Origin of the sequence: Flavobacterium frigidarium DSM 17623 (assembly GCF_000425505.1) — a bacterium.
Lineage (GTDB): Bacteria > Bacteroidota > Bacteroidia > Flavobacteriales > Flavobacteriaceae > Flavobacterium > Flavobacterium frigidarium.
The window spans coordinates 1-115,343 of record NZ_KE384393.1 but is presented as its reverse complement, the minus strand read 5'-3'; the positions used below and the strand labels follow the sequence as shown (position 1 = coordinate 115,343).

Sequence of the window (115,343 nt, the reverse complement as noted above, 5' to 3'; positions counted from 1 at the left end):
TGGCTTTTTCTAGAAGGGTCATAAACAAATTTTTATACTACTAAATTATGAAATTGTTTCCGGATAACACATTTATAAAAACTAAAATATTCTTATATATTCCAATATCAATCTTGATGTTGCAAGCATGTGCAACGAAGCACGTACAATACGGTAAAAACGTAGAAAATCCAGTTCCTACTAACGAAAAAGATACGGCAAAAATTGCACATCGTTTTTATTTAATTGGTGACGCCGGAAATGCTGATCAAGCAGAACCTAAACAATTTCTTGAACTGTTTCATGAAAAAATTAAAACAGAAGATAAAAATACCACCTTGTTATTTCTAGGAGATAACATTTATCCTAAAGGAATGCCTAACGAAAGTGATAAAAAAAATCACTCAATTGCAGAGAACAAATTACTCTCACAACTAGCACTTACTAAAGATTTTAAAGGGAAGACTATTTTCATACCAGGGAATCATGACTGGTATAGTGGTATTAAAGGTCTTGAAAGAGAAAGTGAATTTATTACCAATCATCTTGAAAATAAAGAAGCTTTTTTACCCAAAAAATCTTGTGCAATTGATGATGTTAAAATAGATAGTTTGGTGACATTAATTACCATTGATAGCCAGTGGTTTTTAGAAGATTGGGATAAGATACCTACGATAAACGACAACTGTGACATTAAAACCCGTGAAGATTTTTTAACCGAATTAGAGAGTCTTTTAAGCAAGAATAAAGACAAGACTGTTGTCCTCGCTTTACATCATCCATTAATCAATAACGGAAGCCACGGTGGACAATTCTCTCTAAAACAACAGATTTTTCCGTTGGAGCAACCTATTCCTCTACCGATTATAGGATCTTTTATGAATTTGTTGCGCAAAACATCTGGTATCAGTCCGCAGGATATCCAAAATAAAAAATACCGTAATTTAAGCGACCGCATTCAAACCTTAGTTAAAGGATTCAACAATGTCATCGTAGTATCTGGACACGATCACAATTTACAGTACATTGACAAAGACAACGTAAAACAAATTATTAGTGGCGCTGGATCTAAAACTCAAGCAGCAAAAGCAGTTTACCCTAATGACTTTTCTTATGGTAAAAATGGATTTGCAACTTTAGACGTATACGACAACGGTAAGGCGACAGTTACCTACACTGGAAAAGAAAATAACGAGTTAAAAGTACTTTTCAAAAAAACTGTTTTATTCCCTGAAGTAAAACTAACATTAGATTACCCTAAAACATTTCCCGCTACTATAGAAACCTCAGTCTATACTGCAGATATGGTCGATAAAAGTAGAGCACATTCTTTCTTTTTTGGAAAACATTATAGAACGTATTACGGACAGTTACTAAATGCCAAGACAATAAGCTTAGATCAACTTTATGGTGGAGTTCATCCTACGATTGCTGGTGGGGGTCATCAATCCCGATCATTGCGTCTTGAGGATAAAAATGGTAAAGAATATGTGATGCGAGCAGTAAAAAAGAGTGTTTCTCGTTTCTTACAAAGTGTCGCGTTTAAAAATCAGTATGTAGAAGAAAGTTTTAAAAATACAACCGCTGAAGATTTTTTATATGATTTCTACACAACAGCACATCCTTATGCTTCTTTAGCAGTAGGAAACTTAGCTGAAAAAATAGGTGTTTCGCATACCAATCCTTTGTTATATTATATTCCCAAGCAAAATCAACTGGGCGAGTATAATGAAAGTTTTGGTGACGAATTGTACCTAGTAGAAGAACGTCCTTCGAAAGAACAAAAAAACCTAGCTATTTTTGGCGAAAAGCCAACCGATATTATAGGCACAAATGAGGTCTTAGAAAATTTACGCAAGGATGAAAAATATGTAATTGATGAAGATGAATACATCAAAGCTCGTTTGTTTGATATGCTTCTAGGTGACTGGGATCGCCATTTTGATCAATGGAGATGGGGAGAATATAAAAAGGGAGATAAAGTAATATACAGACCAATCCCTAGAGATCGTGATCAAGTGTTCCCTAAATATGATGGTGCACTACTTGCTATTTTAATGAATATTCCTGCTGTTCGTCACATGCAAACTTTTAAAAAGGATATTCGCAGTGTGAAGTGGTTGAATAGAGAAGCGTACACATTAGATTTAGCATTTTTAAAAACGGCCACAGAAAAAGACTGGATAAAGCAAGCAAAATTTATTGAAAGAAACTTATCAGATGCAGATATTGAAGGTGCTTTTAATAACTTACCAAAAGAGGTTCAAGACAATACAATTGAAGTGATCAAGGAGAATTTAAAATCACGAAGAGGCAAACTGACTAAATACGCAAGTGAATATTTTGATGTATTACAAAAACGAGTTTTGATTGTAGGAACAAATAAAAAAGACCGTTTTAAGATTGACCGCAGTGACAAAAAGAAGCTAATTGTTACGGTTTCTCGTTTGAAAAAAGACGGTGAAGAATTTCAATATACAAATACCTACACAAGAAAGCAGACAAAAAACATTTGGTTCTACGGATTAGACGATGACGATCAATTTGATGTGAGTGGAAAAGGAAATACAGCAATCAAATTGAGATTAATTGGTGGTCAAAACAATGACATTTACAATGTAGAAAATGGTAAGAAAATTGAAATTGTAGACTTTAAATCTAAGAAAAACACATTGAACGTTGATGCAAAAACTAAGAAGGCATTGACTGATGATTATGAGACGATCTTATATGATTATCGAAAACCAAAATACAATGTGTTTGGTGGGTTGCCTACCATGGGTTTTAATCCTGATGATGGAGTGAAAATAGGGATTATAGCTAATTACACCGTAAATAAATTTAAACTAGATCCTTACACAAGGAAACATACTTTTAAAGCCAATTATTATTTTGCAACGGCAGGATTTGAACTACTTTATAATTTAAGTGTTCCAAAATTGATTAAAGATTTTGACTTTGATTTAGCTACGCAATTGACAAGTCCAAACTTTGCAATGAATTACTTTGGTTATGGAAATAATACTGTTAACAGTGACGAAGAACTAGGTAAAGATTACAACAGAGTAAAAATTAGAATGATAAAAGCGGCACCACAAATCACCCGAGTAGGAAAAAATGGAAGTGTTTTAAATATTAAAGCTGAATTTGAAAATTATGATGTTGAGCGTACAAACGATCGCTTTATAGGAGTTGCAAATGCTGTAAATCCAAGCGTTTTTGACAATCAATTATATGCTGGAGCTAGTGTGAAATACAGTTTTGATAATGCTGATAATGCTGCATTTCCTTTAATTGGGATGGGGTTTTCAATTACAGGTAGCTGGAAAATGAATTTAGAAGATACCAAGAAAAATTTTCCAAGTATCGAATCTAAAATTAACTTCAATCATAAAATTGATGCTAATGGAAAATTAGTGCTTGCTACTTTGTTGAAGGGAAAAGCAATCTTAAATAACAATTTTGAATTTTTCCAAGGTGCCGCTTTAGGAGGTGACTACGACTTAAGAGGCTTTAGAAACGAACGTTTTTTAGGAAACCAGTCTTTCTTTCAAAGTACAGATCTTAGATGGAATATTGGTCAAATAAAACGTAGCGTAATCCCCATGTCATACGGCCTTCTAGGAGGTTTTGATTATGGTCGTGTATGGCGAGATGGAGAAAACTCAAACAAATGGCATCAATCCATTGGTGGCGGACTGTGGTTAAATGGTTTAGATATCATCACAGCCCGTATCGCTTATTTTAAAAGTGCCGATGATCAAGGACGTTTCACATTCGGTTTAGGGTTGGGCTTCTAATTTGGCTTCCCTAAGGTCTACACTATACAGGTAGCCACCGGTATTTTTATCTTTTTCATCTGCGATAAGCAAGCTGTTATCGTCTTTAAAAATAATGCTTTCCTTTTGAGAATTGTGTCCTAAAGCGACTGACTTTACTTTTCCTGATAAAAAATTATCAGTTTTAAATTCTTCAAAAACAAAAATCCTAGTATGACTCAAAAGTGCCACTTTTGAGTCATTCGGGCTTATATCAGCACTAGTAATCGCAGCAGTATCAAATGTACTTCCAGCCTTAAAACTACCTAATAGTTGTGCTTTATATGTTCCCACCCTATTAGGCACTTTGTATAAATAAGTAGTTCCATCAAAATGTTTGCTTCTGTTCTTGGTGAACAGATAAAAATTATTATTATGCTCAAAAAAACTTTCTACATCATAGATCAAATCATTTTTCTTAGGTGGGAAATCTTTTTGCTCTGGATATGAAAACTTCACTGCATATTCTGGTTTAGCACTTTTTTGAGTTAACTTGTCCTTACTTATTTTATAGATGCACAAGTCTTTTCGTTCATTATCATTGTTTCCAAAATCACCAATATATAGATTTCCGGAGCTGTCCTTAGTTAAATCTTCCCAGTCAATATTTTTAGTATTAGATACCGTGATTTCTTTTAGAATTTTACCTTTGCTATCCAGACCGTAGATTTTGTTTTTATTCCCGCTATCTTCGAGCATCCACAATATCCCTGCATCACTGCCATAAGTAATTCCAGAAACTTCTTTCAAACTTTTAGGCAGTTTATAAACTGTTTTGATTTGCTTAGTGTCTTGCTGACAAGCTAGTAATAAAATCGAACTAGTGATGATGTAAATATAACTTTTCATAAATTGTATAATGAATATGATGTTACTGAGATTTAAAATCCCGGTTTAAACAAATTTGTATTTTTATAATTTCGCGTAACAAATCTAAAGGCAGCACTAAGCACATTACCCATTTTCTTAGCATTTTTAAAATTTAAATCATTTGTATATTTATATAAATCCATTTTCAACTGAGTGATATGCTCTTCTGGAGCTATATTATCTTGACCTAAAATCTTTAGTATGCGTTTAATTCTAGTCTCTGCAGATAAAATCCTTTTAGCAAGGACTGCTCTTTCTTCGTTTTTATATTGTTCGATCGAGCTTTCTTGCAATTTCTCTTTAACCAAGCGAACCATTGGATAATTCTCCTTGAAAAATTGTGGACGATAGACTTTAAAATTCCCTTCATAACATTGCTGGTCAAAGTCAATAGGTCTAATTTTATAAACCACCTGATCAAAATCATGAATAGGAACAATCACATAATTATAGGCTCTCATATCTCCTAATAAACGAATCATACAGCGCTCATTAAACTTTACAAATTCTTTGGCAATTTGCGCTTTTTCAGTTTCGGTGCAATTTTTCAATAAGGTATCCATGAAAACATCACCTGGAATTCCGATGATATGTTCTTCGATTAAAGTGTCTTCATAAACCAAGAAATTAATTTTATCTGGAGATAATATATGCTCTAATTCTAGACCATATATTCTAGAAGCATCGGCTTTTTTAATATAAAAATGAACATAATTATCATTCAAGATATTCCTAACTTTTATTCTAAAGGGCTTTGAATTTCCAAAAGTGCAATAATCAATGGCATCCACATTTAAAAATTTTAAAATATCAGAATTACCATCTGAATGCAGTAATGAATAGATTTTTTTGAGGTTTAAATCAATCTCATTGCGTTCAAATTCATTGTAAAAAACACGAGCCCATAAGGTATCATTATCCTCCTTATCATATACATTTATTGCTCCAGAAAAACGCAACAAATCATCATAACATATTGAAACCTTAGAGATTCGGTCGAACCGCTCTAAATATTCAAATAGAGCTTTATTAATAGGATATGATGGTTTTTTAAACTGAATAAAAGTATCTTCCATGGAGGTATTGTTTTTACAAATTTACATTAAATAATCATGAGCAGAAATGAAAAAAAATACTATCATTGTGTAACAAATAATGACTTTGACTAACTAATAGCTATTAGTATTTTAGTTAGTACTTATTTCATTCTTACTTAAGATATGATTTTAATGGCAAAGTAAAAAATTTGCAGCTAAATTTAAGAACATATTAATAGAAATAAACCACACAGAGCCTCTTAATCACCTACGATGTACAGAGCTAGCAGCATGTGAAGTTTATATTATTTTAAAAGACCCCAATACTACCAATCTATGAATAAAGAACACGAAATTTATATTAAAGCAGCAAAATCTGCTAAGATTGGAATATGGCAAGTAGATCTAGCTGATAATACAATTTATTGGGATGTTGTAGTAAGACAAATACTAGAAGTGGCAGATGATTACATTCCTGTTTTTGGTGATGGACTACGCTTTTATAGCGAAGGAAAAAGTAGAGATAGTATCCAAAAATACCTAGATTGTGCTCTAAATCAAGGCATTTCATTTAACGATAAATTCGAAATACAAACTGAAAAAAATAATATAAAGCACGTTGAATGTGTTTGCGAAATCGAATTTGTAAATGGACTCGCTAGCAGACTGTTGGGGACTTTTCAAGATATTACTAATGAGCAAAACTTAATAAAAGAACTCGAAAATAGCGTTGAGAAATTTTCATCTGTGTTTTCAAGCGCGAATGATGCTATCGTAATTATTGATTCAGAGACGGGTTTTATTGGAGATTGCAACAATCGTTTTCACGAACTTACACGCTTTGATAAAGCCGAACTACTTGAAATGCATTACGCTGACCTCTTCCCTTTCGATAAAAAAAAGGAAGTGCGCGTATTCTATAAAAATCAATTGCGTAAAGATGAATATTCAATAACCGAAACTTGCATAATTGATAAACAAAACCAACGAATTCCGATAGAGATAGCTTCTGGAAAAAAATTCAAGGTACTTTCAAAAACATATTTGGTCTGTTTTTTTAGAGATATTAGCGAAAGAAAAAAAGCCAGTGAAAACATTACCATGCTATCTCTTGTCGCAGAAGAAACTACAGATGCGATAGTTATTACTAATCCAAATGGTGAAATATTATGGATCAATAAAGCTTTCTCTAAATTAACGGGCTATTCTTTACTGGAACTGGAAGGTAAAAAACCGGGCCAAATGCTTACAGGCCCAAAGACAAATAGTGAGAAAACAAATCTCATTCGAAATGCGATTAAAAACAGAGAGAATATAAAGGTTAGTTTACTGAATTATAATAAGCAACGTCAAGAATATTGGTTTGAGCTCAACATCACTCCTATTTTTGATAGTTCAGGTGAATGCATGAAATTTGTGGGTGTGGGACGTGATATCACCGAAAGAAAAGAGCGCGAATTAGAAATGAAAAGCCTCTTAGAGTTTACAAATCAGCAAAATAACAAACTATATAATTTCACTCACATCGTTTCGCATAATATTAGATCTCATACTAGTAATCTATCGATGATACTGGATGTAATGGAGCATACTGATGATGTTGCAGAGAAGTTATCCTATACAGATTATTTAAAGGACAGCACGGTAAAACTTACGGAAACAATTGAGTATCTAAATGACATTATTACCATTCAACGCAATGTAAATATTGAGCGTACTGGTATTAATGTTAAAAAAGAGATAGAGAAAATTAAAAAATCACTCAGTCAAACTATACTTGAAAGCGGCATACATATAACAGATGTAATTCCTACTGATTTAGTTATCAATGCAATTCCAGCGTATCTTGATAGCATTTTACTTAACTTAATGACAAATGCTATAAAATACCAATCACCAGATAGACAACCCAAACTCGAAATTGGTTATGAGATACGAGAGACCTATACTATATTGACCTTTACAGACAACGGTTTAGGTATCAACATGGAAAAATATGGCCATAAAATCTTTGGTATGTATAAAACATTTCATGGTAATGACGATGCCAGAGGAATAGGATTGTTTATGTCTAAAAATCAAATCGAAGCCATGAATGGTAAAATTTGTGTCGAAAGTGAAGAAGGTGTAGGATCTACTTTCAAAATCTACTTCACAGAATAAAAAAAATCCGAATTACTCTTGAGCAGTTCGGATTTTCTATTTGTAGTATCGATTAAAACAATATCACTTGACCATCGTCATCAAGCTGCACGTTAGAATCATCATCCCCATTAGGCGCAATTCGTTCTGGTTTAACCTCAACTGGAATCTCATACGGCAATGGTTCTAGCATATTAACTTGCTTTAACTTATCTGTAGTTAATTGATTCCCTAACGCTTTAAATCCCTTAATCGCTATAAAATCCTCGACATCAATTGTTATACTTTCCTTTTGAACGCCTTTTACTTTTGGAAAAATAAGTTCCGCCACAGGGCGATAATCTGTTGATACTATTTCTAGCTGTGAATTAGCATGCTCTGTAATGAAGGTTTCTTCCTTATTTTCGGTTTCTACCAAGAAGCGTTTTAAATAATAGCGCTCCTTTTCACCATCAAAATAAATAGCCGAGATAGGTTTTTTTGGCACCCATTTCTCCAGCACAATCATATCTGTTTCAAAATGAGTCGTTAATTCTGGGATAACTACTTTTAATTTTCCAGATTGCTGAATTATTAATATTTTGTCACTCGGTCTAAATTCTCCCAATAAATCACCTCTACCATCAACATTCAGTCGACGTACGGTGTCATCATACCACACTTTTCGTGGCAGTAATGTCGAAATTCCTTTTTCTTTAATTTCGATCTTCTTGATTGGATATTTACTAGCAAGATTACCTTTTGAGCCTCGTCCTTTAATGGCAAGTTTAGCAAAATCAATATCAAATTTCAATTTCTTAATACTACTTACTTGTCTTAAAATCACTGTAATTACTTCGGCTTCTCCATTAGGATTACACGTAAAATACAAAATCTGAGATCCTTTTGTACCATTAGTTAAATCATATAATTTATCTCTAGTGACACCAGACACATTAAAACGCTTAATGTAGGAAGGGCCAGATTTTCCATCTCTGTAAATCACATTGTATATAGTACGCTTATCACTTTTGTCAAAGATGGCAATGTGAATGATATCTTTACCTACAAAGGTCTTAGCATCGACTTTTGTAATCATCATACTACCATCTCGTAGAAATACAATTACATCATCGATATCAGAACAATCCGTAACGTACTCATCTTTTTTCAAGCTAGTCCCTACAAAACCTTCTTCTCTATTCACATAAAGCTTGGTGTTTCTAAGCACAACTTTAGTAGCTTCGATATCGTCAAAAATGCGAAGTTCTGTTTGACGCTCTCGGCCTTTACCGTATTTTTCTTTTAGTTTAACAAAATATGCGATAGCAAAATCAATCAAGTGTTCTAAATCATGCTTTACTTGCTCGATGCTACCCTCTAGCGCTTCAATTTTATCCTGTGCTTTGTTACTATCAAATTTAGAGATACGCATGATTCGAATGTCCAATAATCTAAGAATATCCTCTTCATTAACAGCACGCTTTAAATGTGTAATGTGCGGTTTTAAACCATCATCAACAGCTTTAATAACATCTTCCCTTGTGGTTTTTTCCTCAATATCACGGTAGATTTTGTTTTCGATAAAAATACGTTCCAAAGACAAGAAATGCCATTGCTCTTCTAGTTCGCTCAGTTGGATTTCGAGTTCGCTCTTTAATAACTGCACCGTTCTATTTGTCGATATTTTCAACATATCAGACACCCCAATAAACAACGGTTTGTTATCCTCAATTACACAACCTAATGGTGCCACTGAGGTTTCACAAGCAGTAAATGCAAACAGGGCATCAATTGTTTTATCTGGAGAAACTCCTGGATACAGGTGAATTAAAATCTCTACATCGGCAGCTGTATTGTCCTCGATTTTCTTGATTTTTATTTTCCCTTTATCATTTGCTTTCAAAATACTATCGATCAATGTCGTTGTATTTGTAGAAAACGGAATCTGGGTAATCACCAAAGTATTTTTATCTAACTGCGCAATTTTTGCACGCACACGCACACGACCACCACGCAGTCCATCGTTATAATTAGACACATCGGCAATACCTTGTGTCATAAAATCAGGATAGATTGTAAAAGGCTTCCCTTTCAAAATTTTAACCGAAGCATCAATCAATTCGTTAAAATTGTGTGGCAATACTTTGGTCGAAAGACCTACAGCAATTCCCTCTGCTCCTTGTGCTAAAAGTAACGGAAATTTTACTGGTAGATTATTTGGTTCTGCTCTACGCCCATCATAGGACATTCCCCAATCTGTAATTTTTGGACTATATAAAACCTCCAAAGCAAACTTAGATAAACGAGCTTCAATATAACGGGAAGCTGCAGCGCTATCTCCTGTAAGGATGTTTCCCCAGTTTCCTTGGCAATCTATCAATAATTCTTTTTGGCCTATTTGCACCATAGCATCACCAATACTTGCATCTCCGTGTGGGTGATACTGCATGGTGTGTCCTACAACGTTGGCTACTTTATTATAACGGCCGTCATCCAGTTCTTTTAATGAGTGCATGATACGGCGTTGCACGGGCTTAAAACCGTCTTCGATTGCAGGTACAGCACGTTCCAAGATTACATAAGAAGCATAGTCTAGGAACCAGTCCTTATACATTCCGGTTACCTTAGTAATCGTCTCTGCACCGTCTTCGTTATTATCGTAAAAATGTCCTCCTTCATTCAAAGATGTTGTTTCTTCAATAGATTCCTGTTCCTGATTTTCATCTGGAGTGGCTTCATTAGAATTTACATCTTCGCTTTCAGAATTTATATTATCCTCTTCCTCGTCTTTCATATAGTGATTACGAAATTAATTTTATTAAATCTACTTTACATAGTAAAAACGGTTTTGTATTTACTAGTGAAGGTATGTTGCTATTCTTAAGACTTAAATAACTTAAAATAGACTCTATCAAAATCGTCGACAGTGATGACGAATTTGAATATGTTTTAAAGAACTTTCTTATTTGTTCTAAATTCCTCCTTGAAAACCCCTTCCCAAATTCTTTTGTAAAATCTGTAGAGAGTCCTTTCAGTATTTGTTTGCCACACTACGCTCTTTCATTTCCGCTTTGTTCTTCTTCAACAAGCCCGCTAGCTATTTCAAAATAAGTTTAGGTCATGATTGAATTTACAGTGCGTAAAATGATGGCGTGCATTTTCGAAAAGCGCAAGTACCTGAGCGAATAAAATTTTATTTTGAAAACTTTCTAACACTCGTATTTATTTCCAAAATTATCACGTTACTCCTTCTCTACTACATCCAGCTCTACCTTCAAGTTTTTAATAATAAACTCTTGACGGTCTGGCGTATTTTTCCCCATATAAAAAGAAAGCAATTGCTCTACTGAGGTGTTTTTATCCATCATTACAGGGTCTAATCGAATATCTTCCCCAATAAAAAACTGAAACTCATCTGGCGAAATCTCTCCCAATCCCTTAAATCGAGTGATCTCTGGCTTCGGTTTTAATTTCTCTATTGCCTCTTTACGCTCCTCGTCTGAATAGCAGTAAATGGTTTCTTTTTTATTTCGAACCCTAAACAATGGCGTTTGTAAAATATATAAATGGCCTTCCTTGATCAACTCTGGAAAAAACTGCAAGAAGAATGTGATCAATAATAATCGAATGTGCATTCCATCGACATCGGCATCTGTTGCAATCACAATATTGTTGTAACGCAAGTTTTCCATGTCGTCTTCAATATCTAACGCTGCTTGTAATAAGTTGAATTCTTCGTTCTCATACACAATTTTCTTACTCATTCCGTACGAGTTCAAAGGCTTACCACGCAAACTAAAAACGGCTTGTGTATTTACATCGCGCGATTTAGTAATCGACCCCGAAGCCGAGTCCCCCTCTGTTATAAATAACGTACTTTCTAGGTAGCGCGGATTTTTAATATCAGGCAAATGCACACGGCAGTCGCGTAGCTTTTTATTATGTAAGTTCGATTTCTTCGCTCTGTCTTTGGCTAGTTTTCTAATACCTGAAAGCTCTTTACGCTCTCTCTCTGCTTGCAAAATCTTTCGCAAAAGCAAATCGGCCGTTTCAGGGTTTTTATGTAGGTAATTATCTAATTTGTTTTTTACAAAATCATTTACAAAGGTACGTACTGATGGCATTCCAGGATCAGAACCCATGTCAGTAGAACCTAGTTTTGTTTTTGTTTGTGATTCAAATACAGGCTCCATTACCTTTACACTCACGGCACTCACAATAGATTTCCTAATGTCAGATGGATCAAAATTCTTGTTATAAAACTCTCTTATTGTTTTTACTACTGCCTCTCTAAAAGCTACTAAGTGCGTCCCTCCTTGCGTAGTATTTTGCCCATTTACAAATGAGTGGTATTCTTCACTGTATTGTGATTTGCTGTGTGTGATCGCTACTTCAATATCATCCCCTTTTAAGTGAATAATTGGGTACACCATATCCTCTTCGGCAATGTTTTCATCTAATAAATCTTTCAATCCATTGTCCGAAAAGTATTTCTCACCGTTGTAAATAATCGTTAACCCTGCATTTAAGTAACAGTAATTTTTAAGCATTTTTACCACATACTCATTTCTGAATTTGTAGTTCTTAAAAATAGTTTCGTCTGGAATAAAAGTAACCTTCGTCCCTTTTCGCTTTGTAGTATCAATGATTTCCTCTTCGAGAACAAGATTACCAGCCGAAAATTCTGCCGCTTTTTGTTTCTCATCTCTAACTGACTCTACCCTAAAATAATTCGATAAAGCATTCACTGCCTTGGTTCCCACACCGTTCAAACCGACTGATTTCTTAAACGCCAGCGAGTCATATTTCCCCCCCGTATTCATTTTAGAAACCACATCAATCACCTTCCCTAGCGGAATTCCACGACCGTAATCACGTACAGCAACCGTTTTATCCTTAATCGAAACCTCAATTGTCTTACCAGCACCCATAACGAACTCATCGATACAATTATCGAGCACCTCTTTTAATAAAATATAGATACCATCATCAGCAGAAGAACCATCACCCAATTTCCCAATATACATACCAGGACGCATACGGATGTGTTCTTTCCAGTCGAGTGACCGAATATTATCTTCGGTATATTGATTTTGATCAGACATTGCGGGGATTTAACGATTTTGTGCTAATATAAGCTATCTCAATATATTTTAAAAGAGCAAACGTCCAAAATTATTAAGAATAAAATTTATGTCAAAATTCCAACAAAAATTATCCAAAAATTTTGTTCACAGAAGCTCTTTTTATTTATTTTTAGGACCAGATTACCCATTTTCCAAAACAACCTTTTGTCCCGCCATTCGCTGTATCTTGTGCCGGCATTTCCTGAAATTTCGGGACCTGCCACCACAAGGATGCCGCTGCTGTCGGGGGTAATAAGTTCGCACATTTTTTTTAAGAATATTCAGCAAAGTTTCATTAGAACATTCACTTCAACCATAAAAAAAAGCCTCCGAAGAAGCGTTTTCCTTGTTAAAGTTAGAATATTTAATATTGTAATCCTCGTACCATTTTTTTCAATTCTGCATCCATCTCTAAGTTGGAAATTTGACCTTTTTCAGTATCAAAATTGGCATCAAAATTAGGCAAAGAAAATGATCCTTTAACTTCAGCACCAAAGCGCGGAAAAGCACCTTTAGCAAGTTCTAAAACTGTTATTCCGCCTCTACCACCTGGCGAAGTTGCCAACAATAACATAGGTTTGTTCTGAAAAACTTCTTTTTGAATTCGCGTACACCAATCAAAAATGTTTTTGAAAGCCACCGAAAAGTTTCCGTTATTCTCTGCTAGAGAAACCACCAAAAAATCTGCTGAACCCATTTTATCCAAAAAAGACTGAGCCAAAGCATGTTGTCCAATTCCCTCTTCGGCATCTACACTAAAAATAGGCATTGAAAAATCGTTTAAATCTAACACCTCAACTTCTGCATTTTCAAAAAGGGAAGCGGCATAAGTGGCTAATTTTTTATTGATTGAGTTTTTACTGGGACTGGCACCAAAAGCTACTATTTTCATTGTTTTTTTTATAAAAATAAGGAAAATTAGTCCAAAATTGAATTTTAATAGCGGTAAAGTATCATTAGCTTATCCTTTTACAGGAATTTACATTGCTTAGGTGAGACGCTTTCAGCGGGACAAGATTGGGGAACGTCTTTGCGGCTAATTAAAAATTGCTTGATATAAATGGGAAGCTTTTCAGCGTGATAAGATTGAGGCATAATAATAACCTTATAACTTATTCGAAAGTCTATGGTTTGAAAGAGACGCTTTCAGCGGGACAAGATTGGGGAATAATAATGACCTTGCAACTCATTAGAAAGTCTCTGGTTTGGATGAGACGCTTTCAGCGGGACAAGATTGGGAAGTCACAGTAGTAGTAAAATAACTTGTTAAAACTTCTGAAACTTTGAGACTTCAAAAATTTAAACCAAAAAACCTAAACCCCTTTCCACCATTTTTCAGTTTTGATGGTTTTAGTGGTGAACAATTCCCCTATTTTTGGAACAATAGTGTTTAGCTTTTCAATAGCTGCCTTTGCCGTGAAACGTTCTACGGGATCGGTCCACGAATGCTGCGCCAAAACAAAACCAGCCCAATGTACTGGCATACAATTGTTAACTTTTGCATCTAATGCTGCTTGAACGCTTTCCTCAGGATACATGTGGATTTGATGCCAATTTTCATTGTATTGCCCACATTCCATGAAAGCGAAATCAAAAGGTCCGAGTCGGTCTCCTATTTCTTTGAAATGCTTGCCGTAACCGCTGTCACCACTAAACCAAATGTTTTCTTGAGCTGTTTTTAAGACAAAGCCTCCCCAAAGCGATTGCGAGCGATCTCCCACACCGCGTCCCGAAAAATGGCGTGTAGGCGTAAATGTAATTGTAATGTCTTTAAACCCTTTACTTTCCCACCAATCAAATTCGGTTATGATATCAGGATTTATTCCCCAAGAAACTAGATGCCGCTTAACGCCCAGAGCTACATAAAAACAGCTTACTTTATCTTTTAATTTAAAAATACTATCGTAATCTAAATGGTCGTAATGATCGTGTGACAATAGCACCAAATCTATTTGAGGAAATTCTTCAATAACCTTTAGCGCATGCTCACTGAAACGTTTTACAGCAAACGGCGCTATGGGTGCTGCATCAGGGCCAAACATAGGATCGATTAAAATCGTGTGTCGATTCAACTGCATAAATATAGCCGAGTGACCATACCAAATACTTTGCATCAAATTACTTGCTTTATCGAAAAGCTGATTACTAAAAGGCTTGATTGAAATAGGAGTTTCCGGTGCCTTACCTTTCTTTTCAAAAAACTGCTTTTTTAAAAACGACGGCAACTCTGACCAAGAGAAATCCATCGTCGTCTCCTCGATATTCTCAAATATTTTACCATTCCAATTTTTCGATAAAGAATATCGGTTTAAATCGGCTGCTGACGGCTTAGCTCCAAATTGCTTTAAAAATTTCATTGATTGTGTATTTGCTTCAGTGTAACCAAAAGATAAAAACCTGCAAAATTGCTTTTGCAGGTCCTCCTATTCATTGTTCTAAACTATTATTCTAGAATCTATTTTATTTATGCTATTCCAGGAAAGATTATACGTTAAAACGGAAGTGCATTACATCACCATCTTTAACAATATATTCTTTTCCTTCTACTTTAAATTTACCTGCTTCTTTTGCTTTCGCTTCAGATCCATATGCAACATAATCTTCATAAGAAATTACCTCAGCACGAATAAATCCTTTTTCGAAATCAGTATGTATAACTCCTGCAGCTTGTGGTGCAGTTGAACCTATATTGATCGTCCAAGCACGAACTTCTTTAACACCTGCAGTAAAATACGTTTGTTGCTTCAATAATTTGTATGCAGCACGAATTAAAACCGATGCACCTGGCTCAGTTAATCCCATATCTTCAAGAAAAACTTGACGCTCTTCATAGCTCTCCAATTCTGTGATATCAGCCTCTGCTCCTACTGAAAGAATAATTACCTCAGCGTCTTCATCCTTTACTAATTCTTTAACTTGGTCAACATACTTATTCCCATTTACTGCTGAGTTTTCGTCAACATTACATACATACAAAACTGGTTTTGCTGTAATTAATTGGAAACCTTCCATCAATACTTCTTCGTCATTGCTTTCTAAAGTAATTGTACGAGCCGATTTTGCTTGCAAAAGTGTGTCTTTTATACGGTCTAAAAGTGCTTTCTCAGTGATTGCTTCTTTGTTTCCAGTTTTTGCAGCACGGTTAACTTTTTCTAGACGTTTTTCTACCGTATCAAGATCTTTTAATTGCAACTCAATATCGATCGTTTCTTTGTCACGAATTGGGTTTACATTACCATCAACGTGAACAATGTTATCGTTATCAAAACAACGTAAAACGTGAATAATAGCATTACACTCTCTAATATTTCCAAGGAATTGATTTCCTAATCCTTCTCCTTTACTTGCTCCTTTTACCAAGCCTGCGATATCCACGATATCAACAGTCGCCATTTGCACACGTTCTGGTTTAACTAGCTCTTCCAGTTTGTTAATACGAGGATCTGGTACGTTTACCACACCAATATTTGGTTCTATTGTACAAAAAGGAAAGTTTGCACTTTGCGCTTTGGCATTAGACAAACAATTAAACAAAGTTGATTTTCCAACATTAGGTAATCCTACAATTCCTGCTTTCATGGTTTTTATATTTACAAATAGCTTTGACTGCTATACGTTTTACTTCTTACTTTAAAATTTGCAAATATACCATTTAATAAATGTAAGTGCCCAAAATCGTTAAATTAATGTTTTATGAGATTTTAATAAATTAAAGATTTAAGAATCAACAATAAAACGTCTTTCTATTGTGAACAAAATAAATTAAAACCCTTTAATAAGCTTATCATTGAATCATTCTGTAAAATTGTTAAAGTATTAAAGTTTTGTTAAAAAATTAGTATATTGCGTCAGTAATAAAACCAAAAAAAACCAAAACTATTAAATTATGAAAAAAATCACGCTGTTATTTTTATTATTAAACGTCAGCTTTCTTTTTGCTCAGAAGGAAGTCACTGGAGTCGTTAAAGACAATACAGGAGCTCCTCTTCCTGGAGTAAATATTGTTGAAAAAGGAACATCAAATGGTGTTTCTACAAATATTGATGGAGTATATAAAATCAAAGTACAAGAAGGTGCTAGCTTATTATTTAGTTACATTGGATTTGTAAAGTCGGAGAAAGTTGTAAACGGAAGTAAATTAGATGTTGTCCTTTCTGAAGAGGGCGGACAAGCGTTAGACGAGATTGTAGTTACAGGAACACGTACTGCGCCCCGAAGTAATACCACTAGTGCACTACCTATTGACGTTATCTCATCAAAAGATTTAGCCTCTACTGGTCAGGCAACTTTTGATAAAGCTTTACAATATAAGATTCCGTCTTTTAATACGGTGCAAACTCCTGTGAATGACGCAACGTCTTTATTAGATCCATACGAAATTAGAAATATGGGACCGAGTAGAACTTTAATATTAATAAACGGAAAACGTAAAAATTTAAGTTCGTTATTATATGTACAAACTTCTCCTGGACGTGGTGAAACAGGTGCTGATATTTCTGCAATTCCAACAGATGCCATTGAAAGAGTAGAAATCTTACGTGATGGCGCTTCTGCACAATACGGATCAGATGCTATTGCAGGAGTAATGAACATCATATTAAAGAAAAGTACAAGCGGTGGTTCGGCTACTTTGCGCACTGGAATAACTACTGAAGGCGATGGAGAAATGATAGGTGTAAGTTTGAACAATGGTTCAACGATAGGCGATAAAGGATACATCAACTACACTCTAGACTTCTCGAAAGTAAATCAGGCTAACCGTCCTGGTAAAGTAGATGCTCAAGGAGAAGCCAATGACTTCTTAAGTGGCTCTGCTGCCGATGTCGCAACTGTAAATTCGTTTTTATCAAAATATTCAGATGCACGTAATATTAATGGATCTCCTGAAACTGCAGCTGCAAAATTCCTTGTAAATGGAGGAAGAGAAATGAGTGAAACCTCATCACTTTACTATAATGCTGCTTATGTTTATAAAAAAGTAAACTCTTTTGCTAACTATAGAACACCATACTGGAAATCATTGACCGATTTACCTTACTTGAAAGACTTCTTTGGTGATGGTACTGATGCCTCTTATGAAGGGTACGTTCCAACATTTGAAGGAGAATTAAATGACTACAACGGAACTTTAGGATATAAATCAACAGTTAACGATTGGAATACAGATGCCAGTATTACTGTAGGTGGAAATTCACAAACATATGCTGTTAATAACTCTCACAATCCATCAGACATTAAAGATGCAAACGGAGAAAATGTATATAGAGAAAATAGCCCTATTTCATTTAGACCAGGAGGTACTTCATTCAATCACATTGTGGGTAATATCGATATTTCAAAAGTATTATCAGATAAAATAAGTATCGGATTTGGTTCAGAGATGAGAACAGAAACTTTTGAAGTAATTGCAGGAGAGCAAGCTTCATGGGACGGTGCAGGTTCAGATTCGTTTGCTGGAAATTTACCAGAAAATTCAGGAAAGTATAACCGTTACAATTTAGGAGGTTATTTTGATCTTGCTTATGATGTTACAGAAGATTTCTTAATCAACGGAACAGTTCGTTACGAAGATTATAGCGACTTTGGTGGCGCTACAGTTTGGAAAGTGAGTTCAAGATATAAATTTGCTGAAGATAAGGTGACGCTTCGCGGATCTGTTTCTACTGGATTTAGAGCTCCAACACTTCATCAAATTTATACTCAAAAATCACAATACTCATTTACGCCAGGAGAAGGAATTCAAATTAGTGGTATTATCAACAATGTATCACCACAAGCACGTCTTTTAAATATAGATCCTTTGGACGCAGAAAAATCTACTAATATCACTGTTGGTATAGGTCTAAAACCTTCAAGAAATTTTAATTTCACAGCTGATTATTACAACATCAAAGTAAAAGACAGAATTATATTAGGAGATAGAACTGCAACACAATTTGGTACCGTAGCTTGGTTTGAGAACTCATTTGACTCTAGAACATCAGGATTAGATGTAGTTGCAAACTACAACAACATAGAATTGGGAGAAGGAAAACTTGGTTTTAACCTATCTGGAAATATCACCTTCCAAAACGAAAGAATTTCTCCACTTAAAAATGATAATTTCAGCCCTACACTAGATGCATTGATGTTTACCTCGAGACCAGAAACAAAATGGATTTTAGGAGCTAATTACGAATTAGGTAAATTTGGATTCTCTTTAAACAATACGTACTTCGGGAAGACAACTTTTAAACAAGATGGTCTTAGTGATGATCTAAGAACAGAATTTATTCCAAAAATAATTACTGATTTAGGAATAACTTTTTCTGCAACTGAAAAATTAACATTTTCATTCAATGCAAATAATATTTTAAACATTCTTCCAGAATGGGAATTCAAAGCTGAAAACGCTGCAGGGACTACTTTATTAAGCGATGCTGCCGCTGTTAAAAATCAGTACAACCTTATTACGTTCAACGGTAGATATGACAATACTACCTATGATGGTTCGCACTTTAGTCAATTAGGAACTATGTTGAATTTATCAATGAACTACAGATTTTAATTGAGTTTATTTTTGTTTGAAAGAGGAGTGTCTACTGGCGCTCCTTTTTTTATGAATTCATTTTGAGCAATCATCTGATTATTTGAAGTCAAAAATTCTATAATCTTTGCATATCAAAATGTAACAGCTTGGAATGCATCGTGCTGTACATTTGTAGATATAAATATTTAAACACACTATTATGAAAAAGATACTATTAGTAATGGCAGCAGTTGTATGCTCTATTTCAATGCAAGCACAAATTAAAAATGTAAAATCGGAAGTAACTACTAGAATTACCACTATCAAAGATTCTGACGGTGAAAAACAAATGGTAAAATCTAAGGAGACCAATGAAACTCAAGCGATACAATTGAAAGACGCCAATTCCAGCTCCTTAAATAAAGACGAGATTTCTTCACCAATAGATGTGACATCAACAACAAAAATCACTGCTAACGGAGTGACAAGAATGATTGATGTTGATCGCTCAGCATACTATGATTTGGACGGAAAAAAATATAAAATTAGCACAGATAATGTAGGATATACAGTAACATTTCCTGATGGACAAAATAGCGGAGTGTTAAGAAAAACATCTAACAACAACTACATCTACAGAACAAACGACCAAACATCGTATGGTTATTTTGACAAAAGCGGGAATCTAATCTTAGAAAACTATGATTCAGATAACGACACTGTAACAGTAACTACATTTACAAAAAGTAAATAGTCTTTAAAACAACAAATGAAAGATCCCGATCAACTAATGATCGGGATTTTTTTTTGACCTGTAGTCAAGTAGAATTTGCAGGATAAAAAAAAGTAAATAATTAAACGAGATACATTCAACAAAAAAAACCTGAATACAATGTACTCAGGTTTTTTTTTGCTTTGCTTAAAGTGAATTTATTCGTTATGCAAGAAAGCTTGTCTATTTAATAAAGTCTCTTCAGATTCTACGTGATTATCATCTGGAATACAACAGTCAACTGGACAAACAGCAGCACATTGAGGCTCATCGTGAAAACCTTTACACTCTGTACATTTTCCTGGTACGATGTAGTAAACTTCATCTGATATAGGCGTTTGTGCATCATCAGAATCTACCTCAGTTCCATCAGGAAGAATTATTTTACCAGATAATTTTGTTCCGTCTTTATATCTCCAATCGTCAGCTCCTTCATAAATAGCTGTATTTGGACATTCTGGTTCACATGCACCACAGTTGATACATTCGTCAGTAATTATTATTGCCATGATTCTTGTCTTAAATTGATCGTTATAACACCGTAAGCAATCCGTTTTTATCATCTTAATATCCTTTTGGGATATTGCCTTTTGACTTTCGGTTTAATTATGCTTATTTTTGTGCAAAATTACAATCAAAACAATTCATAAACAAACATTATGACATTAGAAGTTAAAAAAAACATTTTTATTGAATTAGGTCATTTTTTAAAGCAGTTCAATGCTAATGAAACAGTTAAGAACGAAAATGTCCTTAAAAATGATTTGTTTTTCAATGAATTTAACAAATTAATTGAATTATCACAATCTCATAACGGCTGGTATACTCCTGAACAGGTATACTTTGCGATACAGTCTTGGGCAGAAGCCTTATCGAAAGAAAACCTTGAAAAATGGCTTTCAAACTATAATTTTGATAGTGTAGTCCAAAAAAACATTGCCCTAATCCTAGCCGGAAATATCCCTTTAGTTGGTTTTCACGACTTTTTTTCTGTGTTGATCACAGGTCATAGCGTACTTGTAAAAACATCTTCAAATGACCAACACTTATTGCCTTTTCTAGCAAAATACATAATTGCTTTAGAGCCTAAATTTGCTGATAAAATAACTTTTGTAGAAGGAAAGCTAGAAAATTTTGATGCCGTTATTGCGACAGGAAGCAACAATACAGCACGTTATTTTGAATACTACTTTAAAGACAAGCCTTCGATAATTAGAAAGAATAGAAACTCGGTTGCTGTTATAGATGGATCAGAGTCTAAAGAACAACTACTCGCACTAGGAGAAGATATTTTTAGGTATTTTGGTTTGGGTTGCCGCAACGTCTCAAAGCTATTCGTTCCTAAAGAGTATTCCTTTGATGCATTTTTTGAAGCTATTTTCGAATATCAAGATGTGATTCATTATGAAAAATATGCTAACAACTATGATTATAATAAAGCTGTGTTTTTAATGAGTAATTTTAAATTACTCGACAACGGATTTTTGACTTTAAAAGAAGATGCGAGTTACGCTTCGCCTATTTCAAGTGTGTTCTATGAGCGATATGAAAATCTTGATCTTTTGAAAAAGCAATTAAATGATGAAAAAGACCAAATTCAATGCATCGTAAGTAATGATTTAATTGATGGTAGTATTTCATTTGGAGAGACTCAAAAGCCTCAATTATGGGATTATGCAGATAATATAGACACTATATCGTTTTTGTTAATAACATAGTCTAAAATTGATTAATTATTGCGAATAATTTAACAGATATTCAAGTTGTATTGACGAAATTTGCGTCTTAAATTTTCGGACATAAACTACACCATGAAAAAACACAACTACAGCGCTGGACCTTGCATTTTACCACAAGAGGTCTTTGACAAATCAGCTCAAGCTATTTTAAATTTTAACGAATCAGGGCTTTCTATTTTAGAGATTTCGCACCGAAGTAAAGATTTTGTATCCATCATGGATGAGGCTAGATCACTAGCTTTAGAATTACTAGGTTTAGAAGGAAAAGGATATCAAGCATTATTTCTTGCTGGCGGTGCTAGTTTAGAATTCTTAATGGTTCCTTACAACTTAATGAAAGAAGGCGGAAAAGCTGCGTATTTAGATTCAGGTACTTGGGCAAGCGGAGCAATTAAAGAAGCTAAATTCTTTGGAGAGACAGTTACTGTTGCTTCTTCAAAAGATCAAAACTATAACAATATTCCTAAAGGATACACTGTTCCTGCAGATGCAGATTATTTTCACTGCACGAGTAACAACACTATTTTTGGAACACAAATGAAGGAATTTCCATCTGTTGATATGCCTGTGGTATGCGACATGAGTTCAGATATTTTTTCTAGAGTTTTAGATTTTACTCAATTTGATATTATCTATGCTGGAGCGCAAAAAAATATGGGACCTGCTGGAACTACTTTAGTAATTGTAAAAGAAGAGATTCTTGGTAAATCAGGCAGAACGATTCCAAGTATTTTAGATTATGAAAAACACATCAAAGCAGAAAGTATGTACAACACACCTCCTGTTTTTCCTGTGTATGCTTCATTGCTAACATTACAATGGTTGAAAAAACTAGGTGGTATTGCTGCTGTTGAAAAATTAAACAACGCTAAAGCAACTTTACTTTACAATGAAATTGACAGAAACCCTTTATTTAAAGGAGCTGCTGCAGTAGAAGATCGTTCTAATATGAATGCTACTTTTTTATTGAATAACCCTGATCACGCTGCTACTTTTGACGCAATGTGGAAAGAAGCGGGAATCTCTGGAATTCCAGGACACCGTTCAGTAGGTGGTTATAGAGCATCTATGTACAATGCAATGCCTATTGAAAGCGTTCAAGTATTAGTAGATGTAATGCAAGCATTAGAAAAAGCAATTTAAAGATTAAAATATAGACGGATAGCTGGTGTTTATACTACTAGCCTTTCCATTAGAAACAAATCAAGATTGAATTTTTTAATTATTCAATCTTTAAATTAAAAAAAATGAAAGTATTAGCAAACGACGGAATTTCAAAAAGTGGAATAGAAGCTTTAGAAAAAGGTGGATTTGAAGTAATAACTGCAAAAGTAGCTCAGGAACAAATTGCAAACTATGTAAATGAAAATAACGTAAGTGTTGTTCTTGTGCGTAGCGCGACAAAAGTTCGCAAAGATATCATAGATGCTTGTCCAGGATTAAAAATTATTGGTCGTGGTGGTGTAGGTATGGACAACATAGATGTTGACTATGCAAAAAGCAAAGGAATTCATGTGATCAATACTCCTGCATCATCTTCAGAATCTGTGGCTGAATTAGTATTTGCTCACTTGTTTTCAGGTGTTCGTTTTTTACATGATTCTAATAGAAACATGCCATTAGAAGGAGACACTAATTTTGACGGTTTGAAAAAAGCCTATGCAAATGGTATTGAGCTAAGAGGTAAAACTTTAGGAATTGTAGGTATTGGTCGTATTGGTCAAGCTACCGCAAAAATGGCGCTAGGCCTAGGTATGAAGGTAATCACTGCTGATAGTTTTATACCTCAAGTAGATGTAAAAGTATCGTTCTTTGATGGTCAATCTATTACAACTACACTAGTTTCTCAATCATTAGAATCGGTTTTCAAAGAAGCTGATTTTATTACTTTACACGTTCCTGCCCAAAAAGGCTACATCATTGGTGAAAAAGAAATCGCTACAATGAAAGACGGTGTAGGGATTGTAAACTGCGCTCGTGGTGGTGTTATTGACGAAGTAGCACTTGTAAAAGCATTAGACAGCGGAAAAGTTTTGTTTGCTGGAATAGATGTTTTTGAAAACGAACCAACTCCTGAAATGACCATTTTGATGAATTCAAAAATCTCTTTGACACCACATATTGGTGCAGCAACCGGAGAAGCTCAAGACAGAATTGGTACAGAACTTGCTTCACAAATAATCAGTTTAATTGGATAATTAAATCTGAACATCAAATAGTTAAGAAAGGGTTTACTAAAATATTTTAGTAAACCCTTTTTTTTTAGTAAATTGTCATCAAACCAAAAAATCAAAAGTAATGTTCGAACAATTAACACAATTAGCTCAGCAATTTGGGCAGGATACTGTTGTAAAAAATGACGCTATTCCAAACGAAAAAAATGAGGCGGTAATAAATGAGGCTAGTACATCTATTATCACAGGCTTACAAAAAATGGTTGCTGATGGCGACTTATCTAAATTAGGTGGATTATTTCAAGGTAATAATGCAAAAGACGCTTCAAATCCTGCTGTACAACAGTTAACACAACAGCTTACTGGTAATTTAAGTGAAAAATTAGGAATTAATAGTGGTACAGCTGCGAGTGTGGCCTCAACTTTAATTCCGAAAATTATTAGTGCACTTGTAGGTAAAGCAAAAGATTCAGGAGATTCTAGTTTTGAAATCTCTGATATAATTGCTGCTGTTTCTGGGGGCGGAGATAATGCAGGAATTATGGATGCAATTTCTAAGTATGGTGGCCAATTTGGTTTAGATCAAAACGGAGATGGAAAAGTAGATATGAGTGATGCAATGGATGCAGTAAGTAAAAAAAGCGGTGGTTTAGGCGGAATGCTAGGCGGTCTTTTTGGCAAATAAAACTTTATTATTTTAAAATAATATCTAAAGCACTTACTAAGGTAAGTGCTTTTTTTTTGTTAAAATCGAAACCCTTCCAGACAAAATTTTGTAATTTTAAAAGCAAACCGCTGATCATGAAAACAATTATAACTACGCTCCTACTTATCGTCTTTTTTTGTAGTTGCAATGCTTCAAAGGAGTTTCCGTCGCAAAAGCGGATTGCGAATGATAGTGTAAGTGATACTATTAGAATTGCAAACGACGAGCTAGAATATGAGGTGGTAATTATCGATCCTGGTTTTAGTTATTGGTTGGCCTCTAGAGCATTTCCTAGAAACTATCACTCACAATCTTATTTAGAAAATAAAAACCAACTGTGGGTAGACGAATGGAATCGCAGAGTACTTCAACCCTATCGTTACAACCCAAATTTGTACGAAATGACAATAAGTTATGACCAAATTACTGATTATGGATATGAGGTAAATTACCTAATTTATAATTATTTCATATATTTTCAAAATACCTATAAACAAAAACTATTTGGTTATGTCCCCACGAGATAATCTTAGTATATTTGTAATCATTATAAATAAAAATGAAGAAATTAAAAGAGCGTTGGGGCATTACATCTAATTTTCAATTAGCCGTTATATTCGTAGTATTTGCAATTACAGGATCAGCATCTGCATGGTTGTCAAAACCGCTGTGTGCATTAATAGGATTTACAAAGGAAGATTTGGGACTACTTTACACTCCCATTCGGCTGATTTTAATTTTCCCTATCTATCAAGTATTGCTGGTGATAATCGGGTTTATTTTTGGGCAGTTTAAATTCTTTTGGGCTTTCGAGAAAAAAATGCTGATTAGTATGGGATTTGGTTTCCTATTTAAAAACTAAAGCTTTCTTCTAATAATATAAGTATAAATCCAAGTTAATGTAAATGTGGGAATCACATCTGTAAAAGGCAATGCTTCTTCGATAAAAGCAATAATCCCTCCTATCTTCCCTGTAGTTCCTTTGTACATGAGTGTCATTAAATAGCCTGCTATAGGCGCCCAAACAACATCAGAGAACTCTCCTATAAAAGGGATTGCAAATGACAGCATTCCTATAGCATCAAATACAATCCCTAGAATTAAATTTTTATACATGATTCTTTTCGCAATAGCAGCATCGTTAACTTCCATAAGTAAAGATTAAATTGTTCAAATGAGCTACTGCAAATTAAGTGCCATTTCTATTTTAACTTTTCCTGAAAATATTTCTTTAACTTATCAATCTTAGGTGTAATCACATACGAGCAATATCCCTGTGTTTTATTTTGATTGTAATAGTTATTATGATAATTTTCTGCCGGGTAAAAATGTGGCGCTGGCGATACTTGTGTTACGACAGGATTCCCAAAAACATTCTCATCATTTAACAACTTGATATAGCCTTCGGTCATTTCTTTTTGAAAATCGTTCAAATAAAACACCTCACTTCGATATTGCGTTCCTATATCATTTCCTTGGCGGTTTAATGTTGTAGGATCATGAGTAGCAAAAAACACCTCTAACAATTCTCCAAAACTCATCTCGCGATTATCATATGTAATTTTAATGGCTTCGGCATGGCCAGTATTTCCGGTGCAAATGGCTTCATAAGTAGGATTTTCTATTGCACCACCTATATAGCCTGGAACTACTTCACTTACTCCTTTAAGTTCTAGAAACACCGCCTCGGTACACCAGAAACATCCCCCAGCAAAAATCGAAACTTCAGTATTATTTGTATCCATCATCTACTTTATTTTGTCTGTTTATATATTATATGACTCTTAAAAAGCCATTATTGTAAATTTAAGCTATTTCTAAATCTTAGATAAATACTTAACTAAAATTTATAAGTTGTAGCGCCTCAAATATTCTTATTATTACTAAAATCTTTGTTTCTTTGTCAAAACAGCACAAAATGATCCAAGCTAAAAATCTAAATAAATATTACGACAAACTTCAAGTTTTAAAAGGCGTTGACTTGCATATTAAGAAAGGGGAAATCGTATCTATCGTTGGCGCTTCGGGTGCGGGTAAAACCACACTTTTACAAATTTTAGGAACGTTAGACCAATCTCAAAAACAAAATGATAGTTCGCTACTAATTAATGGGGAGGATATTTTAAAGATGAATGACAAGAATATTTCTAAATTTCGAAATCTAAACTTGGGTTTCATCTTTCAGTTTCATCAATTACTTCCCGAGTTCACTGCCTTAGAGAATGTGTGTATTCCTGCATTTATTGCAAATAAAAATAAGAAGGAAACTGAAATTGAAGCAGAAAAATTATTAGAATATTTGGGCTTATCACATCGCTTGCACCATAAACCTAATGAACTTTCAGGAGGAGAACAGCAACGCGTGGCCGTAGCTAGAGCGTTAATCAACAAACCTGCTATTATTTTTGCCGATGAGCCTTCTGGAAATTTAGACACTGCTTCTGCCGAAAACTTACATCAGTTATTTTTTAAATTGCGTGATGAATTTGGTCAAACATTTGTCATTGTAACACACAACGAGGACCTGGCAAATATGGCTGATAGAAAACTTGTTATGGTAGACGGACTAATTAGTAATTAGGAGCTTTTTCCAGCTATACGCTACAATCTTTTATGCCCTTAAAGGTCAGGGCATAAAAGGATTTTCACTGCTATTTGGGCTATTGCATCTGCTTACATAATTACAATCACTTATTTCAAGAACACAAATTAATAAAGAAAAACTGGCATGGATTCATCTGAATTGAAATCTTTCTTAGACGAAAAAGTGATTCAATACAACACTCCTGATTTCATTAAAAGTGATCCTGTGCAAATTCCGCATCTCTTTACTCAAAAAGAAGATATCGAAATTGCTGGTTTTTTAAGTGCCACTATCGCTTGGGGAAACCGCACAATGATTATTAAAAATAGCCATCGCATGATGGACTTAATGGGAAATTCTCCTTATGATTTTGTTATGTCTCACTCAGAGTCTGATTTGGAACACCTACAACAATTTGTGCATCGTACTTTTAATGGCCTTGATTTCACGCACTTTATAAAAAGCTTAAAAAACATTTATACCAATCATGGAGGTCTTGAAGCTGTATTTAGTAAACACGCCCCTATACTAGGCATGCAAGAAAGTATAGCTGAATTTAAGTCCGTTTTTTTTGAAATAGCTCACGATCAACGCACAAAAAAACACGTCTCTGATCCTAGAAGAGGTTCAGCTGCAAAAAGAATCAACATGTAAGTACGGGTAATTAAGGTAGTCTGTTTTTAAAATGATAAGAAGTATATTTGCTTTAAATTAAAGCTTCAAAACTAGTAAAACATGGTCATTTCTGAAAATGAATTAAAAGACTTCCTCGACGCCAAAGTTCTTCAATATAACACCATTGACTTTATTGAGCCAGACCCTATTAGTGTGCCTCATCGCTATACATTAAAAGAAGATATTGAAATTGCTGGTTTCTTGGCTTCAACAATAGCTTGGGGTAATAGAACGATGATTACTAAAAACGGTCACCGTATGATGGACTTGTTAGGTGATTCACCCTATGATTTTGTTATGAGCCATGATGAGAATCAATTAGAAAGATTAGATGGTTTTGTGCATAGAACTTTTAACTCGGAGGATTTTAAATACTTCATAAAAGCTTTAAATCATATATATACCAACAAAGGTGGATTACAACAAATTTTTATTGACAATCAAACGAAGACTTCACTTCAACCTGCTATTCATGCTCTAAATGAGACTTTTTTTGAAATCCCACATCAGTCCCGAACAAGAAAACATGTAGCAGACCCGAACAAAGGTTCAGTAGCAAAGAGAATTAATATGTGTTTGAGGTGGTTCATTAGAAATGATAATACTGGAGTCGACTTAGGTATTTGGAAAAACATTTCACCATCAAAACTATCTTGCCCTCTCGATGTACATTCTGGCAATGTAGCACGGAAATTGGGACTTTTACAAAGAAAACAAAACGATGGAAAAGCTTTGTTAGAATTAGATACTAATTTAAGAATTCTCGACCCTAATGACCCAGTCAAATATGATTTTGCTTTATTTGGATTGGGGATTTTTGAAGGTTTTTAGTAAGCTTTCTGTTGTAATTCTTTTTTAATATGTTATAGCTAATTAGAAAAATATTTAAAATACTTTTATACCAACAAACAAAATCACTACAAAAACAAAAATATAATATGACGCAAAACGAATTAGATAGAGCTATATTTGAATATGATATAGTTAAAACAAATATCCAACAAACAAAAGTATTTGGTTATGAAATACAATTATCTTCTTTTAATTTTATGTGTGCTAGAACAGATAGACATAAAGAAACTGACAAATTGGGTGTGAATTTTCAAACTGATTTTCTTAATGAAACTTACAAAGACTTTTTAGAAAATGAAAGACCAATTAAACCAACTTTAAATAAAATTAAAAAATGGTTTGATGAATTGCTAATCACTCAAAAAGAAACTGTTGACTGGGATGGAATGTTTACGTCAAATGCTGAAAATCTTGGCGAAGTATTGAGAACCCATTACGATACAATGCCCCACAAAATCTATTGGAAAATGGTCGGTGAATGTTATACACGTTCAAGTTTAGCTCATACTGATGATTCAAAAATCTTAAAATATCTTAACGATACCCGTCCTGAAAAAGAGCATCTAATGGATGAAGAAGAAAGAAATTTTTTTAACAACTTACCTGATGAAGTAAACATTTATAGAGGCTGTACAAAAAAAGAAATTAAATCAGGTAAATTCCGTATTAGCTGGACACTTGATAAGAAGATTGCCGAATTTTTCGCATTTGAATATATTAATCTATCACATGAAATTTCGTTAAACAAAGACAAGTCATTATATGATGTCGTTGAAAAGACAGTCAGTAAAAAAGATTTACTTTGTTACTTTGGTGGACGTGAAGAAGCAGAGGTTTTATATATACCATTTAAATAATAGAAAAATGAGTGAACTAATTCATAAATTTATGAATTAGTTCACAATACTATTTTCTTCATTTAAAACTAGCTTTCCTTCTACTTTAACTTATCTTTTTCATCATTTCAATAATTCTAAAACATTCATCAATTAAACCTTTGTCTTTAATCTGTCCCATTGTATATGGTTTTGTTGATGAAAGGCTAGGTTGTAATCTGTCAACTTCTCTTCCAAATTGTTTTTTAGTGGATGCTACAGTTGGATGGTCTGTACTAGTTCTGATTTTATTTGACATCTCTTTTTTCCGATTATCCTGTTTTGTCCAATTCTGTGCAAACACAATCATTTTATCCAGTATCTCAATTTTTTCTCTGTCATCGTTATTATTTAATGATGCGATACTTTTGAAACTTTAAATCTCAAATAATCAGCGTCAAAATTATCGCGTCCTAAATTATTAAAATACATTTTTTACTAATACTTATTTCCTTGTTTGGTTCTAAGGTTTGATTATACGCTATAAACGAAAATTTTTTAAGGTCTACTGCATAAAAATTAAAATCATCATTATTTGATTTTAGATAAACATACAAACATGGTTTAACCGCAAGGTCATCATATGAAAAATTTGATTTACTTTTCAGTCTAGTTTTGAATTTTATATAATATCTACCATTTTTCTTGTCCACCTTAGTTGAGTTTATAGAAACGTCAAATCTTTTACTTAGATAAGAATATGTTTCTAATCTTTCTGACATCTAGGGAGTAGAACGGTCATAAAAGCCATAAGCTAAATCGAATCTATAAAACATTAATGAAATAGACCCACCAACAATAGTAAGAATTAGTATTTTGTAGAAGTTTTTCATATCTATTTTAATTTAACTTTTATTGATGAATTTTAGTGAAATTCGTTCTAAAATTTTTTTTTTTAGTGTAATTGAATAATAGTTTCACTCGATTAGAAACTACCTAGTTATAATTAACACAAGTATACTTATTTTTGTAATAATAATTAGTTAATCTAATATTGTAAATTATTGATTAATGTTTTTAGATTTGAATAAAAAATAGTTATGACAAATGGTGAATTATTTGATTGTATTTTAACAGATGAAGATTTAGATAGATTTTTTTTAAATAGTCCAGTTGATTTGGAAAATAATTTTGACTTTTATTTGGAAATAAAACATAAAGTTATATTTTATATTTATAAAATTAGACCAGAAAATAGTAAAGAAATTATATCGCAATTTCTTTTAAAGATGATTAATCTTAAAACGGCTGTGACTTCCTGTAAAATTGAAAATCGAATCGATTTTCTTTTATTATCCTATACAGCAGATATTATTAAATGTTACAACGTTACGGGGCATTTCCATTTTTGTTACGATGTAATTTCTTTGGGAATTTTTAATGTTATTTGGGTTAATGGCGAGAAATATGACATAAATTCGTATAGGGTATTCAAGCATTTAGATTCTAATGATAAAAATGTATTAAAGAATAGTTTACATACTACAATAAATTGGCTTGGGCAATTTTATTATTATTCTCGGTCTTTTTCAGGATTGAATGAATTTGGGATTTTAATGATTGATGAGACAATGGATTTAATTGCAGTAAATGATATAGAGACAGAAGAGTTTGCTTTTTTTATTTCTAATGTTTACAGCTGGTGTGAATTAAATAATCTCAAAACTGAACTGAATTTTTTACCAAAAAAAATTATAAAACTCAATGAAAAGTTAAATGGAAAAAATGATGAGGGGTATAATGAAACTATAAAGTTAGAGATTATTTTAAAAAATATTGGTGACTTATCACTCAGGAAGAAAATAGCCTTAGAACTACTAGACCATAATTGGAAAAATCTTATATCACGAACTCAGTTCTTTGTTAATTCATATGTCAATGATTTATTACCAAATTTCAAATTAGAAAATTTAGTCAAGGAGGTTAATTTATTGAATCATAATTTTATTTGTTTTGATAAGTTAAGTCAAATACATGAGAAAAGCAGATTTTCAAAAATTTTGAATCCTTTATCTATTTATTGTTTTAAGAATAATAAATATAATGAACTGAATACAGTTTTTTGTGCTTTTTACAAAAGTACAATTACTAGCAAATCTATTTTGTACATGATGCCCAATTCAGAACTTGGTTCGTATTTATTGAGTGCAAATAAACATTTTTTATTTGCAAACGATGTAACATTATTAATTCCTGAACTAGTTAAATATCAGAATTTATCTCTCAATCAGTTTAAGATATTAAAAGGTAGAGAATATGAAAATGAAGTTCCATCGAAAGAGATTGGGAGGCCAGAATATAAATATAAGTATGGAGATAAATTCGAATCATCGCTTTCAAAATTATATAATTTTAAAGAGCTAATTTCTTTTTTTGATAATGGTGTAGATAGTTATTTTCATTTTGATTATAATAGTTTACCACTACAAGCTATTATGATAAAGTCGATAGAAAAATCCTTGCCTAGGCAAGTTAGTTTTAAACATAAAAATAACTTTCGAAAAATTACTAAAATTCTTTTTTGGAAAGGAAATAGCTTTTCTTCAGATATGGAGTATAGCTGTGTTAAAGAAATTTTTGAACAAAACAATATCGAATTAATTTTAAGTAATCCAACAAAGAAGGATTTTCTAAAACACTTACAATCTGATTTTCAAATAATTTGGATTTCTTCTCATGGTGAGCATTCTCATTATTCGCCTTTTGATTCTAAAATAGTATTAGATGATAATGTGGAAATTTCTTTAAGTGAATTTGAGTCACTTAAAAATCCTTTTGTTGATACTAGGAGATTATTATTATGTAATATTTGTGAGGGAGGTACTATGACGCAAACAGGTGATTTAATTAATGTTGGATTCCCAGCTTTGTTAACTAATGCGAATCAAGACTTTTTATCCCATCTTTGGATGATTGATTTTAAGTTTGCTATGATATATGGTGCACTTTTTGCTGTTTTTATATCGAAAGGATATGATTATTTAGAGTCTTATAATAATACAGTCCTAACATTATTAAAAGGCAAAGATTCAATTATTAATGAACTTATTGAATATAATTCTGGTGCTTCAGTTTCAGAATTGATAAGAAGAATAAATGATATGGAAGATTATGATTTTTCAAATATTTTATATTGGGGTAGTTCGGCATATTATGTCTAAATTACATAAAAAAAAAATCTAAAAAAAAAATTTAGCGAACAGCATCGAACCCCATTATATCCATTACACCCAGCCCTCCCCCCAGGGCGGGTAACTGGAGGGAGGGAGGGATTGAATTTAAATCATAGAAAGAGTCAACATCAAATCTTTTACCTTTTTTACGGTGTTCGGTGAAACCTCATATCCTTTGCTTTTATCGCTGGCCAGTTTTGCCATGTCTCTGAGTGACATTGTAGGATTTGATTTTATGACCTTAACAGCTCTATTGTGTTTTGCCAGTGTTACTTCAGGAGAGTCTTTTGTTTCTTTCATTCGCCCTTTATAGGCTCCACGTAAGCGAGCCTGTATTATCCCCTCAGCCTGTCTTTCAAGAAGTGAGGCTTTTTCGAGCGAACTGAGCTCTGATAAAATAGTTGTTATTAGGTTAAATACTGGATTAGCTTTTCCATTTATCATTGACTCAAGCCCTAAATTATCTATCTTAACAATCACTCCTTTATCAAAGAAAAATTTAAGGGTCTGCAATACATCGATAGTAGACCTTCCAGCCCTGTCGATTGCATGAAATGAAACGTAATTCAATTCTCCAGCTTCAACGGCTTCAACAAGCTTTTTCCCAGCTGGTCTTTCTGCAAATGGAATTGAACCACTTATCGTATCAATAAATAATATTTCATCTGGATGGGCTTTTGCCAGTTGGCGCAGGTTTGATTGTTGGCTGGTACTTTGGCGAATGTATCTGGCTCTTTTCATAATTGGATTATTTTAGGTGAAATTTCGAAAAAGTGTGCATTTTTAGGATGGTGTATTTTGCACAGTTTAATTGGTTGATATTGTTGAGTAATGATTTTTTATAATGTGAACTGTATGGCTATAACCTAATTTTGCACAGGACTGAAGGTTACTTACCTTCAATCCAGTCCAGAATATCTACTAGCATATCGCAATACACATCATTTACTTCTTTTATAGTTTCCCCTTTTTTACTGATGAATGATATTGTATAAGTGTCAATCCATTTTAATTGGATTCTAACAGTTCCTTTGTGTCTGAAACCTGAACATTGGAATTGTAGTCCACCTTGGTATTCTTTTGATTCTGGTAATGTCAAAAAGTTTTTAGAACCATAAGCCATCAAAGCCCATTTATCAGCATATTTAATTTGTTCAATGATTGTTTTAGCTATTTCCATTTTTTTTACAGTTATAAAGTGACACTTGATTAATACACTACAAAGTAAAGCAATATTTGATTAAAAAGCAAGTTTTGTTTAATGTTTTATTAAATAAATTAAGTCTTACTTGATTTATTTCTTATATTTGTAAAAAATATTAGAATGGCTATATTAAGACTAAAGGAAATAATGACATTAAAGGGGATATCAAGGGATGAACTATCTTCAAGAGTTGAAGTGTCACCAACCACAATATCAAATATCTCAAGTGAAAATAATTTACCAACGATTAAACTTTTGTTGAAGATAGCTGAAGCTCTTGATGTGGATGTGAGAGAATTATTTGTTTCAACTAAAGGGACTTCTATAACTCAATTGGAGGTAGATGAAGCTAAGGAATTAATTGAAAAAGGACTTGGTATTTTAAGTGGAAATATTTAATTATTGAAAATTAGCAGATATTTATAATTAAACCACTTTATGGAAAATATTAAAATTGGTAAAAGAGAAATAACAATTGAAAAATTTCAATTTGAATACACCTATAGAGGCTTAATAATTGGTTCGCCAAATGAAGCTATTAACATCAAAATCTTGTCTGATTACATAAATTCATTAACAAAAGGACATCGTAAATCTATTTTTCATTTAACTAGTAATGACTATGTTTCAAATGACACATTGAAACCAGTTATTTATACTGCATTTTTAGAATCGGACTCAATTGATGATACCGAAAATCAATATGATGGTAGCCGATTAGTTGTAAGCTGGTTTGGTGAAGAACAAATTGAGAAATCAGTTAAACAAATTATTCAGGAAGGGTTAGCAAGTTTTAAATATGACAAACTAGCTGAGAATTTCAATTTTTAAAGAAATAAAAGTACACAGTTGTGTCTGTGATAACAATGCTTTCTATTCAAAGATTTCACCACTCGTTAATACTGAAAGTTTATTCAGGAATGACTTTTAATAGGTGCAATATCACGTGTTTATTTTCGATAAAAGAACTAGCTTTTTTTGTACTCTAATGTGTATTCTAAATAGTATTTGACTTAATCTCTACCTGTACCATCCATTTTTAATTAAACTAAAATTTTTAATATACTCTGTATGTCCATCTATGTATATCGTTGTATTTCTATTTATTACTTTTTTATTTTCAATTTCATAAAGTCCAATAGGTTCTGTACTCAACATAGATGCCCTATATGCTGTTTTTAACACATTATCATTATCGGAATAATAATTATAAATTTTATTTTTTACCGTTAATGATGTTTTTGACCATTTTTTAGGATTACTACTTACTGCACCACCTAAAAGATGAATTTCAAATATATTTGAGTGTAGTCCTTTTTCGCTTAAATACGATAAGCAATTAAAAATAACTCTTGCTCCCAAAGAATGTCCAACTAGGATAAAATCCTTGTTTTTACAGGCATTTAAAACTTGGGCTAAATTATCTCCTGTTTGTTTAGAATTTCTAACTGCAGTGTGCCAATAATTATTCAACAATTTAGTATGTAATAAAGAAGACGTAACTAATGGAACTATAGGTGAAACAACTAATGAAGCTAAAAAAAAAGCACGTTTGAAAATTTTATTATAATCATTTGGTTTTTCTGTTTCCATATTTATACTAGGCATATTGCTTTCAAGAGCTTTATCAATAAATGGAATCTTTTCCGAATTCCATTCCAAATGAAACCATTCTCTATCTGGATATATTTTCAAAATGCTTTCTTCCCAATCTTTACGATTGTCTTTATCTTGTGAACGCCAACCACTAATTGTAATGATTGCAGGATAATTGCCATCTCTTTGTTTAGTAATTTTGAATTTATCAATTGAACTTGATAAAAAGATATCTCTTATTTGTTTCTTTTCTTGAATTTGATTCAATATGTTTTTGTAATCTGAAATACAGTTTATTACCATAAGGAGTTGAAAATTATTTCTATAGTTTTATTTGCGTTAATTCAATTTTTAATAAATCAATCATATCGCTATTATGTTTTTTTATTGCGTCTTCATTCCATTCTGGAATAGAATTATCCATCATTAAATACTGTTTAACACTATCAATACTTTTTAGATAAAATTCTTTTTTATTTGATGGTGAAAAATTACTTAAACGTGAATTTTTACTGTGGCTAATCAGGCATAAATTTCCAAAACTATTCAATGTTTCTATGTCTTCCATTTTAGGAAAACCATCCATTGGAGTTTGAGGATAGTAATGTTCAACAGAGCTTCTAGGGCTAAAGTCATAACTTTTTATTTTAGCATCATTGGGAGCTAATTTTTTCCAAAGTAGAAAATCTACATAATTAAATAATAGGTTGTTTGTTATCTTACCAAAGGTGAGCTTTTCTTCGTCAATTTCTATATCCCAATCAGGAGTTTTTATATTCTCAGGTTCAAAAATCATTGGATAATATTCTTTAGGATTTTTCGATAGGAATCTATTAAACACAAACGACTTAACGGTTTCCTCCAGATATTCAATATATTTTGTAGCAGTGATTTCATCTTGATAAAAAAGATAATACATGGAAGCACTTAACCAATGTTTATAGACCATTGTTGGTATCGAAATATGAAACATCGCTAAAATCATTAAGGTTTTCTTGTTGTCATCAAGTTCTTGGTCATTGTTTTCTAAACCAAAAGTATTGACATAGCTTACTTTGTTTTTATCATACCATTTTAATCTTTTCAAGCTCCATTTATCAGCTCCACCAATAAATTCTCTTTTGATTATATATTTATCGAAAAGAAATTTTGATTTTAATAAAGTGAAAGCAAATGTTTTAGCAAATGATATTTTATCTTCATCCGACTGAAGTACATTTAATTTTTGGTCCAAAAAAACACTCAATAACCTTTTGTCATCCAATGGGATATCCTCTCTAGTTTGTACTCTAAGCACATGCAATAAGAAGTTTTGAAAATTTATTACAGAAGTAAATCGGTCTGGGCTTTCGTCTATTTCCTGATATAGTGATTTAAACGTTTTCCCCTCTATGATTTCATCAATTGATAGTTGTTCGTCACTTTCTAAAGCAAAACTAAGTTGTCCATCTAACTTTTGCTTTAAGTCATCAAAGTTTTTATGTTCAAAACTATTCCAATCATTGTGACCAAAAACGATATGCCTCTGGTCGATTATAAATCCATACTGAACATACTTTTCCATATTGGAACAAGCTTCCCATATAAGATGAAAAAGATTAGTGCATTTTAACTTTTCAACTTCATCAGAAATAGAATTAAAGACTCCTAATAATTTAGCTTTTAAAACTTCGTGTTTTTCTAATTGTTCTCCTCTGCTGTTCATTATTTCGAAATAATGATTGAGGTTAGTATCGTGTGGAACAGGAACACGTAGAATTTTTACGTTATTAAATAAAAATTTAGCAAAGGTATCTAATGAAATTTTGTGTTCTTCCAATTTATTAGTCAGAATGGTTTCTGCCAATTCATAAGCATCTTTGATTCCTGTATTATATTCTTTACTTGTTGGAAAATGGTCTTCAAAAACAGCTTGTAATGTTTGTGTTGAATTTTTACGGCTGTCAAAGGCTAAGTTTAATTTATTAAACCATTTTAACTTATAGTTTTTTTTATTTTGGATTACAGAAGTTAGAATAGATAAAGTTGTGAGTCTTTGCTGTCCATCAATAGTTTCATAAACAATTGTACTATTTTGCTCCCTCTCATAAACAATTAATGTACCGATATAATAATTTACTTTGCTTGAATTTCCTTTTGGCAAATAATCAATTATATCTTGAATAAGTTGGGTAATTTGTTCTTCCCCCCAAGCATAATTCCGTTGATATGGTGGTATAACATAGAGACTATCACCATTTAATAATTCTTCAATTGAAAATTCAATTATGTTGTTATTGTCCATAGTAGTATCTTAGAGTAGTGAATAAATCTTTTATTCCTTTCGATGTTGTTTCATGATTTCCAGACAATCCCATTTTTGATGCTATTGCATTTAGTACTGGCGGTATATTCATAGAAAGTATTGTAAATGGTGTTGTGGCATCTTTCATTTGCCTAAATACATTTATTTCATATAGAACATAATTGTCTACAGAAGCTAAGTAAACGGCTTGGTGTCTCAATCTTAAACTATATGCCCAGATAAAGAATTTTTCAATAGCTCGTGAAAGCTCAATATTACCAAATTTATCAATATAATATATTAAAGCACAATCAAACATCATACGAATGTATTTATCTCCTGTTCGAAATCTACCATCATAATTTTCCAATACATAAATAATTTCTCTTGCTTTGGTATCTAAATGAGGATGATTGAAAATCGTACTCTTGTAATCGTCTAAAACTGTTTTGTAGTGACTAATCATTTCAAAGAAACGTTTACCATTGATTATGGTTTGGTCTAATTGAAAAGGGAATTCCATTGGATTTAAATCAATATTTCTATCATTACTCAGGTTGTATCCATCTACATAAAAATGGGATATCCGCAAAGGTTTGGTATAGGGATAGTTTTCAATTTTCCCCATAGTAATCCCTTTAAAAAGGTCTGTTTCATTCTTGGTAAAAAAACGTGCAGAATTCCCTTTTGACCATGATTTGACACGGAAAAGATATTCACCAAACAGTGAAACTAATTCATTAGTTTCCATGTTTTCCCATGTAGAGATAACTTTTATTTTTTGTTGTTCGTCTGATTCTCCGAACTCTCTTAAATGATAAGCCTTTAATAAATCATGTGGGTCTAAATCTTTCCCTCTCGCATTTTGTGAGTCAAAAAACTGGAAAGCTTCAGAAACATCACTTAGTACAAACTTGATAAACTGACATTTATTGAATAGAAATGAAATAGTTTCTTCGTCCATTGAAGCTACTAAACGTTCAATTTCTCGATAATTTTTTTGTATGTTGGTAATTGAAATTTCATTTTTAAATGAAGGAACAACCATGCTTTTTTTTATACTTGCTAATTGTTCGTTTAAGATTTTATTCTCAACAATTACTTCGCTATTTTCAACAGCTTTTATTATGGCTATTGTTATCAGAATTAGTGTGATTGTACGTTGCTGACCGTCAACTATATTGTACTCAAACTTAGCTTTGTCATTATGAATAACAATTGTTCCTAAACGATAAGCAGATTTGTCTTTGTGGACAATAATATCATCAATTAACTGGATTACATTTTTAGTTTCCCATTTGTAAGGGCGTTGGTATATTGGAAACCTAATATTAGTATAGCTTAATAATGTAGCAACATCTATTATATCAGGTAAAACTTTACTTGTAATAATTTCCTCATTCGAAGCTTCCTTTTTGTCAACTTCATATAGTTCTTCTAATTCATTCATGCCAATCTATTTTATATCCTAAAGTTTTTTTTATATAGTTTCTCTTTTATAAACTGAAACAAAATTTTTGTAATTCTCTTCAATTTTAAGAGATAAAGCATGAAACTCTCGTTGAACTTTACGATGTCTTTGATGATATTCATTCCATTCCTCATTCATAAAGGGCTGTTTTGGGTAAAAATACCTTTCACTTTGTAGAGCATCATGTTTAATTAAGTCCGTAATTTCAACACCTTCCAACTCTAATTCAAAAATGCTTTTTCCACGATGATTTTCTATATTAATATATTCCAAACATAATTGTTTGAACATTTCAATTGAAGTTAAAAGTTCTAGGAAAATTTTTTCAATGCTTTTATTTATAAAATGATTAAGTGAATCTGAATAAAACTTTTGTAAACAATTTAAAAACTCATAATGTAAACCATTATAGTAAAAACTATTTGATATTGTTTCAACAGTATCTCTTATTCTACGTTCTGAAGCTAGTTCATGAATTTTTGAAAAAATTGTTTTATCATGATTTTTGAATCCAATATTATTATGACGTTCTACAATATTATCATAATCTATTACAATAGATTTTATAGCCGTTTTAAAGACTGAAGTTATTTTTTTCTTTTCATCTATTCCATAACCTTTAAAAACGGAGATTCTATGTCCTCTTAAGTCAAAAGGTAATAATTCAGTTTCTCCCAGTGATAAATTATTAACACAAATTATTCTCTCCCAACCTAAAAGATTAATAGCATATCCAAGTTCAATCAAAACATTTGGATTCGGAGTTAATCTACTTTTTAATAACCTATTTAGAAGATTATTATTTATTAAACTGACATCACAAATAAAAATATCGGATTCTGAAATTTTATCAAAAATGGTTTGAGCTATTGCGGGACTTCCGCTTTTATTTTCTGTGTCACGGTCTAAGTTTAATTCAACGTTAAAATCACTTCCACTAATTTTTGACTTAGCTTTTAGTTCTCGTACTGCTCTATCAAGATTTGATGAAATAAAATTTTTATTCTTAATTACGTCAGATTGCCAAGAATAGAATATAGTAAATTTTGTCTTCATTAAATTGGGTTAGAAATTATTTACTCAAAGCATAATCCTCAACATCAGCCAGTTCAGTAGCAACTATCATCTTACTACCAATTGCACTAAAATGTCGTTTACCACATTTTATTTTACCAGCTTCTTTCGGTCTTAAATCAAATAGCCCTGTACTGCCTTTAGATTCTACAACAAAGAACAATTTTTCTTCATCTTGGTCTTTCCACATAATAGCCCAGTCAGGGTTGTAGGTTCCAAGTGGAGTATCTATTTTAAACCAATCTGGTAGTTTAGCATAAACAGAAATATTAGTACTATTTTCAAATTCTTTTGCCAAATTAGATTCTACATTGGAGTCATAAACAACATAATTATAAGGCGATTTTGAACTCTCCTTTAAATTGCTTTTCATGTAGCCAAACAACTCTTTATTTTCAAAAAGCTCTTGTTCATAGTATTCAGCATCACCAATTTTTTTGTAACTAATTCCATCAATGATGTGCAAGTTCATTTGTTCGTTGATGATGTCAATACAGCCTTCAATGAATTTTTGAGGATTAATTTTAAAGTAATCCAGTTTATTGATTCCTGTCAAAATGGCTACAATTGACTTTCTGGTCAACTGGGTTTCATTCTGAAGATAACTTACAATATCTGGTAATCTTTCCACCTCATCTTTGATGCTTGTTGTTTCGCTATTAGGGCTTATTGTTGCATCAACTCCTCCAGCATTAATTGCTATTGAAGCTTTGGTATAAATTAGTTTTCCTCTTGTGATTTTCAAGCGGTCATTGATGGCATTTATACATTCTTTTACCAATGATTCTGAATCAAAGTTAACTGAAAATGTAGTTTTGAATTTTACTTTTTCCCATAGTTCTCTAAACTCTGGACTGTCTAAAATTCTTTTGTTTACGGTTACTAATTTTTTATCTGCTTGGTTTTTTATTTCAAGTCTTCCAGCGGTTTCTTTTAGTGTATTAATGATTTGATTTAGAACATGTTCCTGTTCTTTGAACTCTTCAGGAATTACAACCGTTTCATCCTTTAAATCAATTTTAAGTTTGTCTTGTACTTTTCCTTTTACATCAATGTAACCTTGACTTATAAGATGTTTGAAGAGTTCTTCTGATTTTTCTTGACCAAGGTAAACGGTGTCTTCATCATTTATTTCAACAACGATATTTCCAAAACTATGTTTCTCAAGGATACCAAATTTGATTCCTGTTTCTTTTTCAATCTCTTTCTGGAAATTATCCACAAATTCAGCATAGGTCTCTGTTGCCATGACCGTTAAAGTATTCACTTCATGCCCATACACACGTTCTCCTGATTGATTTACGCATAAACGTAATCCACGACCTATTTCTTGTCTTCTTCTGATTTCGGAACCACCAGCATCTTTTAGAGTGCAAATCTGAAATACATTTGGATTATCCCATCCTTCTTTTAAAGCGGAGTGAGAAAATATGAAACGTAATTTTGAATCGAAACTCAAAAGCATTTCTTTGTCACGCATGATGAGATTGAATGTGTCTTCATCATCTTTATTTGCTTTTACATATCCATTTTTATCAGTTGATGAATCTTTAATTTTTTTTGATTTTTTATCAATAGAGAAATAACCGTTATGAACTTGGTTTGCTTCAACCTCTACATCTTTTATTTCTCCAAATAAACTAGCGTATTTTGGTTTCGCTATTAGCTTTAAATACTCTTTTTCGAAGATTTCAGCGTACTCACCATTGGCTACATTTCCATCTTCATCATATTGGCGGTATTTGCCAACTGAATCAATAAAAAACAAAGAAAGTACTTTGATTCCTTGAGGATTTAATACCAATTCTTTGTTTAAATGCTCTTCAATGGTCTTGCGAATTAAAGCGGTTTTTATTTGCTTATCATCTACATTTCCAATAGCCTCACCAAGTTTTATAACATCGTCTTTACTGGTAAAATCAATGTACTGATTTCCAGCTACGGCATAAATATCTTTTATGATGTAGCCTTCGTATTCGGCTCTATCAGTAATTTGTTCTAAATCTTCATTTTGCTTTACCAGAACCGTTTTTCTCGAAATACTTCCGTTTTTAAAAATATCCAGTTCCAATTTTGCTACTGGAAAACCTTTTGAGACTTTTACCTCAACCAATCTTATATAAGCATTGTTGTTAATTCCTTCTGTTTGAACAGAACCAACTTCAATTTGTTTAACCAACTTCTTTTCATAAGCATCAACCGCATCCAGCTTATACATCATGTTGATTTTCTCATCCTTGCGGTGCGTAGCAGAGTATTTAACAATTGCCAACGGATTTAAGCTCTGAATTGCTTTCTTTCTTATTGGTGTACTTATGGTTGTTTGTGGTTCATCTATAAAAACAATTGGATTGGTATTTTTAATTAAATCCAAAGGTTTGTACCCTAATGAATCATTATATCTATGAATAATATTTGCTGTTTTCTTTAAATCATCAGGATTATCAAAACTTTTTGCGAAAGCATCAATATTGATAACCATTATTTCCAAGCGGTCATTGGTAGCAAAATCTCGAACTTCATTTAGCTTACTAGAATCATACACAAAGAAATTGTAGTTGATGTTATCATACAATTCTCTTAAATGTTCTTTGGTAATTTGTAGTGATTTGTAAACCCCTTCTTTAATTGGGATGGAAGGAACTACAATGATATGTTTAGAAAAACCATACTTTTTATACAGTTCAACTATGCTTCTCAAGTAAACATAAGTTTTACCTGTACCAGTTTCCATCTCAACAGTAAAATCAAGATTTTTTCTATCTATTTCGGCTCTTGTTGAAGGCTTCAGTCCATTTGATAATTGGATTCTTTGCGTATTTTCAAGAATTTGCCCTTCTGTTAATATCAAACGATTTCCATAACCAATATCAGTAAATCCTATATTTTGCTGTTTGGCTAAAAATTCTGGAGAATATACCGTAAAATTAGAATCACATTTTTCTTGACCACTAAAAATATCTACGATAGCTTCAATGGCTTCTTGCTGGTAGTTTAACGTACTATCAAATTGTATTTTCATGACTAACTCTATTTCATAAGCAAAACCTAAATAATAGATTTTCTTGCTTAACTTTATTTAAACCTAACTTAATTAACCTAAACAGTTATTTATAAGTACTTTGTTTTTATAATTATCAATTGCTTAATTACTACCTATTGTATTTTATGCAAGTAATTATAATACTTTTACTGCTTTTTAAACATATAAAGAGCATTTATATCTCTTTGTTTGGTGCTTAATTTGTCCAGTAATCCATCATCAATAAACTTATTTAAGTACCCTCTAACTGTATTTTCATTTATAGCTACATATTGAACGATTTCACTTAGTGTAGCTTTATGACGTGTAAATAGATATACAAATATTTTTTTCTGAGTCTCATTACATTCACCCCAGTTTTTCTCAATTTTTTCCATCACTGAATCATGAATAGTTTTTGAATGTCCACTAATTTTGTTTCTTAATATTAGGTAAACATTTCCATTTTCTTCTTTATATTCAGGAGTAGATAACATGGATTTTTCCATCGACTCATATATTCTAGAAACGCCTTCATTAAGTTGTCTTACATATCCCATATCTTCTAGTACTCTTGCTACACGTGGGTTTCTAGCAAATCTTTCATTTTTGATATTTTCTATAGTTACTTGCGCTGGAAGAGGTCCGCTATTGCTAATTTCTAAACGATTATCAAAATGTTTGATGTATATAGAATTCCCTTGTACATTATAAGAACGATGACAAAGTGCGTTCACAATTCCTTCCAGCCAAGCTTCTTCAGGATATTCTGGAACCTTTTTAAATTTTCCAGTTTCGATATCTAAAAAATAGTAATCTTTGAAAGAAGCTCTTAAAAAAGCTTTTAATATATCTATTAATCTAGGAATGTTATTTTCAAACCTTTCATCTTTTACAACATTGTGACTGGTTCCTGTCAATGCTTCAGTTCCTTCGTATCTTACATATCTTACAGAAGCTGATGAAATATATTTTTCAGGGTCTTGTGTAAAAAGAAGTACCGAAGCATTTTTTAGTTGGTAAACTCCTTCTTTCTTCTTCGCTAGATGTCGTTTTACTAATAAATCGAGTACTTCACCTTTATAATTTAGCTTTTCTTTATACTCGTCAAGTAAATCTTGGTCTAAATCTTCAAAATCAAAATCTTTGACTATTTCTTCCTCAAAACGTCTTATTCCTTTATCGTATTCTAGTTTTTTTATTCTATCTCTGTCTAGTATTCGGTTGGTATCTAATACTCTCAAATAAACATTATCATTGTCTTTTCTAGAAAAGATACGTTCTAGGTCTTGTTCAACGTGATATAAAAATATCAAATTGCCCTCTATCTCCATTTCTTCTAATTCTACGTTACAAGCTGGATGAATAAAATCAAATACTAAAGTTCTGTATGCGTCTAGTTTATCTCCTAAGGTTCTAACATCTTGTATTTCTCCATTATCAGCAACACCAAAAGCTAGGACTCCACCATCAGCATTAAGCATGCCTATTAATTCCTCTGCAATTTTAGTAGGTTTTATATCTTTTTCTCCTAACCCTTTTCGCTCAAAGTATTGGTTCTCTTTTTGCGTATGCAAATACACATCTATGATTAAAGGATTAATAGTTGAAATTATCATGGTACTCATCTTGCTTATTTATTATGTTTTCTTGCTTAGATACTACTATGTATTGATATGGTTGCGTTTAGGTCTATTATTATCTCCTTGCTTAACTAGTATCTAAACTTACTTAGTGCTAAATACTCTTAATTTCGTTAATACCAAAACGCTTCAAAGTTTGAACTGAATTTGTTTTATCAACATCACCAAAACCTGAGTCTTTAAAAATAACTCTACATACTTCTGGGTTTAAGGCTTCTTTCCAAGCTCCAATTCCTTCAGCTACTTTGCTAGTAATACCATCTGCAAGGCAAATGAATAAAGCTCCCAAACCAACACTAAAAACTTTTTTACCTTCAATGATTTTTTCATCGATTGGTAAGGTTAAATCTAGACCGTACTTTAATAATATTTCAAACAACACATCTTCTTCGGTACGACCAGTTTTAATGTTGTCTTGAGAATCAAACAAATTATCTACTAGATTATCTGGATTGCCATCCCAACCTTTAATGTTAGAACTGTCTAATTTGAAAACTTTGAAACCTAGGTCTAAATTAGTAATTGCTATTTGTAATCTATTAATTTCTTGTTGGTCTTCTTCCAATAAGCTGTTTTTTGATTTTAGCTTTTCTATTTCTGCTAATTTTTTTGCAACAATTAATTTTCCTGCTCTTCTTATTCGTTCTTTTCCAATTTCAGCAATATTAGTATAACCCTCTTTGAAGGCTTCGCTTTTTTCGTCGATTGCTTCAGGAAGTTGAACTTGAATATATTTTCTTTTTCCACCATCTTTTGAATTAATTTGCATTACTGCATGAGCAGTAGTCGCTGAGCCTGAGAAAAAATCCAAAATTATATCATTAGTTTTGTCACAAGAAATGGTAATAATCCTTTCAATTAGTTCGAGAGGTTTTGGAAAATCAAATATTTTTTTTCCATTAAATAACGTTCTCAAATCTCTAGAAGCTTTTTTATTTCCTTCTAAATCATTCCATAGTGGCGAAGGTCTTTTTGTTCTTCCTTCTAAATAATATTTAACATATGGCCACCAAACTGTAGAATCATCTTTTTTTGTTTTTTTCCATAAAATTAAACCTTCTTCTAAAAATCTCTTAAATGTATTATTTTCAAAACGCCAACGACTTTCGTATCCACCAGGTCCAATTGGATAAACTTCATTACCATCAGGGTCAATAACTGGGTAATACATATTAGGTCTATCGGTTCTCTTATCACTACTTCCCGTCTTTCTCATTTGGTCATAGGCATATTTACCTTTCTCATCTTCATTTTCAAACCTTTTTAAATCATGTTCTGTTAAAGGGAGACCATTAAGTCCTCTGTTTGAGGTTTTTGAATATACAAGGAAGTAGTCAAATGAACTACCTAATCCTTCGCTATCTTGTCCAGTTGTTTGTCCAGTTGTTCTTACAATACAGCCAATAAAATTTTCTTCTCCAAATATTTCATGAGATAGTTTTTTTAAGTTTTCGACTTCTTTATCATCAATTGAAATAAATATTATTCCTTCTTCATTTAGCAAATTTCTTGCTAAACTCAATCGAGGATACATCATATTTAGCCAATTGGAATGATAACGACCATTAGTATCTGTATTAGTAGAAAGCTTATTACCCTCATCATCAATTTGTCCAGAAATTTGTTGGTAATTCTTTAAATTATCTTTGTAATTATCTTTATAAACAAAATCATTTCCAGTATTATATGGTGGGTCAATGTAAATCATTTTTACCATGTTGTTGTAGCTTTTTTGCAACAACTTTAGTACTTCAAGATTATCGCCTTCTATATACAAGTTTTCAGTTGTATCCCAGTTTAAACTTTCCTCTTTAGCTGGTCTTAAAGTTCCTGTACTTGGTTTGTGTGCTTCTCTACGGGCTTGAGTTTTACCAGCCCATGTAAAACGGTAATATTCCTCTTCATCTTCAATTTCCTTTCCCAAAATATCTTGCAACACCTTAAAATCAATTTTGCCTTCTGTAAGTACTTCAGGAAAAAGCTCTTTCAGTCGTGCAATATTATCATTTACTATATCTAAACTTTGAGTAAGTTCGTCTCCTTTTTTAATTTTATCTAAGCTCATAGTGTGTTTAATAATGTTTTAAGATGCTCAATTTCATTTCTTTTCTTCTGGATTTGAATGTTCAAAGAAACTCTATTATTGAGTTGGGATTCTTTTTTTATTTGGTTTGACAAAGTAAGGATTTCTTTTTCTATTTTTTGTATCGTTTCCAGATGTTTTAGGTCGTCATCCGTTCTTATGGAACTTCGTTTATTGAAGGTTCCCGTAACCATTGCGGTTTGAAATTGTACAATAGCAGAGGTATAACTTTTATAAGTAGTTTCTAAGTTGGTTTTGTCTAAAACGGCAAAATCCAAGCCTTCAAAGAAAGCACCAACAAACTCATTTTTATATAATTTTGAAACATTGGGTGAGTTTATAAAAGCCTCAATAGTTCGTTTTGATTTATCATTTTGATTGATTTTTTTGTCGCAAACGTTCACTACAAATTCATCTGCATTTTCAATCACCAAAACAATGGGATACGGAATGTGTTTCTGGAATAAATTAATGACTCTATCAATCGTACCTTTGATAAGGTTTCCTGATAGTGTGCATGTCATTACTTGAATTTCCTCAAAAATAGAATTTTCATTTTGGAACAAAGCAATATTTGAGTTGGAAGGTTTAATACTCGCCAACCATTCCATCATGATAATTTCGTTCAATATTTTTTTGTCAGCAGAACTTAACTCAAAGTTTCTAATAAAGAAAGCCTTGCTTATTTTCTTACTGATAATAGCCCTTTCAGGTATATTTAATATTTTGTTATAGTTAAAACTCATTCTTTATTTAATAATCAAATAACTGATTAGTTCTAAATTTTCTTCCTGACTGATAACGGAACTCAATAATGTAGTTCCACCAGCAGTAGCCAGTGAATCCAGTCCTACTTCTTCCTGTACACCAATCACTTCTTGAATAGCAGTTTTAAGTAAATTAGCATAAGCATCCATCTTTTTGTTTGCTTTGGTTTCTTTGTCAAATTCAGCAATTAATTCTGGAATAATTCTATCATTACCCATAGCTAATTTTCTAAAATAATCTAAGGCTATTTTAGTTTGAGAAGCTTTGATGATTTCGGCACCATCCATGCTAATATAAACCAAAAAGAAGGGATATAAGATGTTGTTTTTAAGTTTAGAGGCAAAGTCTTCACTATTGCCTTTTAAGCAGAAAATAATGCCTTGTTTGACGTTCTCAAGATTTGACTTTACTATTGCGTAAGATGCTTTTGGTATGTGCTTTAATTCCGCTAATTCGGAATCAGTACTTTTCTCCAAATCAATTTTAAAATCATTGAAGGTTAAATCAGTAATGGAAATATTTCCGTGAACATCCTCAAGGTCAATCACCTGATTTTGTAATTGTTTCAATTGTTGTTTGCGATAATCCAAATCTTGCATTTCACGGCTGTTTTGAGAAATAATATTATCCTCTCCAGTAGCAGATACATCAAGCATTACCATTCTTCCTTGAACACGAGCCACCAAATCAATAAAACTATCCAGCTCCATACTTGGGAAAAAATTCACCAATTGGATATTGTCATTTTTAGACCCGATACGGTCAATACGTCCAAAACGTTGAATGATACGAACGGGATTCCAGTGAATATCATAGTTTACTAAAAAATCACAATCTTGAAGGTTTTGTCCTTCAGATATACAATCGGTACAAAACAATATATCAATTTCATTTTTTTCATCTGGATAAATTTCAGCCCTCTTTTTTGAAAGAGGAGAAAAGTTAGTCAAGATGGTATTCAAATCCGTTTTACACTTTGGCATGTTGGTTTTATTGGTACCAGAACCAGTTATCAAAGCTGAGTTTAAACCATGTTCTTTTTTTAACCAATCGTGTAATTCGTTATACAAGTAATTTGCAGTATCGGCAAAAGCAGTAAACACAATTACTTTCTTGTTATTATCATTAATTGGTTTATGTAGTTTTTCTTCAATTCTATTTTTAAGTTCTAGTAATTTTGCATCACGTTCTACATCAATCAACTTGATGTTTCCCATTAATTTAACCAAAACAGCTTTGTCTTGTTTTAAATCTTGTTTCCATGCAATATTATCTAAATCCTGAATCAATACTTTAGTTTTACCACCAACCAATAAGTCTTCTAATTCAGTATCATCAATATCGATGTTGTTGATGTCCAAGTCAAAATCCAAAGTTCCTGATTGATGATTTTCAATTTGTTGTAAGTTGGAGTCTATGAAATTAATTAATTTTTCAACCGTTAATCCAAAGGAGTGAATGGAACTTTCCAAACGTTTTAAAAGGTTTACACGCATCAAGTATATTAAACTTTGCTCACGGTCAACTTGCCTAAAAACGCTTCCAGTGCCTGTTTCCATGTCGTATTTAGCTTCGTATTCTTCTCTTTTATCGGCTCTTACATAAGCTAGAGGAGTATAAGATGCTAGAGTAAGGGTACTAATTTCATCATAGATTTGTCCAATATCGCTAAATTGATTTTTAGTATCAATTTCAGGAGTTAGAGTTATTGGCATTAATCTATTTGGAAAATTACCAATATCTGACATGTCATAGTATTTCTCAATATGTTTACGAGACCTCGCAATGGTTAACATGTCTAATATTCTAAAGTAGGAACCATCCAAGCTTTCCATTAGCCCACCTACATCAAGATTATTTGGGTCTCCATTTTTGTACCATAAGGTGAATTTTCTTTGGGCATCCTTCATTACCTGACTGATACTATCAATTCCATACTGACTGAAATAGCGGTCGTTACCTTCTGTAATAAAAGAGACTTGATTCTTCAAATCGTTCATTTTATTATTTACGGGAGTAGCAGACAGCATCAAGACTTTTGTTCTGATATTCGCTTTTATCACCTGATTTATTAAACGCTTGTAACGAGTCATTCCATCCCTTTTGTTGGGATTATTTCTGAAGTTATGAGATTCATCGATAACAACCAAATCATAATTTCCCCAATGAATTGTCTCTAAATCAATATCGCCTGATTTCCCTCTTTCTCTGGTCAAATCGGTATGATTTAACACATCAAAATTTAAACGGTCTTCAGCAAGAATGTTTCTTTTGTCGTTGAGTGTATAAACTGTCCAGTTTTCTCTTAACTTTTTTGGCGCAAGTAGTAAGACTCTTTGGTCATTCCTTAGAAGATAGTATTTAATTACCGCCAACGCCTCAAAAGTTTTTCCTAAACCAACAGAATCAGCTATAATACAGCCACCATACGTTTCAATTTTATCAATGGCTCCAATTACTGCATCCTTCTGGAAATTGTACAGCAAACTCCAAATTTTAGAATTTTTAAATCCTGTTTTTTCTAACTTCTCATCGGCTCTTTCGTTAACCGTTGAATAATGAAATATTTCTCGAATACTATACTTGTAAATGGCTTCAGCTGAAATAGTATTGGTTCCTTTTTCTAGTAGAGTTTTGACTGCATCATTCAAAACTGTCTTACTACTGTTCCAAGCTCCATTGAAATAATTCAGATATTGATTTTGGGTATCTTCAATATTATTTATAAAAATTAAATTCTCATCATTGATAGTTCCCAAACATACTGAGTCAAGGTCTAAAGGCGTTAAGAAGAAACAATTAGAAATCCCATCATTTTCTACAATCAGAATATTTTGATTACCAATTCCACCTTTTCTAATTTGAATTTTATCATCCATAAGCCCAAGGACTTGGTTTATTCGGTACTTTCGGTCTAATAAAAAATTTAATTTATTTTCTTTTTCATTTTGAATAAATCGAAAATCATCTTCAGCATCAAAATTATTACTCAATAGTAAATTGATTTGTTGTGATTTTGAGAATATGTCAACTAATTCAAATAAAGCGAATGCAGTAAAATGGTTGCAACTTATGTAAATATTAGAATTTGGAGTGATTAAAGTCTTAAGTTCTTCAAGTAGCAATCTACTTTTATTGTCTATAATATTCATTATCAAGCTTTAAATTGAGAATAGCTTTTTGTCTGTAAGCATATAAATGTAATAGATTCTGTCTATTTCTTACAATTATTTTATCTGTTTTTCAAAAACAACTCATTAAATTGTTAATATACAGTACTTTAGTTGGTGATATATTCATTTAAAAACTTAGAAATGGAAAACGCAATCCTATTACATAATTTGACTCCAAGTGACTTGGAGGAATTAATTAGAAAAGTTGTCGCTGAACAACTAGAAGAATTTAGAAAAAATATACCAATAGATAATCCTGATGAATTATTAACTAGAGCAGAAGCATCTAGTTTGTTGAAAATTAATATTACCACACTATATAATTGGACTAAAAAAGGTCAAATAATAGCTTATGGTATTGGCAATAGAGTCTATTACAAACGAGGAGAATTGATGGGAAGACTAATTCGAATTAACTGATTAAAAGACTGATTTTATAACTGAAATAATTTCAAATTCAAAAAATAGAGTGTGTGTGAACACCGTTTCATACTGGGAGCTTGAGTATTTGCTAAAAAGGGCTTTAGAAGAGGTGTAATCGGTGATTGGGAATACTAGTCGATAGAAGGGTTGCAGGAGCATTAGGGGGAATAAGGTACATGTAAAACGGCTATAAACTGCGGTTTTGGTACAAAAAAATAATAGTATTTTTTTATTAAGTATTGACAATTCTTTTCATGTTTAGTATATTTATTTAGAATGGTAGTAATACCGTTAGCTGGGTTCCAAATGTTAGCTACATTTGGTTCTCTCCCCAGCTTAAATAAAAGAGAGAACTATAATATAAAGAGAGAATACTATTTTATGACTAAATACACCAAGTACAGAACCTTCTGTTTACCAAAAGAAATTGTTGACTTACTTTTTCTTTCTGCTCACATCTTACCAATAGAAAACAGTAAAGAATCAGAAATTATAGTTGGATTAACTGTAGTTAATGATATTTTATCAAAATCAAATCAAAATAGAAGTTCAGAAGACTATCCTTTTCATTTTATCCCAATGGATTCAAGGTATCTACAAATGAAGTTTGGAAATGATTACAATAACTATATCACATGGTTAATAATTAATAATATTATTTGGCATGATTTCTATTTCGAGGGAAGAGCAACACATTATTATCTTCAGTTGATGGAAACTTATATTTTAAAGACAAATAGTTTGTTGAAGATAAATGGAGATAAGATAAAGGAAGTAGTATATACCTATTGTTTACGTGACAACATACAAATAACTCTTGAAAGCCCCGATACCAAAGGGATTAAAGCGATTCAAAAAAGTAGGATTTATGATTCATGGTACAAAATAAAAATACCAATTACCTCATCCAATAAAAAGTTTTTAACGAAGGATTACGAGGCAGATTCCAAAGAAATAAACAACGCTCCCACCCACATCAAAAAAATGGGAAGCTACTACAGAAAGAATTTAGAAATAAATTATGATGAAGCAATAGCGCATACCAAAAAGCAATATCAAAAAGAAGTTGAAGAATCAGCAAATGGTGATGAAGAATCGAAAGCATTTAAACGTTACTCTTCAAGGATTTCATCCATAAACAATATACATAATGGCCGAAATAATAAAACGCTCAGATTCAAAAGGAACTCTACCAATAAAAGACTAGATTCGAACTTAACCAACATGGCTAGCGACCTAAGGCCTTTTATTGTTGGTTATGAAAAAATGTCTTATTTAGACCTTTCCAACTCACAACCCGTTTTGTTTAATATTCTGTTGAAAAAATATCGAGAAGGTGCATCTGATAAGGTTGTAAAAGAACTGGATAGGTATTTAGAAGCTACTACTTCAGGTCAATGGTATGAGGAATTGATACGAGTTTTTGATATCACAAAATATGGAGACCCCGAAACAACAACTTTTGCGACTTCCAGAAACACCGCTAAGAAAACATGGATGTTGTTGGCGTACTCTCAAAATAAAGATTTACGAGGCCTGAAAAAAAGATTTGCTGAAGAATACCCATTTATTTCTTCAGTCATGAAATCCATCAAAAAAGAGAAATATGAACAATTTGCAATAGCTTTACAAATTATCGAGAGCGAAGTTTTTATAGATAAAATTTGTAAAATCTTGGTAAATGAAGGAATTTTGCCTTATACCCTTCATGATGGTTTGTTGGTTCCAAATGAATTTGAAAAAAGAACCTTTGATGTGATGAGTGAGGTTCTTTTAAGCGAAATTGGAGTTGTTCCTCAAATTAAAATTGAATAGATAGATTACTATTTATACTACCTTAATTACCCTTATTAAACATTTAATTATATTTGTTAAAAATATTTTATATGCTTGCAATTTATTGTCGTACATCCAAGAATAAAGTCGACGGAACAGACTATTCAATCGAAACCCAGCAACAGGGCGGTTTGAAGTTAGCCACCCAATTAGGTTTGGAACATAGGTTTTATGTAGATGAAGGAATGAGTGGAACTCTGGCTATTGAAGAAAGACCCTCACTAGCTGATATGATGTCCGACCTAAAAAAAGGTACCATAACTAATATTTATTGTATTGACCAATCGAGAATTGAGCGAAATACAATAGTATGGGATATGTTTTCCGCTGAATGTCTAACTCATAAGTGCAAGTATTATCCAAATGGAATCGAATTTGATTTGACCAATGACGAGAGCGTCTTTAATTCAAAGTTGATGTCTCTAGTCAATTCCTATTATGCGAAAATTACATCAAGAAAAGTAAAACTAGCAAATTATAATAAAACTCTTAAGGGTAAAACTCACGGCATGAAACCATATGGCTATCAACGTGATGAAAATAATGATTATCAGATTCTTGAAGAAGAAGCTCAATATGTACGTAAGATGTATGATTTGTCCTTACAAGGAATAGGCACATATACAATTGCAAATATTTTGAATGAAGAAGAAGCTCCCACAAAATTTAATCGATTTAAAGGGCGAATAAAAAGAAAAAATGAATTCACCAAGAAAATTACTGAGTTCGAAAAAAGCAATGTAAAATGGAGAGGCAATGTTATTCATGACATGTTACGGAATCCTATGAATAAAGGTATTCGACTTTGGAACAAAAATGATGTTGAAAGAAGAGTTGAAGTCAAACTTAATGTACAAATTATTTCTGATGATTTGTGGGATAAAGTAAATGAGAATCTTTCTAAAAATATTAAAAATGTTGGTAAGAAAGCACAATATCATTATTTGCTTAATGGTTTAATTGTATGTGGTCACTGTGGTAATGAAGTTCTAGGCAAGAAAAGACTCAGAGGGAATGACAACTCCTACAAATGTAAGGGTAAGAGACCACCACATAAAGATTGTCCAGACAGTAGAGCAATTTCACTTCCTAAAATAGAGAATTTTATAATTCAACACTTATTCAAGACCAAAAACCTTAAAGATTTATTGATAGATGCTCCCAAGAGTAATCTATCAATTCCACTAAGAGAAAAATTAAATAGTAAGAAGAAAGAGTTAGTTCAGTTGGACAAACAAGTTGAACGTTTAGTAAAATTATTAAGAGACCCAGACTTAGAGGATGATGAAACTTTTAGAGAAGACTACAAATCAACGAAAGTAAAAAGAGTTAAATTAAATTTAGAAATTGAAGACCTCCAAATAAAAGTTTTAGAAATGGAAAATGAGACTAGAAACTCAAGAACCAAAACTTTGATAGAAACTTATACTGACGATATTCAATTTGATGAAATTAAACGTTTGGTTCATTCCTTGATTGAGAGCATCAAAATACATCATTCAAAGCAAAACAAATCTGGATATTACTTTGTAGTTATTAAATATAGAAATTATTCTGAGGAATCTACATTTACCACAGATTGGAAAGGTTTGAAGTGGTATTGGCATACACATTATCGAGAGAAAGCATTAAATGAGGAACAACTTGCAGAAGATATTGAAATGCTTAAAGCTGATTATGAACGCAAGGGCATACCATTTAATGAAGAAGACTTAATTGGTTATGAAGGAAATACTACTGTTTCTGGTATGATTGGAGAAAGTGTTGACCTAAATCCAAGTGAATTAGTATTATTTGATTAGTACCATCTAAATTACCCTTACTTACATGTATTTGCGCTGGATGGTACGTCAAGATAATAATGGAGTCGATTTCGGAATCTGGAAAAGCATTTCTCCTGCCTTATTATCCTGTCCACTCGACGTACATTCTGGGAATGTGGCTCGCAAGCTAGAGTTACTTTCGCGAAAGCAAAATGATGCTAAAGCATTACTTGAATTAGACACAAAATTGCGATTATTAGATGCAAAAGATCCCTCAAAATATGATTTTGCTCTTTTTGGTTTAGGCATATTTGAAGGCTTTTAGCGCTAAACATCCCGCAGGAAAGACAACTATCCTTATAAAAACGTATCTTTGCAAAAAATATACGTTTTATGAGCACTTTTGAGCAATTTAATCTTCCTAAATCAGTACAAAAAGCAATTGATGATTTAGGCTTTACATCACCCACTCCCATACAAGAGAAAACATTCTCAGTGATTATGTCTGGTAGAGACATGATGGGAATTGCCCAAACTGGTACTGGTAAAACATTTGCCTACTTATTACCTCTTTTAAAATTATACAAATTCACACCTGGACACACTCCTAAAATTGTGATTCTAGTTCCTACACGTGAGCTAGTAGTGCAAGTTGTAGATGAAATCGAGAAACTGACAAAATACATGTCTGTTAGAACGATTGGAATTTTTGGTGGGGTAAATATTAACACTCAAAAAACAGCAGTATATACTGGTTGTGATATTCTAGTAGGTACTCCAGGTAGAATAATGGATTTAACGCTTGACAACGTAATCCGTTTTGAGGACATGCAAAAACTGGTGATTGATGAGTTTGACGAGATGCTAAACTTAGGTTTCCGTGTGCAGCTGACTTCAATCTTAGCGATGATGCCAAAGAAACGTCAGAACATTCTTTTCTCAGCTACAATGACAGAAGAGGTTGATGCAATCTTAAATGATTATTTTGATTATCCACAAGAGGTGACTCTTTCTGCATCAGGAACACCGCTTGAAAACATCAAGCAGATTACTTATAATGTTCCCAACTTTAACACTAAAATCAATTTACTAAAACATTTGTTAGAAAATAACGAAGACATGAGTCGTGTTTTAGTGTTTGTAAACAATAAAAAAATCTCCGACATGGTTCATGAAAGAATCGAGGAAGATTTTGATGGTCAATTTGGAGTTATTCACTCCAATAAATCACAAAACTATCGTTTAACGACGATGGCTGAATTTCAAGAAGGAAATTTACGTGGTTTGATTACTACTGATATTATGGCGAGAGGTTTAGATATCTCAAACATTACTCATGTAATCAACTTCGAAATGCCTGAATTACCAGAATTATACATGCACCGTATAGGTAGAACTGGACGTGCTGATAAAACGGGTACTGCAATAAGTTTTGTCACTCCGCGTGAGGAAGAATTTAAAGTAGAGGTTGAAGTTTTAATGAACATGGAGCTAAGCATTGACGCTTTTCCTGAAGAAGTAGAAGTTTCATTGAAGTTGATCGAACCTGAAAAAGACAGGCAACCGATGAAATTCATGATGAAAAAAGTGAAGCTTGATGGTGATGGTGCTTTTCAAGAAAAAAGCAAGAAAAACAAAAAGGTAAACTTAGGTGGACCTGGAGTTACCAAGAAAAAAACACATGGATCTGTAAATAGAAACATGTTGAAAATTCAAGCTCAAAAGAAGAAAAAGAAGAAAAAATAGATTCAACAAAACATAAAAAATCCCGAAATCAGCGTAATGATTTCGGGATTTTCTATTTATTATTGTTCGGTAAATACTAAACAAACTGGTGAACATAGTTCGATGCGTTTGCCTGTGTCAGTTAAGTCTCCAGTAATTTTATTGCATTTAAAAATCATAATATTATTAGTATACTGATGTGCAATCAATAAATAATTCCCAGATGGATCGATAGCAAAACTTCTAGGTCCATTACCTAATGTGCTCGACTCCCCTTTAGGTTTTAATTTTCCATTTTTTACAATTTCGAATGTTGAAATTGTATTTGCTTCTCCTCTATTGGTTACATATAAAAACTTGCCATCATGCGAAGTTATAATTGCAGCAGCTGTGAATTTACCTTTAAACCCTTTACCAATAATTGAAGTCGTTTGTTTGCTTTTTAAGTGTCCGTTGTTATAGTCGTAGACATTAAGAGATCCACTTAATTCATTCACTAGATACAAAGTTGCTCCATCTTTGCTAAAGGTAAAATGACGCGGTCCGCCTCCTGCTGCAACTGCTACACTGTCTACTAATTTTAGAGGAGTGCTATAATCTACAGCATCGTAGGCATACGAGTATAGTTTGTCGTTTCCAAGATTGGTTGCTAGAACAAACTTTTTATCAGGAGAAAATTCGACCATATGAATGTGAGAAGCTTCTTGGCGTTCCTTATTAATTCCTTTTTCAATATGTTTAATTGATTGTTTTAAATCACCTAAACTCCCATCGTTATTTTTTGAAAAAACAGAAATACTTCCCCCAGAATAGTTAGCAGTGATCACGTTTTCATCATCATTAATTAAGTAACAGGGATCTGCTCCTTGAGTTGCTTTGCTATTTAAAAATGTAATTGCCCCGTCAGCAGCTTGATAACTAAAAGCACTCGCTTTACTGTCATTACCCAATTCGTTTACGCTATAAATGAAGTCGTTATTTTTGCTCACTGATAAATAACTTGGATTATCAGTTGGCGTACTACTATTTTTAAAATTAAAATCACCCGTGTTTGAATCAAAATCATAGACATAGATTCCGTTGCTATCGCAGGTATTGGTATACGTACCTACTAATAAATTATACGTTTTCTCTTGTGCTTGAACTGCAATACATGATAGCATTACCAAAAAACTAAAACAGTGCTTCTTCATTTTTTAAACTTTTAATGAGCTGCTAAATTAAGGAAAAATTCACTTCTGAAATTGGAATAGTAAGCAGCTACAAAAAAAATAGTTTTGGAGGAACAAACTGTTTACAAATTTGTATTTTTGGAGGGTCAGTTTTAAGACTATTAAATAACAATAGCTAAAAGCATTAAAGAACTACTTGCATGCAACTAAAACATCCTGAAATTTTATACTTTCTATTTTTGCTGCTCGTACCGATCATTGTACATCTATTTAGATTACGAAGATTTAAAACTCAAGTTTTTACAAATGTTAGATTGCTTAAAACGATTAAAGCACAAACCCAAAAAAACTCTCAAATAAAAAAATGGCTGCTGTTGTCTTGCAGACTACTATTGCTCACTGCCATCATTATTGCATTTGCCCAGCCCTTTTTTCCTGCGAAAGATGCAGATAAATCAAAGAAGCAACTATTTATAGTTTTAGACAATTCTTTCAGCATGCAAGCCAAAGGTAAAAAAGGGGAGTTATTTAAAAGGGCTATACAAGAATTGCTTGAACAAATACCTGAGTCAGAACAATTTTCCTTGTTAACAAATACAGAATCCTTTTGGAATACCGATATCAAATCTATTAGAAGCGATTTACAAAAATTGAACTATAGCGCCCTACCATTTTCTCTTGAAAGTCAGATCAACAAAATTAATACTCAAAAAACGTTTGAAGAAAAAAATATTGTCATCATAACCGATGCTCCACAATTAGTCGAAACTAATATTTTAAATGATAAGAGTAATACGCTTTATTTTATCATTCCTCAAAGTGAACAAAAAAATAACACTGCAATTGACAGTGTATTTATTAAAGAAACCTCTGATACTTTTTACGAGCTCAATGTTAAAGTATCTCAATATGGAAACCCAAACAACAACATCCCTATCTCCGTTTATAATGGTACAAAAAAGCTAGTCACAAGCCAACTAACTTTTAGTAAAAAATCAGAAACGGTCACTTTCAATATTCCAAAAGAATCTTTTAATGGCTACGTGTCTATTGAAGATGGCGCCTTGCCTTATGATAATACCTACTTCTTTTCTATAGCTGCTCTTAAAAAAAATAAGATTATGAGTATTGGAGAAACTGCAAAAAACAGCTTTTTAAAACGTATCTACAATGAGGCAGAGTTTGATTTAAGCAACACTCCATTAAATGATTTGAGTTATAACCAAATTGAAAAACAAGATGCTATTATTCTAAACGAACTGGCAGATATACCTCAAGCTTTACAAACGACTTTAAAAACTTTTGTACAAAACGGCGGCAATTTAGTTGTGATACCTAACAACGTTACCAAAGTTAGTGCCTACAATTCATTTCTAAAAAACTTTGGACAAATTCAATTGAAAAGTAATGAAGCAACCGATAGAAAAATTACAAAAATCAATTTCAATCATCCCTTATATAGTGACGTGTTTGAAACTAAGGTGAGTAATTTTCAATATCCTACCACTAAAAACTCCTTTCAAATTATAGGATCATCATCTGAAATTTTAGGGTACAGCGACCAATCTTCATTTTTAAGCAGTACCAAATTTGGCTCAGGGACCTTGTATCTTTTTGCGGCAGCTGTAAACAGTACTAATTCTAATTTCCAGCAATCTCCTTTAATTGTGCCTACTTTTTACAAAATGGGAACCGCTACTGTGACAGGAACTGTTAAAGCTTACACTATAGGAAACAATGAAACTTTAACTGTAGCGTCCAAAATAAATAAAGAAGCCGTTTTAAAAGTCGAAAATCAAAACGAACAATTCATCCCTATGCAGCAAGTTGTAAATAACAATGTTCAATTGTATTTTTCTGATCTACCACAGCAAGCGGGCAATTTTTCAATTAAAAGCAAAGAGGATATTATAGATGCAATTAGCTTTAATTATTCTCGAACAGAAAGTGATTTGGCTACAGCCGATATAAAAAACAATAAGGACTTTGAAATAATACCCTCAGTTGAAAGTTATTATGAAAGCTCGCAAAGCAATAGATCAGACAATCAAATTTGGAAATGGTTTGTTATCTTTGCACTATTTTTTTTAATAAGTGAAATGGCTATTATCCGCTTCATGAAATAAAAGTTTTCTATCACTCAGCACCTAAACAACACAACTATGAATGTAATCATTAGAGCGGCAAAGATCATTGATGCCCAAAGTACGTATCACAATCAAATAGTAGATATTTTAATCGCTGACGGCGTGATTGATAAGATTGGTACTAACATAGTCGCGCCTGATAATTTTGAGGAAATAAAAAAGGAAAACCTTCACGTTTCTAAAGGTTGGTTCGACAGCAGTGTTTCTTTAGGAGAGCCCGGTTTTGAAGATAGAGAAACCATTGCAAACGGCCTCACAGTAGCTGCAAAAAGCGGGTTTACTGCGATTGCATTACAGCCAAATTCTTATCCGGTGATTGACAATCAATCCCAAATTTTATTTGTTAAAAATAAAGCTTTGAATAGCGCCACAGCCTTATACCCTATTGGCGCTCTAACTAAAGGGAGTGAAGGAAAAGATATGGCTGAATTATTTGATATGAAAAATGCAGGAGCTGTAGCTTTTGGAGATTATAATAAAAGTCAAGCTAACGCCAACCTATTAAAAATAGCATTACAGTATGTACAAGATTTTGACGGATTAGCGATTGCGTATTCGCAGGATGAGATGATTAAAGGAAATGGAGTCGTTAATGAAGGAGTTGTATCTACCCGATTGGGCTTAAAAGGAATTCCAAATTTAGCCGAAGAACTCCAAATTGCACGTAACTTGTTTTTACTGGAATATACTGGAGGTAAATTACACATTCCTACGATTTCGACTGCAAAATCAGTTGCCTTAATTAAAGATGCTAAAGCAAAAGGAATAGCTGTAACGTGTAGTGTGAGTGTACATAACTTAGTGCTTACAGACTCAAAATTAGAAAATTTTGACACGCGTTTTAAAGTCACTCCTCCCTTAAGAACCGAGGAAGATAGAGCGGCTCTACTTGAAGCTGTAATTGATGGAACTATCGATATGATCACATCAGATCATAACCCGATTGATATCGAACATAAAAAAATGGAGTTTGACACTGCAAAAGATGGTACGATTGGTCTAGAAAGTGCTTTTGGAGCATTGTTAACTGTTCTTCCATTAGATATAGTGATCGAAAAGTTAACTGCAGGAACAACGACTTTCAAAATTGCATTACCAGCAATTCTTGAAGGAAATTTAGCTAACTTGAGTTTGTTTAACCCTGAAGGAACAAAGACTTTTTCTAAAGCAGATATTTTATCTAAATCAAAAAATTCAGCATTTTTAGGCACTACTGTTCAAGGTACGGTTTATGGTGTTATCAATCAAAACAAAATAATTTTATCATAAATATATGAATACAATTGAAAGCGGGAAAACTGCTGCAATAACAAGTTACATTCTAGGAATTGGCGTTTTTATCGCCATGTCTATGAATGCAGAAGATAAAAATGCCTTTGCCTCTTTTCACATACGTCAAGCCTTAGGGTTGTTTCTTACATTTATATCGTTAGGATTAATAGTAAACAATTTTGACAGCTTAATGATTTCGATACCCATGTGGATCTTTGTATTTGTGTTGTGGTCTTATGGCATGCTAACAGCCGTTAAAGGAGAAACAAAACCAGTTCCTTTATTAGGTGAATTATATCAAAAATGGTTTAAAAGTATCTCTTAAAATTACAACATGAAATTATCATTAGAATATCTCATTAGAGAACCAAAAGTTACATTAGAAAAAAATCCAGTGATTGTATTACTGCATGGATATGGTAGCAACGAAGCAGATTTATTTTCATTTGCTACTGAGCTTCCCGAAAATTATTACATCATTTCAGCGAGAGCACCTTACGACATGCAGTACAATAGTTACGCATGGTATGCTATCAATTTTGATGCTGATCAAAATAAATTTTCGGATAACGAGCAAGCTAAAACATCACGCGATGCTATTTTAAATTTTATAGATGAGTTAATTGCAAATTATCCTATCGATAAAGATAATGTTGTTCTTGCTGGCTTTAGCCAAGGAGCAATATTAAGTTATGCCATTGCATTATCACATCCAGAAAGAATTAGTAAAGTCATCGCTTTGAGCGGCTATATCAATGATGAAATTTTCAGTGAGAACTATAAAAACAATGACTTCTCAAAATTAAAAATTTTCCATTCACATGGAACAGTTGATCAGGTCATTCCAATTGATTGGGCTCGCAAATCAACGCCGTTTTTAAAACAGCTAAATATTGACGCTACTTACAAAGAATATCCAGTAGGTCATGGTGTATCACCACAAAATTTTTACGACTTTAAAAACTGGCTTTTGTCATAATGAAAAAAAGAGGTTCTCATTGAGAACCTCTTTTTTTTATTTAGAATATAGTAGGGATTGATTTACTTCAAATGAAATGGTTTGGTCATCGTTGATGAAATATTTCAATAGAGCTTCGCCCCAAATAGTACCGTCACTATAGTCAGCAATAATCCATCGGTGGTTGAGCAAACGTACTTTATTAATAATAAATTTATTCTCTCCTATTTTATCTTGCCCAGTGTAAGGATTCCCATTAGGATTTGAATTGTAATCTAACAAGCGCTCGGTTACAAATGGAATTAATTTTTGATGTGCTATTACTGTAGAACCATCTTCAGATTCAAAATAATTTTGTGCATTTTCATTCTTTTCTAACGAGAAATATTTTGCATCAGCTAGTTTACTATTCATTGATTTCAGGCTGTCTTTTAATTTCGTTGTGACTTTAGTATACCTGTTTTTTTCGAAAGCAACCTCTTGACTGTAAAAAGCATAGGTAAAAATATTCATTAATATTAAAAGTATAAACGCATACAGCAAAAATGATCTTTTCATGGCATTATATTATATTGTGATTTCTAAATTATCGTAGGCCAAAAATACATTTTTCGGCAATCTTTTTTGGATTTCTTCATGAAAACCTAGCATATGACTTACATGAGTTAAGTAAGCTTTCTTAGGTTTAACCAGTTCGATAAACTGTAGTGCTTCGTCAAGATTAAAATGAGAATGGTGTGGCTCTTCTCTTAACGCGTTAACTACTAGCACGTCTAAATCCTTTAATTTCTCTATTTCTTCTTGAACAATTGTTTTAACATCTGTTAAATAAGCAAATTTATCAAAACGGTAGCCATAAACCTGCAAGTCACCATGCATGACGCTTATAGGCTGTACCTTCATATTACCTAACTGTAAAGGAGTATTATCAAGCACCTTATTGACTAGCACAGATGGAGCCCCTGGGTACCTATTTTCTGTTTCAAAAATGTAATTAAAACGGTATTTTAAATTATTAATTACTCTTTCATGAGCATAGATTGGCATCGCTCCCATTTTAAAATTAAAAGGTCGAATATCGTCTAAACCAGCAGTATGATCTGCATGTTCATGAGTAAATAAAATTCCGTCAACTTTTTTACAATTAGAAATTAGCATTTGTTGCCTAAAATCGGGTCCGCAATCGATAACGTAAGAGTAGTCATCCCAGCTAATCCATATCGAAACTCGTAGTCTTTTGTCTTTAAAATCAGTACTTTGGCATACCGGATGAGTGCTCCCAATGACAGGAATTCCTTGTGATGTGCCCGTACCTAGAAAATATACTTTCAATGCGCTATTATTTTTTTACAAAAATAGGATTAATTCTCTTTCATTAGAAACCTATTTAGTTAACTTTGTATCATATTAGCCATATTTAAAACGAAATGGATACTAGAATAAAATTAAAAGGTGACAAAGTCATCGCACAAATTCCTTCAATAAAAGATAAAGCCTTACGTATAAATTTGAACGAAAATATATACGGTACTTTTGCTGAGATAGGTGCAGGACAAGAAACTGTGAGACATTTTTTTAGATCAGGTGGATCTTCTGGAACCATTGCAAAAGCAATGTCTGCTTACGACAAAGACTTTAGTGATGCCATTTATGGTATTGAAGAAGACGGGCGTTATGTAACAGAAAGCCGACTTAAGAGAATGATCACAATGGAAGGTGAACTAGTCGAAAAGCGTTTAAGTAGGGAAAAACATCCTAATAAAATGTTTTTTAGTTATGCTAATACTGTCGCTACCATCGATTTTGCCAAACAATTTAAAGGTCACGGTTGGGTAGGAATACGTTACCAAATTGAACCTGACGAGGATTATAACGAGATTATTCTGCACATTCGATTTAAAGAAACTGATGCAAGATTACAACAGGAAACATTAGGAATTCTAGGAGTCAATCTTATCTACGGTGCTTTCTATAAATACAATGACCCTAAACGTTTGTTGCGTTACTTATACGACCATCTAGATAAAGATCAATTAGAGATTGATACTATCAACTTTTCAGGACCTCGTTTTGCTGATGTAGACAATAGATTAATGAGTTTACAGCTGGTTAAAAACGGAATGACAGATGCTGTAATGTTTGATCCAAACGGAAAAAACATTCTACCCGCAGCTATACTATACAAGAAAAACATCTTAGCTCTTCGCGGAAGTTTCCGTCCTGTAACTAAGGTAAATATGGACATGTATGAGAAATCATTACAAATGTTTATAGAAGAAAATAAGGTTGAAAAAGAAAATACACTTGTGGTTTTTGAGATTACACTTTCTAACTTGAGGTCAGATGGTGAAATTGACGAGCGTGATTTTATGGATAGAGCAGAATTATTATGCTCGCTAGGGCAAACTGTAATGATCTCCAATTTCCAAGAATATTATAAAGTCGTAGAATATTTTGCTAATTATACTAAGGCTCGAATGGGACTAGCCATGGGCGTAAATAATTTAGTTGACATCTTTGACGAGAAATATTACCGCCATCTGAGCGGAGGAATTCTAGAAGCTTTTGGTAAATTATTCTACCGCGATATGAAAGTTTTCTTGTATCCAATGCTTGATGAAAATGGAGAAATCATTAATTCAGACAATCTTAAAGTGCACCCTAGAATGAAAGAATTGTACAAGTTCTTTAAATTCAACGGAAAAGTAATTGATATTGATGATTATGATCCTGAAACATTAGAAGTGTTCTCACGTGAAGTATTAAAAATGATTAGCGATGGAAAACCAGGATGGGAAGCAATGTTACCTTCTGGAATTGCCGAAATCATCAAGGAGCACTATCTTTTTGGGTACGATCCTAATAAAGCATTAAAAGAAATCAATTAAAATATAGTGATTTAAAATAAAACAAAAACGCCAAGGAAATTATTTTTCTTGGCGTTTTTGTTTTATCAGCTTATTTTAAAATTTGTGCTGCATGTTCTTTTGTTTTTACTTTTTCGATTACTTCATCAATGATTCCGTTTTCGTCGATTACAAAAGTGGTTCTATGAATACCGTCGTACTCTTTACCCATGAATTTTTTCGGCCCCCAAACACCAAAGGCTTCGATAACTGATTTATCCTCATCGGCTAATAAAGGGAAAGGAAAATTATATTTTTCTTTAAACTTAGCTTGTCTCGCAGCCGGATCAGCGCTAACTCCTAGCAATGCATAATTATTAGCTTCAAAACGCTCAAAGTTATCTCTCAAGTCACAAGCTTCAGCAGTACATCCCGGTGTACTTGCTTTTGGATAAAAAAATACTACTAATTTTTTTCCCACATAATCACTTAATTTGTGTGCCTTACCGTCTTGATCTACTCCTGAAAAAGCAGGTGCTTTATCTCCTTTTTTTAATGTTGTCATACTATTATGGTTTAAATTTTAGTTCTAATTGTTAATGGCTAAATTACGATTTTTAATGCCCCAGATGGCAGTGTAAAGCGCCGAATTTAATAAAACCATCTTTTTCTTGATGGTTAAGAGCGACTAAAAGAAGCTCCTTTACCATCGTTGAAAAAATGTTTTATAAAGGAGGACTTGTAGCGTACAGCTGGATTAGGCACATCATAAAAATTATAGTAATTTTACAAGATATAAATTTACAAAAATGACTAAGCAAGAACGGGTAACATTCGTTATAAATACGTTAAAAGACTTATACCCTACCATACCTGTGCCTCTTGATCACAAGGATCCCTATACTTTATTGATAGCCGTTTTATTATCGGCACAATGTACTGATGTGCGCGTTAATCAAATCACACCGCTACTTTTTGCAAAGGCTGATAATCCCTATGATATGATTAAAATATCTGTTGAGGAAATCAAAGAAATCATTAGGCCATGTGGATTATCGCCTATGAAATCGAAAGGAATTCATGGTTTATCACACATTTTAATCGACAAACACAACGGAATCGTTCCGCAGAGTTTTGAATACTTAGAAGAATTACCTGCTGTAGGACATAAAACTGCATCAGTGGTAATGTCACAAGCTTTTGGAGTACCCGCTTTTCCAGTTGATACACACATTCACCGTTTAATGTACCGATGGAATTTGACCAATGGTAAAAACGTAGTCCAGACTGAAAAAGATGCTAAACGTATTTTTCCAGAGGAAATATGGAATGACCTTCACCTACAAATTATTTGGTATGGAAGGGAATATTCTCCTGCACGAGGTTGGGATCTAGATAAAGACATCATCACTAAGACCATAGGTCGAAAAAGTGTAATTAATGACTATTTCAAAAAATAATTTTATTCGAAAGAAAGGTAGTACCATCACAAAAAACGCAATTGTAACATGCAATTTTTACCCGCTGCTATTGCTGTGTTTTCATCTATGAAGCGAATCGTATATAGATTAGCATTAGTCGACAATTGTTTCCACTTTTTGCCGGCATCGTTAGAATAGTAAATACCCGATGCTCCTACCGTAACCAATCCTTTTCCGCCTGAATTAGGAATGTACTGTACACAAGATGCGTAACCAAACCCTTCATTTTCAGCAATGAGATCCCATGTTTTACCGCCGTCGACAGTGTGCGCTTTGTTACCGTAGTTTTGAGTTAACTTTTCATAATTTCCACCGCTTATAAAGCCTTGGTTTGTATCATAGAAATCTGCAGTAAAAATACCAGTCATTGCTTCACCTTGAATAATTGGTGTACTGTATTTTTTCCATGACTTTCCTTTGTCACTTGAGAAAATCACGTTAGCCTCTTTTCCGCCGGTTACAATCCAAGTGTTGTTTTCCTTAACTACAATATTGGTGTTGCTTGCCGCAAAAGCTGCCTCAGCAGAGACTACTGTTGGAAGATTTTCACAAGAAATCTTTTTCCAAGAATCCCCTCCATCCCTAGTAATTATCACCGAAAGGCAAGTATCAATAGGATCGCCCATAGCAATACCTTCCTTATCATTCCAAAACTGCATACTATCATAGAAAACTTTTTCTAGATCTTCTTGATAAACAACTTTGTTACTCAAATTGTGTTTATCAATTTTATAAAGAAACGCAGGGCTCCCAACATTTAGTAAAAAAAGACTTGAGTCGTTTTGCGCTAAGCTTCTAAATTCTAGATTTTCTTTAGAAATCGTTTTTAGGTTATTTTGTTTTTTTTCTAAGTCATAATAACCATACTTAGATTTACTACCTGCATACCAAACTTTATTACCAGCAATAGCAATCGCTCTTATACTAATTTCGTCCTTAAAAAGGGTATCAATTGATAACGAGCTAAATGTTTTAGGGTTTTCTAAAATATTGCTGTTTGACTGCGATTTGCAGCTAACAATTAGCAGTAGCAAAACAAACGGAAATAAAATTTTCTTCATGTGGTTCATATTTTAGGTCTAATTTACAACTAATTAAGGTAGTGCATTGCTACACCTTTTTTAATTGGCACAGTAATTGGATATTCAAAGATAACAATCTCTAATTCTATTGTTATGAAAACTAAAATACTTTTTTTAAGCCTTGCTACAGCAGTTCTGGGACTGAATGCTCAAGCACAATATAACACACAGGTAAAGCCTTCAAATTATGAAATAAGCGATAATCTTGACTTGCGTGCAGTAGCTTCCATTTTTGGAGAATCTCGAGACATTGAGGACTTTGAAAGAAAATTGAACGATCCCGATATTCAAATTTCAAACTTAGATTTAAACGACGACGACGAAGTTGATTACTTACGAGTGATTGAATCTGTTGAACGCAACACGCACGTTGTAGTAATCCAAGCTGTTCTTGATCGTGATGTATATCAAGATGTTGCGACGATCGACTTAGAAAAAGACCGTAACAATACCGTGCAGGTACAATTTATAGGGAACGAATTTATGTATGGACAAAATTACATTTACGAACCAACTTATTACAGCACACCTTTAATTTACGCTTCTTTTTGGAGTTCGAATTATCGCCCATATGTATCGACCTATCGTTGGAACTATTACCCAAATTATTATAGAGCATGGAATCCATTTCCAGTATTTCGTTATCGAAATAATATTAGCGTGAATATCAATATAAACAATAGATACAACTATGTGAATTCGAGAAGAAGCAGTCATGCAGCAGTTATTTATAATTCGAGACGCGCTAATGGATATGAGAGAATGCATCCAAATTATGCTTTTTCACGTAGAAATACGACTGTGATAAATCGATATGAATTAGACCAAAATAGAAATTCAAGCAGAGTAAATTCAAGACCAACAAGAACTTATGCAGATAATAGAGCCACGAGTAGAACATCAAGAACCTCTAGCTACGAAAACAATCGCACAGTCAATAAAAACGGGAATTATAGAACGAGATCAAGTGCGACAATAGGAAGATCAAACCCACAGCAACGAAGCAATAGTTCACGAAGCAACGACACACGAAGTACTGAGCAACAAAATAGAAGAGCTGAAAGCGCCAATGTAAGAACAGCATCTAATTCAAGAAATACGAATACTAGAAAGCCAAATTACAGCACACAACGTAGCTCAAACCAAGAAAACACGGCACAAAGAAGAACTAGCAATCCTAATTCGCGTGCAACCCAACAAAGAACAAACACCGCTGAGAACAGAATTAGAACGACAACTAGACAAAACAATCAAGCAGCAACACCTAGAAACAATAGAGTAAGCTCGAATAGAACTGAAAAATCTAGTGGCAATGTATCAAGGTCTACTTCACAAAGATCTGAGAGTGGCAAAAATAATAACTCAAGAAGATCAAGTTCAAGTTTAGAAAATAGACGCTCGTAGAAACATCATTTATTAAAAAACACGGTTTACTCAAACCGTGTTTTTTTTTGTTAATAAAACATCCTAATTTATTTAAAAAGAGTAAATTTGACGCGTTATATTAAAAATAATACATGAGCACTCAGCACAAAAATTTACACTCCAAATTAACCTTAGGTGGTTTACTGATTACATTAGGAATAATATATGGAGATATTGGTACTTCACCCTTGTATGTAATGAAGGCAATACTTGGAGAATCTATCATTAATGCTGACATTGTATTAGGTGGAATTTCTTGCGTTTTTTGGACGCTAACACTACAAACCACCATTAAATATGTAATGATCACCTTAAGCGCTGATAATCATGGTGAGGGTGGTATTTTTGCTTTATATGCTTTAGTAAAAAAGACAAAAATAAAATGGTTAATTGTCCCCGCCATTATTGGAGGAAGTGCACTATTAGCAGACGGTATCATTACCCCTCCGATCTCTGTTTCATCTGCAATTGAAGGTATAAAAACATACTATCCTAGTATTAATACAGTACCTATAGTAATAGGAATACTCTTTGTATTATTTACAATTCAACAATTTGGAACTAAGCTTGTTGGTAAATTTTTCGCACCAATGATGCTTGTTTGGTTCAGCATGTTAGGAACCCTAGGACTAATTCAAATTATCAAATTTCCTGAAGTTTTTAAAGCATTTAATCCTTATTATGCTTATCATTTATTAACAATTCACCCAGAGGGTTTCTTTGTTTTAGGTTTTGTTTTCTTGTGTACGACGGGAGCAGAAGCATTGTATTCGGATATGGGACATTGCGGACGTAAGAACATTCGTGTAAGTTGGATTTTTGTAAAATCAGCTCTAGTACTAAACTATTTTGGACAAGCAGCTTTTTTAATACAACATGAAGGAGAAACATTGCAAACTCTAGGTGGATCGAATGGGAACCCGTTTTATCTAATCATGGCCGATTGGTTTCAACCTGTAGGAATTGTAATAGCAACTCTAGCTGCTGTTATTGCATCACAAGCATTAATTACAGGATCGTTTACCTTGATTAATGAAGCAATGCGATTGAACTTTTGGCCAAAAGTTAAAATCAAATATCCTACAGAATTGAAAGGACAATTATACATTCCTTCAATAAACTGGCTATTATTTTTAGGATGTGTAGGTATTGTTCTTCATTTCGAACAATCAAGTAACATGGAACATGCTTATGGATTAGCAATTATACTTTGTATGATTATGACAACCATTTTATTAAACTTCTATTTGATAATGAAGAGAGTAAAATTATATTTCATTATACCATTAATCACTGTCTATCTTTTAATCGAATTTAGCTTTTTAGCTGCCAACATCACCAAGTTTGCCGATGGTGGATACGTTACTTTAATCATTGCTATAATTTTAATTTCGATAATGACGACTTGGTATTTAGCTAAAAAAATTAGCAAAACATACACTAAGATTGTCAAAATTGCAGATTACACAAAAGTGCTGAGTGAATTGAGCGTTGACTTAACTATTCCTAAATATGCTACACACTTAGTATACATGACAAATGCAAATCGCGTTGATGACATAGAAGAAAAAGTAATGTACTCCATCTTACAAAAAAGACCTAAGAGAGCGGATATCTACTGGTTTGTTCATGTGAATATTTTAAGTGAACCTTATAAAACAGAGTACAAAGTAACTGAAATACTCAAAGACGACATCTACCGTGTTGATTTTAATCTAGGATTTAGAGAACCTACAAAAATCAACCTTATGTTCAAGGAAGTAATAAAGGACATGGTTAAAAAAGGGGAAATGGATATTACTAGCCGTTACGAATCTCTAAACAAGAACAACATTATAGGTGACTTTAAATTTGTTTTATCCGAAAAATTCTTATCTAACGACAGTGATATGAGATGGCATGAAAAGATAATAATGAATTCCTATTTCCTAATCAAAAAATTAAGTTTATCAGAGGAAAGCGCTTTTGGACTAGATAGCAGCTCTGTTAAAATTGAAAAATTTCCAATGGTACTTCATGCTCCTAAAAATATAGGATTGACGAGAGTAAAATAGCTCTTGTAATTGTATAAAAACAAACCACTATAGCTTTATAGTGGTTTTTTTATGGTTTAATTTGAATGTTAGTAAAATATAAATACAACAATCATTATTAAAAATTTATCTTTCAATCAATTAATACTACCTTTGCACCTCAATTATTAAAAATGAGATTACATAGAAATTTAGTTTACACTACAATAGATTCCTTAAATGCAATATTTAACGAAGGAGAATACGCTGACAAAGTAGTTGCAAGAGCGTTAAAAAAAGACAAGCGTTGGGGAAGTTCTGATAGAAAGTTTGTAGCAGAGACAATCTACGAAATCGTCCGTTGGAAACGTTTGTATGCCGAAGTTGCTGAAGTAAAGGCACCGTTTGACAGAGACAATATTTGGAGAATGTTTTCAGTATGGGCTGTATTAAGAGGATATCCAATTCCAGACTGGAGACAACTGGAAGGCACACCTGAAAGAAAAATAAAAGGACGTTTTGATGAATTGTCAAAAACGAGAGCTATAAAAGAATCTATCCCAGATTGGATGGATGCTGTGGGAGTTCAAGAACTTGGTGAGAAAGTTTGGTCTAAAGAGATTACAGCTCAAAACCAACCAGCAAAAGTTATTTTAAGAGTAAATACTTTAAAGACGACCAAAGCTGCATTAAGGGCAATCCTAATGGATTTAGACATCGATACAGATGTTTTAGAAAATCAACCCGATGCATTAGTGCTTAAAGAAAGAGCCAATGTATTTATGACAGATGCTTTTAAGCAAGGTTTCTTTGAAGTACAGGATGCAAATTCACAACTTGTTGCAGCTTTCCTAGATGTAAAGCCTGGAATGAGAGTAGTTGATACTTGTGCTGGAGCTGGTGGTAAAACATTGCACATTGCAGCCTTGATGGAAAATAAAGGTCAGTTAATTGCCATGGATTTGTACGAAAGCAAATTAAAGCAATTAAAAATAAGAGCAAAACGTGATGGCGCATTCAATATCGAATACCGAATCATAGACACAACTAAGGTAATCAAAAAATTACATCAGAAAGCAGATCGTGTATTGATCGATGCGCCATGTAGCGGTTTAGGTGTTCTTAAAAGAAATCCTGATGCTAAATGGAAATTACAACCTGAATTTATCGACAATATTCGTAAAATTCAATCTGAAGTATTAGAAAGCTACTCTAAAATTGTGAAACCAGGAGGTAAATTAGTTTATGCTACTTGCTCTATCTTACCATCTGAAAATCAAGAACAAGTTGAAAAATTCTTAAAAACTGACATTGGTCAAGAGTTCACCTTTATAAAAGATCAAAAAATTCTTGCTCATGAGTCAGGATTTGATGGATTTTACATGGCACTTTTAGAAAGAAAAGAAGCGGTTGTAAAACCTAAAGAAATTAAATCTGCTGAACCAAAAGAAGCAGTACAAGAATAATTTCTATAATTTCCAAAATAAATATAAAAGCACTTTCAATATGAAAGTGCTTTTTTTAGGTATTATATTAAAAAACCTCACTGTAGCATTTTGCCATAGTGAGGTTTTATTTTATCGAATAAAAATACAATTATCCGTTATTCATAGAAATTAAAAATTCTTCATTATTTCTAGTCTGTCTGAATTTATCATTTATAAAACTCATTGCTTCAACAGGATTCATATCGGCAAGGTATTTTCTCATGATCCACATTCTTTGTAAAGTATTTTCATCTAATAGCAAGTCATCACGTCTTGTACTTGAAGAAGTCAAATCAATCGCTGGGAAAATTCTTTTATTAGCAATTTTTCTATCCAACTGAAGCTCCATATTACCAGTTCCTTTAAATTCTTCAAAGATCACCTCGTCCATCTTAGAACCTGTTTCAGTTAATGCGGTAGCAATGATACTTAAAGAACCACCATTTTCTACGTTACGAGCTGCTCCAAAAAAGCGTTTCGGTTTTTGTAATGCATTTGCATCTACACCACCACTCAAGACTTTCCCTGATGCCGGTTGTACCGTGTTGTATGCTCTCGCTAGACGTGTAATTGAATCTAGTAGTATTACAACATCATGCCCACATTCAACTAATCGTTTTGCTTTTTCAAGAACAATATTAGCAATTTTCACATGCTCTTGTGGCTCTCTGTCAAAAGTCGAGGCAATTACTTCCCCACGTACACTGCGTTGCATGTCTGTGACCTCTTCGGGACGCTCATCAATTAGTAAAACTAATAAATAAACTTCTGGATGGTTTGCGGCAATTGCATTAGCTATTTCTTTTAGCAACATCGTTTTACCTGTCTTTGGTTGCGCAACGATCATTCCACGTTGTCCTTTTCCTATTGGTGAAAACAAATCAATAATTCGAGTAGAAATAGTGCTTTGACGTTCTGCTAAATTAAATTTCTCCGATGGAAACACTGGCGTCAAATGTTCAAAAGAAACACGGTCACGCACTACTTGTGGGTCATGCCCGTTAATTTTTAATACACGAACAAGTGGAAAAAACTTCTCACCCTCTTTAGGAGGACGTACTACACCTTTAACAGTGTCACCCGTTTTTAAACCAAATAATCGTATTTGTGAAGTTGATAAGTAAATATCATCTGGAGACGCTAAATAATTATAATCTGAAGATCTTAAAAAACCATAGCCATCAGCCATCATTTCAAGAACACCTTCACTTTCAATTATACCGTCAAATTCAAAATCAGAATCTCTAAAATTATTTTTCTTATTCTTGAAATTTGGATTTGTATTTTGTTTATTTAATTGATTAGGATTGACCTTTTTTACGGGAGCTACTGGATCATTATCTGCGGCAGGTTTTGCATCTTGCTCTACTACTAATTCCTCTATCACTTTTCCGTCAGCAGGAATTTCTTTACTCTTTTTAAGAGCAATCTTTTTCTCATATGCCGACTTACTGAATTTCACGATTTTAGCTGGCTTTTTTCCCTCAACTGTATCGCTTTCCTCAACCTTATTATCCTCCACCCCTACATCCGTTGAAGATGTATTATTTTGATCTACATCAGCATTGTCAATATCTTTACTTTTTTTGCTAATTATAATTTTAGCTTTGAGTTTTGGAGTATTGACAACAGCAACTTCTTCATTATCTTCAGTCGCAGTGATGCGGGAACGCTTTGGTTTACTTTCGGAAGTCACTTTTACAACTTTCGATTCTGACACAGTATCTGCAGCTGAATTTTGTTGTTCTAGTATCAATCCTATTAAGGTATCTTTCTTTACACCATTAAATTTAATTGTTTTAGCTGCTTTAGCTATTTGTTGAAGCTCAGAAAGCTTCATTTCTTTTAATGCAGAAATATCAAACATGAATGTTCTATGGATTTAATTAATGTGGAAATACTACTTTGGAGATGAGATAGTAATTATTTTATTTTGAATCGACCGCAGTATGAAGTGCTTACGGCATTATGGTGCAATAATACGAATAAAATTTAATGATACAATAGTATTTTTAAAAAAGAAAATATATTTTTGTAGAACAAATACACAAAATGATACAAAGAATACAGACGATTTATTTGCTTTTAGCTTTTGTTGCAACAGCGGTATTGCCATTTGTTTTTCCTCTTTGGAAATTAGAAAATGGTCAAGACTTTTATTTCATGCTAGATCAAGTTTATATTGTACTTTTTGGACTTAGCACGGCTATGACTGCTATCACTATCATTTCTTATAAAAAGAGACAAAATCAATTTGTATTAGGCAGATTGAATATAATATTAAATTTAATTTTATTAGGATTATTTGTATATCGTTCACTAAACTTATCTGGAGAAACAGCAACTGTTTCAGAGAAAGGTATTGGGATGTTTCTTCCTATTTTGACTATCGTATTGTTAGTGTTAGCTAATAAAGCCATCAAAAAGGACGAAGATCTTGTAAAATCTGTGGATAGATTGAGATAAACCTATAAACTTAGTTTATTAGTGCGAAGGAAACCCGAATGTTAAAGTTCGGGTTTTTTTGTGGCCAAAATCTAAATATAGTAAGATTAATATAAGCATTAACTAAGGTATTAACATAATTTTATATAAATTTGGCTACACCTTTTTTAAAATGACAGAAAAAATACGCATACACCTTGCTGACGACCATCAGGTACTAATAGATGGCATGAGAACATTATTAAATACCGTAGATGATTTTGAATTTGTAGGCTTTTCCTTAAACGGCAGCACATTGTTCGAAGAAATTATTGCAAATAAAACTGATGTCCTAGTGCTAGACATAAGTATGCCTCAAAAAGACGGTATCGAGGTTTTAAAAGAATTTAAGGAAAAAGGATTCCCATGTAAGGTGATTATTTTATCAAGCTATGACGAACTTAAATTAATTAAAGAAGTGATGAAGCTAGGTGCCAGTGGTTACTTAACTAAACAGTGTGCAGCAGAACATATCATAGAAGCGATTCATTTTGTAAATAAAGGAGAAGAATATTTTTGCAATATTGTAAGAGAAAAAATATTCAATACTGCTACAAGAGACAATATTAAGGTTAATAAATATAACCCAACAGTATCTGAACTATTAACAGAGCGCGAAATAGAAGTAATTACGCTCATAGCATTAGAATACAGCGGTAAAGAAATTAGTGAATTCTTATTTATTAGTAACAATACAGTCGAAACTCATCGTAAGAACATCATGAAAAAATTAAAGGCTAAAAACACAATTAGTCTTGTAAAGTATGCGATAAAAAACAAATTAATAAAAGCGTAGCTACTCAAACTTTCTCATTGCAACAAACATCAAATATGACTATCCTGAAAGTGAAATTCTGGTCCCCATTTTTTATACTATTTATCTGTAGTTCTGTTTTTGCGCAAAATATCGAAATCGCAAAAAAAGAAGCATTAAAATTAAGTAATGAAGCTACTATTTTAATGCACAACGAAAAATATGAGAAATCATTAATCAAATCAAGAATAGCATTAGACAAAGCTATAAAGACAAATGACAATCAATTAATCGCCAGGTGTTATAATATTATAGCAGCCAATTTTGATGGAATCGCAGAAGTCGACAAAGCCTATTTTTACTACAAGAAAGGACTATTGTATGCTGATAAAACAAATGATGACGAACTTAAAAACTGGCTTTATAATAATTTAGGAAATATCTACTGTTTTGATAAGAAGGAGTACAATACAGGGATTGAGTATTATAAAAAATCACTAGCATACAGCACTAAAATCGCTGACAATGAGCAATTAGTTTTCACGAATTTGAACATTGCCTGGGCATATTTTGATATAGGTAATTACAGTAAAGGCCTTCCCTACTTACAATACATCAACAAATACCATCAAAAGTATGGCGATCAAACTACAATTGTAGCTTTGAATATGCTAAACGGTATGTATTGTAGTTACAAAAACGAGAATACTAAAGCCCAAAAATTCTTTGAACGTGCCATTCTTATTGGTAAATCTGAAGAAGAAAAATCAGATCTCTCCTTTTCTTACCAAGAGTACTCGCGTTTTTTACTTAAGATAGGAGAATATAAAAAAGCTTATGAGAATTTAGCAAAATACAATTTATTGGTTGTCGAAATTAATAATGAAGAAAAAGCCAAGAAGGTTAATGTAGAAGGTATCAATTTAGAAATTGATGAGTACCGTAGAGAAATTGACACCATAGAGTCAAAGTACCAAACAAGTGAAGAGTTGCATCTTGAAAAACAGTCAAGAAATAAATTAATTAGTATTATCATAATTTCTGTCTTGTTATTTATAATTATCATGCTGTACTTTTTTTACCAGAACATGCGCTTAAAAGAGAAAAATAAATTCAAGGACATACAAACCAAAATTCAAGAGAACATTTATAATGCTTCGATAAATGGTCAAGAAATTGAAAGAAAAAAAATCGCCTCTTTTTTACACGATGATATTAGCGCATTGCTGTCATCAGCAGGACTGCATTTGAGTGTTTTCCAGGCTAAAAATAAAAGTGTTTCCGAGGAAATTATAAAAACAAAACAAATACTAAAAGAAGCGCATGATAAAGTTAGAGATTTGTCTCATCAGTTAATTCCTTCCTTATTGGCACGATTCGGACTGTATTTTACCTTGAAAGATTTGTGCGAAAAAAACTCAAATTCGACTATTCAGTTTAAGTACTCAAGTTCAGTTGAAGACAAGACACGATATGACGAAGACTTTGAAATGAAAATATACTTTATCATCACTGAGTTATTCAATAATATTACAAAACACAGTAAAGCAACGCTAGCTCAAATTAATATTGAAGAAAAAGAGGCAATGCTTATTATTCATATTGAAGATAATGGTACCGGTTTTGACACTGATATCTACAATTCGCAAGATGGATTTGGTCTGAACCAAATTAGAGCCAGAATAAATAATATTAAGGGAAAATTTAAAATCAACTCTAACGAAAAAGAGGGAACCAAGATCAAACTAAAAATTCCCATTTTACACAAGAACCCATAATTTATTTTTTACCTATTTCGACGATTTCCAAGTCTTTAATCTTATCATCGTCGATTACAAAGCGCAGCATTGTACGCACTTGATGAAAACCACTTTTACCACATGCCCCGGGGTTCATATGGAGCAAATTATTCTTTTTATCAAACATCACCTTCAAAATATGTGAATGTCCGCATATAAATAATTTAGGCGGATTCGCAGCTAGCTCCGCTCTCACAGCTGGGTTATATTTCCCTGGGTAACCACCAATATGCGTAATCCAAACGTCTACTCCTTCACACATAAAACGGTTATTCAACGGAAACTCCATTCTGGCCTTATCGTCATCAATATTTCCATAAACTGCACGTAATGGTTTGAGTTTTTGGATCGTATCAGTGACTATTAAATTACCAATATCTCCAGCATGCCAAACTTCGTCAGCTTGATTTACATATTTTAAAATAGTATCATCAATATGGCAGTGCGTATCAGAGAGAAGTAATATATTTTTCATTTAACGAAACTAAAATTGGAGTATTAGAAACAAAGGTACAGTCTTTATTCAAAATCACTAAAGTTTTTAACTGCTATTATAACTTACACATTTAACCTTTTCTCAACATAAAAACTTTGTACCTTTGCTTTTTAAAAACTTTGCGATTACATTACATTGAGATATTTTATAAAACTAGCATATAACGGTACGCTTTATCATGGTTGGCAGCAACAGCCCAATGCCAGTTCAGTGCAGGAAACATTAAATACTGCCTTGTCTATTTTGCTTAATTCGACCATTTCTATTATGGGAGCGGGACGCACAGATACTGGGGTTCACGCAAGACTGATGTATGCACACTTTGATTTTGATAAACTTATAGATGGTCAACAACTTTCACATAAGCTTAATTCTTACCTACCTAAAGACATTGCTATTTACGATATCATGGTAGTAGCTGACGATGCTCATTGCCGTTTTGATGCCACGCAGCGTACCTATGAATATCACATTAACACCATTAAAGATCCTTTTTTGCAAGATAAGAGTTGGTATTTTTTTCAAAAATTAGATGTTGTGTTAATGAATGAAGCTGCAAAAATTTTACTCAAGCACACCAATTTTCAATGCTTTTCAAAAGTAAATACTGATGTCAATACTTTTGACTGCACAATTTACGAAGCGCAGTGGCAGCAAGTTGGTAGTCAATTAATATTTACAATCTCAGCAAATCGGTTTTTGAGAAACATGGTACGATCTATCGTGGGAACATTGATAAATGTAGGTTTGCACAAAATTGATTTAGATGATTTTAATACAATCATTCTAAATAAAAGTAGAGACAAAGCAGGTTTTTCGGTGCCCGCTCATGGCTTATTTTTAACCGAAATTAATTACGATTATATCACTAACTAGCCCTGATTGTCGTGGAAATCATTTTTATTTTTTTTCATCGAAAAAAAAATAAAAATATTGAAACAAAAGCAGGAAATAGCTCCAAATACTGATTTAAATTCAGCATAAAAAATGAAAGCAAAAGCATTTGACATACGATTATTTAAAAGAATATTACAATATACTAAACCGTACCAATGGCGTTTTAATGGTGTGGTTATTTTTGCCATATCGCTATCAATATTTGCAGCCTTGAGGCCGTATTTACTAAAGCAAACGGTAGATGGGTACATACAAACAGAGGACGCAAACGGTCTGTTGCTGTACATCACTTTAATGGGGATTGTGTTACTATTTGAGGTTTTCTCACAGTTTTACTTTGTATTTTGGGCTAACTGGCTTGGACAAGATATTGTCAAGGATATTCGAATAAAACTCTTTAGTCACATTCTAAGTTTTAGGATGAAGTACTTTGATCTTGTTCCCGTGGGACAGCTGGTAACGAGATCCGTGTCAGATATTGAATCGATAGCCCGTATTTTTAGTCAAGGGTTATTCATGATTATCAGTGACCTAATGAAGATGTTTGTGGTGCTAATTTTTATGTTTTACATGAACTGGAAATTAACATGGATTGTAATTATCGCTATGCCAATACTAGTCGTAATTACAAGAGTATTTCAGCGTAAGATGCAAGTTGCCTTTGAAGAAGTTCGAAACCAAATTGCAAATATGAACTCTTTTGTTCAAGAGCGTGTTACTGGAATGAAAATCGTGCAACTCTTTAACAGAGAAGATATTGAGGCTGATAAATTCAAAGAAATTAACGACAAACATAAAAAAGCATGGATAAAAACGATATTATATAACTCCATCTTTTTCCCTATTGCCGATATTATTTCGTCCTTAACGCTAGGATTTATAGTACTTTACGGGGGAATTCGTATTTTAAATGGAGATAATTTCACCACTTTTGGAGATCTATTTTCCTACACTATGTTTATAGGAATGCTATTTAATCCGCTACGTCAAATTGCTGATAAATTCAACGAAATGCAGTTGGGAATGATTGCCGCCAATCGTGTTTTTGAAATTATTGATACGCAAGACCAAATTCAAGATACAGGCATACTTGAAGCTCCTATTTTTAATGGAGATATTTCTTTTAAAGACGTACACTTTAGCTATATTGCTGATGAAGAGGTGATAAAAGGGATTAGTTTAGATGTTAAAGCAGGCCAAACTGTTGCCATTGTAGGATCTACAGGAGCTGGAAAGTCGACCATTATTAATTTACTGAATCGATTTTATGAGATTAATAGTGGTACTATTTTAATAGACGGTCAAAATATTGATGCCTACACTTTAGGATCCTTGCGCAAGCAAATTGCCGTGGTATTGCAAGACGTTTTCTTATTTGCAGACACTATTTATAGCAACATTACATTAAATAACCCTGAGATTACAAGAGAACAAGTTTTGGCTGCTGCCAAAGATATTGGAGTACACGATTTTATTATGAGTTTGCCAGATAATTACGATTTTGATGTTAAGGAACGCGGTGTTATGCTATCTTCTGGACAACGTCAATTAATTGCGTTTTTGAGAGCATATGTTAGTAATCCAAGCATCTTGATTCTTGATGAAGCTACGTCTTCGATAGATACATACTCAGAGGAATTAATACAACGAGCTACTGAAACGATCACGCAAGGGCGAACATCAATTGTGATTGCGCATCGATTAGCAACCATAGTAAGTGCAGATAAAATTGTAGTTATGGATCAAGGTTTAATCGTTGAGCAAGGAACGCATCAAGAATTAGTCAACCTTGAGAATGGATATTATAAAAACCTTTATAACTCGCAGTTTTCAGTCGCAAATTAACAAGCCAATCTCGATTTAAAAAGCTAATAATCAAATTGTAAGAAGCACTTTAAAATAGTATAATAATTACTTTTAAGATAAATCCTTCATTGTTTTGATAATTGAATCTCTAATTTTTTTTAAAAAGAGAATAAATCCTTAAATTCGCAAAATCAATTAATTTAGAAACTTATAAAAATGAAATACGATATCATTGTTTTAGGAAGTGGTCCAGGTGGATACGTTACTGCCATTAGAGCATCACAATTAGGGTTTAAAGTTGCCGTAATTGAAAAAGAAAACTTAGGTGGTGTATGTTTAAACTGGGGTTGTATCCCTACGAAAGCATTATTAAAGTCGGCTCAGGTTTTTGACTATTTAAAGCACGCTTCTGATTATGGATTGACTGTTTCATCATTTGATAAAGATTTCCCTGCTGTTGTACAACGTAGCCGTGGTGTTGCTGATGCAATGAGTAAAGGAGTTCAGTTCTTGATGAAAAAAAATAAAATTGACGTTATTGATGGTTTTGGAAAATTAAAACCAGGCAAAAAAATTGACGTTACTGATAAAGATAAAAAAGTTACAGAATACAGCGCTGACCATATTATCATCGCAACAGGAGCTCGCTCTCGCGAATTGCCTAACTTACCACAAGATGGTGTAAAAGTAATAGGATATAGACAAGCTATGACTTTACCTACTCAACCTAAGTCAATGATCATCGTTGGTTCTGGAGCAATTGGAGTAGAGTTTGCTCACTTCTACAATTCAATGGGAACAGAAGTTACTATTGTAGAATTTATGCCAAATGTTGTTCCTGTTGAAGACGAAGATATCTCAAAACAATTTGAGCGTTCTTTGAAAAAAGCAGGTATCAAAATCATGACGAATTCATCGGTTGAAAGAATTGATACTTCTGGAGAGGGTGTAAAAGCGTTTGTAAAAACTGCTAAAGGTGAAGTAGAATTACACGCTGACATGTTACTATCAGCAGTTGGAATCAAAACAAACATCGAGAACATTGGTCTTGAAGAAGTGGGTATTGCAACAGATAGAGATAAAATTATGGTGAATGCTTACAACGCGACAAATATCCCAGGATACTACGCAATTGGAGATATTACACCAGGGCAAGCTTTGGCACACGTTGCTTCTGCTGAAGGAATTAATTGTGTTGAAAAAATTGCAGGTTTACATGTAGAGCCAATCGATTACGGAAACGTACCTGGTTGTACATATGCAACTCCTGAAATTGCTTCGGTAGGTTTAACTGAGAAACAAGCTAAAGAAAAAGGATACGAATTAAAAATTGGTAAATTTCCTTTCTCTGCTTCAGGAAAAGCTAAAGCTGCAGGAACTCCTGACGGTTTTGTAAAGGTAATTTTTGATGCAAAATACGGCGAATGGTTAGGTTGCCACATGATTGGTGCTGGTGTTACTGATATGATTGCTGAGGCAGTTGTGGCTCGTAAACTAGAGACTACTGGGCATGAAATCTTAAAATCTATTCACCCTCACCCTACAATGAGTGAGGCAGTAATGGAAGCTGTTGCTGATGCATACGGAGAAGTGATTCATTTATAAAATTTCAAGCTTATTACATTTTAAAGCTTCATTTACAGTTCTGCTGTAAATGAAGCTTTTTTATTTCTATTTTCGAAAATTATTTAAACAAGCGCTTCTTCATAACTTAAAGTATGAAAACTCAGTTCCATTAGATCTAAATTCTTAAAGCTGGCCAAAACCACTATTTTACACCTTATTCTAAGGTACTGAATTTAAAATAATTACATCGATATTTCAACTTATTTCCACTCTACTGCATTACTCATAAAGACTTTTAAATTACGCTAAAAAAACCAATTATATTTAATATTTTTGAGGGAGACTTTATTTGAATATATATTGACCTTTTTATTTTAAAAGGTATTGTATTTAGCATTTTCGAAAACAAAAATAGTTTGAAATATATATCGTCTATTATCACCAACGTCTGTTTATTAATTATTGCTTAACGTCACTTATAAAAATGTCTACTAAATCAAATCACAGCTTTCTGAATTATGGTGGTGAAATGGGCGAATTATTTCGAGCAAAGAATTGGAAAAACACCATTTTAGGTAGCCCAGAAACATGGCCTAAAAATTTACAAGTTTTAGTGGGCACAATGTTAGAAAATCCATTTGGAACATACATTGCTTGGGGTAAGGAGTATATCCAGCTTTACAACGATGCTTACCGTCCTATTTTAGGAAAATTAAAGCACCCCGCAGCTCTAGGAGAAAGTACTGCCAATACTTTTAATGAAATTTGGCACATCTTAGAGCCCATGTTTGACAATGTAATGCGTGGAGAAAGTGTTAACTTTTACAACATGATGTTTCCTATAAATCGTAATGGATTTTTAGAAGATTGCTATTTTGATTTTTCTCATAGTCCCATTAGAATGGACGACGGGACTGTAGGCGGAATTTTGATAAACGTAGTAGAGACTACCGAAAAGATTTTGGCCCAAGCAAAACTAAAAGAGAGTAGTGACCAGCTGAACTTTGCTATTGAAGCAACAGAATTAGGAACATTTGATCTAAATCCAATTACCAATAAGTTTACGGCAAACAATAGAATGAAAGATTGGTTTGGCCTACCATACGACTCAGAAATCGATATCGATGATGCTATTGCCGCCATTCTTGACACTGATAAATCTAGAGTGATAGAGGCTATTGAAAATGCACTGCAATACGATCTAGGTGGGAAATTCAATGTTGATTATACCATTCAAAATAAGATAACAAAACAGCAACGTGTAGTAAGGGTAAGAGGAAGAGTATGGTTTAATGAAGAAAAAGTAGCTATTCGTTTTAACGGAACTTTACAAGACATTACAAAAAAGTATCTTGCCGAAAAAGAAAAGCAAAAACTTATTGCAATTATAGAAGCTAGCAATGAATATATTGGCTTAACTGCTTTAGATTCATCTATTCAATTTATCAATCCTGCAGGGTTAAAAATGCTAGGCTGGAATAGTTATGAAGGTAAAACCATTATGGATTGCATCTTACCATCAGAGAGAGAGAATGCAGCAAATAATTTTCCTGACTCTTTAAATACTACTAATGAATATGACGAAATACAGTTTTGGAATGAAGCCACTGGTACTCCTTTTTGGGTACAATGGAATGGAATAAAAATTAAAGATCAATTTACACAAGAAACTATTGGTATTGCCACGGTAAGTCCTAATATAACTGAGCGAAAAGAGAAAGATGAAAAACTGCGCACGAGCGAGCGTAATTTAAGGCAAATGATTGTGCAAGCGCCCATAGCAATTGCAGTATTAAGAGGACCGAACTATATAGTAGAAATTCTAAATAGTAAAACTTTAGAACTTTGGGGCAGAACAGAGCTCGAAGTGATGAACAAACCAATACTATCGGCAATGCCTGAACTCATTTCACAGGGAATTAAAGAAATGCTTGATGGTGTTTATAACAGCCGAATTCCTTTTTCGGCAAAAGAATTACCTTTACAATTATTGCGTCATGATACGCTGGAAACAATATACATTGATTTTTCATATGAACCGCTTTATGACGATGATGGTAATCCAAATGGTATAATGGCAATAGGTGTCGATGTTACCCAACAAGTTTTGGCTAGACATAAAATCGAGGAAAACGAGCAAAAATTAAGTATCGTTATTGAGGCTAGCGAATTAGGCATCTGGGAATATAACGTTAAGACCAATGTTGCCATTTGTTCTGACCGTTGTATCGAAATCTTGGGCTTTCAATTTAATCCCAATTTAGACCACGCCACATTATTGCAAAATTTTCACCCGGACGATTTACTCATTAGACAACAAGCTTTTGAAGAATCTTTTACAACGGGAATATTATTTTACGCAGCACGTATTATACTTAATGACGGAACATATAGATGGGCTGAGGTTAAGGGAAAAGTATTTTTTGATGAAGACGGTAATCCTGACGAAATGGTGGGTACTGTTAGAGATATTTCTGGAGAGCGCCACGTGCGTCAACAATTGCAAGAGCGCGAACAAAAATTCAAATTATTAGCCGATTCTATGCCACAAATGGTATGGACAGCTGATCCTGAAGGAAATATTTATTATTATAGTAAGTCGGTTTTTGATTTCACAGGGCTAAGTTTAACAGAAATAGTAGATGGAGAAGGCTGGATAAATATCGTCCACCCTGAAGATCGTGAAAAAAACAGCAACTTATGGAAAGAATCCATTGAAAACGGGTCTGATTTTTTAATCGAACATCGTTTTAGAAAACATGATGGTAGTTATCGTTGGCAATTAAGTAGAGCCGTTCCTCAAAAAGACGAAGAAGGTAATGTACAAATGTGGGTGGGTACAAGTACAGATATACAAGACCAAAAAATATTCACTAATAAGCTAGAAAACTTAGTACTTGAACGCACAAATGAATTAGAGCAGAAAAATATAGATCTTGAAAAAATGAATAAGGAGTTACAATCCTTTGCATACATCTCTAGTCATGATTTGCAGGAACCACTAAGAAAAATACAAACCTTTGCTTCGCGAATTATCGAAAAAGAAAATGAAAACCTTTCTGATTTTGGAAAAGATTATTTTTTCAAAATACAGAGTTCGGCTAATAGAATGCAGACATTAATACAAGATTTATTAGCCTACTCTAGAACTAATAACAACGATCAAAAATTTGAAGTAATTGATCTTAAGCACATCATTAATGAAATCATTGGTGATTTATATGAAGAGTTAGATCAAAGTGGCGGCATAATCACCCTTGTAAATTCTTGCGAACTTAATATTATCCCGTTTCAATTTAGACAACTGTTACACAACTTAATTAGCAACTCGATAAAATTTGCCAGAACCGATGCTACAGCTATGATTTCTATCGACTGCAATAGTATTGATAGTAAAGACATTGTTGAACCCGCACTTTTACCAGATCGTAAATATTGCCATATCAGGTATGAAGACAATGGAATAGGATTTGAACAACAGTACAGCAAGAAAATTTTTGAGTTATTCCAACGACTTGGAAGTAAAGACAAGTACAACGGAACGGGAATTGGACTGGCTATCGTTAAGAAAATTGTAGACAATCATAATGGTAGTATTGCAGTAACATCTGAAGTAAATAAGGGAACCGTTTTTAATATTTACTTGCCATTATAAGTATAGTAATAAAAGAATTCCCCATAAAAAACACCCACTTAACATCATTACAATACATGCAACTATGAAGAAGATAATGCTACCGCTATTAATTCTTTTGGGCTTTTCAACAAACGCCCAAATTAAGGCTGATGACGTCAAAACGTTTACCTTAAAAAATGGAATGAAATTTCTAATTGTTGAGGATTTCTCGATACCTAATGCTAACATGTACTTATTTTATAAAGTAGGTAGTCGAAATGAGCATCAAGGCATTACGGGATTATCTCATTTTTTTGAACACATGATGTTTAATGGAGCCAAAAAATATGGTCCTAAGCTATTTGACCAAACAATGGAATTTAATGGCGGATCAAACAATGCTTATACAACAGAAAATGTTACTGTCTACACAGATTGGTTTCCTGCTTCGGCGACAGAAATTATTTTTGATTTAGAAAGTGACCGAATTGCCAATTTAAGCATCGACCCTAAAGTAGTTGAAAGCGAGAGAGGCGTAGTATTAAGTGAAAGAAGCACTGGACTTGAAAATTCTCCTTGGCGTAATTTATCTCAATCTATGCAAGCAACTGCATTTCAAGAGCATCCTTATCACTGGCCTGTAATAGGTTATGAAGACGACATGAAAAACTGGACACAGCAAGATTTAGAGCACTACTTTAAAACCTACTACGCTCCTAATAACTGTGTTGTCGTTATTTCTGGAGCTGTAAAATATGACGAAATAAAAAAATTAGCAGTAAAATATCTAGAACCTATAGCTGCACAGCCCACTCCTCCAGTAGTTCACATCGTTGAGCCACAACAAACAGGGGAACGTAGAATAACGGTACAAAAAGATGTTGCAAATCCATACATGATCATTGGCTATCATGTTCCAGAATCTAAACACGAGGATTACTATGCATTAAATATTTTAAGTGCCATTCTTTCTAGTGGTAACTCATCTAGGCTATACAATTCGCTAATTGACAAACAACAGTTGGCAACAGAGGTTTTCACAGATTACGGCGAAAGCTTTGACCCTACACTATTTAACATTTATGCTGCTGCCAATAAAGATGTGAATGAAAAGGAACTAGAGGAAGCAATTTATACCGAAATAGAAAAAATTAAGAAAGAAGGGGTTACAGAGAGAGAGCTACAAAAGATCAAAAATCAAAAATTGATGGAGTTCTACGAGCAGGTAGAAACCATAAATGGAAAATCAAAAAATATAGGGACTTATGAAGTATTTTTTGGTGACTACAAAAAAATGTTTGATGCTCCAGCGGCTTATAATAAAATAACTGCGCAAGAGATTCAAAATGTAGCTAAAAAATACTTTACTAAAAGTAATCGAACAGTAGGTGTTTTAAAAACTAATGTAGAAAATTAATTATGAAAACTAAAATAAACCCTCTAGTAATCGTTTTACTATTCTTAATAACGGTTAGCAATGCTTTCGCTCAAGGATATAGCTTACCAAAGTATAGCACCTTTAAATTGAATAATGGACTAACAGTTAATCTAATGGAACAACACGATGTGCCATTGATTTCGATAGTTGCAATAGTACCTGCAGGAGCCATTTATGATGGCGCTCAGTCTGGTTTAGCGTCACTAACTGCCACAGCTCTCAAACATGGTACCGTAAATTATAAAAGAAGCGTAATTGATGACGAACTTGACTTTATAGGTGCTACCATCAATACTGCTGCATATAAGGAGTTCGCAAGAGTAACAGCTGATTTTGCAGCCAAAGATCAAAAGAAGGTACTTGCAATTTTTAAAGAAATTTTACTAAACCCTACCTTTAACCAAGAAGAATTTACCAAAGAAAAAAGCCGATTGCTTGTTCGATTAGAACAACAAAAAGAGAGTCCGAAAAATATTATTGGGTCGTATTTTGACCAGCAACTTTATGGCAACCATGTGTATGGCAATATCAATAGTGGTATAAAAACCACAGTAGAAAAACTGACAGTAACCGATGTTAAAAAATTTTATGAAGCTAATTATACCGCTACAAATTCTGCAATAACTATTGTTGGGGATTTTGCTATAGCCGACATGAAAAAAAGCATTACAACACTATTCTCTAATTGGAAAAAAAGCACAAATGAAAAGGAAGATTTGGCTAATGCCAAAATTGAAAAGCCAACGTCAGCAAAAGTATTATTGATTAATAAAGACGATGCTAACGAGACTACCTTTTACATTGGGAGCACAGGAATTAGCCGTAACAACCGTGATTTTGTACCAATTGATGTGGTAAACACATTGTTTGGTGGCCGTTTCACGTCTATGCTTAATGATGAATTGCGAGTAAACACGGGTTTAACTTATGGTGCCCGAAGCTCATTTAACAGCTATAAAAATGGTGGATCTTTTACAATTAGTACCTTCACAAATATAAAAACTACAGAGGCAGCACTTGACAAAGCTGTAGAGGTATTAAACACCTTACATGAAAAAGGTATTAATCAACAAAATTTGACTTCAGCAAAAAATTATGTTAAGGGGCAGTTCCCTCCAGAATATGAGACTTCAGGTCAGCTAGCGAGCTTATTATCGCAAATGTTTTGGTACAAATTAGATCGTAGTTTTATTGATGATTTCGAAAAAAATGTAGACAGTATTGATTTGGCTAAAGCAAACAAAATAATTGCTACTTATTTCCCGAAAGATAATTTACAATTTACTATTGTAGGTAGAGCATCTGAAATAAGAGACATCGTTTCAAAATACGGAACTGTAACCGAAGTAAACATCAGTGATGATCCAAAAAAATAAAAGCACATACATACGCATAAAAAAAGGACTTGATTATTTCAAGTCCTTTTTTTATATTTAGTCAATCGCTACTTTATAAGTTGGATCTTCCATAATATTGATATCAATAACATCGTCTGCGTTGTCGAGTAAAATACGACAATCTTTACTTAAATGACGCAAATGCACTTTTTTACCTAGCTTTGCATATCGTTCTGTAATTTTATTTAAAGCATCGATTGCACTCATATCAGCAATTTTACTTTCTCTAAAATCAATTATCACTTCATTGGGATCTTCAAATACATCAAACTTTTCACTGAATGCTGTTGTAGAAGCAAAGAACAAAGGGCCATATATTTCATAATGCTTCACCCCATTTTCATCTACATATTTTTTAGCTCTAATTCTTTTGGCACTTTCCCAAGCAAATACTAAAGCTGAAATAATTACTCCTATTAGCACTGCCAGCGCTAAGTTATGAAGCATGATAGTAATCACAGCAACTAACACACCTACAAAAATATCATGTTTAGGCATCTTGTTTATTATGCGCAAACTAATCCACTCAAAAGTACCAATAGCAACCATTACCATAACTCCCACAAGTGCTGCAATAGGCAATTTTTCTATCACTGGAGCACCAAATAAAATGATTATCAAAATTGTGAAAGCTGCAATTATGCCAGATAATCTTGCTCTTGAACCCGCAGATAAATTCACTAAAGTTTGAGCAATCATAGGACAACCACCCATTCCAAAAAAGAAACCATTTAAGATATTTGCTCCACCTTGAGCGATACATTCTCTGTTACCACTACCTTTTGTGCCAGTCATTTCATCTACTAAATTCAATGTTAGTAATCCTTCTGTTAATCCTACAGAAGCCATTATTAATGAATATGGGAATATTAATTTTAAAGTTTCGAATGTAAAAGCAATCTCAGGAACGTGAAAAGGAGGAAAACCACCACTTACTGAAGCAATATCTGCAACTGTTTTTGTATTAATTCCAAATCCTAATACCAAACCAAAAACGACAATAATCGCTACTAGTGAAGCAGGCACGGCCTTAGTTATTTTAGGGAAAAATAGAACAATGCCAATGGTTAATAAAACTAATCCTAGCATAATGTATAGTGGTTCTCCTGACAACCAAACACTTTCACCATTTACCATCGTCTTGAATTGCTCCAATTGAGACATAAAGATGATTATTGCTAATCCATTTACAAATCCGAACATTACTGGTTGTGGTACCAAGCGTATGAATTTACCAAGTTTAAATATTCCTACGAGAATTTGTAATACTCCCGCTAAAGCTACTGCGGCAAAAACATATTCTAAACCGCTTGATTGCATCAAGGCAATTAGTACAATAACTGTAGCCCCTGCACCTCCAGAAACCATACCCGGTCTTCCACCAAAAACTGCCGTAACTAATCCCATGATAAAAGCAGCATACAATCCCACTAATGGCGGAAAACCTGCTAATATGGCAAAAGAAAGCGATTCTGGAATCATGGTCATTGCCACGGTTAAACCAGCTAAAATCTCTGTTTTGTAATTGACTTTTTGGGTAAAGTCGAATAAATTGAAGTACTGTTTCATTCTTTTTTTTAAGCTATTTATATAATAATATGTCTACAGACAATGCTTGCCTGCCAACTTTGACAAAATTAAAACTGTTGGATTTGAGATAATTAGCAAGCTCTTTATGCTAATATAACTTCGATAAAAATAATGCAGATCGCTGTTGCTTTCAAGTTTGCAAATGTAAATCTTTTTAAAGCATGTTCAAACAAAAAATATAAATCATTGAAAAGGGCATGAATTCTCATTAAAAAGACAAAAAAAAACTACTTGTAACTTTTGATCGTTACAAGCAGTTTAAGGTATTTTGTTTTCTAAATTTGATACGTTTAAATGTATACTGTTCTAGTCCGCAATTCTGTTATTACTTCATCACAAACAGCTTTTAATTTTGGGACAGCCTCATAACGTGCGCTGCCTTGAGGATTTTTTAATAATTCATTTTCGATAATAGCGATGTAATCAATTGCCTCTTGTATTTTTAATATGCCTATCGAAGACTTGAACTTATGCACTTCTTTCTTTAAGTTATCATCATCTTTTTGAGCCGCATATGTTGTTATATCTTCAATCGATTGTGGAGCACTTTCTAGAAACAACTCAATTACTTCTTGTATAAATTCGACATCGTTATCACTAAAATCTATTAAATATTCGAAATTAACCAAGCTTTTCGCATTCAAATCATTCTTTGGAACTGACTGATCTGCTATAAGCTGCTTATCTATTTTTAAATTGTCATACAATTTTTCTAGTAGTACATTAAAATCAAATGGTTTTGATAAGTAATCGTTCATTCCATTTCTTAAGCAGTTTTTTTCTTCATCTGAAGTTGCGTGAGCAGTCATCGCAATTATCGGAACCTGAGACTTATCGTTCGGTAATTTTTCTCTAATATATTTTGTGACTTCATTTCCATCCATTTCAGGCATTTGAATGTCCATTAATATAATATCGTAGTGATTGTTCAGTACTTTTTCAATAGCAATCAAGCCGTTTTCAGCAACGTCAATTTCTTTGTTCCACTTTTTAAAAAGTTTCACTGTCAATAGTTGATTTAGTTCATTATCCTCAACTAAAAGAATCTTTGAATCTATCAAGAAACTAGGATCTAACTGCCTATTGCTTATATTCCTATAATCAATTACACTAGTACTATCTTTATTAAAAGGTAGCGTAAATGTAAATACACTTCCTTTATCTATTTCACTCACTACACTTATCTCACCTCCCTGCAATTCGACCAATTTTTTAGTAATGGTTAATCCCAGTCCGGTTCCACCATATTTTCTTGTCGTCTCATTAGAAGCTTGATTAAAACTCTCAAAAATAGAATCTAATTTATCTTCTGGTATTCCAATACCTGTGTCACTAATCGAAAAACGAATTTGAATGGCATCTCCAGATAGCGCCTCTTCTTCTAATGTAACTGTGACATTACCTTTATTAGTGAATTTTAAAGCGTTTCCTGTTAAGTTGATCAAAATTTGCGACAAACGAGTAGGATCTCCAATCAAATAATCACTCAAGTTTGTTGGAATCTCACTACGTATAATTACGTTCTTTCCTTTTGCACTTGCACCAATTAACTCTACTACAGAGTTCACTGTTTTAGAAATAGAGAAAGGAATCGCCTCAAAAACCATTTTATCTGCTTCAATTTTAGAGAGATCTAAAATATCATTGATAATGGTCATCAAATTTTCGCCAGCCGTGCGTATTGCAAGAACACTTTGCAATTGATTTTCATCTAAAGGAGTTTCTTCTAAAATTTTGGCGAAACCCACTACTCCATTCATGGGAGTTCTAATTTCGTGACTCATATTAGTCAAAAAACGTTCTTTTAACTTTACTGATTCTTCTGCTAAATTTTTAGCATCAATTAATTCTTGTTCAATCTCTTTTTGAATACTCACATCTTGAACCGTCCCTAAAACCTTTAATGGACGGTCATTTTCATCTGTTAAGCATTTAATGTATTCATTGATGTACTTTGTAGTCCCTTGTTTGCCTAAAATAGTGTGACTAAACCATTCTCTCTGTGCATTATGTTGAACCGCACCAAGTTTTTTATCAAATAAAACACTGTCATTCTCACTCACTAAGCAAGATTTAAATAACTCAATTGAAGGCTTTACTGACTTATCAATTTCTAAAATATTAAATAATTCTTCAGAGAAATAAACATCACCGTTAATTAAATTAATTTCCCAACTTCCTATTTTTGCTAGTTTTTGGGCTTCTGAAAGCCGACTCGAATTCAACTTCAATTCTAGTTCGGCTTGCTTGCGCAAAACTTGGTTTTCATGAAGTTTTAACGCAGTTCTAATACTGTGTGCGATTGCATCAGAGCTGAGTAACGTTTTTAACATATAATCAGAAGCGCCAGCAAGTATAGCCTGACTTGCAATCTTTTCGTCTCCCTGAGAAGTAATAAAAATCACAGGCGTTTCTACACCATTTTCACGCAGTTTATTCAGAATCGAAATTCCATCTAAATCCGGCATCATATAATCTAGAAAAATTAGATCATAAGATTGCAATGCTAATTTTTCGAAGCCTTCCTTTGCAGAGTAGGCACTGTCCATATCAGCTATAATATCCGATTTTTTTATCGACCTAACAATAGTTATAGCATCAACTTTGTCATCATCAATTATTAAAACTTTTAACGGGTTATTCATAGAGTATTTATTGCTTGTGAAAATTCTATAGTACTTAAGTACTTTTCGAGGGTGCCATATACGTTGCGCGTTTCTTCCTCGTCATTTGGCAAATTAATGTAGGCAGCAATATTTAAATTTAATAGCTCCTTTTTAAAATCATCATCGACCGTTTCTACTAATACGAATATTAAAGTCGATTTTAATCGCGAATTAGTTCTAATATTATTAATCAAATTTAATGCCTCTTTACATCCATTGACACAATTTAAAAATAATATTTTCGGAATTGCAACTGTAGCTTCATCAAGAAGTAACGCAGGCCAAGCTAGCACAGCATTTTCAACAGTTTTAAAAGCTATATGGGGATTTTTTTCGATGAAAAAGTTTAGAAATACATTAGCATCTCTTTGACGATTATCAACAAGTAATATATTAAAACTTTTCATAATAGTATCGCATTAGTTGGAACAGCTACATTTCACACAGCTGCCAAAAATTATTTAACGTAGCAACAGAAGCTATAAACTTCTCAAACGATAATGGTTTTAAGATGTATCCTGCAATATTTAAATTGTAAGCATTTATCTTATCACTGTCTTCATTTGAAGTCGTCATTACAAATACAGAGATGTTTTTAAGACGCTCATTTGCTCTTAATTCTTTCAAAAATTCAATCCCATTCATTTTAGGCATGTTAATATCTAAAATAATAATTTTAGGAAGTGGAATAATTTTATCCTCAAGCATTTCTAGCGCTTCAACTCCATTGCCTGCTATAAAAAGAGGATTTTTAATATTGTTTTTGGTAAAAGCTCTTTTGACATTCATTACATCTACTTCGTCGTCTTCAACTAATAATATGTTTACTAATTTGTCGTTCATTCTATTGTGTATTTATAGGTTTATTTTAGGCCAAATCATTTTAAAAGTAGTCATCTCATTTGAATCGAAAACGAGATCTCCGTTAATTGTTTGCATTATCTTTTTACTAATTGTCAGTCCTGCGCCAGTAGTTTCAAAATGATCTTTTGAACTAGCCGTATAAAAAATATTGAAGATTTTATTTTCGATTTCCTTTAAAATTCCAGGACCGTTGTCTGCTACGGTTATTTCATAATTAAGTTCGGTTTCTTGTATCGTAACAAAAATATCCTTTTTTTCATTAGTATTGAACCTTATTGCGTTTTCTATCAGTTCAGTTAGTACTTTCTGAATTTTATTTACCGCTATTGCAATTGTATATTGAGATAATTCATAGTTTATAACCACATTTGCAGTTGATTTCCCTACTGCTACATTTGCCACCTCATCAATAAATTCCTTTAAATTAACTGTAGTAAACTCCTCTTCTAATTTATTTACACGAGAAAGTTCCAGTAAGGCGTTCATCATGTTCTCTAAACGCCCTACTCTATTCTTTAATAATTTAAAATTTTCTGGGATGCTAGCCGTATTTTCTTCCTCTAAATCTTCTTCGATCCAAGTAGTAATATTACTTATTGCTCTCATAGGACTTTTTAGATCATGTGAGACAATATAAATGAAATCTTCGTACTCTTTTTTTAGAGCTTCGTATTCTTGTGAATGTTTTTTTTGTGATGCTAACATTTCTATTTATTTAGGTACTGTAAATATGAAACTAGCTCCTCCATTTTCATTAGTTTCAATTTGAATCGCTCCTCCACCTTCATCAATTATTTTTTTTACTATCGACAAGCCTATTCCTGTACTTTCTTTTTTGTCTCGTGCTTCAATAGTTTGAAAAACACCAAACACCTTGTCCCGATACTCAGCTTCGATTCCTGGACCATTATCTGCAATTGTAAATCGATGGAATTCTTCTAGAGGCTCGTATGTACATGAAATTAATCCTAGCTCCTTATCGTTATATTTAACTGCATTACTAATTAAATTACTAAAAACTTGATATAAGAGAATTTTAGCATTAAATATAATGGGCAAATCACTAATAGTGACATTGTAATTCTCAGGAGGAACTAAGGACTCGACAATGTGACCTACTAGTTCGTTCAAATCAATGGATTCCTTTTCGATTTTTGTTCGACCAATTCTCGAATAATCCAATACTCCGTTTATAAGGTTTTCCATTCGTAAAATCCTACCTCTTAATAGTCCTAAATTTTTTCGAACATCATCTGGCATTTCGGGCATATCTTCGACAATCCATTCGGCTAAATTATTGATTGCTCGCAACGGTGCTTTAAGATCATGTGAAACCACATAGGCAAATTGATCTAGCTCTTTGTTGTTTTTTTCTAAATTAATTAAAGCGTCAGTTAGCTTTGTTTCGGCCATTTTTTTTGCCGTTATATCAAAGCTAATTGCAACATATTGATATGGCTTTCCGGTGTTGTCAATAAAGGGAACTATAGTCGTTTCGACCCAGTACAGCGAGCCATCTTTTGCTAACTGCTGTAGTTCTCCTTTCCATGTTTTACCATTGATAATGTACAACCAAATTTTCCTCACTAATATGCTAGCTTCTGTGCCTAAGTCATTACTATATAATCGTTGTCCTAATAATTCTGTTTCGGAATATTGCGATATATTGCAAAACTTATCGTTGACATAAGTTAAAACACCTGCTTCATCACTTATATTTACAATTGCTGCCTCGTCAAGAGCAGCTCTAATGTCATTAATTTCCTTTGCTTTATCTGCAATTTTATCTTCTGCAATCTTAATATCAGTCACATCCTGAATATTTCCCTGCATACCAATAACATTTTGATCCCCATCAGTAAACGCACTTCCTATTTCGAGAATATATTTCATACGTCCGTCTGGAAGCAAAATGCGGTAATTGATTTTGAAATCCTCATTGCTTTTTGCAAAATTATCTTCTAGCTGATCAAGCATAACCAAGTCCTCAGGATGAATTCTATTGCGATAGGCTGCATTCAATTCTGAAGCAGGAAGGTCCTCGAGTTCAAAGATTAAATAATGCCCTTTAGACCAAATTAACTCTTTTGATCTTACATCATATTTCCAGCTACCAATTTTTGCAATGCGTTGGGATTCGTCAAGAAGTAATTTATTTCTAATCAAATTATCTTCTGCTTCTTTCTCTTTAGTGATGTCTTTAGCTATACCTAAGTACCCAATTGTCTCTCCAGTCTCACTGTGAATAGCGGTCATGGACAACTGAACGGGGAATACTTTGCCATTACTATTTACATAGTTCCATTCTTGAGAATTAGCAGCCTTTAACGTTTTTGCTTTATATACGAATGTTTCAAAAGGATTTTCAATCGATAGATCGTACTCTTTTGAAAGTGTGTCAGCATTTGATTTAACTTCTGAATCTACATGAAATTTATATGGATACTGTAAACCAATGACCTCACTTGCTTCATACCCTAGAAGTTTTTCTGCCCCTTTATTGAATTGTTTTATTGTACCATCAATATCTGTGGCAATAATTGAAAATTCAGCCGAATTTAATATTGCAGTTAAATCTGTTGTTAAGTTGAACAGTTTTTCTTGCTGCTTTTTATCAGCCGTCATGTCTCTCGCAATACAATACAAATTTCCTGTTACCGGATCAGGTGAGGAGTTCCAACTTAAAAAAACAAGATCGCCATTTTTACAATAAAATCTATTTTCGAAGCTAATAGATTCTTGCCCATTAGACAATTTTTCGACCTCTAGAATTGTTTTTTCATGGTCATCAGGATGCAAGAATTTAAAAAAAGACTCTCCTTCAAGTTCGCTTACGTCATAACCTAAAACCGCTGTAAATGCAGGGTTTACTTTATAGAAGTTACCGTCGATGTTAGCAATACAAACAAGATCTTTAGAGAGTGCAACAAAATTGAGAAATTCTTTTTGAGCAGTTTCTAACACCGAGTTCTTGTTTCGCAATTTAAGAAGACTCACCACTTGATTGCTCAGTAATTGCAACGACTCCTTTTGTTGCTTACTTAATTCACGTGGTACAGTATCAATAACACAAAGTGTCCCTAGATTAAAACCATTCTCATCTTTTATAGGCGCACCTGCATAAAATCTAATGTTGGGATCGCCAGTTACTAGCGGATTGTCTACAAATTTTGCATCTTCTAGTGTATTAGTTATCTCATAAACATCGTCACCCATAATAGCATGCTGACAAAATGAGATTTCTCTAGGCGTTTCAGTAGCATCTATCCCTACAGTGGATTTAAACCATTGTCGCTCTTCATCTAGCAAACTCACTAATGATATAGGCGTGCCACATATAAAAGAAGCTAATTTTGTTATAGCATCATACTCTTTTTCTGGCAAAGAGTCCATGATAGCATATTTTTTTAACGCTTTAATGCGTTCGAGTTCGTTGGTAGGTTTTGGATATTTCTTCATTCTGATTGTGGGGTTATATTGTTGAAAAAGCCAACTTATAATGATGTAAACCTACTAAAAAATAGAATAGCTGCTGTTAATAACATAAATAATAATTGTTTGAGACTTTAAAATTGTAAAACCGAATTATCAAGACTTTATCACCACTTAAAATTTGCTATTTATACTTTTTTAAAAGTACTTGCTTTGAGCTGTAGAACAATGTAATAAATAATTTTCTCTTGTTGTGATCAAAAATTTATGTGATATGTGTCAATTTGATTCTTAAAACTACAATTTTTACAATTAATAAACATTATATTCTATTATTAATCAACACATAACAACAAAATAGCAAGGATCGACTCAACATTTGGCTCACATATCCAAGTTAACAATTTATTAATATATACAGCTGATTATTGTTAACATTATCTTTATTTTTACGTCAAAATAACCAAAATTCATATGAAACAACTTTACATTCAAAACAAATTACAAATACTCGGGCTGCTTCTATTATTTTATGGAGTGTCGTTTGCACAAATTCCTTCCTATTATGATGGAACAAATCTCAACCAAACCGGGAATACCTTAAAGGCGACACTATCTCAATTAATTAGTGCCAATACAACCTCACTAAGCTATACACCTGGAGTATGGGACGCACTTAAATTAACCGACTTAGACCCTGCAAATCCTAATAATGTATTACTCGTTTACGGCTACAATGATAGTGATAATGATACAAGCAATGATCGAACTCGCTCTAAGGATGCCAATGGTGGGAATGCGGGTCAATGGAATCGCGAACACGTTTATGCTAAATCTTTAGGAGTGCCTAATTTAGGAACTTCGGGGCCTGGAAGTGATGCACATCATTTAAGAGCTTCTGATATCGCTTTTAACGCAACAAGAAGCAATTACCCGTATGGAGCTGGATCAGGGAATGCTAGTCTTATCAATAACACTTTTTTCTACCCTGGTGATGAATGGAAAGGTGATGTCGCTCGAATGCTGATGTATATGTACTTGCGCTATGGCGAGCAATGTTTACCCGCAAATGTTACTGTAGGAGCACGCACATTTAGCAACGATATCACAGATATTTTATTACTATGGAATATTGAAGATCCTGTCTCTCAATTTGAATTGAATCGAAATACCATTTTAGAGGGCGTTCAAGGTAATCGAAACCCTTTTATAGATAATCCCGCTTTTGCAACAACAATTTGGGGTGGTCCACAAGCCGAAAACCGTTTCACTGGAAATGCCACTGTAGATACTCAAGCACCAACGGCGCCTACTAATCTTATTGCTACTAAGATAACGCAAGAAACAGCGTCGCTTAGCTGGACTTCTAGTACTGATAATGTAGCTGTTCTAGGATACCGTATTTTTAATGGAACTACCTTTTTAGCTTCATCACAAAATAATAGTTACACTCTTTCAGGCTTAACAGCAAGTACTACTTACACTCTTACTATCAAAGCATTTGATGCTGCGGGAAACAATTCTCTTGTTAGTAATACCGTTACTTTTACAACTGCTGCCGCTGCAACAACAAACCCTGTTGCTACAGTATTTATTAACGAAATTCATTATGACAATGCAGGGACTGACCTAGGAGAAGGTGTTGAAATTGCTGGAACGGCAGGTACTGATTTAAGCAATTGGTCTGTTATTCCATACAACGGAAACGGCGGAGCAAGTTATACTCCAGCAGGAGTACTTTCTGGAGCAATTCCTGAACAGTCAAATGGTTTCGGAACCGTTTTTGTTGCTATCAGCGGACTTCAAAATGGTGCACCTGATGGATTAGCACTGGTTAATAATCTTGGTGAAGTCGTTCAGTTTTTAAGCTATGAAGGAAGTTTTACTGCAACAAATGGTCCGGCAATCGGAATGACAAGCACAGACATAGGAGTTATACAAAATGGACTAGATGCGGCTGGATTGTCTTTGCAACTTATAGGTACTGGTAACAACTATACTGATTTCACTTGGCAAGCAGCCACTACTAGCACTTATAACGCAGTAAATGCAGGTCAATATTTTACTAAAGTAGCTATTAAATTAGTAGCTCCTACAAATTTAGTAGCTTCAAACATTACTGCTACTTCGGTCACTTTATCGTGGGATCTGTCTAATGGAACTGCATACACTATTTACAATAATGACGAAGAATTAGAAACAGTTACTACTAACAGTGTCACTTTATCAAATTTAAAAGAAAACACAGCTTACAATTTTACTGTTAGAGCAATCAATGAAGCAGATGAAAGTTCAGAGCCTAGCGCTGCTATCGAAGTAAGTACTTTAAAAGGAATTGCTACGACTACATCTATCACTGTTTTTATAAACGAAATCCATTATGACAATGCAGGTACAGATCTTGACGAAGGTATCGAAATTGCGGGACCTGCAGGAACTGATATTACAAATTGGAAAATTATTCCTTACAATGGTAGCGGTGGTGCTAGCTACACTCCTATTGGACTTTTGTCAGGAATAATTCCAGATCAAGCAAATGGTTATGGAACAGTATCGGTAGCGATCGCTGGTTTACAAAATGGAGCTCCAGACGGAGTTGCGTTAGTAGATAACAACGATAATGTTATACAATTTTTAAGTTACGAAGGGAGTTTTACAGCGACAAATGGTCCTGCAAGCGGAATGACGAGTACAGATATTGGCGTTTCTGAAACGAGTACGGCAACTATTGGAACCTCTTTACAACTAATTGGGAAAGGAACAAAATATACCGACTTTACATGGGAGGCAGCAACAAATACTTTTGGCTCAGTGAATACAGGACAAAACTTTGGTGATTTGGTTTTCATTAATGAGATTCACTATGATAATGCTGGAACAGATGAGAATGAAGGTGTAGAAATCGCTGGTTATGCGGGAACTGACTTGACAAATTGGACGATTGTACCTTATAACGGATCTAATGGCGCGAGTTATACACCTATTGGTGCACTATCAGGAAGCATTCCAAATCAAAGTAATGGATACGGAACAGTTTATGTAGCCATCCCTGGTTTACAAAATGGTTCTCCTGACGGACTTGCATTGGTTAACCCAGAAGGAAAAGCAGTTCAATTTTTAAGCTATGAAGGTAGTTTTACAGCGACAAATGGTCCTGCAAACGGGATTACGAGTACAGATATTGGTATCGCTGAAGCAAGTACTGCTTCAATTGGTACTTCGTTACAATTAACTGGAGCAGGATTTAAGTACAGTGATTTTACTTGGCAAGCTACAACAGCAACATTTGGAGCAATTAATACGGGGCAATTTTTTAAAGATGTAGCCGACACTCTTATCGTTTTACCAATTGCTGAAGCAAGAGCAAAAGCAGACGGTGAAATAGTAACAATCACGGGAACGTTAACTGTATCTGATCAATTAGGGGGTTCTGCTTACATTCAAGATGCGACGGGCGCAATTGCTGTTTTTGACAAGACAGTTCATGGAGCAGGTTTATTCAAAATTGGTGAGTCACTTACAATTACAGGAAACAAAAGTACCTACAATGAACAAGTGCAAATCAGTCCCGTTAGCGCAGTAAAAAGCAACGGACAGGCTAGCCAATTAATTACGCCCCTTACGATCACTTTATCAGAAATGAGTGCGCACCCAGCTGAATTAGTTCGCATTCAAAATCCTGTATTTGCTAAACCAGGTGCTATTATTTTTGGTAATTCAAGTGTTGATATTACTGACGCCACAGCAAAGGCACAATTTAGATTAGATGCTGATGTGGCAGATCTAACTGGCTTTAGCCAACCTGAAAATTGTTCAGAGGTTATAGGTGTGATTTCTAATTTTTATGCGACACAACAATTATTGCCTAGAATGAAAAGTGATTTCCCATGTGCTGCTAAATACCAACAATCAGGTAATGACTTAGCCATTTCTAAAGATAAAACATTAGATATTGTTACTTGGAATATCGCTTGGTTTGGTGATGAGAAAAATGCTCCTACAGTAGGTCAAGCTAATGCTGATGAGGTTCAAAAAGAAGCTGTGAAAGCTGTTTTACAAAACCTAGACGCAGACATTTATGCTGTCGAAGAAATTTCAGATGAAGTTTTATTCCAACAAATGGTTAGCGAGATGAACGATTACAGCTACGTACTTTCGAACGCCACTTCATATCCTAATGATACCTCAACTGCTTCTCAAAAGGTAGGATTCATTTATAAAAATAAAACGGTAAAACCGGTAAGTACTAAGGTATTATTAAAAACAGTACATCCTTATTACAATGGTGGTGATGTTTCGGCTCTTGTAAATTACCCAACTGAGGATAAAACGCGCTTTTTTGCTAGCGGAAGAATGCCATTCATGTTAACAGCAAATGTAACTATCGATGGTTCCGAAAAATTAATAAATATTATTGATTTACATGCTAGAGCGAATACTTCTGGTGGAGCACAAGAAAAATACGATATGCGTAAATTTGATGTAGAAATGCTAAAAGATAGTTTAGATATGCAGTATCCTGATGCTAACTTAATTCTTCTAGGTGATTATAATGATGATGTAGATTTTACTGTATCTGATGTTACTACAACAACATCTTCTTATGATGCATACGTAGCTGATAATGCACGATATTTTATTCCTACAAAGTCACTTAGTGATAACGGTTTTAGATCGTATGCTACTTATGAAAATATGATTGACCACATCACACTTTCTAATGAGTTAGCTACGTCTTATATTTCAGAAACAGCAAGAGTACATTATGAATTTTACTCTAGTACCTATACAAAAACAGCTTCAGATCACTTCCCGGTATCCGTGCGTTTAAAATTGAAAGATTTAAAAATTGAAACTGCTTCTAGTTCGAATACTATTTGTTTTGGTAACGAAGAAGGGTTTGCAAATATTACTGTTTCTGGCGGTATTAGTCCGTATACGTACACTTGGAATACCGGCTCAACAACTTCAGAAATCACGAATCTAGCTGTAGGAATGTACACTGTAGTAGTAGAAGATGCTGTCAAACAAACAGTAACTAAATCATTTACTATTGAAGAATCTAGAGAGATCGAAATCCCAACAGCAGATGAAGTAACTGTTTATAAAGGGTATAGCCCGCAAGCGTATGCAACATTAAAAGCAGAGAATATTATAGGTGGTGTACTTCCGTTTTCTTATGAATGGAGTAACGGTGCAAAAACCCCTTCGATAAAAGTGTGTCCTGACCAAACTACAACCTACACGCTGACAGTAACTGATGCTGTGGGTTGTACTGCCATTACAGAGCGCACCGTAAATGTGCAAGACGTGTCTTGTGGAAATAACAAACGTTTTCCTAAAGTCGAGATTTGCCATAAAGGAAAAACGATATGTGTAGATGAGTATGCTGTGAGAGCGCATCTAGCGCATGGTGACACGCTAGGAAACTGCGACGATACTATTGCTGATAATTCTTGTGTAATTACAAATGTGATGGTTTACCCTAACCCGTTTGCTAGTCATGTAAATGTTAGTATTAATAGTACGGCTGTAGCCAAAGCTGATTTCTACATCTATAATATTTATGGTCAATTAGTAAGTCAGTCTTCTCAAGAGATTGCAGCTGGCAAATCTGTTACTAACTTAGAATTATCAAAATTGCGAAGAGGGTTTTATTTCCTTAAAACAGTAATTAATGGTAAAAACAGAAATATAAAATACTTGATTAAAAAGTAGAGTATCATTTTAAACCTAATTTTAAAAGCCATCAAAATCAATTTTGATGGCTTTTTTTTACCTTATATCGGAATTATTTTGGATCCTATTTTTCTAAAATGGTAATGCAAATGTGGTAGTAGCGCAATTCCTAACATTATAAAAATTATGGCAATTCCCATGTAATAATAATAATCTCTGGCAAATAGCAAATTAGTATGATTAGCCACAGCTTTACCTAACATTTTTTTTGCCATAACTTTAGCCTTTAACGGCGAAGCTCCATTTGCTGCAGCAGTATTTTCATAAAATTGCAGGCGCTGCGTTGCAGCAGTATTTAACGTATTTACAGTTCTACCTAAAACTTCATAATGCACGCTTACCTGTCTAAAATTCATAAAAGAAACCAAAGCTAAACTACATGTAAAAGCAAAAAATCGAAAAGAAACACCACTCAATGAAGCTGAAAAACTTTTTGATTCAGGCACTGATGTAATTAAAAACAATACAATAGATAACATCAAAATTCCGTTTCCTAAACCTTGAAAAAACAGCGGCAATAAAACGGATCGCACATTGGCCTCTGAGCCAAAAACAAATAACATTTGGATGTGATAAGTTAGTAGACATGCAAAACCAGCAAGCCATAATAAGCGCATAGGATGTTTTAAAAGAATAAATCGAGCAGTGACACTAATTCCTATTACAATACCCACGGCATTTACAAACATGATATAGGAATAGTTGTAAGAGTCTAAATGCATCTCATCTAGAAAAAAAGAATTGGCTACGCTTAAATCTCCTTTACAAACGTAGTATAACATTAGTAAAACTGCACCCAACTTAAAATTGCGGTATTTATAAATGTCTAAGTCTATAAATGGTCTTTTACTGTGTCGCTGCTTGATAATAAAAACGGCAATCAATATTAAAATACTCGCCGAGCAAAACCAAATTCGTGTGCTTTCATACCAGTCATAATAAAATCCGTATAAAAGAACGTATGCTATTGTGATTAAGATAGTCGTATAGATTATAAAACTAGACCAATCTAATTTGAATAGTGGAACTCTCTTTTGATGTAATCGAATCTCTTTTCGAAGGCTAAAGAACAATAGTAATACACCCGGAATCTGGACGTATATAATGGCCAAGTACAACACATTAAAGTCGTAATTCTGAAAAATATAGGCATCAAATAAATACGTAAACGCATTAGATATTAATAGCGTACCATAGAAAAGGGCATAGCCTAAAACACGAGATCGTTCAGAATGATATTGTGCAAAAATCAAGTTCAAAACGATACTTATTAAAGACACCGTTACCGCACCTCCTAGGTATCTAAAAACCATAAATATCATTTGGTTACTAGTACTATACAAAACAAAGTTGATTCCCGTAAAGAGCAAAACACTCAATAAAAAATAACTTTTGGAAGCAAAATAACTAAAAAACCGACGTTCTAACGGAAAGAAACTCGCAATACCAATGTAGTAAAGCACTATTGAAAACTGAATATCTGTAGGGTCTAAGCCGTAATAACTTGCTGCGCTTGAGATCCCACCTATGTATCCTGCCAGCATACAAATTACTGGCAAAATAGTTAGAAATAAGATCGTCTTAACAAGCCACTTGGGAACCCAATTTTTAAAAATAATTGAAGGCTGATTCATGATCTTTTAAATTTTAGATACTAGAACTTCAGCATTCATTCCCGCTCGTAATTTTTTTGTCTTGCTTTCCCCATCTATTAGTAAAATTCGAACAGGAAAACGTTGAATAATTTTTACGAAGTTTCCTGTAGCATTATCTGGCGGAAGCAATGAAAAACGAGATCCTGTAGCTGGAGCTAATGATTGAATTTTTCCGTGAAAGATTTGGTTATCATAAGCATCAACGGTGATTTCAACTTCTTGCCCCTCCTGCATTGAGGCAATTTGAGTTTCCTTGAAATTGGCCACGATCCATTTTCCTTGATCTTGATCCACTATAAACCCTAATGTTTGGCCTTTTTGAATCAACTGCCCTACTTGTAACGTTTTTTCTCCCATAATTCCGTCTGCCGGAGCTGTAATAGTTGCATATGTTAAATTCAATTCTATTGTTGCGACCATTGCTTCTCTTTGTTGCACGGTCGCTTTGGCTACAGCCAATTGAGAATCGACATCATTGATTTTACCTTTAGCCGTTTTGTATGAATTTTGTAGCGCTTGGTAATCTGCTTTAGCGATATCAAGGTTTGTTTTAATAGCTTCAAAATGTTGCGGCGTTACAGCTTCTTCTTTCAACAACTTTTCGTAGCGATTAAATTCTTGTTGTTGCTGCCACAGCCTAGCTTTAGCCCCAGCAATATTAGCTTGACTAATCGAGGCACTACTTACAGATGTTGCAGTATTGCTTTGTAGAACTAACAATGAGGCCTTAGCAGCACTCAATAATGCTCGTGCTTCCTGCAACTGCATTAAAGACTCATTATTATCAATAATTAATAATGTATCTCCTTTATGAACTCGTTGATGATCTTTAAATTTTATCTCTTGTACAAAACCAGTCGTCCTACTTAAAATAGGATTAATATATTCCTCTACTTGTGCGTCGTTTGTTTCTTCATATTGATACATTTTATACAATGTGATCGCCCCATAAATCAACAATGAGACAAGTACAAGTGCAGCAATAGCATAAGTTATTTTTACAGTAATCCTGTCGATGCGTGCGTGTTTTTCAGTATTTGTTGCCATTTTATAAGTTTCCTGTATTTTTAAGTAATTGGTAGTAATGTAACTGCTCAGAAATTTTGGCTGAAGCCAAATCATATTGCGCTTGCAACAACTGCGTATCAGCGTCGAGCAAGTCAGTGATTAATGAGAGTTGGTTAAAATAAGTTTGATTAAGGATGCGATAATTTTCTGCTGCCTGTTTAATATTCAGTTCTAATTCTTCAATTTTCTCTCTGTCCTCTTGGTATCGTTTATAGGCTCTATTAATATCTTTTCGCAATTGATCTTGAACATTTTCCTGTGCTATTTTTTGTTGTTCGAGCTGTATTTTAGCGGCAGCATCCTTATGAACATCGTGGTATATCGACGAAATATCATAAGACATTTTAATTCCTACTACGCCCAATAAATAGGGAGCATTGGAGTAAGGATACAATTTAATTTGAGGGTACGAATAGTTATAATCGCCAAACAAACCTACTCTTGGCAATTTATCAGCCTCTAGTCCTTCTATGTTTAATTCGCTTAATATTACCTTTTGCTCTTCAATTTTCTGAAGAGGTGATTTACTTATGGCGTTCTCTACATATTGATCATAACTTAGTGCTACGCGGTTAAGTTTAAAATCGATAGGATCGATGGGTTTCAAAACCTGCTCATCAGGATCTCCCATAAAAATATTAATTTCTTGCATAGCCAGTTGCTCGTCATTAACAATGGTTGTTAAAGCTGTTTTTTGCTTAGACAATTGCAATTGCGCTCTTAATAAATCACTTTTTAAGACGACGCCAGCCTTATGTAATTTTTCTATTTGCTTTAATCGCTCTTCATTTTGTTTAATGTTTTGCTTTACTAATTTTTCTAATTCTATGTAGAGCTGCAACTTTAAGTATGATGCGGCAACTTGATAATGAATCGCCTCAGTGGTTTCTTCTTCGATGTAATGTGAAAGCTCTTTCTTAGCAACTTCCTTTTGAATATTGGTTTTTAATTTGTGACCGTTGTAAATATCAAAATAAGCATCAAGGGTAGCCCCATAAATAGAATGGTCTTCAAGCGGTATAAAATTAGCATCATGTAAAATACCATTTGTAAACACAGGAATGTTGGCTAGTTTACCATAGTTTGCATTAAAACCTATTTCAGGTAGTTGTTTGCTTTTAGCATCCTTTATTGCCTCCTCTCCCGCAGCAACCTTCAAATGGTCTACTTTAATTTGCTTACTATTATTTAATGTTTTTTCCCAAACTTGTTGCAGTGTGATGGGGATACTATCTCTGGTAATAATCTGAGAATGTGCTATAAAAGGAAGAACAATTACTATTAATTGTAACATCCTTTTCATGTAAAAATTAGAATACATATTTAGATAAAAATTAAAGAGCAAAATTGCGACATATTTTTAAGTCTTATTTTACCAAATAAGCCATATATTTGTCAATATGAGCCACAATAAAAATTTAGTAAAAGTACCATTGGCTGAATTATCTTTTCTAGAGAAAATCGATCAATTCCCAAAGTCGACTTACATCTACCATAGTAATATGGAGGTACGACTTGCTATGCACAGTCATAGCAAACATCAATTAACTTATATTGAAGGCGGCGTTGCTTACTTACAAACTAAAGAGAACTCCTATTTCTTGCCTGCTCGTCACTTTGTGTGGATTCCAGCGGGATTAGATCATTTTATTGAGTTACGAACCTCTATTACCATGATGCGAAATATTTATATTCCTCCAGCGGCTTTAGCACCAAATATCTTTCATTCAAAAATGGGAATCTACCCAGTTTCGAACTTAATACTGGAAATGATTTCGTTTACCGAACATTGGAGTGAAAATATTACAAAAAAGGAATCTGAGAAATATTTGTACATGAAAACGTTAGGCAACGTAATCGCTTCAGCTAATAAAACAGCATTGGCTGTTGTGCTACCAACTACGACTAATATTAGATTGCGCCCCATCCTTAGACACATTTATTTTAATGTTGACCAAACTTTGCAATTACAAGATATAGCTAAAACATTTAGTTTGAGTAGTCGCAGTTTATCACGTCTCTTTAGAGAAAATTTAGACATCTCATTTTTGCAATACGTAAAGCTCACCCGCATTATACTGAGCATGGAAAAGCTATTACAAACTGATTTATCTATAAGCGAAATTGCTTATGCATCTGGGTACAATAGTTTGGCTACGTTTAGTAATACGTTTTACGAAATTGCAAAAGTACGACCAAGTGATTTTAGAAAAATAAATAGAGAAAAGTCAAATTAAATCATATGGCCCCATCCTATTTATTATTATAAATTGGATTTTATAAAACAGTAATACGTTTAAAATAAAACATGTTATTAGGACTTATCTGCTAAAGTTTGAGTAAATTTGAGAGAGCATATTTACTTCCCGATAAACAAATATTAAGTAGTAAAATATGTAATTAAGTAATTATAAAAAAATGTAAAACATGGCATTTATAGATTATTACAAAGTCCTTGGCGTAGACAAAAAAGCAACAGAGACGGAAATTAAAAAGGCCTACCGCAAAATGGCCAGAAAACACCATCCAGATTTAAACCCAAATGACAAGCAAGCCGAATTAAAGTTTAAAGAACTAAATGAAGCTAACGAAGTATTGAGTAACCCCGAGAATAGGAAAAAATATGATCAATATGGAGAAAACTGGGAACATGGTGAAGAATACGAAAAATCCAGACAAAATCAACAGAGACAACAGCAGCAAAGACAGCAACAAAGCAATGGCCCACAAGGAGGCTTTAATGGCTTTGAAGGAGGGGATTATTCTGATTTTTTTGAAACTATGTTCAATCAATCTAATGGTGGAAGTGGTCAACGTCGCAGTCCACAATATAAAGGACAAGATTTTACTACCGAACTAAATTTAACTTTAAAAGACGTTTATACTACTCACAAAAGAACACTAACAGTCAATGGAAAGAACATTAGAATCACCATCGCTGCTGGAGTAGAAAACGGACAAGTCATTAAAATTTCTGGTTATGGTGGAGAAGGCATTTCAGGTGGTCCAAAGGGAGATTTATATATTACGTTTTCTATAGATAATGATATTAATTTTAAGAGAGATAAAGAGAATCTTTATTCAACAGTAGCTTTAGACTTATATACTGCAGTTCTAAGCGGAGATATAACCGTAAACACATTTGATGGAAAAGTAAAATTGAACATTGCAGCTGGAACACAAAACAATGCAAAAGTCAAGTTAAAAGGAAAAGGATTCCCGGTTTACAAAAAAGATGGGGCTTTTGGTGATTTATATGTTACCTATCAAATTGCCATTCCCACACATTTATCTGATAAGGAATTAGAACTATTCACTGAACTTTCGAAAATAGCTACACCATGAATTTAGAAAACTTAACAACAGTACATTCTCTTGCATCTCAATATGACGTTACAGTAACTTTTTTTGAAGATTTGGACGAATTGGATTTAATCGAAGTGATTACGGTCGATGAAAATTACTATATTCATCATGACAACATATTTAAAGTAGAGAAAATCATACGCATCTATAAGGACTTAGAATTGAATTTAGAAGGCATCGATGTTGTGCTCAATTTACTAGATAAAATAGAGACATTGCAGCAGGAATTAATTGCTACAAAAAATAGTCTTCGCTTACATTATTAAAAAACATAATAAATTTTGCAAATTTCATGCCTTTTGCTGCTAAATTACTAGTTGTTGTCCTACCCTAAAAATGCCTCTAATAAAATAATAGTATATTTACTACCTACAAAGTACTGTATACGATTAGAAATTAACAACTTGCTATAAAAAAAAGGCATATTACAATTCCAGCACGATTATGAATCACCTTAAGGAAGAATTTTACCAATTGATAAAAAGTGACAGTAGCATTTTTGATTTTATTCAAGAGCATGCAATCGATGGTATATCTTATGCTTCAAGTACATATCCTACGGTAATTTGGGGCAATCCTGCTTTACACACCTTGTTGAAAAGTGAAGGTAATTTCTCAAATAAATCCAGCCTTGATGTTAATCAATTTGTGGTGAGTCTTAAAAATTTATCGACAAATAGTTCTGGTGAAACTGACAAACAAGAAGTCTTGTTTCAAAGAACTGACGGCCAGCTTATCAATACCGCATGTTCTTCTTTTTTTGTTTATGATGACGTTAAAAAACATCATGCGGTAATAAAAGGGTATAATCGATTAGATTCAAAAAATAATTTTGATCTCGACACTGTTCAATCAAAAAGCAATTTAAAAGAGCTTCAAAGACAAGTTGCCTTTTTAAACGAGTGCAATAAAGCCGCCACGATAGGATATTGGGAGGTTGACTTGGATAGCAACTCACTTTATTGGAGTGATGTAACCAAAATAATTCATGAAACAACTGCAAACTACAATCCTACAGTAGATACAGCGATCAGTTTTTATAGAGACGGGGAAAGCAAAAAAATTATTGAGAGTTCCTTTACATTGGCAGTATTAAAAGGTAAAAACTTTAATCACGAGCTACAGATAGTTACTGCTAAAGGCAATATTAAATGGGTGAGATCAATTGGTAATACAACATTTGTAGACGGTATTTGTAGAAAAATCTCTGGAACTTTTCAGGATATTACAAAATCTAAAGAAAATACTATTGCGCTCACAATAGAAAAAGAAAAATTACATAGCGTTTTAAAAAGTTCCAACATTGGGACATGGGAGTGGAATATTCAAACAAACGAAACACATCATAGTGACATGTGGGCAGAAATTTTAGGTTACAGTTTAGCCGAAATACATCCAGTCACCACTCAAAAATGGGAGCAGTTAGTACATCCAGAGGACGTTGCATTTTCGAAACAAAAAATTTCAGAATATTTTGATCGAAAGTCAGAGTACTATGAAGCTGAATACCGGATGAAGCACAAACACGGACATTGGGTGTGGATTTTAGACAAAGGAAAAGTAATTACTTGGACTGAGAATGATGAACCTCTAATGATGTTTGGAACGCACCACGATATTACCGAGCAAAAGAGAATCAACCAACGCAATATGTTATTTATAGAGCAAAATCCTAGTGCTATTGCCATGTTTGATAAACAGATGCGTTATTTAGTGGCTTCTAAAAAATGGAAGGAAGATTATCACTTGACTGGGAAAAAAATCATAGGTGAATCACAATATGATTTGTTTCCTAACATAGCTGCAGAGTGGGTAAACATCTATGAAAAATCAATTCTTGGAATTACAAGTAAAGGTAAAGACTGTCTTTTTATTCGAAATGAAGGTTCAAATATGTGGTTAAAGTGGGAAATCAAACCTTGGTATAGTGACAATGGCGCCGTAGCTGGCGTGATAATATATTCTGTTGATATTACGAAAAGAAAAGTAATTGAAGAAAAACTGCGATTAAGTGAAGAGGCCTTTAGAGGAAATTTTGAACATGCAGCTATCGGTATGGGGCTACTAGATGTACAAGGAAAGTGGTTAAAAGTTAATAATAGTTTAGCCTCTCTTATGGGGTACACTACTGAAGAATTTGTACAGCAAAGTGTAAAGGTCTTAACTCATGATGAAGATTTAGATAGCGATTTAAAGCTTATTCAAGAATTAGTAGAAGGCAAACGCTCGTACTATCAAATAGAAAAACGATTTATCACAAAGAATAAGTCTGTAATTAACGCCATTTTATCTACATCTATAGTTAGAAACGAACGTCAAGAGCCGCTATATTTTATCGTTCAAATAATTGACACGACTGAACAGTTAAGGGCCAAAAATCAATTATCAGAATCCATGTCAAGATTGGAAGGCTTGATAGATGCTAGCACTCATGTCGCAATCATAGAAACTGACGTTAATGGATTGATTTGCACTTTTAACAAAGGGGCAGAAAATTTATTGGGTTACAGTAGAGATGAAATGATACTACAAAAAACACCGCTATCATTTCATTTGGAAGAAGAAATAATAAATAGAGCGAATGAATTGTCGTTATCACACAATCCTGTCGAAAAAGCTTTTGATGTATTTGCTCTACCAGCACAAATGGGACTGTACGATACTAGAGAATGGACCTATATCAAGAAGGACCAAACAAAATTTCCGGTGCAACTGACGGTTACAACTGTTAAGAAAAACGAAATAATTACGGGCTATTTAGGGGTTGCGGTAGACATTTCATATATAAAACAAACTGAAAGAGAAATCCATACTTTATTAAATGTAGCAAAAGATCAAAACGAAAGATTAAAGAATTTTGCACATATTGTGTCTCATAATTTAAGATCGCACTCAGGGAATATTACTATGATGATGGATTTAGCAGTTCATGAGCAACCTGAATTGTTAGAGAATGAATTAATAAGAATGCTTCAAACTGCTTCAACAAATCTGCAGGAAACTATCATGCACCTTAATGAAGTGGTGCTTATGAATAGTGCGGTGAACGAAAATCTACATAGCATTAACCTATCTCATTACATGAAGGAGACAGTTCAAAACATGCATGCAGTACTATTTAACTTAGATGTCGATATTGATAACACTATTGATAGCAACATCAATATTTTGGCTTTGCCAGCTTACCTTGAAAGCATATTACTGAATTTAATGACCAACGCGGTTAAATATCGATCTGAAGATAGACCATTAAAGATTAATATAAGCACTGAGATCATAGGAAAATATGCTGTATTGACTATCGAGGACAATGGTATAGGAATTGATTTAAAGAAAAACGGCTTTAAAATTTTTGGTATGTATAAAACGTTTCATACTAACAAAGATGCTAGAGGAATAGGCTTATTTATTACTAAAAATCAGGTAGAAGCAATCAACGGAAAAATAGAAGTAACAAGTCAAGAACACATAGGTACAACCTTTAAAGTATATTTTAAACATGAAAAAAATTGATATAGCCTGCATCATCGATGATGATCCCATTTTTATTTTCGGCACAAAAAGAATCATGCAATTGACAAATTTTTGCAAGAATTTCATGATTTTCCATAACGGAAAGGAAGCTTATGAAAATTTAAAAGCAATTATCGAAAATAAGGAAAAGTTACCTGACATTATATTGCTTGATTTAAACATGCCTGTTTGGGATGGCTGGCAGTTTCTAGATGAGTTTATACAAATACCGAACAAGAGCGAAATCATCATTTATATAATAACAAGCTCTGTGGATCCAGCAGATATCGAAAAAGCAAAATCATACGATGCCGTTAGCAATTATATCGTCAAGCCTATAACCATAGAGAAATTAAAGCAAATGATGCTATAAAATTGGAAAGGATAATCACTTTTAATTAAAATGAAGCTTTATTTCAGTAACCATATTATTGTAACTTTGATGTAGCTGTAGGCTATAATTGAATAAGTATTTAGTTAAAATAAAACTAGCCATATAAATTTTAACAATATTATACGCATTGTACTCATAATTCGTTACTATTTTGTTTAGTTAAAGTAGTATCTTGCCTCCATAGTATAAATAATTGCTACAGCAAGTGCTTAAACGATTATTTAAATAACTGATATAATATGACTATAATAATTTCGCTTTGTTTATTACTTCTAGTAGCTTATCTATTTGATCTGACAGCTTCTATGACAAAGATACCTTCAGTAATATTGTTACTTATTTTGGGTTGGCTAGTTCGTGAAGTAACTGTTTTTTTCGAAATAGAAATTCCAGACTTAACTTCAACACTACCTATTCTAGGGACTATCGGACTAATCTTAATTGTATTAGAAGGGTCGCTTGAACTAGAATTAAATAAATCGAAAATTGGGTTGATCAATAAGTCCTCTTTAGGAGCATTTGTACCCCTTCTAGTTCTTGCTTTTTCATTGGCCTATGTACTACACTATTATGGTGGCTATCCTTTTAAAGATTGCCTAACAAACGCCATCCCATTCTGTGTGATAAGTAGTGCAATTGCGATTCCTAGTGTTCGTAGTTTGGGTTCAAGTCAAAAAGAATTTATTATTTATGAAAGTAGTTTATCTGATATTTTTGGCGTTATTTTCTTTAATTTCATTGCTTTCAACAGTAGTTTTGGCTTAGAAACTTTTGGTTATTTCTGTCTTGAAATACTTATAATTATTGCTATATCATTTGTAGCAACGATATTACTATCATTTCTATTAAACAAGATTGACCATCACATCAAATTTGTACCCATTATTCTATTGGTGATTTTGATTTATGAGATTTCAAAAATATTTCATCTTCCAGCGCTAATATTTATTTTAGTATTTGGATTATCAATTGGCAATTTAGATGAACTAAATCACTACAAATGGGCACAACGTTTTCGTTTAGACCTTTTAAATAAAGAGGTCGCTAAATTTAAGGAGCTAATGGTCGAAGGTACTTTTTTAGTACGTGCTTTATTCTTTTTACTTTTTGGATATTTAATTGAAACAGCCGAAATAATTAACACGGATACACTATTGTGGGCAATTGGTATTGTAGCTGCTCTTTTTGCACTGCGTTACTTGCAATTAAAATTATCGAAAATCCCGATGTTTCCCTTGCTATTTGTAGCGCCTAGAGGATTGATCACAATTTTATTGTTTTTATCAATAGATCCTTTGAGTACTATTCCAGAAGTGAATAAGTCCTTAATTATTCAAGTGATTTTATTAACGGCTGTAATTATGATGATAGGGCTAATGGTCACTGCCAAGCAGCAGGAAGCTATTCTTGAAGAAAAACGCAAGGCCAAGGAAAAAGCGATGAAAGAAACTCTGATTACGGAATAATAAAACTTTCAAATTAAAAAAAACTCCACTACTATAGACTGCACCCAAAAGTTTAGACAAATTTATAATTAATTTTGATAATAGTGAGCTCGATATTGTATCGGGCTCATTTTGTTTAAATTTGATTTAATTCTGTCGTTATTATAATATAATATGTACTCTTTAATCTCTTTTTTTAATTGATTTATAGAGTTGTACTTTTTAAGATAAAACAACTCCGATTTTAGTATTCCAAAGAAGTTTTCAATGATTGCATTATCTAGACAATTGCCCTTTCTTGACATACTTTGTTTAATTCCTTTTTCCTTTAAGAGTTGCTGATATTGTCGCATTTGATATTGCCATCCCTGGTCTGAGTGTAATGTTATATTGGTATTA

At 33.2% G+C, this 115,343-nt stretch carries 86 protein-coding genes and 2 pseudogenes (1 of these 88 running past the window's edge); 47 read left to right on the top strand and 41 right to left on the bottom strand.

The features are described 5' to 3' along the window. Positions 1 to 22, bottom strand: partial view of a Pycsar system effector family protein gene (locus H603_RS0114955; RefSeq protein ID WP_026709375.1) — the 5' end (the start) only. The gene continues 1,178 nt to the left of window position 1, outside the view; 22 of the gene's 1,200 nt are visible here — the first part of the coding sequence; the start codon lies at positions 20 to 22; its stop codon lies beyond the left edge, outside the window. Between the two features lie 25 nt (positions 23 to 47). On the opposite strand from H603_RS0114955, the gene H603_RS0114950 reads away from it, so the two are divergent. Then, positions 48 to 3,779 carry a metallophosphoesterase gene (locus H603_RS0114950; RefSeq protein ID WP_026709374.1) on the top strand — a complete coding sequence of 1,244 codons (3,732 nt, stop codon included), beginning with the start codon at positions 48 to 50 and terminating at the stop codon, positions 3,777 to 3,779. Here the strand turns inward: H603_RS0114950 and H603_RS0114945 are convergent. After that, complete coding sequence (locus tag H603_RS0114945) at positions 3,762 to 4,646, bottom strand: SdiA-regulated domain-containing protein (RefSeq protein WP_026709373.1); 885 nt, start codon at positions 4,644 to 4,646, stop codon at positions 3,762 to 3,764. The two genes, H603_RS0114950 and H603_RS0114945, sit on opposite strands and share 18 nt — an antisense overlap. Before the next feature lie 32 nt (positions 4,647 to 4,678). Next, a complete protein-coding gene (locus H603_RS0114940; protein ID WP_026709372.1) occupies positions 4,679 to 5,743 on the bottom strand; it encodes a hypothetical protein in 1,065 nt (354 codons plus the stop codon). 297 nt (positions 5,744 to 6,040) lie between these two features. Here H603_RS0114940 and H603_RS17190 point away from each other — a divergent pair, with 297 nt between their 5' ends. After that, positions 6,041 to 7,867: a PAS domain-containing sensor histidine kinase gene (locus H603_RS17190; RefSeq protein WP_051219354.1), complete on the top strand. Its 1,827-nt coding sequence runs from the start codon at positions 6,041 to 6,043 to the stop codon at positions 7,865 to 7,867. A gap of 52 nt (positions 7,868 to 7,919) precedes the next feature. Here the strand turns inward: H603_RS17190 and H603_RS0114930 are convergent, their stop codons facing one another. The 6 genes from H603_RS0114930 to ychF all read right to left on the bottom strand — a co-directional run bounded on the left by H603_RS0114930 (position 7,920) and on the right by ychF (position 16,533). Then, positions 7,920 to 10,622: a DNA gyrase/topoisomerase IV subunit A gene (locus tag H603_RS0114930; RefSeq protein WP_026709371.1), complete on the bottom strand. Its 2,703-nt coding sequence runs from the start codon at positions 10,620 to 10,622 to the stop codon at positions 7,920 to 7,922. Between the two features lie 7 nt (positions 10,623 to 10,629). Continuing rightward, entirely contained in the window at positions 10,630 to 10,863 is a 234-nt protein-coding gene (locus H603_RS17790; RefSeq protein WP_394359130.1) for a DUF1016 N-terminal domain-containing protein, read from the bottom strand. A gap of 207 nt (positions 10,864 to 11,070) precedes the next feature. Continuing rightward, positions 11,071 to 12,933, bottom strand: a complete 1,863-nt coding sequence (locus H603_RS0114925; RefSeq protein WP_026709370.1) for a DNA topoisomerase IV subunit B — start codon at positions 12,931 to 12,933, stop codon at positions 11,071 to 11,073. A gap of 385 nt (positions 12,934 to 13,318) precedes the next feature. After that, positions 13,319 to 13,846, bottom strand: a complete 528-nt coding sequence (locus tag H603_RS0114915; protein WP_026709368.1) for an NADPH-dependent FMN reductase — start codon at positions 13,844 to 13,846, stop codon at positions 13,319 to 13,321. Between the two features lie 421 nt (positions 13,847 to 14,267). Beyond that, a complete protein-coding gene (locus H603_RS0114910) occupies positions 14,268 to 15,311 on the bottom strand; it encodes an MBL fold metallo-hydrolase (protein WP_026709367.1) in 1,044 nt (347 codons plus the stop codon). A gap of 127 nt (positions 15,312 to 15,438) precedes the next feature. Further along, positions 15,439 to 16,533 (bottom strand): redox-regulated ATPase YchF, encoded by a 1,095-nt coding sequence (gene ychF, locus H603_RS0114905; RefSeq protein WP_026709366.1) that lies wholly within the window; start codon positions 16,531 to 16,533, stop codon positions 15,439 to 15,441. Positions 16,534 to 16,840: 307 nt separating this feature from the next. Here ychF and H603_RS0114900 point away from each other — a divergent pair, with 307 nt between their 5' ends. Continuing rightward, positions 16,841 to 19,501 (top strand): TonB-dependent receptor, encoded by a 2,661-nt coding sequence (locus H603_RS0114900; RefSeq protein WP_026709365.1) that lies wholly within the window; start codon positions 16,841 to 16,843, stop codon positions 19,499 to 19,501. A gap of 181 nt (positions 19,502 to 19,682) precedes the next feature. After that, on the top strand, positions 19,683 to 20,216 hold the full coding sequence (locus H603_RS0114890) for a hypothetical protein (protein ID WP_026709364.1): 534 nt from the start codon (positions 19,683 to 19,685) through the stop codon (positions 20,214 to 20,216). Positions 20,217 to 20,392: 176 nt separating this feature from the next. Here the strand turns inward: H603_RS0114890 and H603_RS0114885 are convergent, their stop codons facing one another. Then, positions 20,393 to 20,743, bottom strand: a complete 351-nt coding sequence (locus tag H603_RS0114885; RefSeq protein WP_026709363.1) for a 4Fe-4S dicluster domain-containing protein — start codon at positions 20,741 to 20,743, stop codon at positions 20,393 to 20,395. Positions 20,744 to 20,893: 150 nt separating this feature from the next. Between H603_RS0114885 and H603_RS0114880 the strand changes: the two genes are divergently transcribed. From H603_RS0114880 to H603_RS0114850, 6 genes are all read left to right on the top strand, one after another. Continuing rightward, entirely contained in the window at positions 20,894 to 21,952 is a 1,059-nt protein-coding gene (locus H603_RS0114880) for an acyl-CoA reductase (RefSeq protein ID WP_026709362.1), read from the top strand. Positions 21,953 to 22,045: 93 nt separating this feature from the next. After that, positions 22,046 to 23,116: a 3-phosphoserine/phosphohydroxythreonine transaminase gene (gene serC, locus H603_RS0114875; RefSeq protein ID WP_026709361.1), complete on the top strand. Its 1,071-nt coding sequence runs from the start codon at positions 22,046 to 22,048 to the stop codon at positions 23,114 to 23,116. A gap of 104 nt (positions 23,117 to 23,220) precedes the next feature. Next, positions 23,221 to 24,171, top strand: a complete 951-nt coding sequence (locus H603_RS0114870; protein ID WP_026709360.1) for a D-2-hydroxyacid dehydrogenase — start codon at positions 23,221 to 23,223, stop codon at positions 24,169 to 24,171. Between the two features lie 100 nt (positions 24,172 to 24,271). Then, positions 24,272 to 24,832 (top strand): DUF937 domain-containing protein, encoded by a 561-nt coding sequence (locus H603_RS0114865; protein ID WP_026709359.1) that lies wholly within the window; start codon positions 24,272 to 24,274, stop codon positions 24,830 to 24,832. A gap of 116 nt (positions 24,833 to 24,948) precedes the next feature. Next, positions 24,949 to 25,380, top strand: a complete 432-nt coding sequence (locus H603_RS0114855; RefSeq protein WP_026709358.1) for a DUF6146 family protein — start codon at positions 24,949 to 24,951, stop codon at positions 25,378 to 25,380. 32 nt (positions 25,381 to 25,412) lie between these two features. Continuing rightward, positions 25,413 to 25,715: a DUF6787 family protein gene (locus H603_RS0114850; protein WP_026709357.1), complete on the top strand. Its 303-nt coding sequence runs from the start codon at positions 25,413 to 25,415 to the stop codon at positions 25,713 to 25,715. On the opposite strand, the gene H603_RS0114845 is transcribed toward H603_RS0114850, so the two are convergent. Together H603_RS0114845 and msrA are read right to left on the bottom strand one after the other, a co-directional pair. Then, positions 25,712 to 26,005 (bottom strand): hypothetical protein, encoded by a 294-nt coding sequence (locus H603_RS0114845; RefSeq protein ID WP_035676174.1) that lies wholly within the window; start codon positions 26,003 to 26,005, stop codon positions 25,712 to 25,714. The genes H603_RS0114850 and H603_RS0114845 overlap by 4 nt on opposite strands. Positions 26,006 to 26,055: 50 nt before the next feature. Then, positions 26,056 to 26,598, bottom strand: a complete 543-nt coding sequence (msrA, locus tag H603_RS0114840; RefSeq protein WP_157510462.1) for a peptide-methionine (S)-S-oxide reductase MsrA — start codon at positions 26,596 to 26,598, stop codon at positions 26,056 to 26,058. 173 nt (positions 26,599 to 26,771) lie between these two features. On the opposite strand from msrA, the gene H603_RS0114835 reads away from it, so the two are divergent. From H603_RS0114835 to H603_RS0114820, 4 genes and pseudogenes are all read left to right on the top strand, one after another. Continuing rightward, positions 26,772 to 27,434 (top strand): ABC transporter ATP-binding protein, encoded by a 663-nt coding sequence (locus H603_RS0114835; protein ID WP_026709354.1) that lies wholly within the window; start codon positions 26,772 to 26,774, stop codon positions 27,432 to 27,434. Positions 27,435 to 27,581: 147 nt separating this feature from the next. Next, positions 27,582 to 28,088, top strand: a pseudogene (locus H603_RS16930) (DUF2400 domain-containing protein); the annotation flags it as partial. 90 nt (positions 28,089 to 28,178) lie between these two features. After that, positions 28,179 to 28,943: a TIGR02757 family protein gene (locus tag H603_RS0114825; protein ID WP_026709353.1), complete on the top strand. Its 765-nt coding sequence runs from the start codon at positions 28,179 to 28,181 to the stop codon at positions 28,941 to 28,943. Between the two features lie 107 nt (positions 28,944 to 29,050). Next, entirely contained in the window at positions 29,051 to 29,821 is a 771-nt protein-coding gene (locus H603_RS0114820; RefSeq protein ID WP_026709352.1) for a hypothetical protein, read from the top strand. A gap of 85 nt (positions 29,822 to 29,906) precedes the next feature. On the opposite strand, the gene H603_RS0114815 is transcribed toward H603_RS0114820, so the two are convergent. Then, a complete protein-coding gene (locus H603_RS0114815; RefSeq protein ID WP_157510458.1) occupies positions 29,907 to 30,098 on the bottom strand; it encodes a hypothetical protein in 192 nt (63 codons plus the stop codon). A 781-nt stretch (positions 30,099 to 30,879) separates the two neighbouring features. Between H603_RS0114815 and H603_RS0114805 the strand changes: the two genes are divergently transcribed. Further along, positions 30,880 to 33,000: a hypothetical protein gene (locus tag H603_RS0114805; RefSeq protein WP_026709349.1), complete on the top strand. Its 2,121-nt coding sequence runs from the start codon at positions 30,880 to 30,882 to the stop codon at positions 32,998 to 33,000. A 117-nt stretch (positions 33,001 to 33,117) separates the two neighbouring features. Here H603_RS0114805 and H603_RS0114800 read toward each other — a convergent pair whose 3' ends face one another. Together H603_RS0114800 and H603_RS0114795 are read right to left on the bottom strand one after the other, a co-directional pair. Next, positions 33,118 to 33,753: a recombinase family protein gene (locus H603_RS0114800; protein WP_026709348.1), complete on the bottom strand. Its 636-nt coding sequence runs from the start codon at positions 33,751 to 33,753 to the stop codon at positions 33,118 to 33,120. Positions 33,754 to 33,901: 148 nt separating this feature from the next. Continuing rightward, a complete protein-coding gene (locus tag H603_RS0114795) occupies positions 33,902 to 34,192 on the bottom strand; it encodes a hypothetical protein (RefSeq protein ID WP_026709347.1) in 291 nt (96 codons plus the stop codon). A 144-nt stretch (positions 34,193 to 34,336) separates the two neighbouring features. Between H603_RS0114795 and H603_RS0114790 the strand changes: the two genes are divergently transcribed. Further along, on the top strand, positions 34,337 to 34,615 hold the full coding sequence (locus H603_RS0114790) for a helix-turn-helix domain-containing protein (RefSeq protein WP_026709346.1): 279 nt from the start codon (positions 34,337 to 34,339) through the stop codon (positions 34,613 to 34,615). 39 nt (positions 34,616 to 34,654) lie between these two features. Continuing rightward, a complete protein-coding gene (locus tag H603_RS0114785) occupies positions 34,655 to 35,047 on the top strand; it encodes a hypothetical protein (protein ID WP_026709345.1) in 393 nt (130 codons plus the stop codon). A 189-nt stretch (positions 35,048 to 35,236) separates the two neighbouring features. Here the strand turns inward: H603_RS0114785 and H603_RS0114780 are convergent, their stop codons facing one another. The 9 genes from H603_RS0114780 to H603_RS0114740 all read right to left on the bottom strand — a co-directional run bounded on the left by H603_RS0114780 (position 35,237) and on the right by H603_RS0114740 (position 51,309). Beyond that, a complete protein-coding gene (locus H603_RS0114780) occupies positions 35,237 to 36,079 on the bottom strand; it encodes a DUF726 domain-containing protein (protein ID WP_169628304.1) in 843 nt (280 codons plus the stop codon). A 55-nt stretch (positions 36,080 to 36,134) separates the two neighbouring features. Next, on the bottom strand, positions 36,135 to 38,096 hold the full coding sequence (locus H603_RS0114775; RefSeq protein WP_026709343.1) for a DUF262 domain-containing protein: 1,962 nt from the start codon (positions 38,094 to 38,096) through the stop codon (positions 36,135 to 36,137). Beyond that, positions 38,086 to 39,546, bottom strand: a complete 1,461-nt coding sequence (locus H603_RS0114770) for a DUF262 domain-containing protein (protein ID WP_051219352.1) — start codon at positions 39,544 to 39,546, stop codon at positions 38,086 to 38,088. The genes H603_RS0114775 and H603_RS0114770 overlap by 11 nt, the downstream gene beginning before the upstream one ends. A gap of 30 nt (positions 39,547 to 39,576) precedes the next feature. Then, entirely contained in the window at positions 39,577 to 40,623 is a 1,047-nt protein-coding gene (locus H603_RS17185) for a hypothetical protein (protein ID WP_051219350.1), read from the bottom strand. Between the two features lie 16 nt (positions 40,624 to 40,639). Then, on the bottom strand, positions 40,640 to 43,663 hold the full coding sequence (locus H603_RS0114760; RefSeq protein WP_026709341.1) for a type III restriction-modification system endonuclease: 3,024 nt from the start codon (positions 43,661 to 43,663) through the stop codon (positions 40,640 to 40,642). 167 nt (positions 43,664 to 43,830) lie between these two features. Beyond that, positions 43,831 to 45,291, bottom strand: coding sequence for an ATP-binding protein (locus tag H603_RS0114755; protein ID WP_026709340.1), 1,461 nt, complete (start codon positions 45,289 to 45,291; stop codon positions 43,831 to 43,833). Positions 45,292 to 45,400: 109 nt separating this feature from the next. Beyond that, positions 45,401 to 47,371: a site-specific DNA-methyltransferase gene (locus H603_RS0114750; RefSeq protein WP_051219348.1), complete on the bottom strand. Its 1,971-nt coding sequence runs from the start codon at positions 47,369 to 47,371 to the stop codon at positions 45,401 to 45,403. Further along, entirely contained in the window at positions 47,368 to 48,135 is a 768-nt protein-coding gene (locus tag H603_RS0114745; RefSeq protein ID WP_026709338.1) for a DUF4391 domain-containing protein, read from the bottom strand. Before H603_RS0114745 ends, H603_RS0114750 begins: the two co-directional genes overlap by 4 nt. A 3-nt stretch (positions 48,136 to 48,138) precedes the next feature. Next, a complete protein-coding gene (locus H603_RS0114740; RefSeq protein WP_035676170.1) occupies positions 48,139 to 51,309 on the bottom strand; it encodes a helicase-related protein in 3,171 nt (1,056 codons plus the stop codon). A 162-nt stretch (positions 51,310 to 51,471) separates the two neighbouring features. Between H603_RS0114740 and H603_RS0114735 the strand changes: the two genes are divergently transcribed. From H603_RS0114735 to H603_RS0114715, 5 genes and pseudogenes are all read left to right on the top strand, one after another. After that, entirely contained in the window at positions 51,472 to 51,750 is a 279-nt protein-coding gene (locus H603_RS0114735; protein WP_026709336.1) for a helix-turn-helix domain-containing protein, read from the top strand. A 384-nt stretch (positions 51,751 to 52,134) separates the two neighbouring features. Continuing rightward, positions 52,135 to 53,568, top strand: coding sequence for a hypothetical protein (locus H603_RS0114730; protein WP_157510457.1), 1,434 nt, complete (start codon positions 52,135 to 52,137; stop codon positions 53,566 to 53,568). A 71-nt stretch (positions 53,569 to 53,639) separates the two neighbouring features. Continuing rightward, the gene (locus tag H603_RS0114725; RefSeq protein ID WP_026709334.1) at positions 53,640 to 55,391 is read left to right on the top strand and encodes a recombinase family protein; all 1,752 of its coding nucleotides are present in this window, start codon (positions 53,640 to 53,642) and stop codon (positions 55,389 to 55,391) included. A 25-nt stretch (positions 55,392 to 55,416) separates the two neighbouring features. Continuing rightward, positions 55,417 to 55,677 (top strand): annotated as a pseudogene (locus H603_RS0114720) (DUF2400 family protein); the annotation flags it as partial. Positions 55,678 to 55,745: 68 nt separating this feature from the next. Continuing rightward, a complete protein-coding gene (locus H603_RS0114715; protein WP_026709332.1) occupies positions 55,746 to 57,098 on the top strand; it encodes a DEAD/DEAH box helicase in 1,353 nt (450 codons plus the stop codon). 59 nt (positions 57,099 to 57,157) lie between these two features. On the opposite strand, the gene H603_RS0114710 is transcribed toward H603_RS0114715, so the two are convergent. Next, positions 57,158 to 58,270, bottom strand: coding sequence for a lactonase family protein (locus tag H603_RS0114710; protein ID WP_026709331.1), 1,113 nt, complete (start codon positions 58,268 to 58,270; stop codon positions 57,158 to 57,160). Between the two features lie 179 nt (positions 58,271 to 58,449). Here H603_RS0114710 and H603_RS0114705 point away from each other — a divergent pair, with 179 nt between their 5' ends. Genes H603_RS0114705 through H603_RS0114690 form a run of 4 tightly spaced genes read left to right on the top strand, consistent with a single transcriptional unit; the run spans position 58,450 to position 62,647 of the window. Further along, complete coding sequence (locus H603_RS0114705; RefSeq protein WP_026709330.1) at positions 58,450 to 60,375, top strand: vWA domain-containing protein; 1,926 nt, start codon at positions 58,450 to 58,452, stop codon at positions 60,373 to 60,375. Between the two features lie 36 nt (positions 60,376 to 60,411). Beyond that, positions 60,412 to 61,665 carry a dihydroorotase gene (locus H603_RS0114700; protein WP_026709329.1) on the top strand — a complete coding sequence of 418 codons (1,254 nt, stop codon included), beginning with the start codon at positions 60,412 to 60,414 and terminating at the stop codon, positions 61,663 to 61,665. A gap of 4 nt (positions 61,666 to 61,669) precedes the next feature. Then, positions 61,670 to 61,993, top strand: coding sequence for a DUF4870 domain-containing protein (locus H603_RS0114695; RefSeq protein ID WP_026709328.1), 324 nt, complete (start codon positions 61,670 to 61,672; stop codon positions 61,991 to 61,993). A gap of 9 nt (positions 61,994 to 62,002) precedes the next feature. Beyond that, on the top strand, positions 62,003 to 62,647 hold the full coding sequence (locus tag H603_RS0114690; protein ID WP_026709327.1) for an alpha/beta hydrolase: 645 nt from the start codon (positions 62,003 to 62,005) through the stop codon (positions 62,645 to 62,647). A 36-nt stretch (positions 62,648 to 62,683) separates the two neighbouring features. Here the strand turns inward: H603_RS0114690 and H603_RS0114685 are convergent, their stop codons facing one another. Together H603_RS0114685 and H603_RS0114680 are read right to left on the bottom strand one after the other, a co-directional pair. Further along, positions 62,684 to 63,184 (bottom strand): hypothetical protein, encoded by a 501-nt coding sequence (locus tag H603_RS0114685; protein WP_035676167.1) that lies wholly within the window; start codon positions 63,182 to 63,184, stop codon positions 62,684 to 62,686. Positions 63,185 to 63,193: 9 nt separating this feature from the next. Beyond that, complete coding sequence (locus H603_RS0114680; RefSeq protein ID WP_026709325.1) at positions 63,194 to 63,958, bottom strand: MBL fold metallo-hydrolase; 765 nt, start codon at positions 63,956 to 63,958, stop codon at positions 63,194 to 63,196. Between the two features lie 95 nt (positions 63,959 to 64,053). Between H603_RS0114680 and H603_RS0114675 the strand changes: the two genes are divergently transcribed. Continuing rightward, positions 64,054 to 65,514 (top strand): TonB-dependent receptor, encoded by a 1,461-nt coding sequence (locus H603_RS0114675; RefSeq protein ID WP_026709324.1) that lies wholly within the window; start codon positions 64,054 to 64,056, stop codon positions 65,512 to 65,514. Between the two features lie 70 nt (positions 65,515 to 65,584). On the opposite strand, the gene bcp is transcribed toward H603_RS0114675, so the two are convergent. Then, a complete protein-coding gene (gene bcp, locus H603_RS0114670) occupies positions 65,585 to 66,037 on the bottom strand; it encodes a thioredoxin-dependent thiol peroxidase (RefSeq protein WP_026709323.1) in 453 nt (150 codons plus the stop codon). Positions 66,038 to 66,281: 244 nt separating this feature from the next. On the opposite strand from bcp, the gene H603_RS0114665 reads away from it, so the two are divergent. After that, complete coding sequence (locus tag H603_RS0114665; RefSeq protein ID WP_026709322.1) at positions 66,282 to 66,932, top strand: endonuclease III domain-containing protein; 651 nt, start codon at positions 66,282 to 66,284, stop codon at positions 66,930 to 66,932. 26 nt (positions 66,933 to 66,958) lie between these two features. Here the strand turns inward: H603_RS0114665 and H603_RS0114660 are convergent, their stop codons facing one another. Continuing rightward, positions 66,959 to 68,014 carry a sialidase family protein gene (locus H603_RS0114660; RefSeq protein ID WP_026709321.1) on the bottom strand — a complete coding sequence of 352 codons (1,056 nt, stop codon included), beginning with the start codon at positions 68,012 to 68,014 and terminating at the stop codon, positions 66,959 to 66,961. 114 nt (positions 68,015 to 68,128) lie between these two features. Here H603_RS0114660 and H603_RS0114655 point away from each other — a divergent pair, with 114 nt between their 5' ends. From H603_RS0114655 to H603_RS0114645, 3 genes are all read left to right on the top strand, one after another. Continuing rightward, the gene (locus H603_RS0114655; RefSeq protein ID WP_026709320.1) at positions 68,129 to 69,439 is read left to right on the top strand and encodes a hypothetical protein; all 1,311 of its coding nucleotides are present in this window, start codon (positions 68,129 to 68,131) and stop codon (positions 69,437 to 69,439) included. 113 nt (positions 69,440 to 69,552) lie between these two features. Next, entirely contained in the window at positions 69,553 to 71,514 is a 1,962-nt protein-coding gene (locus H603_RS0114650; RefSeq protein WP_026709319.1) for a KUP/HAK/KT family potassium transporter, read from the top strand. 152 nt (positions 71,515 to 71,666) lie between these two features. Next, positions 71,667 to 72,938: an RsmB/NOP family class I SAM-dependent RNA methyltransferase gene (locus tag H603_RS0114645; RefSeq protein WP_026709318.1), complete on the top strand. Its 1,272-nt coding sequence runs from the start codon at positions 71,667 to 71,669 to the stop codon at positions 72,936 to 72,938. Between the two features lie 130 nt (positions 72,939 to 73,068). Here the strand turns inward: H603_RS0114645 and rho are convergent, their stop codons facing one another. Beyond that, complete coding sequence (gene rho / locus H603_RS0114640; protein WP_026709317.1) at positions 73,069 to 74,826, bottom strand: transcription termination factor Rho; 1,758 nt, start codon at positions 74,824 to 74,826, stop codon at positions 73,069 to 73,071. Positions 74,827 to 75,011: 185 nt separating this feature from the next. Here rho and H603_RS0114635 point away from each other — a divergent pair, with 185 nt between their 5' ends. The 3 genes from H603_RS0114635 (at position 75,012) to H603_RS0114625 (ending at position 77,975) form a co-directional block, all read left to right on the top strand. After that, complete coding sequence (locus H603_RS0114635; protein WP_026709316.1) at positions 75,012 to 75,425, top strand: DUF4293 domain-containing protein; 414 nt, start codon at positions 75,012 to 75,014, stop codon at positions 75,423 to 75,425. 151 nt (positions 75,426 to 75,576) lie between these two features. Continuing rightward, positions 75,577 to 76,239, top strand: coding sequence for a response regulator transcription factor (locus tag H603_RS0114630; RefSeq protein WP_026709315.1), 663 nt, complete (start codon positions 75,577 to 75,579; stop codon positions 76,237 to 76,239). A 35-nt stretch (positions 76,240 to 76,274) separates the two neighbouring features. Continuing rightward, positions 76,275 to 77,975, top strand: a complete 1,701-nt coding sequence (locus H603_RS0114625) for a tetratricopeptide repeat-containing sensor histidine kinase (protein ID WP_026709314.1) — start codon at positions 76,275 to 76,277, stop codon at positions 77,973 to 77,975. Position 77,976: 1 nt separating this feature from the next. Here H603_RS0114625 and H603_RS0114620 read toward each other — a convergent pair whose 3' ends face one another. Continuing rightward, positions 77,977 to 78,471 (bottom strand): metallophosphoesterase family protein, encoded by a 495-nt coding sequence (locus H603_RS0114620; protein ID WP_026709313.1) that lies wholly within the window; start codon positions 78,469 to 78,471, stop codon positions 77,977 to 77,979. A 156-nt stretch (positions 78,472 to 78,627) separates the two neighbouring features. Between H603_RS0114620 and truA the strand changes: the two genes are divergently transcribed. From truA to H603_RS0114590, 6 genes are all read left to right on the top strand, one after another. Continuing rightward, positions 78,628 to 79,368, top strand: a complete 741-nt coding sequence (gene truA / locus H603_RS0114615) for a tRNA pseudouridine(38-40) synthase TruA (protein ID WP_026709312.1) — start codon at positions 78,628 to 78,630, stop codon at positions 79,366 to 79,368. Positions 79,369 to 79,479: 111 nt separating this feature from the next. Beyond that, positions 79,480 to 81,234 carry an ABC transporter ATP-binding protein gene (locus H603_RS0114610; RefSeq protein WP_026709311.1) on the top strand — a complete coding sequence of 585 codons (1,755 nt, stop codon included), beginning with the start codon at positions 79,480 to 79,482 and terminating at the stop codon, positions 81,232 to 81,234. Positions 81,235 to 81,411: 177 nt separating this feature from the next. Further along, a complete protein-coding gene (lpdA, locus tag H603_RS0114605; protein ID WP_035676163.1) occupies positions 81,412 to 82,800 on the top strand; it encodes a dihydrolipoyl dehydrogenase in 1,389 nt (462 codons plus the stop codon). 445 nt (positions 82,801 to 83,245) lie between these two features. Then, on the top strand, positions 83,246 to 86,416 hold the full coding sequence (locus tag H603_RS17180; RefSeq protein ID WP_051219346.1) for a PAS domain-containing protein: 3,171 nt from the start codon (positions 83,246 to 83,248) through the stop codon (positions 86,414 to 86,416). A gap of 64 nt (positions 86,417 to 86,480) precedes the next feature. Beyond that, a complete protein-coding gene (locus H603_RS0114595) occupies positions 86,481 to 87,794 on the top strand; it encodes a M16 family metallopeptidase (RefSeq protein WP_026709309.1) in 1,314 nt (437 codons plus the stop codon). Between the two features lie 2 nt (positions 87,795 to 87,796). Then, a complete protein-coding gene (locus H603_RS0114590; RefSeq protein ID WP_026709308.1) occupies positions 87,797 to 89,191 on the top strand; it encodes a M16 family metallopeptidase in 1,395 nt (464 codons plus the stop codon). Between the two features lie 57 nt (positions 89,192 to 89,248). Here the strand turns inward: H603_RS0114590 and H603_RS0114585 are convergent, their stop codons facing one another. The 6 genes from H603_RS0114585 to H603_RS0114560 form a co-directional block, all read right to left on the bottom strand. Continuing rightward, on the bottom strand, positions 89,249 to 90,781 hold the full coding sequence (locus H603_RS0114585; protein ID WP_026709307.1) for a SulP family inorganic anion transporter: 1,533 nt from the start codon (positions 90,779 to 90,781) through the stop codon (positions 89,249 to 89,251). 311 nt (positions 90,782 to 91,092) lie between these two features. Further along, a complete protein-coding gene (locus H603_RS0114580) occupies positions 91,093 to 93,447 on the bottom strand; it encodes a response regulator (RefSeq protein ID WP_026709306.1) in 2,355 nt (784 codons plus the stop codon). Next, positions 93,444 to 93,875, bottom strand: a complete 432-nt coding sequence (locus H603_RS0114575) for a hypothetical protein (RefSeq protein ID WP_026709305.1) — start codon at positions 93,873 to 93,875, stop codon at positions 93,444 to 93,446. The genes H603_RS0114580 and H603_RS0114575 overlap by 4 nt, the downstream gene beginning before the upstream one ends. A gap of 25 nt (positions 93,876 to 93,900) precedes the next feature. Beyond that, a complete protein-coding gene (locus tag H603_RS0114570; RefSeq protein WP_026709304.1) occupies positions 93,901 to 94,311 on the bottom strand; it encodes a response regulator in 411 nt (136 codons plus the stop codon). Positions 94,312 to 94,323: 12 nt separating this feature from the next. Next, positions 94,324 to 95,037 carry a sensor histidine kinase gene (locus tag H603_RS0114565; RefSeq protein WP_026709303.1) on the bottom strand — a complete coding sequence of 238 codons (714 nt, stop codon included), beginning with the start codon at positions 95,035 to 95,037 and terminating at the stop codon, positions 94,324 to 94,326. Positions 95,038 to 95,043: 6 nt separating this feature from the next. Beyond that, positions 95,044 to 97,791: a PAS domain S-box protein gene (locus H603_RS0114560; RefSeq protein ID WP_026709302.1), complete on the bottom strand. Its 2,748-nt coding sequence runs from the start codon at positions 97,789 to 97,791 to the stop codon at positions 95,044 to 95,046. A 447-nt stretch (positions 97,792 to 98,238) separates the two neighbouring features. Here H603_RS0114560 and H603_RS0114555 point away from each other — a divergent pair, with 447 nt between their 5' ends. Next, on the top strand, positions 98,239 to 103,482 hold the full coding sequence (locus tag H603_RS0114555; protein ID WP_035676159.1) for an endonuclease: 5,244 nt from the start codon (positions 98,239 to 98,241) through the stop codon (positions 103,480 to 103,482). A 62-nt stretch (positions 103,483 to 103,544) separates the two neighbouring features. Here H603_RS0114555 and H603_RS0114550 read toward each other — a convergent pair whose 3' ends face one another. From H603_RS0114550 to H603_RS0114540, 3 genes are read right to left on the bottom strand one after another with little or no spacing between them, the layout of a single operon-like run. Beyond that, a complete protein-coding gene (locus tag H603_RS0114550) occupies positions 103,545 to 105,137 on the bottom strand; it encodes an MFS transporter (protein ID WP_026709300.1) in 1,593 nt (530 codons plus the stop codon). Between the two features lie 6 nt (positions 105,138 to 105,143). Further along, on the bottom strand, positions 105,144 to 106,205 hold the full coding sequence (locus H603_RS0114545) for an HlyD family secretion protein (RefSeq protein WP_026709299.1): 1,062 nt from the start codon (positions 106,203 to 106,205) through the stop codon (positions 105,144 to 105,146). Position 106,206: 1 nt separating this feature from the next. After that, positions 106,207 to 107,520: a TolC family protein gene (locus tag H603_RS0114540; protein ID WP_084157763.1), complete on the bottom strand. Its 1,314-nt coding sequence runs from the start codon at positions 107,518 to 107,520 to the stop codon at positions 106,207 to 106,209. 106 nt (positions 107,521 to 107,626) lie between these two features. Here H603_RS0114540 and H603_RS0114535 point away from each other — a divergent pair, with 106 nt between their 5' ends. The 6 genes from H603_RS0114535 to H603_RS0114510 all read left to right on the top strand — a co-directional run bounded on the left by H603_RS0114535 (position 107,627) and on the right by H603_RS0114510 (position 114,965). Beyond that, a complete protein-coding gene (locus H603_RS0114535; RefSeq protein ID WP_051219345.1) occupies positions 107,627 to 108,463 on the top strand; it encodes an AraC family transcriptional regulator in 837 nt (278 codons plus the stop codon). A gap of 190 nt (positions 108,464 to 108,653) precedes the next feature. Beyond that, positions 108,654 to 109,571, top strand: coding sequence for a DnaJ C-terminal domain-containing protein (locus H603_RS0114530; RefSeq protein WP_026709296.1), 918 nt, complete (start codon positions 108,654 to 108,656; stop codon positions 109,569 to 109,571). After that, positions 109,568 to 109,858, top strand: coding sequence for a chaperone modulator CbpM (locus tag H603_RS0114525; RefSeq protein WP_026709295.1), 291 nt, complete (start codon positions 109,568 to 109,570; stop codon positions 109,856 to 109,858). Before H603_RS0114530 ends, H603_RS0114525 begins: the two co-directional genes overlap by 4 nt. Before the next feature lie 178 nt (positions 109,859 to 110,036). Continuing rightward, positions 110,037 to 113,105: a PAS domain S-box protein gene (locus H603_RS17175; protein ID WP_051219343.1), complete on the top strand. Its 3,069-nt coding sequence runs from the start codon at positions 110,037 to 110,039 to the stop codon at positions 113,103 to 113,105. Then, positions 113,092 to 113,478 (top strand): response regulator, encoded by a 387-nt coding sequence (locus H603_RS0114515; RefSeq protein WP_026709294.1) that lies wholly within the window; start codon positions 113,092 to 113,094, stop codon positions 113,476 to 113,478. Before H603_RS17175 ends, H603_RS0114515 begins: the two co-directional genes overlap by 14 nt. Positions 113,479 to 113,804: 326 nt before the next feature. Then, positions 113,805 to 114,965 (top strand): cation:proton antiporter, encoded by a 1,161-nt coding sequence (locus H603_RS0114510; RefSeq protein ID WP_245576127.1) that lies wholly within the window; start codon positions 113,805 to 113,807, stop codon positions 114,963 to 114,965. A gap of 68 nt (positions 114,966 to 115,033) precedes the next feature. On the opposite strand, the gene H603_RS0114505 is transcribed toward H603_RS0114510, so the two are convergent. Next, positions 115,034 to 115,343: IS3 family transposase (locus H603_RS0114505; protein ID WP_026708527.1), on the bottom strand; the 310-nt coding region annotated here is incomplete at its 5' end.

Excerpts from the sequence above, each read along its gene's own strand:
- H603_RS0114950 (WP_026709374.1), top strand. The coding sequence starts at position 48 with ATGAAATTGTTTCCGGATAACACATTTATAAAAACTAAAATATTCTTA.
- H603_RS0114945 (WP_026709373.1), bottom strand. The coding sequence starts at position 4,646 with ATGAAAAGTTATATTTACATCATCACTAGTTCGATTTTATTACTAGCT.
- H603_RS0114940 (WP_026709372.1), bottom strand. The coding sequence starts at position 5,743 with ATGGAAGATACTTTTATTCAGTTTAAAAAACCATCATATCCTATTAAT.
- H603_RS17190 (WP_051219354.1), top strand. The coding sequence starts at position 6,041 with ATGAATAAAGAACACGAAATTTATATTAAAGCAGCAAAATCTGCTAAG.
- H603_RS0114930 (WP_026709371.1), bottom strand. The coding sequence starts at position 10,622 with ATGAAAGACGAGGAAGAGGATAATATAAATTCTGAAAGCGAAGATGTA.
- H603_RS0114925 (WP_026709370.1), bottom strand. The coding sequence starts at position 12,933 with ATGTCTGATCAAAATCAATATACCGAAGATAATATTCGGTCACTCGAC.
- H603_RS0114915 (WP_026709368.1), bottom strand. The coding sequence starts at position 13,846 with ATGAAAATAGTAGCTTTTGGTGCCAGTCCCAGTAAAAACTCAATCAAT.
- H603_RS0114910 (WP_026709367.1), bottom strand. The coding sequence starts at position 15,311 with ATGAAATTTTTAAAGCAATTTGGAGCTAAGCCGTCAGCAGCCGATTTA.
- ychF (WP_026709366.1), bottom strand. The coding sequence starts at position 16,533 with ATGAAAGCAGGAATTGTAGGATTACCTAATGTTGGAAAATCAACTTTG.
- H603_RS0114900 (WP_026709365.1), top strand. The coding sequence starts at position 16,841 with ATGAAAAAAATCACGCTGTTATTTTTATTATTAAACGTCAGCTTTCTT.
- H603_RS0114890 (WP_026709364.1), top strand. The coding sequence starts at position 19,683 with ATGAAAAAGATACTATTAGTAATGGCAGCAGTTGTATGCTCTATTTCA.
- H603_RS0114885 (WP_026709363.1), bottom strand. The coding sequence starts at position 20,743 with ATGGCAATAATAATTACTGACGAATGTATCAACTGTGGTGCATGTGAA.
- H603_RS0114880 (WP_026709362.1), top strand. The coding sequence starts at position 20,894 with ATGACATTAGAAGTTAAAAAAAACATTTTTATTGAATTAGGTCATTTT.
- serC (WP_026709361.1), top strand. The coding sequence starts at position 22,046 with ATGAAAAAACACAACTACAGCGCTGGACCTTGCATTTTACCACAAGAG.
- H603_RS0114870 (WP_026709360.1), top strand. The coding sequence starts at position 23,221 with ATGAAAGTATTAGCAAACGACGGAATTTCAAAAAGTGGAATAGAAGCT.
- H603_RS0114865 (WP_026709359.1), top strand. The coding sequence starts at position 24,272 with ATGTTCGAACAATTAACACAATTAGCTCAGCAATTTGGGCAGGATACT.
- H603_RS0114855 (WP_026709358.1), top strand. The coding sequence starts at position 24,949 with ATGAAAACAATTATAACTACGCTCCTACTTATCGTCTTTTTTTGTAGT.
- H603_RS0114850 (WP_026709357.1), top strand. The coding sequence starts at position 25,413 with ATGAAGAAATTAAAAGAGCGTTGGGGCATTACATCTAATTTTCAATTA.
- H603_RS0114845 (WP_035676174.1), bottom strand. The coding sequence starts at position 26,005 with ATGGAAGTTAACGATGCTGCTATTGCGAAAAGAATCATGTATAAAAAT.
- msrA (WP_157510462.1), bottom strand. The coding sequence starts at position 26,598 with ATGGATACAAATAATACTGAAGTTTCGATTTTTGCTGGGGGATGTTTC.
- H603_RS0114835 (WP_026709354.1), top strand. The coding sequence starts at position 26,772 with ATGATCCAAGCTAAAAATCTAAATAAATATTACGACAAACTTCAAGTT.
- H603_RS0114820 (WP_026709352.1), top strand. The coding sequence starts at position 29,051 with ATGACGCAAAACGAATTAGATAGAGCTATATTTGAATATGATATAGTT.
- H603_RS0114815 (WP_157510458.1), bottom strand. The coding sequence starts at position 30,098 with ATGTCAAATAAAATCAGAACTAGTACAGACCATCCAACTGTAGCATCC.
- H603_RS0114805 (WP_026709349.1), top strand. The coding sequence starts at position 30,880 with ATGACAAATGGTGAATTATTTGATTGTATTTTAACAGATGAAGATTTA.
- H603_RS0114800 (WP_026709348.1), bottom strand. The coding sequence starts at position 33,753 with ATGAAAAGAGCCAGATACATTCGCCAAAGTACCAGCCAACAATCAAAC.
- H603_RS0114795 (WP_026709347.1), bottom strand. The coding sequence starts at position 34,192 with ATGGAAATAGCTAAAACAATCATTGAACAAATTAAATATGCTGATAAA.
- H603_RS0114790 (WP_026709346.1), top strand. The coding sequence starts at position 34,337 with ATGGCTATATTAAGACTAAAGGAAATAATGACATTAAAGGGGATATCA.
- H603_RS0114785 (WP_026709345.1), top strand. The coding sequence starts at position 34,655 with ATGGAAAATATTAAAATTGGTAAAAGAGAAATAACAATTGAAAAATTT.
- H603_RS0114775 (WP_026709343.1), bottom strand. The coding sequence starts at position 38,096 with ATGGACAATAACAACATAATTGAATTTTCAATTGAAGAATTATTAAAT.
- H603_RS0114770 (WP_051219352.1), bottom strand. The coding sequence starts at position 39,546 with ATGAATGAATTAGAAGAACTATATGAAGTTGACAAAAAGGAAGCTTCG.
- H603_RS17185 (WP_051219350.1), bottom strand. The coding sequence starts at position 40,623 with ATGAAGACAAAATTTACTATATTCTATTCTTGGCAATCTGACGTAATT.
- H603_RS0114760 (WP_026709341.1), bottom strand. The coding sequence starts at position 43,663 with ATGAAAATACAATTTGATAGTACGTTAAACTACCAGCAAGAAGCCATT.
- H603_RS0114755 (WP_026709340.1), bottom strand. The coding sequence starts at position 45,291 with ATGAGTACCATGATAATTTCAACTATTAATCCTTTAATCATAGATGTG.
- H603_RS0114750 (WP_051219348.1), bottom strand. The coding sequence starts at position 47,371 with ATGAGCTTAGATAAAATTAAAAAAGGAGACGAACTTACTCAAAGTTTA.
- H603_RS0114745 (WP_026709338.1), bottom strand. The coding sequence starts at position 48,135 with ATGAGTTTTAACTATAACAAAATATTAAATATACCTGAAAGGGCTATT.
- H603_RS0114740 (WP_035676170.1), bottom strand. The coding sequence starts at position 51,309 with ATGAATATTATAGACAATAAAAGTAGATTGCTACTTGAAGAACTTAAG.
- H603_RS0114735 (WP_026709336.1), top strand. The coding sequence starts at position 51,472 with ATGGAAAACGCAATCCTATTACATAATTTGACTCCAAGTGACTTGGAG.
- H603_RS0114730 (WP_157510457.1), top strand. The coding sequence starts at position 52,135 with ATGACTAAATACACCAAGTACAGAACCTTCTGTTTACCAAAAGAAATT.
- H603_RS0114725 (WP_026709334.1), top strand. The coding sequence starts at position 53,640 with ATGCTTGCAATTTATTGTCGTACATCCAAGAATAAAGTCGACGGAACA.
- H603_RS0114715 (WP_026709332.1), top strand. The coding sequence starts at position 55,746 with ATGAGCACTTTTGAGCAATTTAATCTTCCTAAATCAGTACAAAAAGCA.
- H603_RS0114710 (WP_026709331.1), bottom strand. The coding sequence starts at position 58,270 with ATGAAGAAGCACTGTTTTAGTTTTTTGGTAATGCTATCATGTATTGCA.
- H603_RS0114705 (WP_026709330.1), top strand. The coding sequence starts at position 58,450 with ATGCAACTAAAACATCCTGAAATTTTATACTTTCTATTTTTGCTGCTC.
- H603_RS0114700 (WP_026709329.1), top strand. The coding sequence starts at position 60,412 with ATGAATGTAATCATTAGAGCGGCAAAGATCATTGATGCCCAAAGTACG.
- H603_RS0114695 (WP_026709328.1), top strand. The coding sequence starts at position 61,670 with ATGAATACAATTGAAAGCGGGAAAACTGCTGCAATAACAAGTTACATT.
- H603_RS0114690 (WP_026709327.1), top strand. The coding sequence starts at position 62,003 with ATGAAATTATCATTAGAATATCTCATTAGAGAACCAAAAGTTACATTA.
- H603_RS0114685 (WP_035676167.1), bottom strand. The coding sequence starts at position 63,184 with ATGAAAAGATCATTTTTGCTGTATGCGTTTATACTTTTAATATTAATG.
- H603_RS0114675 (WP_026709324.1), top strand. The coding sequence starts at position 64,054 with ATGGATACTAGAATAAAATTAAAAGGTGACAAAGTCATCGCACAAATT.
- bcp (WP_026709323.1), bottom strand. The coding sequence starts at position 66,037 with ATGACAACATTAAAAAAAGGAGATAAAGCACCTGCTTTTTCAGGAGTA.
- H603_RS0114665 (WP_026709322.1), top strand. The coding sequence starts at position 66,282 with ATGACTAAGCAAGAACGGGTAACATTCGTTATAAATACGTTAAAAGAC.
- H603_RS0114660 (WP_026709321.1), bottom strand. The coding sequence starts at position 68,014 with ATGAAGAAAATTTTATTTCCGTTTGTTTTGCTACTGCTAATTGTTAGC.
- H603_RS0114655 (WP_026709320.1), top strand. The coding sequence starts at position 68,129 with ATGAAAACTAAAATACTTTTTTTAAGCCTTGCTACAGCAGTTCTGGGA.
- H603_RS0114650 (WP_026709319.1), top strand. The coding sequence starts at position 69,553 with ATGAGCACTCAGCACAAAAATTTACACTCCAAATTAACCTTAGGTGGT.
- H603_RS0114645 (WP_026709318.1), top strand. The coding sequence starts at position 71,667 with ATGAGATTACATAGAAATTTAGTTTACACTACAATAGATTCCTTAAAT.
- rho (WP_026709317.1), bottom strand. The coding sequence starts at position 74,826 with ATGTTTGATATTTCTGCATTAAAAGAAATGAAGCTTTCTGAGCTTCAA.
- H603_RS0114635 (WP_026709316.1), top strand. The coding sequence starts at position 75,012 with ATGATACAAAGAATACAGACGATTTATTTGCTTTTAGCTTTTGTTGCA.
- H603_RS0114630 (WP_026709315.1), top strand. The coding sequence starts at position 75,577 with ATGACAGAAAAAATACGCATACACCTTGCTGACGACCATCAGGTACTA.
- H603_RS0114625 (WP_026709314.1), top strand. The coding sequence starts at position 76,275 with ATGACTATCCTGAAAGTGAAATTCTGGTCCCCATTTTTTATACTATTT.
- H603_RS0114620 (WP_026709313.1), bottom strand. The coding sequence starts at position 78,471 with ATGAAAAATATATTACTTCTCTCTGATACGCACTGCCATATTGATGAT.
- H603_RS0114610 (WP_026709311.1), top strand. The coding sequence starts at position 79,480 with ATGAAAGCAAAAGCATTTGACATACGATTATTTAAAAGAATATTACAA.
- lpdA (WP_035676163.1), top strand. The coding sequence starts at position 81,412 with ATGAAATACGATATCATTGTTTTAGGAAGTGGTCCAGGTGGATACGTT.
- H603_RS17180 (WP_051219346.1), top strand. The coding sequence starts at position 83,246 with ATGTCTACTAAATCAAATCACAGCTTTCTGAATTATGGTGGTGAAATG.
- H603_RS0114595 (WP_026709309.1), top strand. The coding sequence starts at position 86,481 with ATGAAGAAGATAATGCTACCGCTATTAATTCTTTTGGGCTTTTCAACA.
- H603_RS0114590 (WP_026709308.1), top strand. The coding sequence starts at position 87,797 with ATGAAAACTAAAATAAACCCTCTAGTAATCGTTTTACTATTCTTAATA.
- H603_RS0114585 (WP_026709307.1), bottom strand. The coding sequence starts at position 90,781 with ATGAAACAGTACTTCAATTTATTCGACTTTACCCAAAAAGTCAATTAC.
- H603_RS0114580 (WP_026709306.1), bottom strand. The coding sequence starts at position 93,447 with ATGAATAACCCGTTAAAAGTTTTAATAATTGATGATGACAAAGTTGAT.
- H603_RS0114575 (WP_026709305.1), bottom strand. The coding sequence starts at position 93,875 with ATGAAAAGTTTTAATATATTACTTGTTGATAATCGTCAAAGAGATGCT.
- H603_RS0114570 (WP_026709304.1), bottom strand. The coding sequence starts at position 94,311 with ATGAACGACAAATTAGTAAACATATTATTAGTTGAAGACGACGAAGTA.
- H603_RS0114565 (WP_026709303.1), bottom strand. The coding sequence starts at position 95,037 with ATGTTAGCATCACAAAAAAAACATTCACAAGAATACGAAGCTCTAAAA.
- H603_RS0114560 (WP_026709302.1), bottom strand. The coding sequence starts at position 97,791 with ATGAAGAAATATCCAAAACCTACCAACGAACTCGAACGCATTAAAGCG.
- H603_RS0114555 (WP_035676159.1), top strand. The coding sequence starts at position 98,239 with ATGAAACAACTTTACATTCAAAACAAATTACAAATACTCGGGCTGCTT.
- H603_RS0114550 (WP_026709300.1), bottom strand. The coding sequence starts at position 105,137 with ATGAATCAGCCTTCAATTATTTTTAAAAATTGGGTTCCCAAGTGGCTT.
- H603_RS0114545 (WP_026709299.1), bottom strand. The coding sequence starts at position 106,205 with ATGGCAACAAATACTGAAAAACACGCACGCATCGACAGGATTACTGTA.
- H603_RS0114540 (WP_084157763.1), bottom strand. The coding sequence starts at position 107,520 with ATGTTACAATTAATAGTAATTGTTCTTCCTTTTATAGCACATTCTCAG.
- H603_RS0114535 (WP_051219345.1), top strand. The coding sequence starts at position 107,627 with ATGAGCCACAATAAAAATTTAGTAAAAGTACCATTGGCTGAATTATCT.
- H603_RS0114530 (WP_026709296.1), top strand. The coding sequence starts at position 108,654 with ATGGCATTTATAGATTATTACAAAGTCCTTGGCGTAGACAAAAAAGCA.
- H603_RS0114525 (WP_026709295.1), top strand. The coding sequence starts at position 109,568 with ATGAATTTAGAAAACTTAACAACAGTACATTCTCTTGCATCTCAATAT.
- H603_RS17175 (WP_051219343.1), top strand. The coding sequence starts at position 110,037 with ATGAATCACCTTAAGGAAGAATTTTACCAATTGATAAAAAGTGACAGT.
- H603_RS0114515 (WP_026709294.1), top strand. The coding sequence starts at position 113,092 with ATGAAAAAAATTGATATAGCCTGCATCATCGATGATGATCCCATTTTT.
- H603_RS0114510 (WP_245576127.1), top strand. The coding sequence starts at position 113,805 with ATGACAAAGATACCTTCAGTAATATTGTTACTTATTTTGGGTTGGCTA.